Below are 112,417 nucleotides of genomic sequence, written 5' to 3' on the forward strand. Positions count from 1 at the left end.
CCACCGCCCCCTCCCGACGACCGGCCGCCGCGCGGCCGCCGCGGCGGCGGCAGCGGCGGTGGCCAGAACAAGATGCGCATCCTGGCCTGGGTCAGCATCGGTGTCACCACGGTCATGGTGGCCGGCGCGCTGACCGGCTACACGGTCTACCGCGACGCCTTCGGCAACATCAAGAAGAAGAGCGTCAACAGCGACATCATCAACCCCCGGCCCGTGGACACCGGCGCGCTCAACGTCCTGCTCGTCGGCTCCGACACCCGCGCGGGCAAGGGCAACGCGCAGTACGGCCAGAAGCTCGCCAGGACGGCCGACGCGGGCGGCAAGCGCACCGACACGATCATCCTCATGCACATCTCGCCCAACCGGGACAAGGCGCGGCTGATCAGCTTCCCGCGTGACTCGATGGTGCAGATCCCCAAGTGCAAGAACGAGACCACCAAGCAGGAGATGCCACCGCGCCGGGACATGATCAACTCGGCGTACAACTCCGGCGGCATCGCCTGCACGATCTCCACGATCGAGACCCTCACCGGCATCCGCGTCAACCACTTCGCCGAGGTCGACTTCAGCGGCTTCAAGAACATCGTGGACGCGCTCGGCGGCATCGAGATCTGCCTGAAGTCCGGCGTCAACGACAAGAACTCCAAGCTGGTCCTGCCGCCCGGCAAGAGCCTGCTCAACGGCGAGAAGGCCCTGGGCTACGTGCGCCTGCGCCACTACGGCGACGGCAGCGACATCCAGCGCATCAGGCGGCAGCAGATCTTCCTGAGCAAGGTCATCGCCAAGGCCACCAGCAGCGAGCTGCTCACCGACGTCGGCAAGCTCCGGGACTTCATCGCGGCCGCGGCCGGATCGGTCACCATGGACCCCGAGCTGGCCAACGACACCGAGCAGCTCATCGACATCGCGCTGAGCGCCAAGCAGCTGACGGCCGGCGGCGTCAAGCTGACGACGATCCCGTGGATCCCCGACCCCGAGGACAAGAACCGCGTGGTCTGGAAGCAGCCCGACGCCAACGAGCTGTTCACCTCGATCAAGACCGACACCGAGGTCGCCACGCCGGCCCCGTCCGCCAGCACCAGCACCAGCACCACCACCAAGCCCAAGGTCACGCTCAAGCCCGAGCAGGTGAAGGTCCAGGTCCTCAACGGCACCAAGACCTTCGGCAAGGCCCGCGAGGTCGCCGACCAGCTCGCCAAGGAGGGCTTCAACGTCGTCGGCGTCGGCAACTTCGAGGCCGCCGACGGCAAGAGCCTGCCGAAGACCGAGGTCCACTACGCCAAGACCATCGAGTCGGCGCCCGACCACGCCGGCACGCTGGCCGGGGCCGTCGTGCCCAAGCCCACCCCGGCGGCGGGCAAGGTCGCGGTCACCAACCCGGCGACGTACACGCCCGCGACAGCCCCCACGACCACCCCGCCGAAGGGCACTCCGGTGATCCAGCTGGTGGTGGGCGAGGACTTCGACTCGGTCAAGGTGACCAAGCTCCCCGACAGCGTCAACAACAGCACGATCACCGCCTCCGAGCAGAAGAACGCCTGCACCTGACGAGCCTCCAAGTTCCCTGTGGAATCGGGCATTCTCGCCTCGCTCGAGGGACAGGAGGCGCGTGGGCGGGATAGTCTGTTGCGGGTCGGCGACGCAGCGCGACCCGGAGCCGAGAGGCCATCCGTTGGTCGTGCTGCCGTCGTGTTCCCCGGCCCCGAGCGAAGCTGAGCGACTCCCCTGTGTCTGACACCAGATTCTCCCCACCGGTCACGACTCCGCGGAGCCCCGAGGAGGAGACCGGCGGCCCCGCCCAGACGGGAGCCCGCTGGCCGCTGCCGGAGGAGGCGTTCTGGAGCGAGGAGGCCGATCCGCACTGGATGGCCCCGGGAGAGCTGACCGAGCCGCAACCCGCCGTCAAGGACGACAAGCCGCCGGCGAAGGGTCCGGCCACGGCGGACGAGCCCGCGCAGGCGGCTGAGGAGCGGCGTCCCCGGCAACGTCCCAAGGCGACGGCGAAGGCCACGGCGAAGGCCACGGCGAAGGCCACGACGGACGACACGGCCCAGCAGCAACCGGAGCCGAAGCAGGAGCCCCAGCCGCCCAAGCGCAAGCGCGACCCGTACCTCGACAACGTCAAGTTCGTGCTGATCGCGCTGGTGGTCGTCGGCCACTCGCTGGTGCCGACGCTGTCGGCCGACTCCTCCAGGGCCCTGTACATCTTCATCTACACGTTCCACATGCCGCTGTTCGTGCTGATCAGTGGCTATTTGTCCAGAAATTTCTGGAACTCGAACGCCAAAACCAACAAACTGGTCGACACGTTCCTGGTCCCGTACGTGATCGTCGAGGTCGGCTACGCCCTGCTCCGCGTCTCGGTGGGCCAGAAGTGGAGCCTGACGATCATCGATCCGGCGTGGCTCAACTGGTACCTGCTGGCGCTGCTGTTCTGGCGGCTGTCCACACCGGTGTGGAAGCGGATGAAGTACCCCATCCCCGTGGCCATCGCCGTCTACCTGCTCGCCGGGTTCTCCCAGATCGAGGGCGACTTCAGCATGGACCGCTTCTTCGGTCTCATGCCGTTCTTCGTGATCGGCCTGGTGATGCAGCCGGAGCACTTCGAGATGCTCAACCGGCGGTGGATCAAGATCGTGTCGCTGCTCACGGTCCTCGGCGCGGCGGCGGTCGCGATCTACGTCGCCCCGAGGGCGCCGCTCGACCCGTTCTACTTCAAGGCCAGCTTCCAGGACCTCCACCTGTCGTGGTACATGGGCCTCGCCCTGCGGGCCGGGCTGCTGGTGTGCGCGCTGGCCATGTGCTTCGCCATCCTGGCGCTGGTGCCCCGGGGCGAGACGTGGTTCTCCGACCTCGGCACCCGCACGCTCTACTGCTACCTGCTCCACGGCATCCCCGTGCTGGTCGCCAAGGAGATGGGCTGGCTGGAGTTCCCGTGGCTGTTCGGGCCGCTCGGCGTGCTGGCGATCGCCTCCAGCGCCTTCGCGCTGGCGATCGTGCTGTGCCTGCCTGAGACCCGCACGGTCTTCAAGTGGGTGCTCGAACCCCGCCTGACCTGGCTCTATCGTCGCCCCTCACGAAGTTAAGCGACCGTTCTACTCACATTTACGCCTTTGACCTGGTAGGCGCGGAGCATCGACACATGCGCGCATGTGTCGCCCCGACCGTCCATCATCCCGAGGACGCCCGGATCATGCACCGGCAGATCAGGGCCCTGCTCGACGCCGGCCACGAGGTCACCTACGTCGCACCGTTCACGTACTTCAACGTGACCCCCGCCATGGGGATCACCGCGATCGACGTGGCGCGGCACGCCTCGTACGGCAGCGCCCGCGCGGCGCTGAGACGCGGCGTGAAGGGCGCGGACCTGCTGATCGTGCACGAATACCGACTGCTGCGCGCGCTGCCCTACAGGCGCCCTCCGGTCGTCTGGGACATACGCGAAGAGGTCTCCTCCAGGCGGCTGACCCGTGCGGGGAGACGCCACCGCCTGATCACCCCGGCGGTGGTTCCCGAGGCGACCCTGGTGTCGCCCGGTCCCCCTCCGCCCGGCGACACCAGGGTCGTGCACATCGGCCGCCTCTCGGCCGAGCGCGGCGTGTCGGAGCTGATCGGGCTGGCCGAACGGCTGGTCCCGCACGGCGTAAGACTCGACCTCATCGGCGCGGCGGCCCGCGACGTCCGCCCGCTGCTGCGCGACGCGCAGCGGGTCGGGCTGCTCGACTGGTTCGGGTACGTGCCCAACCGGCACGCGCTGCGCATGGCCGAGGGCGCGCTGGCCGGTCTTTCGCTGGCGGACGACACGGTGCGGACGGCGCCGACGAAGATCATGGACTACATGGGGCGCGGGCTGCCCGTCATCACGACTCCCCAGGGCTCGGCGCTGGTCGAGCGGACCGGGTGCGGGCTCGTGGTGCCGCTGGACGTGGACGCCGTGCTGAACGCCGTACTGGACCTGAAGGAGGACCCGGTGCGGCGGGCCCGGCTGGGCGCGCTGGGGCACGCGCAGGCGCGCCTGCACCACCACTGGCCGGACCACGCGGCGGCCTTCGTCGACCGCGCCGAGTCCTGGGCCGGCCTCCCCACCCACGCCCTGGCCGTCTGACCCGCGGACAGCCCTCCGAGAGCGCGGGCGACACGCCGGGGGCCGGGGTGCAGGGTGCCGCGGGGAGGCGGCGGGTGGGGCACCACGGAAGGACATCGGGGGTGGGAATGGCGACACGACCGACGGGTTGATGTACTGGGGCCATGGCAACGCATCTGATCCAGGGCCGGAGGGTGGCCATGCCGGTGCGGGTGCGGGACGCGGAGGTGTGCAGCGCCTTCTACGCGGTGCGCGCCGACGCCGCCAGGGCGGTGATCGCGTACTCCGGACTCGACGTGGCCGAGATCATGCCCGGCAAGGCCGTCTGCGTGCTGCTGTTCGTGGACTACCGCGACGGCGATCTGGACCCGTACCACGAGTTCGGCATGGCGTTCCTGGTGCGTCCCCCGGGCGTGTCCGGGTCCGGCGGGCTGTGGGACCTGCGCCAGGCCGGGGTGTTCGTGCACTGGCTGCCCGTGGACCAGCCGTTCACGCTGGAGGCCGGGCGCACGCTGTGGGGGTTCCCGAAGGAGCTGGCGGACATCGAGCTGCGGCTCGGCACGGCGTACAAACGGTGTGTCCTGCGCAGGGACGGCAGGCTGGTGCTGGACATCCTGATCAAGCCGGGCGTGCCCGCGCCGGGCGCCACGGTGATGGCGCCGCTCGACGCCTACACGCACCGGGACGGGATCACGCGGCGCGTGCCCTGGTCCGTACGGGCCCGCGGCGCCCGGATCCGCCCCAGCGGCGCGCTGATCCGCCTGGGCAACCATCCCATCGCCAAGGAGCTGAGCGAGCTGGGGCTGCCCAAACGGGCGATGTTCACCAGCACGATCTCGCGGGCCGCGATGACCTTCGGCGAGGCCGTCGAGGTCTGACGCCCCGATGGCCCGCCGCGGTCAGACGATCGGCGGGCGGCCCAGCTTGACCATGCGCCACGCCGTACGCCAGGCCATGGGCCGCCGCTCCCCCGCCGGGGTGCGCAGGCCCTCGAAGAACCCGCTGAACCACGCCTTGAGCGCCGGCCCGGCCCCGCGCTCGCGCACGAGGGTGAGGACGACCCAGTTGGTGAGGTAGAAGAACGCCAGCGGCCACGGCAGGTTGCGCCGCGCCAGCCAGACCCGGTTGCGCGCGTTGAGCCGATAGAACTCGACGTGCCGGGTCGGCGGGACCTGCGGGTGGTACATCACCGTCTCGGCGTCGTACTCGATCCGGTAGCCCTCGCCCAGGAGCCGCCAGGCCAGGTCGGTCTCCTCGTGGGCGTAGAAGAACCGCTCGGGCAGCCCGCCCACCTGGAGGAAGGCCGAGCGCCTGATGGCCGAGGCGCCGCCGAGGAACGTCGTGACCGGCGAGGAGCGCTGCGGGTCGCCCGCGCGCAGCCGGGGCACGTGGCGCCGCTGGCCGATGCCGCCGTCGGGGTCCATCACGCGGAAGGAGATCACCGCGAGGTCCGGCTCGGTGGCGAAGCGGTCGCGTACGTGCGCGACGACCTTCTGGTTGGCATACCAGCCGTCGTCGTCGAGGAACAGCACGACGTCTCCCGAGCACTCCTCCACGCCGCGGTTACGGCCTGCGGGAATGCCCGTGTTCTGGTCGAGCCGGATCGATTTCACGACCGCGGCCGACCCTTCGGGTGGCGTCGCCGACAATTCGGGCACATCTGCGCCGTTGCCGACGATCACCACCTCGACGTCGCCGTCGACCTGGTTGAGCGCGGACTCGACTGCCCGATTCAGCTCCGCGACCCGGTTACCCATGGTGAGGATGACGCACGAGATCTTCAACGAATCACTGTCCTGACGCGTTGAGAACACGGGCGGAGCATTCTTTCATGATCACCGAGTCTGCTGGTCTGCATGTATTGGAAAGGCTGGGGCTAAGCGTATCGGAACCAAGGATGAACCCCCACCGAACGGCGGACGTCCGATCTATACGACGGACGGGGAGCTCCTCCGGTTCCGACATCAGATCACGCCAGCCGCTTCGAGGCGATGATGCTTACCAAATGCAGGACAACCTGTAGGCATGCCGCTACGAAGCAGGCCACGATCAGGACCCGCGAGGCCGTCAGGTCACCGAGGATCAGATCGACGACGGCGGCCGCCAGCGCCAGCAGCGACAGCTCGATCGGCTGCACGATGCGGTGGAACTTCGTCGCCGACAGCACCCGCCGGCCCAAGCCCAGGAGCCCGGAGCGGAACTGCACCGCGGAGGCCTCCGTGGCGGCCGCCAGGCCGCCCTTGGCCCGCGCCACCTCCACCAGGTCCGTCTCGGCCTTGATGAGGATCGCGCCGAGCGCGGCGGCGAAGCCCAGCACGGTGTACCAGTCGGGCAGGACGGCCGACGCCCGCCAGCCCAGCCCGGCCAGCACCGCGGCCTCACAGAAGTAGGCCCCGACCCGGTCGAGGTAGACCCCCACCAGCGAGGTCTTCCCCGTCCAGCGGGCCAACTCGCCGTCGGAGCAGTCGAGCAGCAGGTAGACCTGCACCAGCAGGGCGGCGGCCACGGCGGCCCACAGGCCCGGCAGGGCGAGCACCACCCCGGCCAGGGCCCCGGCCACCGTCATCACCCAGGTGAGCTGGTTGGGCGTGACGGACGTCCTGGCGAAGAACCAGGTGACGTAGATGGACAACTGGCGCATGTAGAGCACGCCGGCCCAGTGCTCGCCGTTCCTGCGCTCGAGGTGGCCGGCGGGCTGGGCGACCCGCCGGATCTCAGCTACCGAAGGCCCGGACATAGTCCCCCACCCGATCGTGGATCTCGGAGTCCTGCATGCGCAGGTGCTCCAGGATCGTGTAGCGGCCGGGGCGGGTGGCCGGTGCCAGGGCGACGGCCTCGGCGAACTGCTGGCCGGTCAGCCCGATGTCGGCGGGCACGACGGGCAGCTTGTGCCGGCGCAGGCAGTCGACCACCTGCGTGACCCGGGCCTCGTCCTCCCTCAGGAAGAAGCAGAAGGCGGCACCGATCCCGGCGAGCTCGCCGTGGTTGGAGGTGCCGGGGAAAAGCTGGTCCACGGCATGAAGGATCTCATGATCTCCACCGCTCGCGGGCCGGGACGAGCCCGCGATCACCATGGACATGCCGGACAGGATGAGGGACTCGGCCAGCACGGTCAGGAACGCATCGGACTCGATGGAGTCGCCGCGGCCGATGAGCGCCTCGGCGGCCGTGCGGGACATCGAGCAGGCCAGCCCGTCGATGGGCTCGCCGCGCTCGGTGTTGCCGAGCTGCCAGTCCTCGATGGCCGACAGGTTGCTCACCACGTCGCCCACGCCCGCCCTGACCAGCGACTCCGGCGCGTTGTGCACGAAGTCGAGGTCGACCAGGATGGCCAGCGGCATCGGCACCCCGAACGAGCCCTTGCCACCCTCGTAGACCAGGGAGGCCGTGGGCGAGCAGATGCCGTCGTGGGAGAGGTTGGTGGCCACCGCGACCATGGGGATGCCGGCGAGCGAGGCGGCGTACTTGGTGGCGTCAATTGTCTTGCCGCCGCCGACGCCCACCACCACCTCGAAGGCGGCCTTGCGCAGGTCGGCGCCGAGTGAGACGGCCGCGTCGACCGAGCCGTCGGCCACCCGGAACACCTCGGCCTCGCCCAGCTGGGGTGTGATCAGGCTCTCGATGTGGTCGCCCTGCCCGCGGCCGACGGCCACCGCGACCCTGCCGGAGGTGGCCACCCGGCTGTCGGCCAGCAGGGCGCCGAGCTCGGCCACCGCGCCCCGCCTGACCTGCATGGTCAGCGGCGCCGGCAGCATCCTCGCTAGAAGCGGCATGCGCGCCCTCTCAGTAGCGGACGGCTATGGTACGAGCCTTCGCCAGGTCGTCGTGGTTGTCCACCTCGACCCAGTCGACCTCGCCGATGGGCGCGGCGTGGATGGCCTCGCCGCGCTCGACCATCTCCTGGTAGCCGTCCTCGTAGTAGAGCTGGGGGTCACGCTCGAAGGTCGTCTTGAGCGCGTCGGCCAGCCGGTCGGCCGCGCCGGGCCGGATGAGGGTGGCGCCGATGTACTCGCCGTAGGCCTCGGCCGGGTCCATCAGCTTGGTGATGCGCCGCAGCGAGCCCTCCGGCGAGAGCGTGACCTTCATCTCCTCGTCGGCGAGCTTCTTGACGTTGTCGACGGCCAGCAGGATGTCGCTCGTCTCGGGAGCGGACAGCAGCGTCTTCTCGACCGAGACCGGGTGCACGGTGTCGCCGTTGACCAGCAGCACGCCCTGGGAGAAGTAGTCGCGGGCGCACCACAGGGAGTAGGCGTTGTTCCACTCCTCGGCCTTGTCGTTGTGGACGAGGGTCAGCTTGACGCCGTGCCGCTGCTCCAGGGCCTCCTTGCGGTCGTGTACGGCCTGTGCCGCGTAACCGACGACGACCACGACCTCCCGCAGATCCACCTCGGCGAGGTTGCGCAGGGAGATGTCCATGATCGTGGTTTCGCCGTCGACCGGCACGAGCGCCTTCGGCAGCGTGTCGGTGTACGGCCGCAGACGTCGTCCGGCTCCAGCGGCCAGAACCATTCCCAGCAACGTGCACTCCTCAGTCGAGCATGTCTTCGTGAGCCCAAAGAGTATTCGTCTTTGGGCCCTGAGCGGGTAATCCGGCGTTAGTCTTGCGTTCCCATATCGGGTGTTTCCACCCCGGAACGGGGCGCGGCGAGCCAGCAGGTGAGGCTCTCCCAGCCGAAGAACGCCCACAGATAGAGGGCGAGCAGCAGATAGCCGCCGGTCAGCCAGCCCGTGAGGGCGACCAGCGAGACCACCATCATCCGGCCGTCCCAGCCGAGGCCGAAGGTGGACAGCCACGCCGGTGCGTACACGCGCTGCCGCAGCCGGTAAACAAGATCATAGTGGTGGAACGCCAGTGCGCCGAGCAGCAGGAAGATCACCACGGGGTGCACGTCGTGGGCGAACCCGCACGCCGCGACGAAGGTGTACTCGATGAGCCGCAGGATCGGCGGGACCAGCCAGTCGAACCTGCCGTCGTGCGCGTGCGTGCTGCCCGGACCGGCCAGCAGCAGCGTCACGGCGGGCGCGAACACCGCGAGCCCGTCCGTGCCCGCCACGCCGAGCAGCAGCAGCACGCCCGTGACGAACGTGCCCGCGATCACCGGCGGCAGGGGCGGGAGCTGCCCGGCCACGAGCAGGCCCATGGCGCGCGAGAGCGGGCCGTCGTCGCGGTAGGCCACGACCGTGCTGCTGGGGACGGGAGCCATGTGGATTGATGTCACCGTGCCGACCTCGCGATCCGTCCGGCGAGCTGATAGAGGGCCGCCACGCCGCCCCAGCAGAGCAGGGACAGGAACGTCACCCTGGCGTTCCAGCCCGCGGCGGTGACGGCGATCAGCGCGGTGCGCTCGCCGATGGGCAGCACGACGCTCTTCTTGAGCCAGCGGGCGATCGCGTCACGCTCCAGGCGCTGGGCGATCCCGAGCACGCCCCGTGCCCGGCTGCCGTCGGCCGACTCCAGGAGCGAGCGCGCGGGGCGCCCCCACTGCGCGCCGACCCGGGCGGCGTCGGTGAGGGCCCCCGCGTACGTCTGGTCGATGGCGTGCCGTGCCACCTGCAGGATCATGGTGGCCACGGCGAGCTGCCAGATGCCGGCGCCGGCGAAGCCCAGGGCCAGGCCCACATAGACGGCGTACTCCTTCAGCCGGTCGGCCATGCCGTCGGCCCACGCCCCCAGCGGCGAGAACGTGCGCGTGTAGCGGGCCAGCTGCCCGTCGAGGCAGTCGAGCGCGAACGACAGGTAGAACAGCAGCGCCCCGGCCAGCCGCCCGCCCTGGGTGCCCGCCGAGAACCAGACGGCCGCCAGCGCGGCCAGCCCGATCGAGATCCCGGTGACGGTGTTGGGGGCCAGCTTGAGCAGGACCGCCGGCTTGATCAGATGGCGTGTCCAGGTGGAGACGAAGAAGGTGGCGAAGAAGCCGTCGTCCGCCTTGATGGACAGGTCGAGCCTGACCTTGGCCTCGTCCACCTCGGCCAGCCTGGTGACGGCGGCGTCGGCGGCGTGCTGGCCGGTCACCCGGTCGGCGTGCAGCGGCCCGATCCCGGCCGCCCGCACCGACACGCCCGACCTGACCAGCCCGACCAGCAGCAGGTCGACGGCCTCGACGGGGGTGACCGGGCCCAGCTTGCCGGTGTCGGCCAGCTCCGCCAGCTCCTCCGCGATGTCCGCCAGCGCGCCCAGGTCGGCCTCGCCGGCCTTCAGCACGCCCCTGAACGTGGCGTTGGCCTCGGGGACCACGTGGAACGAACTGCCCGCGGCGACGATCTTGCCGCCTTCGACGCGGACGGGCGGTCGCATGGGCGCCGCGGCGGCGTCATGGGAGACCAGGGCCCCGCTGCCGCGCGCGGGGTGGTCGAGCAGCAGCGCCAGCGCCTCGGTATGCGCCACCAGGTCGGCGGGGAGCACGGCGACCGCGCCCGTCGAGATCCGGGCGATCTTGGCGACGCCTCTGAGGTCGGCTCCGAGGCCGCCACCCGGCGTCACCACCTGGATCTCCCGGACGGGCAGCGTGGCGAGCTGGTCGGTGACGCGGTCGAGCAAAGTGCCGTCGGAGCTGGAGAGCTTGCATGCCGGGGTCGTGGCGAGCAGGACGACCGAGGTGGCCGTGGTCTCGCGGGTCAATGAGTCGGGCAAAGCGCAGGTCTCCTCCCGGTCGCGCGGGAGCCGCGTGGCTTGGGGGTGCGTAGGCACAGCGTAGCGACAGGTCAAGGCGTAATCACGGAACAGGACCGTTACGCTGCCGATATGGATTCACGGTTGCGGTCGGTCGGGGTGCTTCTCGCGGGCGGCGTGGGGCAGCGGATCGGGCTGGACACGCCCAAACAGCTCATCGAGGTCGCGGGAAAGACGATCCTCGAGCATTCGCTGACGGTGTTCCAGAACGCGCCGGAGATCGACGAGATCGTGGTGCTGATGACGCCCGGCTACACCGACCGGGTCCGCGAGATCGTGGACAAGGGCGGCTACGACAAGGTCGGCAAGGTCGTGGAGGGGGGCGCCAGCCGTACCGAGAGCACCTGGCTGGCCCTGGGCGCGCTGGGCACCGAGGAGTGCAACGTGCTGCTGCACGACGCCGTACGCCCGCTCGTGGAGCCCCGGATCATCACCGAGTGCGTCAAGGCGCTGGAGACCCATTCGGCCGTCAACGTGGCGATCCCGAGCTCCGACACGGTCTTCGTGGCCGTGCCGGGCCCCGGCGGCGAGGTGATCGGCGACGTGCTGGACAGGTCGGTGCTGCGGCGCAGCCAGACGCCGCAGTGCTTCCGGCTCTCGGTGATCCGCGAGGCGTACGAGCGGGCGCTGGCCGACCCCGGGTTCGCCGGCCGCCCGGCCACCGACGACTGCGGCGTGGTGCTGCGCTACCTGCCCGACGTGCCGATCCACCTCGTGCCGGGCAGCGAGCACAACATCAAGGTCACCCACCCCCTCGACCTGCGGATCGCCGAGCTGCTGTTCCAGCTCGCCGCGACCCCGTCGATCTCCGACTTGCCCAGATAGGTCACAGACGTTCGCGTGGATGCCCCTTGACCTGAGAGTTGTTACTGTGCGATCACATGAGGAGACTCATCGTGATCGCGGCTCTGCTCGGCTGCTACCCCGCGCTGTTGTTGTCTGCCCTCTGGCCCGCGCCGGCGGTGTTCGGTACGGTCGCCGCGCTCTCCTATGCGGTGGAGTACGCGGCCTCACGCGCCGCCAGACCGCTGCCCGAGCTGCTCGGCAGGGTGCACCTCGGGGTCACGCTGCGTTTCGCCGCCAGGGAGACCATGGCGCTGCTGCTGGTGGCACGGATAGCGGGGGTGGACTCGCCGTGGTTCGTGGCGCTGGCGTCGGGCATCTTCGCGATCCACGTGGTGCGGGCCGGGCATACCGCGCTGGCGCTGCGGCTCAAGGGGATGCTCAGCCGGATGCCGGTGACCACCCGCAACCTCGACGTCTCGGCGCTGCGCATCCCGAAGATGCCGCCCCCGTTCCTGCGTGACAGCCGCAGCGTGCGCTTCCTCTACCTGGACGCGCTGCCGGTGATCGGCGCCGCCGTCGGCGCCGTGCCCGCCGCGATCGGCGCCGGTCTGGCGGTCCTGCTGGGCATCGCGGGGGCACTCGCGCTCATCCCGTACGTGCGCCGCGCCACGCCGCTCACCGACAAGGCCAGGGTGCTGGCCGTCGTGGGCGAGCAGGTCGAGAAGTACCGGCCCGAGGTCATCCTCTACTTCTCCGGCGCCACCGCGGCCGCCTACCAGGCCCGGATGTGGCTGCCCACGCTGGAGCGCATCAGCCGGCGGGCCATCGTCGTGCTGCGCGAGCGCGGTATGGCCAACCACCTCGACGCGACCACGCTGCCGATGCTGTGCATCCCGTCGGCGGCCGACCTGATGAGCTTCCGTGCCCTGTCCGGCGCCAAGCTCTGCCTGTACGTCTCCAACGTCGGCAGGAACGTCCACATGCTGCGCATCCCGACCCTGCGCAGCGCCTTCCTCAACCACGGCGACAGCGACAAGGAGGCGTCGTTCAACCCGTTCTCCCGGGTGTACGACGAGGTGTGGGTGGCCGGTCCCGCGGGCCGCGACCGCTACCGCCGGGCCAGGGTGGGCGTCAGGGACGAGAACATCCACGAGGTCGGCCGGCCGCAGCTCGAAGGCATCTCGACGGAGGGGCCGCAGCTGCCGTACCGCACCGTCCTGTACGCCCCCACCTGGGAGGGCTGGAACGACGACCTGTTCCACACGTCGCTGATCACCATGGGGCCGCGCATCGTGCGGGCGCTGCTCGACCACCGGCCGCGGGTGCGCGTGATCTACAAGCCGCACCCGCTGACCGGCCACCGCGACCGCAGCGCCACCCGCGCGCACCGGAAGATCGTGGCCATGATCGAGGCGGCCGAGCTGGCCAAGTCGAAGGCCAGGCACCCGTCGCGGGCGACCGGGGAGACGCCGCGGATCGAGCATCTGATCGTCACCGGCCCCGAGCCGCACCTGTACGACTGCTTCAACCAGTGCGACCTGCTGATCAGCGACATCTCCAGCGTCGTGGCCGACTTCCTGGCCGCCGAGAAGCCGTACGCGGTGACGAACGTCGCCGGCCTGGACGAGCGCGCCTTCCACGAGCGCTACCCGAGCACCGAGGCGGGCGTGCTGATCGGGGAGGACCTGGCCGGGCTCGCGGAGTTCCTCGACGGGGAGGACACGCTGGCCCGGGCCAGGATCAAGCTCAGGAGCCACCTGTTCGGGGCGGAGTATCCGGACGCGCTGACCCGCTTCGACGCCGCCGTCGAGCGGGTCTTCGCCGAGTCATGACCGGGGCGGCCTGGCCAGCTTCTTCGGGCTGGTGAGGAAGCCCCAGCCCCAGGAGCAGTGCATGGCGGCGTACACGATCGGCAGCCGCAGCCGCGCCCCCGGGGGCAGCCCGCTGCCCGTCACCGCGGAACCCGCCGCGATGGCGACCGCGTAGCCGCCGGGGACGATGAGCGCCCAGGGGAAGAACGGCGAGACGACCAGCCCCAGCAGCATGGCCAGCACCGCGGTGGGCGGCGCCAGATAGCGCAGGTTGATCGTGCCCTCGTGGGTGCGCGCGACCACCCGCCGCCACCTGCCGTAGTGGAAGTACTGCTTGGCCAGGGCCTTGACGTTGGGGCGGGGGCGGTAGGAGACCCGCATGCGCGGCTGGAACCAGACCAGGCCGCCGCTCTCGCGGATGCGGTGGTTCATCTCCCAGTCCTGCGCCCGCTGGAAGTGCTCGTCGTAGCCGCCCACCCGGTCGAGCGCCGAGCGGCGGAAGACGCCCAGGTAGACGGTGTCGGCGGGGCCCGCGGTGCCGCCCACGTGGAAGGCGGCGGCGCCCACGCCGATCTTGGACGTCATGGCGCAGGCGACGGCCTGCTCGAAGGGCGTGACGCCCTCGGCCGCCATGACGCCGCCCACGTTGTCGGCGCCGGTCTCGGCCAGCGTCTCGACGGCGACGCGCAGGTAGTCGGGGGGAAGCATGGCGTGCCCGTCGACCCGGGCGATGATGCCGTTGCGCGAGGCGGCGATGGCGGCGTTGAGCGCGTTGGGGGTGCGGCCCGTCGGGTTGGGCACGACCGTCACCCGCGGGTCGGCCGCCGCTATGGCGTCGGCGACCTCCTGGGTGCGGTCCTGGGACGGACCCACGGCGAGCACGACTTCGATCTCACCTGGGTAGCTCTGGGCGAGGACCTGGTCGACGGCCTCGCGAAGGTGCCGCTCCTCGTTGAGGACCGGCATGACGACGGAGATAGGGGGCCAGGCGCGCGTCTCCGCGGGGGCCTGCGGCGAGTCGGGGAACTGCTTCATGGCGGGGCTCACGCTACTGTACGACCAGGGGAGTCGGGCAATCGAAAGCCTGATCCTCCGGGTGACAAAAGGGGGACGGGATGCGCGACCCGGGCGAGGAGGACGGCGGTGTGCTCGTGGGCGGCGACGCCTACGGCGGCGTCAAGCTCGCGCCCACGCGTCCCCGCAGGCCGCTCAGGAGCGCCAAGGCCCGCCGTCGCAACGTCGTCATCGCCGGGTTCCTGTCCACCGGGGTCCTGGTCGCCACCGGCGTGGTGTGGGCGACCCCGCGCCAGATCGGTACCGTCGACGCCGGGGTGACCGTGCCGGCGGCCCGCGGCGCCGAGAACATCCTGCTGGTCGGCGTCGACAAGCGCGACGACCTCACCCGGCAGCAGCAGAACCGGCTCAAGCTGGGCCGCGAGTCCGGCCAGCGCACCGACACCATGATGGTCATCCACCTGTCGGAGGACCACAGGCGGGTCACCGTGGTGAGCCTGCCGCGCGACACCTGGACGACGATCCCCGGCAAGGGCGACCACAAGATCAATTCGGCGTACCAGTTCGGCGGGCCCAAGCTCGCCAAGGAGGCCGTCGAGGCGGCCACCGGGCTGCAGATCAACCGCTACATCGAGGTCAACATCCTCGGCTTCATCGACGTCGTCGACTCCCTCGGCGGCGTCACCGTCTGCACACCCGTGCCGATCAACGACCCCAAGACCGGGCTCAACCTGCCCGCCGGCACCCACCAGCTCGAGGGCGTGCAGGCGCTCGGCTACGCCCGCACCCGCGCCACCGCGCGCTCCGACCTCGACCGCATCGACCGGCAGCAGCAGGTCATCTCGGCCCTGCTCAACCGGGCGCTCAGCGCCGACACCCTGGCCAACCCGGCCAAGCTGGCCTCGTTCGTCAACTCCACGCTGAGCACGGTCAAGGTCGATCCCGACGACGGGCTCCTCGGCCTGGCCACCCAGCTGCGGGACGTCTCGCTCGACGACGTGCGCTTCGCCGAGGTGCCGCTGTCCAACGTCGACTTCAAGGCGCCCACGGGCGAGTCCGCGGTCCTGTGGGACAAGCCGGCCGCCCGCGACATGTTCGCGAAGATCAACGCGGACCAGGACCTGACCAAGCCCGCCGTCTCCCCCTCGCCCACCCCTTCGGTCAAGCCGTCGGCCATCCCGCCCGGCAGCATCACGGTCAAGGTCAAGAACGGCACGCTCATCACGGGCCTCGGCGCCCGCACCAAGGAGGGCCTGGTCGCGTACGGCTTCAAGGTCCCCGGCCAGCCCGGCAACACGACCAAGAAGGACTACAAGAAGACGCTCATCCATTACGGCGCGGGCCACGAGGCCGAGGCCAAGGTCGTGGCCGCCGCCATCCCGGGAGCCGAGCTCGACAAGACCGACGTCAAGGGCATCGAAGTGATCGTCGGCAGCGATCAGCCGAAGATCGCGAAATCCAAGTCGGCTTCCACGCCCTCGGCGAAACCGAGTGTTACTCCGACCACCAAAACGGCAATGCAGAACATATGTAAGAAACAGTAATAACAGTCGGCGGTTCGGCAGGTGAAGACCTCATGGTGGTCAGGTCGTGGCGGGAGGACCCCTGTACGGTGCTGCACGTCGCGGGCGACCTCGACGTGGCAGGCGCTCCCCGGCTGCGGGACGAGCTCGAACAGGCCATCGCCGCCGCCGACCCGCTCAACCTCGTCGTCGACCTGACCGAGGTGCCCTTCTGCGACTCGGTGGGCCTCGGCGTGCTGGTGGCCACGCTCAACCACGTCCGGCGCGTGAACGGCCGCCTGATCCTGGTGCTCGCCCCCGGCATGATCCGCCACCTGCTGACGATCACCAACCTCGACCGGCACTTCGAGACACGCGAGTCCCTCGGCGAGGCGCGCTCGGCCTTCGGCAGCGCCGCCTGACCTCGATCGGGACTCACCCGGGACGGTCCGACTGATCGCTTCCGTGCGAGAACATGGTCATATCATCACGGGCGCCCCTCGCCACGGCCGCGGCCGGGGAGAGCCCCTCAGGTGTGGAGGCCTTCACGTTGTTCGACCAGTTCCCCGAGCCGGGGCGCTCCCAGCTCGCGGCCGCCTTCGACGAGGGCAGGACCCGGCCTGAGTGGTGCTTCGTGGAGGGGCAGGTCCGCCTGGCGTTCTGGGCGTCCTTCCCCGGCTCGGCGCCGGTGACCATCTGGCAGTTCGACCCGGGCCCCGATCCGGTCGCCGCCGCGAAGGCGCTGCGCGACAGCCTGCGCACGATGGGACTGCGCAAGATAATCCACGACATTTCGCTCAAACCGGGGCTCGACCCCGTGGTCGACCGCGCCGTCGAGCACGAGGCCCTGACCCTGGCGGGGTTCGTCATGGAGGTCGAGCGGCTGGTGCTCGAATGGGTGGCGGGCAACGACGTCCCGCCCGACCCCGGCCGCCTGACGTACCGCCCCGCGCGCCGCATGGCCGAGGCCGAGGTGATCGACATCCTCGTACGCATCTCGGAGGGCTCGCTCGACCACGACACGCGGATCGAGGTGGCCACGTCGGGGGCCGAGCGGGAGGCCCGATGGATGTACGACGACCTGGTCAACCGCAAGGGCAAGCCCGACTGGTTCGTGATCGGCCACCTGGGCGACTCCCCCGTCGGCCTGGTGGCACCCGACGACCACTCGATCGCGTACATCGGCGTGGTGCCCGAGCACCGCGGTCACGGCTACGTCGACGACCTGCTGGCCAAGGGCACCCGCACGCTGGCCGAGGCGGGCGTGCAACGTATCGTCGCCGTCACGGACGTGGCGAACGTCCCGACCGCCGACGCCTTCCTGCGTGCTGAATACTCGGAGGTCGGCCGGTTGTTCCGCTATTACTGGAGGGCATCGTGAGACTCGGAGTCATGTTCGACCGGGAGCTTCCTCCCGAGCAGTTGATCCCGTTCGCCAAGGCGCTCGACGAGACGTCCGTGGACGACCTGTGGGTGGTGGAGGACCTGGGCTGGACCGGGGGCGTCTCGTCGGCCGCCACCGCGCTCGCCGTCACGTCCCGGCTGCGCGTCGGCATCGGCATCACGCCCGCTCCCCTGCGCAACCCGATGCTGCTGGCGATGGAGCTGGCCAACCTGGCCAGGGTGCATCCCGGGCGGCTGGCCGCCGGCATCGGGCACGGCGTGGGCGACTGGATGCGCCAGGTGGGCGCCGCCCCGTCGTCGCCGCTGGCGCTCCTGGAGGAGACGATCACGTCCGTGAGCGCGCTGCTGCGCGGCGAGACGGTCACCCTGCACGGCAGGTCCGTCCACCTGGACGGGGTGTCCCTGGTGCACCCGCCCGCCTCGCCCCCACCCGTGCTGGCCGGGGTGAAGGGGCCGCGCTCGCTGGCCCTGTCGGGCCGGGTCGCCCAGGGGACGATCATCCCCGAGGGCGTCGGGCCGGCGCAGCTGCCCGGGATCCTGGACCAGATCGGGGGCTCCGCGGATCACGAGCTCGTGGTCTTCTCCTTCCTCGACACCGACGGCGAGGTCCTGGAGAGCGCCCGTGCCATGGTGGAAGGGCAGGCCGGGTTCCTCGGGGTCGCGCCCGAGGAGGTGGCGATGGCGTCGGGGTCTCCTGAGGCCGCGGCCGAGCACGTCAAGGCGCTGTGGGCGGCCGGGGCCGCCACGGTGGCGGTGCGGCCGCTGGGCTCGGACCCGCTGCGGCACGTCACGGCCCTGCTGTCGGCCCTCTGACCCTCGTCCTCAGCCCTGACGCCCGTCCTCCGGCCTGACGCCCGCTCTCCGGCCTGACGCCCGTTCTGCGGGCCTGATGCTCGTTCTCTGGGCCTGATGCTCGTTCTCTGGGCCTGATGCTCGTTCTCTGGCCGAAAGGCCGATGGCGGGTCGCCCGCGTTCGGCCGGATGGTCGATGGCGGGCGGCGGGCGCTCGGCCACGATCGTCGTCATGAGCATCTCCATGAGGCGAGTCGTGGCGACAGGGGCGACGTTGGCGGCGGCGCTGGCGTTGACCGGCTGCAAGGTGGACCTGGACGCCAAGGAGGTCCGCACCGCGCAGGCGTTCCCGTTCACGGGCACCACGCTGAAGATCAGGGCCTCGCTGGGCGGCGTGCGCGTCCTGCCGGGCACCGGGGGCCGCGTCGAGGTCGAGCGGTGGGCACGCGGCAAGGCCGCCGACGACGGCAACGCCACCTGGTCCCTGCGGGAGGGCACCCTTCGCCTGAGCGCGGACTGCAGCGTGGTCTTCGGCGACTGCGGCGCCCGCTACCACGTCAAGGTCCCGCCCGGCGTGCCGCTGTCGATCGAGGCCGACGACGGCGTCATCCTGAACGGCCTCACCCAGGACGTCGACGTGGTCAGCCGGGACCGCATCCAGGTGTCCGGCGCCGCCGGAAAGCTGCGGCTGCGCAGCGAGGGCCCGATCACGGGTGAGGGGCTGAAGTCGCCGAGCGTCAGGTGCCGGACGTCGGACGGCGCGATCGACGTGTCGTTCGCCAGCCCGCCCAGCGCCCTCGACCTGAGCTCCAGCGACGGCCGGGTGACCGCCACCGTGCCCAGGGCGGCCTACGCGATCACCGCCCGCAGCACGGACGGCACCGAACGTTCGGAGCTCAAGCACGACGCCAAGAGCCCCAACACCATCAAGGCCCTGAGCGGCACCGGAGACGTCCGCATCCTCCAGGCCCGCTGACCACCGTTCACTGCCAGATGGCGGCGTAGAGCCCGTTCTCGGCGTTCACCTGGACCGGGGCCAGCCCCTTGGTCCTGAGGTCGTCGAACCGCTTCTGGTAGCCGGAGGAGGTCATGTCGATGTAGTGGGCCCAGGACTTGACGCCGTCCTTGCGCCACACCGCCGTGTACGTCCCGTCGGGCGCCACGGCCACCTTGACCGGCCGGAACCCCTGCTTCTTCTTGGCGTAGAACGCGGCCTCGTGCTGCTTCCTGGACTTGCCGTACGTGTAGTACCAGGCCCCGCCCGCGTTGACCGTCCACACGCCCACGTACCGCAGGTCGTCCGGGGTGCCGTACACGTCGACCGAGGTCAGCGCGAGCCCCTGGGCGGTGGCCCGCTTGTTGGCGGCGGCGAACTGGGCGGGGGTGAGGCCGGACCTGGCGAAGAACTTCCCGCGCCGCTTCTCGAAGACGGCCGTGAACACCGGCGCGTCGCCCGGCCCGGTGGCGGAGACGGAGACCGGCTGCGCCCCCTCCTTCAGCCCCTGGTCGAACCGCTGCTGGTACTCCTCGGCCGACATGCCCTGCCAGAGGCCCCAGTTGGCCGGCGAGCCGCCCTTGACCCACACGGCCGCGTACCGCTCCCCATCGGAGACGTTCACCGTGATCGGCCGGAAGCCCTGAGCCCTGAGCTGCTTGACCCGGGCCACGCTCTGCTCAGCGGTGAGGCCGTGGTAGGCGACCCAGGCCGGACGCGCCTGCGCGCCGGCCGCGGGCGCCACCACGGCCACCGGGACCGTCATTCCGATCAGCAAGGCCGCGATCTTGCTCGTGCTCCGCATGACCCTCCCATGCAGGATTCTTTACGAGTTCGTGGGATTGCGGACCGACCATAACAGCCTTTACTGACCAACCGCTGGCAGCTCCGCTCAGCCGACCTTCTCGAACGGGGTCGGCGTCTGGCCCGTCCAGAGGAAGAGCTGGGCGTGACTGGTGTGCTTGGTGACCCCGCCCTCGGTGACGGTCCCGGACTTGGAGACGTAGTAGCGGCCGCCGCCGAGCGAGATCAGGCCGTACTCGCCGCCGAACTCCCAGCCCCTGACCCCGGAGGCCTCATGCTGGAGCCCGCCCGGCGCCAGCGCGAGCAGCCGGCCCCGCTCGGGCTGCGGCTGCCCGACGATGTCGACCTCCGTGGGCCGCTCGCGGCCGTTCACCATGAAGAACGAGTAGTTGGGGAACTGCGGCTTCTTGCCCTTGTAGACGGCCATCATCCAGTTGCCCGTGAAGTCGTCGTACTCCAGGTTCTGCACGCCGTAGGTGGTGTTGCCGGTGTACGCGAAGTACTTGCCGTCTACCTGCTCCGGGCCGCTCCTGTGCGGGTCGCTCTCGGTGAGCGGCTTCTCGTACTTCTTCCACCGCTCGATGTCGTACTGGAGGAGAACCTGGTAGTCATTGTCGTTGCGCGTGGTGTTGGAGTAGATCCCGTACGCCACGGTCAGCAGCTGCTTGCCGTGCTTCTTGCCGAACTCGGGGCCGAAGGACACGCCGTCGATGCCGCTGCAGCCGTACCGGTGGTCGGGGGTGTTGCCCACGTTGCCGTCGAACTTGCCGTCGCCGTTCATGTCGGCGGCGTAGTCGGCGACGACCTCCTTGAGGTAGACCGTCTTGACGACGTCACTGGTCTGGGCGTCCATGCCCATGCTGGTGATGCGGTCGACGTCGAAGATCGCGATGTAGAACGACTCCTGCTCCTTGTACTCCAGGGAGCCGTACACCCGGCCGTCCTTGGCGTTGAAGTCCAGATCGCCGAGGTGCCCGGTGAAGCCCGTCACCGAGCCCACGGGGTTGCCCTTGAGGTCGGTCTTGACGAGGACGTTGGTGAAGGAGAAGTACATGTACCCCTTGCGCTCGTCTATGGCGATCCCCTGGACGTGCCCCTCGGTCCAGGCGCCGCCGTAGATCTCGTTCGGCAACTCGCGGTGGCGGTCGTCGGCGGTGGCGGGGGCGGCGAGCAGGCCGAGCGATGCGGTGGCGGCCACAGCGAGCGTCAGGACTTTGCGCATGTTTGCGGTACCCGTCTTCGGTTAGGGATCAGACCGAAACCTGACGGTATACCGACCGAATGTCGTTGTCTGACATATGCATGAACTGGCAGTGAAGTCAGCCCGAACTACCCATTCAGGGGCAATGCGCCTCGAAGCCTGACCGCGTCCCCTCAGGGGGTCGGGGGTTGCCCGGGGGTGTCGAGCGCGACCAGTTCGATCTCGAAGCCGTCCCTGTCCTCCAGGTATGCGGCGTAGTGATGCTCCCCGCCCGCGTACGGGTGGCGATCGGGGAACATCAACGTCCAGCCGTTCGCGGGCGCCTGCTCGGCCAACGCATCCACCTCGGCGCGGCTCCCCACGTGGAAGGCCAGATGGTTCAGCCCGGGGCGGCAGCGGTCGTGCCGGTCGGCGCTGAGCGCGGGCGACCGCTCGAGCACCAGGTACGTGGCCCCCAGCCGCCAGCTGCGGCCGTGCTCCCAGTCCTGGTGGAGGGTGTAGCCGAGCGCCTCCAGCAGCCACTGCCAGCTCGCGACGGCCCGCGGCAGGTCGGGCACCCAGATCTCGACGTGATGCAGCGTCCCGGTCGCCGGTTCTCCGCTCATTCCGTACATACCCCCTCGATCTCGACGGACCCCTGCGCCGCGGGCGGGTCACCGGCTCGATTCGACCGGGCGCACGGCCCGCCGCCCGCGTCGCCTCAGAGCTTGGAGATGTAGTACATGTTGCCGCCCGGCTGCAGGATCTTGGCCAGGACGGAGGCCTTGATGGTGTGGGTGCCGCCGGTCGGCTTCCACGGGTCGTACACGGTGACGGTGCCCACCGTCTTGTCGTAACCGTAGGCGATGATGGCGTGGCCGACGTTGGTGCCCTTGATCTTGCCCTTGTTCCAGGGCAGCTGCTCCATCCACACCGCCAGCACCGGCGCCCGGCGCAGATCCCCGATGTTCCCGGAGACCCGGTTCATCAGCACGACCGCGTTGCCGTCCGCGTCGGTGGGGCTCATGACCTTGTAGCCGCGCGGCTTGAGGTAGGCGTTGACCACCGGCAGCGCGTTCACGCCCTTGGTGCCGGCGGAGGCCGTGGTCTTCATCTTCTTGGCGAGGGTCGACTGGCTGACGTTGACGCCGAAGGTCGACAGGCTCATCGACGACGAGGCGGGGACGCAGAAGTAGTTGGTCTCCTGGCGCTGGCCCTTGAGGTTGAGCTGGTACTTCAGGGGCGTGAAGAGGCCCTTGGGCGTCGCGTTGGCGGGCGAGGTCGGGGCGGCGGCGGACGAGGGGGACGGGGTGGGAGCCGGGGTGCCGGGGGACGCGTAGGCCGGCGACGCGGCGGTGAAGCCCAGGACGCCCACGGTCACGGCTGCGGCAAGGGCGACGCCGGTGCCCGCTCTACGGTTCTTCACTTGATCACTCCACACATGTCACACAGAGATCTGACAGTAGTCAGGGACCGTAGTTGATCTGCCAAGAGTGTGCAAATGGTGGCTCATGGTGACATTGGGATAGACGGGGACATTCGCGAGATGGCCGGATGCGGACGCCGGTGACCGCCAACCCGGCGATCGCAGCAACCGTCCCACTGATGTCACGTTCCATCTCCAGCCATACGGAGCCCGCAGTGCTCAAGCGTCTTCTCGCGGCAATCGGCGTCGCGGCCGTGGTCCTGCCGTCAGCCGGTACGCCCGCTCAGGCCGCGACCCCGGCCGTCCAGATCGTCAAGGTGTATTACGACTCGCCGGGGTCCGACCGGGGCGGCAACGTCTCGCTCAACGGCGAATACGCGGTGCTGCGCAACATGAGCAGGCAAGGCATCCAGCTCGAGAACTGGATCCTGCGGGACGAGACCGGCTATAAATATCGATTTCCCAGGTTCACCCTCAAGCCCGGCAAATCAGTGACCGTACGCTCGGGCCAGGGGAGCAACACCTCGACCACCCTGTACTGGGATCGCAAATGGTACGTCTGGAACAACGACGGGGACACGGCCGGCCTCTACCGGAGCAGCGACCTCAAGAAGATCGACGGCTGCACCTGGGGACGCGGCGGCATCTCCACCGCCTGCCAGTAGGTCCTGACCGCGTCGGCGGGCACTGGCCAGAGGGCGGGCACATGGTGCGAGCTAGCCTGGCAAGGTGAGCATTACCGCTGGTAGCTACACGTTCGGACCCGATTCCGGCCGGCTCCTCATCCATACGACCCGCACCGGCCTGGGCGCGAAGGCGGGCCACGATCTCACCATCGAGGTCACCCGCTGGAGCGGCGACGCCACCATCGACCCCGCCACCCCGGCCGACTCCACGCTGACCGTCGAGGTCGACGCGGGGTCGCTCGAGGTCCGGACGGGGACGGGCGGCGTCAAGCCGCTCACGAACTCCGACCGCGAGGAGATCGAGCGAAACATCCGGGAGAAGATCCTGCACGCCGGCCGATATCCGGCCATCACCTACCGGGCGACCCGGGTCGACGGCACCGCGGAGTCGTTCCACATCGAGGGCGACCTCACCCTCGTCGGGGTCACCCGGGTGGTGACGGTCCAGGGCCTGTTCGCCAATGACCGCGTACGGGGCTCGGCGACCATCGTGCAGTCCCGGTGGGGGATCCGGCCTTATTCGGCGCTGTTCGGCGCGCTCAAGCTGAACGACGAGGTCGAGATACGGTTCGACCTCGGCCTGGCGCCCAAGGGCTGAGCTCCCGCCTGCCCGGCCTTGGCCGGACCCCTTGGGTAATAGGGCCGCGCCCTCCCAATGTCACAGCTCGGGCCCCTTGGCGCGAAGCGCTCCCATGCGAGGACCGCGCCTTTGGGGCCGGGATCGTCTCCCTGAGCAGATCGCGCTCTTCGGCGGGAGCGTGGAGGGAGAAGCTCATGTGTCAGATATCAGGAGGTCCGACCTTCTTGTTACTAGGCGGTACGGTTTGCGAAGAGGTGCAGGTGGCACGTACGAGGTAGCGAGGCCCGGTAGCATGCCTGCGCGATCGAAAGGAGCTCACTCGTGCCATATCGCCTCACGGTGATCGGGACCGGATACCTGGGCATCACCCATGCGGCGTGCATGGCTGATCTCGGATTCGACGTCCTGGGCCTTGATATCGACGCCGACAAGATCCGCAGACTCAATCAAGGGGAGCTCCCGATCCACGAGCCCGGGCTCGAACCCGTGCTCCGCCGTGGGCTCGAATCCGGCCGCCTTCGCTTCACCACCTCGTACGAGGAGGTCGCCGCCTTCGGCGACGTGCACTTCGTCTGTGTGGGCACTCCCCAGAAACGCGGCGAATATGCCGCGGACGTCACGTACATGGACAACGCGATCGAGTCCCTCGCCCCCTTCCTCGACCGCCAGTGCCTGGTCGTGGGCAAGTCCACCGTGCCCGTCGGCACCGCCGAGCGGCTCGCGGACAAGCTCACCCGCCTCGCGCCCGCCGGAGGGCAGGCCGAGCTGGCCTGGAACCCCGAGTTCCTGCGGGAGGGGTTCGCGGTCGAGGACACCTTGCACCCGGATCGCATCGTGCTCGGCGTTCGCACCGAGCGGGCGGAGAAGGTGCTGCGCGAGGTCTACGAGCCGCTGGGCGAGGTTCCGTTCGTGGTGACCGATTTCGCCACGTCCGAGCTGGTCAAGACGGCCGCGAACGCGTTCCTGGCCACCAAGATCTCGTTCATCAACGCGATGGCCGAGGTCTGCGAGGCCGCGCACGCCGACGTCAAGCAGCTGTCCGAGGCGCTGTCGTACGACGACAGGATCGGCGGGCGGTTCCTGAACGCGGGCCTCGGGTTCGGCGGCGGCTGCCTGCCCAAGGACATCAGGGCCTTCATGGCCCGGGCCGGGGAGCTGGGAGCGGACCAGGCGCTGACGTTCCTGCGCGAGGTGGACGCCATCAACATGCGGCGGCGCGCCCGCATGGTCGATCTGGCCAGGGAGCTGGCCGGAGGCTCGTTCCACGGATGCACCGTGGGCGTGCTGGGCGCCGCGTTCAAGCCCAACTCGGACGACATCCGCGACTCCCCCGCGCTGGACGTCGCCGTGACCATCGGCCACCAGGGCGGACAGGTCACCGTGTACGACCCCATCGCGCTCGGCAACGCCCGTAAGGCTCACCCCGAGCTGAACTATGGCGAATCAGCCGTGGACGCGGTGCGAGGAGCGCACGTGGTGCTGCTGCTCACCGAGTGGCAGGAGTTCGTGGAGCTCGACCCCGAGGAGCTGGGAGCCGTGGTGGCGACCCGGCGCATCGTGGACGGGCGTAATGCCCTCAATGCCGAGACGTGGCGGTCCGCCGGATGGCACTACCGCGCCCTCGGCCGCCCCTGACGAATCGTTCCCCCGCCTACGACAGCCCCCGGCCGCCGTAGGCGCACCCCCATCACGACCCGAGGTTCGCGGCCTCCGCGCGCAGCTTCTCGCCCTTGGCGTACGCCTGCTCCTTCAGCCGCTCCTGGAACTCCTCCATCCGCTCCCGCAACCCGGGGTCGGACACGGCGAGGATGCGTACGGCCAGCAGGCCTGCGTTGCGGGCCCCGCCGACCGCCACCGTCGCCACCGGCACCCCGGCGGGCATCTGGACGATCGACAGCAGCGAGTCCATCCCGTCGAGGTACTTCAGCGGCACCGGCACCCCGATCACCGGCAGCGGCGTGACGGAGGCCAGCATGCCGGGCAGGTGCGCGGCGCCCCCGGCCCCGGCGATGATCACCTGGAGGCCCCGGGAGGCGGCCTGGCGGCCGTAGTCGATCATCTCGGCCGGCATGCGGTGCGCCGAGACCACGTCGGCCTCGAAGGGCACGCCGAACTCGGCGACCGCCTCCGCGGCGGCCTTCATGACCGGCCAGTCGGAGTCGCTCCCCATCACGATTCCTACGGTCACGATGCCGCCTTCGCCGGCATCGGGAGTGCAGGGACGGTGCTTCGCTCTCTCACGTGTACTCCCCGGTGGTGAGGTAGACGGCGGCGTGGCGGGCGCGGGCGCGCACCTCGTCGAGGTTGGAGCCGAGGGCCGTCACGTGGCCGATCTTGCGGCCAGGGCGCACCTCTTTGCCGTAGAAGTGCAGCTTGATGCCCGGATCGTGGGCCAGCACGTGCTCGTAGCGCTTGAACAGGTCGGGCTCTTCGCCGCCGAGCAGGTTGGCCATGACGACGACCTGGGCGGTCATCTTGGGCGAGCCGAGCGGCAGGTCCAGCACCGCCCTCAGATGCTGCTCGAACTGCGACGTCGTCGAGCCCTCGATGGTCCAGTGGCCGCTGTTGTGCGGGCGCATGGCCAGCTCGTTGACCACGAGCCCGTTCGGCGTGTCGAAGAGCTCGACCGCGAGCAGCCCGGTCACGCCGAGCTCGTGGGCGATCTTCAGGCCGATGCGCTGCGCCTGCGCGGAGTACTCGGGGTCCAGCCCCGGCGCGGGCGCGATGACCTCGACGCAGATGCCGTCCTGCTGCACGGTCTCCACGACCGGGTAGCTGACGCCCTGCCCGTGCGGCGAGCGGGCGACCAGCACCGCCAGCTCCCGCTCGAACGGCACGAACGCCTCCGCGAGCAGCTCGACCCCGGTCGCGAACGCCTCCGCGACCTCCTCTGCCGACCGGCACACCCACACGCCGCGGCCGTCGTAGCCGCCGCGCACCGACTTCAGGACCATCGGCCAGCCGTGCTGCTCCGCGAAACGCGTGGCCTCTTCGGGCGACGACACGCGCGCCCACGCCGGGCACGGCACGCCGATCGCGGTCAGCCGCTCGCGCATGACGGCCTTGTCCTGGGCGTGCACGAGGGCGTCGGCCCCGGGATGCACGGCGTGGCCGGCCTCGGTCAGGGCCCGGATGTGCTCGGTGGGCACGTGCTCGTGGTCGAAGGTGATCGCGTCGCAGCCCTTGGCGAACTCGCGCAGATCATCCAGATCGCGGTAATCTCCGAGGCGCGTGTCGACGATCACGCGGGCGGCGCTCTCCTCCGGCGTGTTGGCCAGCACCCGCAGCTCGACGCCGAGCGCGATGGCCGGCGGCTGCGACATCCTGGCCAGCTGGCCTGCGCCGACGATGCCGACGACCGGCCCGATGGGGCTGTAGGAACTCACGCCAGGTGAGCTTACCGGGACGGAACGACTTTCCCGGACTCCCCCGGGCTGGGCGGCCGTTCCGGGTTGCCTTCGCAGGCACGACCGCCCAGCGCTCCGCTCCGCCCGCTATGCCGGTTCACGGGCGATGTGCAACGCAGCGTAATGCCCAACTGTCGTAAATGCCGGGCATAGGGCGATATTTCTAAGTGGTAAGTTCACCAGCCTGACGTCGGCCCTACATGGCGGCCGGTACGCTGAGTTGAGTCAGGCTCGCCGAGGGAAGGGACCGAGCAGAGACGTGGACTTCGTAAAGCGCCTCTACGAGCGGTTCTCCTCACTTGTGCACGAACTTGCCAAGTTCGGCAGCATCGGGGCCGTCGCCTTCCTGATCGACTTCGGCCTCCTCAACCTCTGCAACGTGGTGCTGGGATTCGGGCCGCTGACGTCCAAGGTGGTGGCGACGACGATCTCCACGACCTTCGCCTACATCGGCAACCGCTTCTGGACGTTCCGGGACCGCGACCAGAGCGGCCTGGGACGCGAATACTTCCTGTTCTTCCTGCTCAACGGCATCGCGCTGCTGTTCGGCATGCTGACGATCGGCTTCACCACCTACACGCTCGACCGGCACGACGCGCTCAGCATCAACATCGCCAACATCGTGGGCGTCGGGCTCGGCACGCTGTTCCGCTACTGGTCGTACAAGAAGTGGGTGTTCCTGGAGGCCACCGAGCCGATCCCGATGGAGCTGCCCGAGACCGGGGTCAAGCAGGACCGCTGACCACCCGCGTCCTGGCGCCGTCGTCCTCGGCGGGGCGCAGGAAGATGGCGAACGTCGCCGGGCGGCGCCGTACCAGTTCCAGCCTGCCGCCGTCGGCCGCGGCCAGCGCGCGGGCGAGCGTCAGCCCGAGACCGGTGCCTCCGCCGCCGCTGACGTTCCGCTCGAAGATCTTGGGGGCGATCTCGTCGGCGATGCCCGGACCCTCGTCCGCGACCTCGATCACCACGTAGTTGTCGCCGCTGGTCGAGGTGACGGTGACGTCGCCGCCGCCGTGGCGCAGGGAGTTCTCCAGCAGCGACGCGATCACCTGGCCGAAGCCGCCGGTGGTGGCCATCGCCTTCAGGCTGCGGGCGCCTTCGAGCCGAAGGGTACGCTCCGCCTCCCGGAACACCGGCTCCCACTCCCTGATCTGCTGGATGATCACGTCGTCGATGGAGACCGGCTCGGCCTGGGCGTGGCGCTGGCGCCGCGCCGCCGCCAGCAGCTCGTCGATCACGGCGGTGAGCCGCTCCGCCTGCACGATCGCCGCCTCCCCTTCCTCCCGGACGACCTCCGGCTCGTCCGCGGCGGACACGATCTCCTCCAGGCGCATGGTGAGACCGGTCAAGGGAGTGCGGAGCTGGTGGGAGGCGTCGGTGGCGAACTCCCGCTCGCGGGTGAGCAGGTCGGAGATGCGGGTGGCGCTGCGGTCGAGCACTTGGGCCACCCGGTCGAGCTCGGGGATGCCGTAACGGTGTTTGCTCGGCCGGGCGTCTCCGGAGCCCAGCCGCTCGGCGATCTTCGCCAGGTCCTGCAGAGGCAGCGTCAGCCGCCGGGACTGTACGACGGCCAGACTCACGGCCACGGCCAGGGCGGCGACCGCCAGGGCCACGATGAGCATAAGTCGAGCCCGTACGTCCTGTTCCACCTGGTCGCGATCGCGACTTATACGGACATAGACGCCGGTGTTGGTCTGCGCGTCCTCGGTCATCAGGTGACCGGACGGCGGTGCACTGCCGACCACGGTCACCCGCAAAGGAGTTCCGCGTTCCCAGATCTGGATGTACCTGCCGGGATACTTCTGCTCCAGTTGCTGGGGGTCGAGCGGCGTCTCCTGGACGCGAGCGTACTCGACCTCTCCCACGAGGCGCTTGGCCTCCGCCCCGAGCTCCTGAGCCGCCTCGTCGACGATCAGCCGGCTGACGACGACACCCAGGGGGACCCCCAGCAGCAGAACCGCGATGACCGCGACGACCAGGGTTGAGGAGAGCAGTCGGCGGCGCATCTCCTACTCGCGTTCGAACCGGAAGCCGACTCCCCGGACGGTCGTGATGTAACGCGGCTTCGCGGCGTCGTCGCCGAGTTTGCGGCGTAGCCAGGAGATGTGCATGTCGAGGGTCTTGGTCGAACCCCACCAGTTCGTGTCCCAGACCTCACGCATGATCTGCTCCCGCGTGACCACCTTCCCGGCGTCGCGAACGAGCACACGCAGCAGGTCGAATTCCTTCGTTGTCAGATGCAGCTCCTTTTCCCCCATCCACGCGCGGCGGGAGTCGGCGTCTATACGGACGCCCTGGACGACCGGAGTCTCGGAGGTGCCGCGCCGGAGCAGCGCCCGTACCCGGGCGAGCAGTTCGGCGAGCCTGAACGGCTTCGTCACGTAGTCGTCCGCCCCGGCGTCGAGGCCGACGACGGTGTCCACCTCGTCGACGCGAGCGGTGAGAATCAGGACCGGAGTGCCGTGGCCTTCGGCCCGGATGCGACGAGCCACCTCCAGACCATCCATTTCGGGCAGTCCAAGGTCAAGAACGATGAGATCGATGCCGCCCGACAGCGCCCTTTCCAGGGCTTGCGGGCCGTCGGGGCTCACCTCGACCTGATAGCCCTCACGGCGCAATGCACGCGCGAGCGGCTCGGAGATCGAGGTGTCATCCTCGGCGAGAAGTACGCAGGTCATGAAGCGATCGTAGGACCTTAAGCGATCGTTTCCCGGGCACAGCGCGCGGTTTGACTCGCAGTTGACCTATCCATTGACCTGGGCAAACGCGGCTAAATATCGGTTAGTCGGGATTAAATTACCGCGATTACCGGGGAACAAAAGCAATGGAGTCCCCGATCCTCCGCCGCCCGGAAAAAACATTGTTGTTAACGTTGTCCCCCGTGACTGATCTGACCCTCTGGTACGACCGGCCGGCCACCGACTGGGAGACGCAGGCGTTACCCATCGGGAACGGCGCGCTCGGGGCGATGGTGTTCGGCGGGACGGACACCGAGCGGCTGCAGTTCAACGAGAAGAGCCTGTGGACGGGCGGCCCGGGGTCGCGGGAGGGATACGACTTCGGCGACTGGGCCGCTCCCCGGCCGGACGCGATCGCCGAGGTCCAGGAGGCGCTGGATCGCGACGGGCGGATGGCGCCGGAGGATGTGGCGGCCGCGCTGGGGCAGCCGAAGTCGGGCTTCGGCGCGTACCAGCCCTTCGGCGACCTCTGGCTGGACCTGGCCGGGCGGCCCGGCTCCCCCGCCGGCTACCGCCGGGAGCTGAGCCTTGGCGAGGCCGTGGCCAGGGTGACGTACACGGCGGAGGGGGTGCGGCACTCGCGCGAGTACTTCGCCAGTCACCCCGGGAACGTCGTCGCCGAGCGGATCACGCTGCACGTGGGGCGCTCGGGCCCGATCACGGTACGGACGGCCCTCGCCGGACGCTGCCGGATCTCCGGCGACGTGCGCCCGCGCCGCTCCGGGGACACGCTGAGCTGGGACGCCGAGGCGGGGACGGCCTACACCATCCTCGGCCGCTAGAGCTCGGATCGTATCCTGGGCGGCATGTCATCGGAGATCAGCATCGGCCGGCTCGCCGAACTCACCGGGCTGAGCGTGCACACGCTGCGCTTCTACGAGCGTGAGGGCCTCCTGCTCAATCCCGTGCGCCGGGGGCCGGGCGGACGGCGGATCTACAGCGAAGCGGACGCGCACTGGCTGACCACGTGCATCATCCTGCGTGCCTCGGGGATGCCGTTGCCCGCGATCCGGGAGTACACCGACCTCGTCAGGAACGGGACCGGGAACGAGGCGGAGCGCCTCACCATCATGCTGGAGCACCGGGAGCGGGTGCTGCGCCAGATGAGCGATCTCAACCGCTGCCTGGACCTCATCTCCTACAAGGTCGGCGTGTACGAGGACATCATCTCCGAAACCACTGCATCCACCTGCTCGCCCCAGGGCTGAAGCCTCCCCGATCTCAACAAAACGGGTATCAGGCGCGTCTCAGTGATCAATACCTCAACGGAAAGGGTCATTGACGTGGTCGCCACCCCCACCAGAACGTTCGCCGTCGCCGCCACCGCCGCCCTGGCACTGTCCCTGGCAGCCGCCCCCGCCTCGGCAGGGGCCAGCGGGCGGCTGATGAACGGCGCCACCGACCTCTGCCTGGCCGTGGGCAAGAGCGAGGTGAAGGCCGGCAAGAAAGTCATCCAGTGGACCTGCTCCGACAACAAGGACCAGCAGTGGATCTACAAGGGGCGCAAGCTGGTCAACGCCAAGACCGGCATGTGCCTGGCGATCGCGCACGGCTCCACGGTCAAGGGCAAGTACGCGATCCAGTGGCCGTGCACCGACGGCGGGATCGAGCAGGAGTGGATCTACGACGACATGCAGCGCCTGCGCAACCGGGCCACCGGCCTGTGCCTGGCGGTCGGCAAGGGCGAGCGCAAGAAGGGTAAGTGGATCATCCAGTGGACGTGCAGGGGCACGGGGGAGCAGGCGTGGCTCTGGCGGTGACGCCAAGGCGCCCCGTCCGGGGACGGGGCGCCTTCGGTGCCTCAGTGCCGCTCAGTCGTCGGACGACGGCGGTTCGGCGTAGCGGGCCAGGTAGAGCTGCTCGCCCAGGCTGCGGATGAGGCTGAGCTCCGTCTCCAGATAGTCGATGTGCTCCTCCTCGTCCTCCAGGATCTCCTCGAAGATCCGGGCCGAGGTGATGTCGCCCTTCTCGCGCATGAGCGCGATCGCCGGGCGCAGGCGCTGCACGACTGAGAGCTCGACCTCGAGGTCCGCCCTGAGCTGCTCCTCCACGGTCTGCCCGATGTGCAGAGTGCCCAGGCGTTGATAGTTGGGCAGGCCCTCCAGGAAGAGGATGCGATCGGTCAGACGCTCCGCGTGGCGCATCTCGTCGATCGACTCCGCACGGGTGTGCTCGGCGAGTTTCGTGTAGCCCCAGTTCTCCTGCATCTTGGCGTGCAGGAAGTACTGGTTGATCGCGGTTAGCTCGGCGGTCAGCTGCTCGTTGAGCAGCTCGATGATCTGCTTGTCGCCCTGCATGGAACGGGCCCCTCGCTATGCGGTCGTCAGTTCTTCAGACCGTTTCAGGATTGCACAGATCTTCCGTACACATCGGGCACAGTCACCACCGGCACCAGTGGTGTCGCGGATCTGCTTGGCACTCTTGGCCCCGGAGGCGATGCAGTCGTGCACCTCGTTTTCCGTCACGGCACGACAAATGCACACGTACATCCGGGGACAGGCCTCTCGCAAGCGAAGTCGGGGGCGCCATAAGGTTAGGCACACCTAAGCTACCCCACTTCGGTAAGGCTTGCCTATGTTAGGTCGGCCACATCAGCCTATCCACGTGCTCATGGCCTCCACTCCTCCAGGTGGGGCGCCTCGGCGCCGATCGTGGTGGAGTCACCGTGTCCCGTATGTACGACGGTCTCCGGAGGCAGGGTCAGCAGCCGCTCCCTGATCGAGTCGATGATCGTGTCGAACGAGCTGTAGGACCGGCCGGTCGCCCCCGGGCCGCCCTTGAAGAGGGTGTCGCCGCTGAACAGGGCACCCAGGTCGGGGGCGTACAGGCACACCGCGCCGGGCGCGTGGCCGGGGGTGTGGACGACCTCCAGCGCGATGCCGCCGACCTCGATCTTCTCGCCGTCGGCCAGCGGCTCGTACGCCACCGCGTCCCCGTACTGCTGCTCCCACAGCACCTGGTCGGCGGGGTGCAGCCGGATGGGCGCCCCGGTGCGGTCTGCGAGGGGCTTGGCGGCGTTGATGTGGTCGTTGTGCGCGTGCGTGCAGACGATGGCCTTGACCGTGCGCCCGCCCACCCGCTCGGCGATCGGCGCGGCGTCGTGGGCGGCGTCGATGACGACGACCTCGCGGGCGTCGCCGATCAGCCAGACGTTGTTGTCGACGTCCCAGGTGCCGCCGTCCAGCGAGAACGTGCCCGAGGTGATGACCCTGTCGATCATCAGAACGTCACCACCGAACGCAGCACCTCGCCGCGGTGCATCTTCGCGAACGCCTCCTCGACCTGCCCGATCCCGATCGTCTCGGAGACGAACTTGTCGAGCGGCAGCCGGTTCTGCAGGAACAGGTCGATGAGCATCGGGAAGTCGCGGGAGGGCAGGCAGTCGCCGTACCAGGAGGACTTCAGCGCGCCACCGCGCCCGAAGACGTCGAGGAAGGGCAGCTCCAGCGTCATGTCAGGGGTGGGGACGCCGACCAGGACGACCGTGCCGGCCAGGTCGCGGGCGTAGAAGGCCTGCTTGTACGTCTCGGGGCGGCCCACCGCCTCGATGACCACGTCGGCGCCGAAGCCGCCGGTCAGGTCGCGGATCGCCTCGACCGGGTCGCTCTCGCGGGAGTTGACGGTGTGGGTGGCGCCGAAGTCGCGCGCCCAGCCCAGCTTGCGGTCGTCGACGTCGACGGCGATGACCTTCGCGGCCCCGGCCAGCGAGGCGCCGAGGATCGCGGCGTCGCCGACGCCGCCGCAGCCGATGACGGCGACCGAGTCGCCGCGCGTCACGCCGCCGGTGTTGATCGCGGCGCCGAGGCCCGCCATGACACCGCAGCCCAGCAGACCCGCCACCTGCGCGGGCGCCTCGGCGGAGACCTTAGTGCACTGGCCCGCGGCGACCAGCGTCTTCTCCAGGAACGCGCCGATGCCCAGCGCGGGCGACAGCACCGTGCCGTCCTTGAGCGTCATCTTCTGCGTGGCGTTGTGGGTGGCGAAGCAGTACCACGGGCGCCCGCGCAGGCACGCGCGGCACTGGCCGCACACCGCGCGCCAGTTGAGGATCACGAAGTCGCCGGGCTCGACCTCGGTGACGCCGGGGCCCACCGCCTCGACGACGCCCGCCGCCTCGTGGCCGAGCAGGAACGGGAAGTCGTCGTTGATCCCGCCCTCGCGATAGTGCAGGTCAGTGTGGCAGACCCCGCAGGCCTGCACGTTGACGACCGCCTCGCCGGGACCTGGGTCCGGCACCACGACCGTCTCGAGCGAAACTTCCTGGCCCTTGGCCCGGGCGACGACGCCCTGCACTTCGTACGGCATGCCAGCCATCTTGTGTCAGGAGGATGATCTCCGCAAGAGATAGGGCTGGACCACGCCGAGCCCTCTCGCGGGCCGGCGTCTGATCTTGTGCAGATCGAACCCTTCGAGCCCTTCGGCCAGCGCGGAATCGACCAGGATCGTGCCCGGCCGGGCGATGGCGGTGAGCCGGGCGGCCAGGTTGACGGTGGTGCCGAAGACGTCGCCCATGGTGGGCAGGACCGGCCCGTACGCCAGGCCGACGCGCAGCTCGACGCCCGACTCGGCCAGGTCGAGCGCGATCCCCGCCGCCTGGGCCGGGCTCGGGGCGGTGAACAGCACCTCGTCGCCCAGCGTCTTGACCAGCCGGGCGCCGTGGGAGGCGACCACGTCGGAGGCCCGCGCCTCGAACCCCTCGACCAGCTCGGCCAGCTCCTTCTCGTCGAGCTCGCGGCTGCGCCTGGTGAACGAGACCAGGTCCGCGAACCCCACCGCCATCGTCACCCGAGTCGGCACCAGCTCGTCGCTGCCGTCGGCGATGGCCAGCAGCCGGGTGCCGGCGGCGGCGAGCTGGGCCCGCCAGACGTGGACCAGCACCTGCTCGAAGTCGGGCATCAGCACCTGCGCCGCTCCCAGCACCTTGGCCAGGTCGTCCTCCGAGGGCTCCGGCGGCAGCATCGCGCCGATCATGATCTCGGCCTGCCACTGCGCCAGCCGGGCCGTGGTCTGGCCGAGCGCGCGGGCCATGCGGATGACGGTCTGCTCGTCGAGCAGGCCGCCGTCGAGCATCCGGCGCACCCTGCGCAGCGCCGCCACGTCGGCCTCGGTGAACGCCACGGCGTCGTCGGCCCGCTGGGCGAACCCGAGCGCGCGCCAGATGCGCTCGGCCAGCTCCTGCGACACCCCGGCCCTGGCCGTGACCTGCTCATTGGTGAAGCGGGCCGGCGAGCCGACGAGCAGGCGTTCGATCTCTTCGGCGGTCGGCCGGGCGGGCGGGCGGCTCACGCGTCAGCGGCCGTCGAGCTCGCCGTCGGAGGCGTCCTCGACAAGCCTGAACAGGTCGGTGCGGACGTCCTGGATCTTGGGGATGTCACGCAGCACGATCTCGCCCCGGTCCCCCGCCGACTCGACGGTCAGCGTGCCGCAGCCGAGCAGGCGCTCCGGGAACGTCTGGTCGGAGCTGACCGTGTTGACCTTGGTGATCGGGATCTCGTCGGTCGACTTGTTGAGCACGCCGGTGCTGATCGTGAAGCGGTGGGTGGTGAGCACGTAGCCGGTGTTGACCCACCGCAGGTAGGGGACGAGCGACCAGATCGTCAGCAGGATGAGGCCGATGACGACGACGGCGATCCTGGCGTAGAACGCGTATTCCCAGCCGCCGGGGATTAAGAACATCGCCGCGCCCGCGGCCACGACGACGAGGACCAGCGCGAGGAAGGGGAGCACGAGCCGCTTCCAATGGGGATGGAAGGACCGGATGCGCCGCTCACCCTGCGTCAGATGATGGTCGGGAAGGGTCATGGCCAAATCGTGCCACCATCGCCGCGCGGCGGCTATGCTCCCGGCGGATCAGGTCAGTCCGCCGGGCGGACGTGCACCACGTCGCCCGCGCTCAGCGTGTAGCGCTCCCCCTCCGACTCCACCTGCAGGTGACCGAACCGGTCGATCCCCGTGGCCGTTCCGGTGACCGCCTGCCGGCCCGGCAGCTCGACCCTGACCTGCCGCCCGACCGTGGCGCTGGCCGCCAGGTACGCCGGGCGCAGCCCGCACGCCTCGGCGTCGCCCTTCGCGTCGGTCCACTCCCTGTAGTGGCTCTCGACCTCCCTGAGCACGCTCCTGAGCAGCGGGTCGCGGTCGAGGCAGGCCGCCTGCTCGATGCCCAGCGACGTGGCCGTCTCGACGGGCAGCTCCTCCGGCCTGAGCGAGACGTTCAGGCCCATGCCGACGACGACGCCGTCCTCCGCCCGCTCGGCCAGGATCCCGGCCAGCTTGCGCTCGCCGATCAGCAGGTCGTTGGGCCATTTGACGCGTACGTCCACCTCGGCCAGGCGGCGCAGGGCGGAGGCGGCGGCGACGCCGTACAGGAGTGTCAGCCAGCCCTGTGCGGTGGCCGGCACGTCCGGTTTGAGGAGGATGGAGAAGGTCAGGCCCGAGCGCGGCGGCGCCGTCCAGGTGCGGCCCAGCCGGCCGCGGCCCGCCAGCTGCGACTCCGCCACCAGCACCGTCCCCTCCGGGGCTCCGGCGTGGGCGGCCTCGGCCAGGTCGGCGTTGGTGGAGCCGGTGCTCTCCACGACGGTGATGCCGGTCCACAGCGAGCCGGGGCGGACCAGCGCGCGGTTGAGCGCCACCTCGGAGAGCGGCGGCCGGTCGAGGTCGGAGTAACGCGAGTCGGGCATCCCTCTATCTTTGCAGCCAGGAGGAAAATGGAGAGTTGGCATCTTGCCCTCCCTGAGGGGGAGGGGGTTCCAACCGTCACCAGTCGGCCTTCCTGCTTCACCGCCGGTCGCCCGCCCGAGAGGACTCTCGCTGAGGTCTTACACCAGCTCCACAGGCGTTTCAGCTCTCCGCCAGCCCGGCGGCGAGCACGTTTTTCGCGGCATTGACGTCCCGGTCATGCACCACGCCGCAGGCACACACCCACTCCCGGATGTTCAGCGGCATCGTGTCCTGCAGTGCCCCGCACACCGAGCACAGCTTGCTGGACGGGAACCAGCGATCCACCACCACCAGCGTGCGCCCATACCAGGCGGCCTTGTACTCCAGCATGAAACGCAGCTCCCGCCACGAGGCGTCGGAGACGGCCCGCGCCAGCGAACGGTTCTTGACCATGTTGCGGACGGTCAGGTCCTCTACGGCGATCACTTGGTTCTCGCGAACAAGCCGTGTGGTGACCTTGTGCAGGTGATCCCGCCTGCGATCGGCGATGCGAGCATAGACCCGGGCGACGCGAATCCGAGCTTTGGCCCGGTTTGCGCTGCCCTTGACCTTGCGGGCAAGCGCCCGCTGGGCCGTGGCCAGCTTACGCCGGTCGGCCCGCTCATGCCTCGGGTTGACGATCTTCTCGCCGGTGGAGAGCGTGGCCAGAGCCGTGATGCCCGCATCCACCCCGACCGACCGAGCGGCAGGAACCAGCGGGGCGATCTCCTCCTCCACCAGCAGGGACACGAACCAGCGCCCAGCCGCGTCCCTGGACACGGTCACCGTGGACGGCTTCGCACCTTGCGGCAGTGGGCGCGACCACACGATGTTCAACGGAGCGTCCATCTTGGCCAGAGTCAACCAGCCATCGCGCCAGCGGAAGGCCGAGCGGGTGTACTCCGCCGACAACCGCGACTTCTTCTTACTCTTGAAAGCGGGGTATTTGGCCCGCCTGGCGAAGAAGTTCGCGAACGCCGCCTGAAGGTGGCGCAGCGCCTACTGCAACGGGACGCAAGAGACCTGCGACAGGAAGTCGTAGTCGCCGCTGCGCTTCCACTCAGTCAGCCGCGCCGACGACTCCACATAGGAGACACGACGCCCTTCCAGGGTGTAGGCGCGAGTGCGCTCCTGCAACGCCTTGTTGTAGACAAGGCGGACGCAGCCGAACGTCCGGGCAAGCTCGTCGGCCTGGTCCGGAGTCGGGTAGAAGCGGTACCTGTAGGCCCGCTTCACGACCTGCGCCATGCCTCACATCATAACGCGAGATCGGCTAATTATCGTGTGTGTGTTCGAATCAGCGGTCCACCTGATGGCGAATCGCCTATCCCTGTCCTGCCCCGCAGGGGTCCGATTTCTCCCCGCCTAAGGGTGAGGATCTCCTTGGAGGTTTTCGATGAGCAAGCTCCTGGATCCGCGTAACTGGGCCTCTTGGCGACCGTTCGGCATCGGGCTGCGCAAGCCGAACAACTACCTGGAGCTGTGGAAGGCGTTCAGGTCGGTCAAGGGCAACCGGGGTTACGCGTGGCGGATACTCAACCAGGGCACCTGTGACGGGTGCGCGCTGGGCACCCACGGCATGCGCGACTGGACGATGGACGAGATCCATCTCTGCAACATCAGGCTGCGGCTGCTGCCGCTGAACACCATGCCCGCCCTGGACCCCACTCTTTTGCGGGATATTTCTGGACTTGTCGGTAAGAAGAGCGCCGAGCTTCGCGAGCTGGGGCGCCTGCCGTACCCCATGCTGCGCCGCGCGGGCGAGCCGGGCTTCACCCGGATCTCCTGGGACGAGGCGCTGGGCGTGGCCGCGGAGGGCCTGCGTGACGCCCGCTTCGGCGCCTACCTGACCAGCCGCGGCGTGCCCAACGAAAACTACTACGCGGCCCAGAAGGCCGTGCGCGCGCTCGGCACCAACAGCGTCGACAACGCCGCCAGGATCTGCCACTCGCCCTCCACGGTCGCGCTCAAGCAGACCGTCGGCGCGGCGGCCACGACCTGCTCGTACGCCGACTGGATCGGCTCCGATCTGATCGTCTTCATCGGCTCCAACCCGTCCAACAACCAGCCGGTCGCGATGAAGTACCTCTACCACGCCAAGAAGGCCGGCACCCGGATCGCGATGGTCAACGCCTATCGCGAGCCCGGCATGGACAAGTACTGGGTGCCGTCGAACGCCGAGTCCGCCCTGTTCGGCACGAAGATCACCGACGAGTTCTTCGGCGTGAACGTGGGCGGCGACATCGGCTTCCTCAACGGCGTGCTCAAGCACCTGATCGAGAACGACTGGGTGGACAAGGAGTTCGTCGGCCAGCGGACCACGGGCTTCGAGGAGCTGTGCGGGGAGCTCGCAGGGCAGTCGTGGGAGGAGCTGGAGGCGCTGTCCGGGGCCACCCGCGACGACATGCTCCGCCTGGCCACGCTGCTGGGCGAGGCCAGGTCGGCGGTGCTCGTGTGGTCGATGGGCGTCACGCAGCACACTTACGGCGAGGACAACGTCCGCTCGATCGTGAACCTGGCGCTGGCCAGGGGCTTCGTCGGTCGCGACAAGTGCGGGCTGATGCCGATCCGGGGGCACAGCGGCGTGCAGGGCGGGGCCGAGATGGGCGCGTACGCGACCGGCCTGCCCGGCGGGCTGCCGATCACGCCAGAGAACGCCGCAAAATTTACGGAGATGTGGGGGTTCGAGGTCCCGGCCACGCCCGGACTGACCGCGACCGACATGATCGACGCGGCCCACCGCGGCGACCTCGACGCCCTGGTGTCCAGCGGCGGCAACTTCCTGGAGGTCCTGCCCGACCCGGCCTACTGCCGCGAGGCCCTGTCGCGGCTGCGGCTGCGGGTGCACATCGACATCGTGCTGTCCTCGCAGATGCTGGTGCCGAGCGAGGGCGACGTGCTGCTGCTGCCCGCGCAGACCCGCTACGAGATGGTCGGCGGCGTTACCGAGACCTCCACCGAGCGCCGGATCATCTTCTCCCCCGAGGTCGAGGGGCCGCGCATCGGCGAGGCGTGGCCGGAGTGGAAGATCTTCACGGAGCTGGCCGCCCGCACAAACCCCGAAATTTCGGCAAAAGTCACCTTTACCGGCACGCCGCAGATCCGGGCCGAGATCGAGCGCGCCGTCCCCTTCTACCGCGGCATCGCGGACCTGCGGAAGTTCGGCGACAACGTCCAGTACGGCGGCCGCCACCTGTTCGCCGACGGCCGCTTCCAGACCCCCGACGGGCTGGGCCGCTTCAGCGCCGTCCGGCCTCCCGTGCTGAAGCGCCCCGACGGCTCCTTCATGGTGGCCACCAGGCGCGGCAAACAGTTCAACAGCATGGTCCACGAGCGCCGCGACGGCTTCAACGGCGCGATGCGCGAGGCCGTGCTGATGAGCGCGTACGACGCCGACCGCCTGGGCCTGCCCGACGGCGCCCCGGTCGAGCTGCGCTCCGGCGAGCGCGCCTACCGCGGCAAGATCCTGCGGGCTCCCCTCATGCCGGGCAACCTGCAGATCCACTGGCCGGAGGGCAACGTCCTGCTGGACGAGTCCCGCCGCTCCCCGGACGCGCGGATCCCCGACTACAACGCCCTCGTCACCGTGCGGCCGCTTTGACATCCTCCCTCGCCCAAAGCAAAGGCGGGGGATTCCAACCCGTCTCACGTGGAGAGGAGGACAGGTTGAGGTTCGCGGTGCACCGGCCCGGCAACCCGTGGCCCTTCCCGCGCAGACACGGCATGCCCTGCCGCCAACTGGATGTTCCTGGCCGCGTTCACATCTGCGTTGCCAGCGTATCCGCAGGATCGGCAGCGGAAGACGGCTTGGCTCTCGCGCGCCTTCGCGTCTACGATCCCGCACGCCGAGCACCGCTGACTCGTGAACGCGGGATTGACCCTCCCTACCCGGCCGGGAGCCTTCTGCTCCAGCCGCTCAACCAATCGCCCCCACCCCGCAGCCAGAATCGACCGGTTCAGCCCTGCCTTCTGGCGGACGCCACGACCCGGCGCGGCCAACGTGCCTTTGGCCGACCGGACCATGTTGCCGATCTTCAGTTCCTCGACGAGGATCATGTCGAACCGGCGGGCAAGACTGGTCGAGGTCTTCTCCACCCAGTCCGCGCGGCGGTCGCCCTCTCGCGCCTTCAGCTTGGCGATCGCGTGTTTGACTCTGCCGTGCCGGTGCGACCCGCGCCTGGCCCGAGCCAGCTTGCGCAGCAGCCGCCGAAGGCGCACGCTTTCCGCCTTTCGCAATCCGGGCGCCATGAGCATCTCACCCGTGGACAGCGCCGCCGAGACGGTCACACCCCGATCCAACCCCACCACCTCGCCGGTGCCAGGCGCGGGGAGCGGCTCGGGAACGGCAGCGAAGGCGACATGCCAGCGGCCTGCCGCGTCGCGGTTGATCCGATAGGACTTCACGCCTTCCGGCACGCACCGGGACCAGCGGAAGCGGACCCACCCCACCTTGGGAACCTTCGCCTCGCCCACCCGGCGGGAGATGCGCCGCACATCGCCCGCCTTGACGGCGACAACACGGAACCCCTCGCTCCGTCCACGCTTGCGCCAGGTTGGGCGACGGTGTGTGCCACCAAAGAAGTTGGCCATGGCCTGAGCGAAGTCCTTCAGCGCCTGCTGCTGTACCGTGACCGACCCACCGCGCAACCAGTCACACTCCGCCCGCGCGTGGGTGAGCTGGCGGCACTGCTCGGCGAACCCTGGCGCGCTCTTCCTGCCCGGCCGCCAATGAGCATGCTGCTCCACGGCCAAATTCCACACAAACCGGGCATGGGCGCAATGCTCCAACAGCGCCGCTTCCTGGGCGGGCGTGGGATGGAGCCGGTAACGGGACACGCCGATCAACTTACCGACCGTCACCGACAAAACCGGGAGACCGCAATGCCGGACCATGCCGCGTTTCCTCCCTGCCCGGATGGACAGGACATGCACTCTGTAGGCGCCTTGTGAACACCCGTCCTGGGCCCACCACGCGCATCAGGATCGTGGAGCTGTCCGGCGCCTCCTCCAGGGAGCGGCGCGACTACCTGGCCACCGAGGAGCCGCTGGAGATCCGGCTCACCGCGCCCGACGGCACGCGCAAGACCGTGGCCATCACCATGCGCACCCCCGGGCACGACTTCGAGCTGGCCGCCGGGTTCCTGCACGGCGAGGGGCTGGCCGGTCCCGGCGACATCGCCGCCATCGCGTACTGCACCGATGAGGACCTCCCGCCCGAGGCCCGCTACAACACGGTGACCGTGCGCCTGCGCGGCCCCATTCCCGACCTGCCCGCGCTGGATCGCCACTTCCTCACCTCCAGCGCGTGCGGCGTCTGCGGCTCGGCCAGCCTGGAGGCCCTGCACGACCGCTGCAAGCCTGTCCCCAGGGGCCTGCTCGCCCTCACCCCCGAACTCCTGTACGGGCTGCCGGAGGCGCTGCGCGCCGCCCAGGGCGGGTTCGGCAAGACCGGCGGCCTGCACGCGGCCGGGCTGTTCTCGGCCACGGGAACACTGGTGGCGGTGCGGGAGGACGTGGGACGCCACAACGCGGTCGACAAGCTGGTCGGCTGGGCAGGGCTGAGCGAGCGGCTGCCGCTGGCCGAGCACGTGCTCATGGTCAGCGGGCGGGCCAGCTACGAAATCATGCAGAAGGCACTGGCCGCCGGGATCCCGGCGGTGTGCGCGGTCTCGGCGCCGTCGTCGCTCGCGGTGGAGCTGGCCAGGGAGTTCGGCATCACGCTCGTGGGGTTCCTGCGCGGAGAGCGCTGCAACATCTATGCGGGACCGGAGCGGATAGCTATGGAATGAAGCATTCCGTTCTGCTATTCTGGAACAGAACAAACCGTTCCGCATGTTCCGGGAGTCCGTCATGAGCATCAGCCCCTTCCGCGTCGAGATCCCCCAGTCCGACCTCGACGACCTCCAGGCCCGTCTCGCCCTGACCCGCTTCACCCACGAGATCCCCGGCTCCGACCAGGGCGTCAGCGTCGAGCGGGTCAAGCGCCTGGTCGGCTACTGGCGTGACGGCTTCGACTGGCGCGCGCAGGAGGCCAGGCTCAACGCCCACCCGCAGTTCACCACCGAGATCGACGGGCAGAACATCCACTTCATCCACGTGCGCAACGACAACCCCGACGCCCTGGCGCTGATCCTCACCCACGGCTGGCCCGGCTCGATCGCCGAGTACCTCAACGCCATCGAGCCCCTGTCCCGCCACTTCCACCTGGTCATCCCGTCGGTCCCCGGCTACGGCTTCTCCGGCCCCGCCAACGAGCTGGGCTGGAACAACCAGCGCATCGCCAGGGCGTGGGCCGAGCTGATGGCCCGTCTCGGCTACACCCGCTACGGCGCGGTCGGCAACGACGGCGGCTCGATGATCTCGCCCGAGGTCGGCAGGATCGACCCGGACCACGTCGTGGGCGTGCACGTCACGCAGCTGTTCTCCTTCCCCTCCGGCGACCCGGCCGAGTTCGCCGGGCTGAGCGAGGAGGAGCAGGCGGGGCTGGCCGTGCTCGACTGGTTCTGGAAGGAGAAGGGCGCGTTCAACGTGCTGCACTCGCAGCAGCCGCAGACCCTCGCCCACGCCCTGGCCGACTCCCCCGCCGGGCTCCTGGGCTGGCTCGCCCAGCTCTTCGACGAGGACCTGGACGACGACTTCGTGCTCACCAGCGCCGCGATCTACTGGTTCACCGGGACCGCCGGCTCGGCGATCCGGCAGTACTGGGAGAACGCCCGCATGGAGCAGCCCAAGGAGCCCACCACCGTGCCGACCGCGCTGGCGATGGGCGAGGGCGACTTCAAGTCGATCCGCCGCTTCGCCGAGCGCGACCACGCCAACATCGTCTCCTGGAAGACGCTGCCGGCTCCGGCGCACGGCCACTACACCGCGCACACGGCGACGGAGGCCCTCACGTCCGACGTCATCGCCTTCTTCGAGGGCCTCCGCTAGACCGCCGGCTCAGCCGGTGTTCTGCAGGCCGGCGGCGACGCCGTTGACCGACAGGAGCAGGAGCGTGGACAGGCGTTCGCGCTCCTGCTCCGACGGGTTGCCGGTGCGCAGCGCGCGCAGGGCCCGCAGCTGGAGGTGGGAGAGCGCGTCCACGTACGGGTCGCGGAGCTGGACGGCGCGCGAGAGCACCTTCCGGTTCTCCAGCAGCCGCGTGTGGCCGGTGACCCGCAGCACCAGGTCGCGGGTCCGGTCGTACTCCTCCATTACCTGCCGGGCGAAGTCCTCCCGGCCGCCCAGCGCCAGGTAGCGCTTGGCGATCGAGCGGTCGGTCTTGGCCAGCGACATCTCGGCGTTGTCCAGCATCGCGTTGAACAGCGGCCACTCCGCGTACGCCGCCCGCAGCTCCTCCAGGGAGCCGACCGAGGCCAGGCCGGTGCCCAGGCCGTACCAGCCGGGCAGGTTGACCCGCGTCTGCGCCCACGCGAACACCCACGGGATCGCCCGCAGGTCGTCGAGCGAGCGCGGAGCGCCGAGCCCGCGGCGCGCCGGGCGCGAGCCCAGGCGCAGCGTGCCGATCTCCTCCAGCGGGCTGACCAGGCCGAACCACTCGGGGAAGCCCGGCGCCTCGGTCAACGCGCGGTAGGCCTGCTCCGACGCCGTGGCCACCTGCTCGGCCAGGCCCCGGAAACGCTCGGCGGCGGCCGCCGTGCGGGCGCCGACCATGGGCGAGGAGGCCATCAGCACGGCGTTGGCCACCTGCTCCAGGTGCCGGCGGGCGATGGCGATGTGGCCGTAGCGGGCGAAGATGACCTCACCCTGCTCGGTGACCTTGAACCGGCCGGCGACCGAGCCCGGCGCCTGGGCCAGCACCGCGCGGTTGGCCGGACCGCCACCGCGGCCCAGCGCGCCGCCGCGGCCGTGGAACATCCGCAGCTTCACGTCGTGCTTGGCGGCCCAGGCCGTCAGCTCCTCCTGCGCCTCGTAGAGCCGGAGCGTGGCGGCCGCGGGGCCGAGCTCCTTGGCCGAGTCGGAGTAGCCCAGCATGATCTCCATGCGCCGCCCGGTGGCCTCCAGGCGCTCCCGCATCGCCGGGATCTCGAGCATCCCGGTCAGCACCTCCGGCGAATTGGCCAGGTCCTGGCCCGACTCGAACAGCGGCACCACGTCGAGCACCGGCGCCCGCTCGCCGAGCGCGTGCCTGGCCAGCTCGTAGACGGCCGCGATGTCGTCGGCCGAGCGGGTGAAGGAGACCACGTAGCGGGAGCAGGCCGTGACCCCGAACCGCTCCTGGATCCAGGCGATCACCCGGATCGTGGCCAGCACCTCCTCGGTGCGCTCCGACAGCTCGCCGCCGGCCCTGATCTCCTCCAGGGCGGCCGCGTGCACCTGGGAGTGCTGGCGCACCTCCAGCTCGGCCAGGTGGAAGCCGAACGTCTCGACCTGCCAGATGAGGTGCTGCAGCTCCCCGTACGCCTGCCGCGGCGCCGAGGCGGCCAGCGACTCCTGCGCCAGGCGGAGGTCGTCCAGCAGCTCGGCCGGCGCGCGGTAGGCCAGGTCGAGGTCGCGGCGGCGGGTCGCGGCGATGCGCGCGGCCACGAACAGCAGCCACTGCCGGTGCGGCTCGCGCGGCGAGCGGGTGGCCAGCTCGGAGACCACGTCGGGGTAGGCGTCCACGGCCTCGGACAGCGCCGACTTGAGCGCGGACGAGGGCGCGGCGAGCTGGACCGAGGCGGTCAGCGTGCGGGCGATGCGCGTGCAGGCGGTCTCCAGGGCCGTCAGCACGTGCTCGGACTGGATCTGGATGGTCTCGCGGGTGACCCTGGCCGTGACGTTGGGGTTGCCGTCGCGGTCGCCGCCGATCCAGCTGCCGTACCGGATGAACGGCCTGGCCTGCGGCGGGCGCGTGCCGGTGCGCTCGTCGAGCGCGGCGTCCAGCGAGCGGTAGACCTGCGGCACCATGCGGAACAGCGTCTCGTCGAAGGCGGCCATCGCGGTGCGCACCTCGTCGAGCGGGTCGAGCTTGGTCGAGCGGAGCTGGGCCGTGCGCCACAGGAGGTCGATCTCCTCCAGCATGCGGCGCTTGTTCTCGGCGCGCTCGCTGGCGCCGCGGCCGGGTGAGTTGTACTCGGTGAGCTGGCCGCTGATGCGCTGGATGGCGGTGACGACCGCGCGCCTGCGTGCCTCGGTGGGGTGCGCGGTGAGCACCGGGTGCAGCTCCAGGCCCCCCAGCAGCTCGGTCACCCGCTCGTGACCCAGCTCCTGTACGGCCTGGGCCAGCGACTCCCGCTGGACCCTGCCCTCGGCGTCCCGCTCGCGTAGTGTGCGGATCCGGTAGTGTTCCTCGGCCAGGTTGGCCAGGTGGAAATAGCAGGTGAACGCGCGGGCGACCGCCACGGCCCGCTCGATCTCCCATTCGGCGACCATGGCGGTGATCTCGTCGGCCGAGACCTCGCCCTTACGTGCTGCGATGACGGCCTTGCGCAGCCGTTCGACGTCGGCCAGCAGGTCTTCGCCACCCTGTTCGGCGAGCACCTGGCCGAGCAGTTTGCCGAGCAGGCGCACATCGTGGCGTAGCTCGTCCGGCATCTCGGTAACGGCGGCGCTGCGACGCTCGAGCCCCTGGTCAATCATGTTTCGAAGGGTATCGAGTCGCTCCGGGAAGCCGTAGACCGGTCTCGCCCATTGGACTAGACCACTCAACTACCTTTGGAAACAGCCTCCAGCAGCTCCGGCATCCGGGCGAATCCGATCCTGGCGGCCAGGCGCCTGCCGAGCGCCTCCGCCAGCAGCCCGTAGAAGGGCGCGATCGCGCACACCCAGAACCAGCCGAACGCCAGCGGCACCACGAACGGCAGCGACAGCAGCGCGATGCCGAGCGTGGCCCCCATCGCGGAGGAGAACGCCTGGCCGCCCTGCCCCGGCGCGGCGCCGCTGAAGGCGTTCATCCGCTCGGGCACGGTGTACGGGATCGCCACGCTCGTCACCGACCCGACGCCGAGCCCGATGCCGAGCGCGCCCCACCCGGCCAGCGCCGCCGGGAGGATCATGCCGGGATGGCCGGTGAACAGGCCGGTGGCCACGGCGATCACGGTGAGCAGCGGCACGGCGATCAGCGCGTTGGCCAGGTGGCGCCCGGCCAGGTCGGTGGCCACCCCGCGCTCGGAGCCGAACACCACGGCGTTCATCCACAACGAGCGGCCGTCGATGCCGAACGCGTTGCCCGACTGCAGCGCGATCATCAGGGCGCCGACGCAGGTGAGGACGATCGGCACGCCCTCCGCGCCGCCCGTGCTCCTGCTCAGCGAGAACGCCAGCACCGCGGTGACCACGATCGCGCTGAACCAGCCCACGCGGGACCTGGGCTCGCGCCTGATGTACTTCAGCTCCTTCGTCACCACGGCCGCCAGCGGACCGTCCGGCAGGAACCTGTCGACCAGACCGCTCTCCTTGCGCACGGACGCGGCCTGGGTGGAGACGTCGGGCGTCACCAGGGCCCGGCCCAGCGCCTTGATCCACAGCAGGCCGAGCACCACCACGATCACGGCCACCAGCGCGAGCTCGGCCAGCCCGGCCAGGCCACCGTCGGCCATCGCGTGCGCGGCCATGCCCGGCGGGGTCCACCTGAGCACGCCCGCCAGCTGGCGCAGCATGGCCCCGGGATCGTCGAGGCCGCGGTTCATCACGAGGTTGGGCAGCTGCGCGAGCACCACCACCAGCAACGCGGCCACGGCCAGCACGTCACGGCCCCGCCGGGTGCGCAGCGCGCTGGACAGCGAGGTGGTGATCAGCCGCGACGTCACCACGCACAGCGCGACCTGCAGCAGCACGGCCGGCACCCCGAGCAGCACGCCGCCGGCGCCCGTCGCCAGACCCACCAGCGCGCCGGTCGTGACGATCAGCATGGCGGCCGGCCAGACCCCGGTCACGGACGCGGTGAACATGCCGACCGCGAGCTGCCCGGTGCGCAGCGGCAGGAGGGACAGCTTCGCCGGGTCGAGCGTGTCGTCCAGGCCGAAGGCCATCAGCGGCACGATCATCCAGCCGATGAGGAAGGACGTGAACGCGACGATCACCAGGTCGGCGGCGACGTCGTGGGGCGCCAGCCGCAGCAGGCTCATCAGGAAGAAGCCGAGCACGGCCAGGCCGGTGGCGATGAGCAGGGTGAAGACGAAGCCGAGCTTGCGCTGGAGGTCTCCGCGCAGGTTTCCGGCCAGCAGCCGGAGCTTGAGCTGCGCGAACAGGGCCACGGTGGTCAACGGGACTCCTCGGGTGCTCCGGGGCTCACGGGTGTCACCTGGGGTTGGCGCCGAGCCACGTGAGGCCCTCGCCGTTGTCGCGCGAGCCGCCGACCAGCTCCAGGAACGCCTGGTTGAGGCTGCGCCCGCCGCGTACGTCCGCCAGCGGCCCCTGCGCCACGATGTGGCCCGCGCTCATCACCGACACCCAGTCGCACAGCCGCTCGACCAGGTCCATCACGTGACTGGAGAAGATCACCGTCGAGCCGGACGAAGTGAAGCGCCGCAGCACGTCGGTGAGCGTGTTGGCGCTGACCGGGTCGACGCCCTCGAACGGCTCGTCGAGGAACAGCACGGACGGGTTGTGCAGCAGCGCGGCGGCCAGGCCGATCTTCTTGCGCATGCCGGTGGAGTAGTCGACGACGAGTTTGTCGGCGGCGGCGGTCAGGTCCATCACGGCCAGCAGTTCGCCCGCGCGCCGCTCGACGTCGGCCTTGGGGATGCCGCGCAGCCGGCCGTTGTAGAGGAGCAGCTCGCGGCCCGACAGCCGCTCGAACAGGCGCAGCCCCTCCGGCAGCACCCCGATGCGCGTCTTGACCTCCACGGGGTCGCGCCACACGTGGAACCCGTCGACCTCGGCCGTGCCGCCGTCGGGACGGAGCAGCCCGGTGATCATGCTGAGCGTGGTCGTCTTGCCCGCGCCGTTGGGCCCGACCAGGCCCGCGAAGCTCCCCGACGGCACCACGAGGTCGACGCCCGCCACCGCGACCTGCGGCCCGTAGCGCTTGAACAGCCCCTGCGTGCGAACCGCGTCCGTCATGGATCCACTCTAGGAGGAAGGACTAGCCTTGCGCGCATGAGCACAGCTGCCGAGGAGATGCCGGACAAGCCAGACATCCATACCACCGCCGGGAAGATCGCCGACCTGGAGCGGCGGCTCGACGAGGCCGCGCACGCGGGCTCCGCGGCGGCCGTGGACAAGCAGCACGCCAAGGGCAAGATGACCGCCAGGGAGCGGGTGCTCGCGCTGCTGGACGAGGGCTCGTTCGTGGAGTTCGACGAGTTCGCCAGGCACCGGTCGACGATGTTCGGGCTGGAGAGGCGGCGGCCGTACGGCGACGGCGTCATCACCGGGCACGGCACGATCGACGGCCGGCAGGTGTGCGTGTTCTCGCAGGACGTGACGGTGTTCGGCGGCTCGCTCGGCGAGGTGTACGGCGAGAAGATCGTCAAGGTGCTCGACCTGGCGATCAAGACCGGGTGCCCGATCATCGGCATCAACGAGGGCGGCGGCGCGCGCATCCAGGAAGGCGTGGTCGCGCTCGGCCTCTACGCGGAGATCTTCAAGCGCAACGTGCACGCCTCCGGCGTGATCCCGCAGATCTCGCTCATCATGGGCGCCGCGGCCGGCGGGCACGTCTACTCTCCCGCGCTGACCGACTTCGTGGTGATGGTGGACCAGACGTCCCAGATGTTCATCACCGGGCCCGACGTGATCAAGACGGTGACGGGCGAGGAGGTCACGTTCGAGGAGCTCGGCGGGGCGCACACGCACAACACGAAGTCGGGCGTGGCCCACTACCAGGCCGCCGACGAGGACGACGCGCTGGAGTACGTCAAGGCGCTGCTGTCGTACCTGCCGTCCAACAACCTGGACGAGGCCCCCGTCTTCGAGCCCGCCATCGATCTGGAGCCCGATCCGGAGCTCGACGAGCTGATCCCCGACTCGGCCAACCAGCCGTACGACATGCACCGGGTCATCGAGCACGTGCTGGACGACGGGGAGTTCCTGGAGGTCCACGCGCTGTTCGCGCCGAACATCGTGGTCGGGTACGGCCGGGTGGACGGCCAGCCGGTCGGGGTCGTGGCCAACCAGCCCATGCATTTCGCCGGATGTCTGGATATCAACGCATCGGAGAAGGCCGCCCGATTTATTCGAACATGTGATGCCTTTAATATTCCGATACTGACATTTGTGGATGTCCCGGGATTCCTTCCAGGGACCGATCAGGAATGGAACGGAATCATCCGCCGGGGCGCCAAGCTCCTCTACGCCTACGCCGAGGCCACGGTGCCGCTGATCACGGTGATCACCCGCAAGGCGTACGGCGGCGCGTACGACGTCATGGGCTCCAAGCACCTCGGCGCGGACATCAACCTGGCCTGGCCGACCGCCCAGATCGCGGTCATGGGAGCCCAGGGCGCGGTCAACATCCTCTACCGGCGCGAACTCGCCGCCTCCGACGACCCCGAGGCCGAGCGCGCCCGGCTCGTCACCGAGTACGAGGACACGCTGGCCAATCCGTACATCGCGGCCGAGCGCGGCTACGTGGACGCGGTGATCCGGCCGTCCGAGACCCGGGTCCAGGTCGTCAGGGCGCTGCGGGCCCTCAGGAACAAGCGGGCGACGCTCCCGCCGAAGAAGCATGGGAACATCCCGCTGTGACGTCAGATCTGAGAATTGTCCGGGGGGACGCCACGCCCGAGGAGATCGCGGCGTTGGTGGCCGTACTCGCCGCGCGACAGACCTCGCACGCAGAACCCGCGGCGCCACCGGAGCCGCGTCGCCAAACATGGCGAAACCCCGCCAGAGGTATGCGTAAGCCTGTCGTCCCAGGGAAGTCGGCTTGGCGGATGAGCGCTCTACCCTAGATAGATCCTGGGAATCGGGTGTCAAGTTCCCCGGGAGTTGGGACTATCTAGAGAAAGTAGGCGTATATAGTCAGCCGATCAACTAACACCGCGGCCTGGAGGACGACATGGCCATCCCAGACCTCATGCCGCATCCTGTGGCAGCCAAGTACGCCGTCCTAGTGGATGTCGGTTATCTGTACGCGGCGGCGGGTGAAGTGCTGCTCGGTGCGAAGGAACGCAAGGAATATCGGGTGGCCGCCGATGAGCTCATCCAGAGTCTACAGAAACATGCAGAGGAACGTACTTCCGGCGAACTTCTGCGGATCTATTGGTATGACGCCGCCCGTGACCGTGTGCCCACCGTCGACCAGCGGGTCATCGCCCAGCTCCCGTGGGTCAAGGTGCGGCTTGGCAACCTGAACGCCCGTGGCCAGCAGAAGGGCGTGGACGCGCAGATCAGGAGCGATCTGGAGGCGCTGGCCCGACATCATGCGGTCACCGACACGATCCTGCTGGCAGGCGATGAGGACATGGTTCCGGCGGTCGAGGCGGCGCAGGCGTACGGGGTGCGCATCCACCTTTGGGGCGTCGAGCCGCCGTACGGCACCAACCAGGCCGAACGCCTGGTGTGGGAGTCCGACACCGTGGAAGTGATCTCCGCTGATTTCCTGAGGCCCTTTTTCAGCCGTGCTCCCCAGCCCGTCCCGGTCACCCCGCCGGCCGCGGCTCCGTCGCCCGCCCAGGTCTTCGCCGGGCGCACGCCGGTCAAGCCGCACGCCAAGCCCGGCCAGGTGGCCAAGCTCGGCCCGAGCCGTCCGCGCGTGGAGGACGTGGGCGAGCACGTGGCACAGAAGTGGATCCTGACCCGTGGCCGCGACAACATCCGCGACCTGCTGCCCGGCCCCATCCTGCCGACCGTGATCGACACCGAGCTGCTGATCGAGGCGGAGAAGGAGCTCGGTCACTCGCTGCGCCCCTACCCGGAGGCGCGGGTGTGGCTGCGTGACGGCTTCTGGGCCCGGGTCTACCGGGAGTTCGACCTGGGGGTGGGCGTCTCGTCCAAGTAGCCGCGGCCCGGGTGTCCGATTTCCGCCGGTCACCCGGCTCGGCCTGCTGACCTGCCGTCCGACGCTCACGTCCGATTTCCGCCAGTCAGCGCCTTCCGGGAGCGCCTAGTGTCGGAGGCATGTCACCACTCCAGCTCGACTTCGACTCCTGCTACCGGGCCGTCAGCGCCCGGGACGCCCGGTTCGACGGGCGTTTCTACACGGCGGTGACGACGACGCGCATCTACTGCCGTCCGATCTGTCCGGCGCGTACGCCGTCGTCGAGGAACGTGCGCTTCTACCGGCACGCGACCTCGGCCGAGGCCGCGGGGTTCCGGCCGTGCAAGCGGTGCCGTCCGGAGCTCTCGCCCGGCGACCCGGGCTGGGACGTGCGCGGCGACCTGGTCGGCCGGGCGCTGCGGCTGATCGACGACGGCGCGGCGGACGAGCAGGGCGTGGCGGGGCTGGCCGAGCGGCTGCACATCACCGAGCGGCACCTGCACCGGCTGTTCGTCGCCGAGCTGGGCGTCGGGCCGCTGGCGGTCGCCCGGACCAAGCGGCTGCTGCTGGCCAAGCAGCTGCTGACGGAGACGGGGCTGCCGGTCACGGAGGTGGCGTTCGCCGCGGGGTTCGGGAGCGTGCGGCAGTTCAACGCGACGATGCGGGAGACGTACGGCTTCACGCCCAGCGAGCTGCGGGCCACGGCGGGGCCACGGGTCTCGGACGCGACGCTGCGGCTGCGGCTGCACCGGCGCGAGCCGTACGACGTGGAGGGGGTCTTCGCGTTCCTGGCGGCCCGCGCCATCCCGGGGCTGGAGGTGGCGGACCGGACGTCGTACGAGCGAGCCGTACCAGGTGGGACGATCACGCTCACACCACGACGGGACCACATAGCCCTGGACGTGGTGATGGACGACACGCGGCAGCTCGCCCGCGTCGTGGCGCGCTGCCGCCGCCTCCTCGACCTCGACGCCGACCCCTCCGCCATTTCGGAGATCCTTGAGCAGACCTCGCTCGGGCCCCTGGTGACGGCCCGTCCCGGACTGCGGGTGCCGGGCGCGTTCGACGGCTTCGAGCTGGCCGTACGCGCGGTGGTCGGCCAGCAGATCTCGGTGGCCGGCGCCCGCACCCTCCTCGGCCGCATCGTCGCCAAGGCCCCCGGCCCCCTCTTCCCCACTCCGGCCGAACTCCTGGAGACGGACCTGACCGGCCTGGGCCTGACCAACCGCCGGATCGACACGCTCAAGCACCTGGCCGGCCACCTGGTGGAGGGCCGCCTGGACCTCGACGGCGGCCAGGACCCCGCCGAGGCGGTGTCGGACCTGCTCGAGGTCCCGGGCATCGGCCCGTGGACGGCCAGCTACATCGCGCTCCGGGCGCTGCGCGACCCGGACGCGTGGCCCACGGGCGACCTCGTGCTCAAGAAGCGCATGGCCGCCCTGGGCATCCCCGACGACCACATCGAGCGGTGGCGGCCCTGGCGGGCCTACGCCGCCCTGCACCTCTGGAGCTCATCATGATCGCTGCCCAGCTCATCCCGACCCCGGTGGGGCCGCTGTCGCTGCTGTCCCGCGAGGGAGTGGTGGTGGCGGCCGGCTTCACCGCCGACCCGACGGAGATGTTCGTACGCCTCACGCCCGAGCTGCAGTCGGAGGGGCTGGAGGTCGTGGACGACCTCGGGGCCGCCTCCGCGGCGGTCCGGGCGTACCTGGCCGGGGATCTGGACGCCCTGGACGCCGTCCCGGTCGCCCAGCCGGGTTCGGCCACCCGCAAGCGGCTCCATGCCGCGTTGCGCGAGGTCAAGGCGGGGACCACGGTCTCGTACGCGGAGCTGGCCGAGCGGGCGGGCATGCCCAGGACGGCCGCCCGGGCGGCCGGCTCGGCCTGCGCCCAGAACCTCATCGCGCCCTTCGTGCCCTGCCACCGGGTGCTGCCCAGCGGCGGAGGCTACGGCGGCTACTACTACGGCGTGCCGGTCAAGGAGTGGCTGATCGCCCACGAGTCCCGCACTCTCTAGGTGGCGGGCACCAGGCGGCGGGCCTGGAGGCCCGCCGCCCCCGCCACGGCCAGCCCGGCCAGGCCCAGCAGGGCCGCGGTCCAGGCGGGCGCCGTGTAGCCGAAGCCGGCGTCGATGGTGAGGCCGGCCACGAAGGAGCCGATCGCGTTGCCCAGGTTGAAGGCCCCGATGTTGGCCGCGGAGGCGAGCGTGGGAGCGCCGGCGGCGGCGTCCAGGACGCGGGTCTGCAGGGGCGGGACCGTGGCGAAGGCGGCCACGCCGAACAGCGTGATGGCGACCACGAAGGCCGGCCGGCTGCCCGCCACCAGGGCCACCGCCACGGCCAGCAGGGTGAGCAGGGCGACCGAGCCGTAGATGCTGGGCATGACCGCGCGGTCCGCCAGCCTGCCGCCGATCAGGTTGCCCACCACGAGGCCGACCCCGAACAGGGCCATGACCACGGGCACGGCACCGGGCGAGAAGCCGCCCACGCCGGTCATGATGGGCGCGATGAACGTGATGACGGCGAAGACCGGGGCGAAGCCGAAGACGGTCATCCCGAGGGCCAGCCAGACGCCGGCCTTGCGGAACGTCGCCAGCTCCCGCACGACGCTCCCGGTCGGGCGCGGCTGCCGGGGGACGAGGGCGACGACGCCGGCGAGACCGGCCACGCCGATCGCCACCACGACCCAGAACGTGGCCCGCCAGCCGAACGCCTGGCCGATCCAGGTGCCCAGGGGCACGCCCAGGACGTTGGCGAGCGTGAGGCCGGTGAACATCATGGCGATGGCGCTGGCCCGCTTCTGCGGCGCCACCAGGTCGGCGGCCACCACGGAGCCGACCCCGAAGTACGCGCCGTGCGCGAAGGCCGACAGGAACCGGCCGGCCATCAGCACCCCGTACGAGGGCGCCAGCGCCGACAGCAGGTTCCCGACGATGAACAGCACCATCAGCGACAACAGCATGGTCTTGCGCGACAGGCGCCCGCCGAGCATGGTCAGCGGCGGCCCGCCCACCGCCACACCCAGCGCGTAGCCGGACACGAGCAGGCCGGCGGCCGGGATGGTCACGTGGAAGTCGGCCGCCACCTCGGGCAGCAGCCCGTTGATGATGAACTCCGTGGTTCCGATGCCGAAGGCGCTGATCGCGAGGGCGAACAGGGCGAGAGGCATAGACTACTCCTCAGACGACGTTAGTAAGCGCGGACATTATTTGCACACGCCGACTAAGTGACCATACAAGGATATTGCGGAGGCTGTCACATGCCCCTCGCCGATGACGCCGTGGAGGCGCGCGCCCAGGGCTGGCGCACCCTCGCGGCGCTGCACGCGAAAATCGAGGACAGGCTGGAGAAATCACTCCAGAAGGAGCACTCGCTCAGTGTGAGCGAATACACAGTGCTGGACGTGCTGGCCCGGCAGGACGGCTGGCACATGCGGATGCAGCAGCTCGCCAGGGCCGTCGTGCTCAGCCAGAGCGCCACGACCAGGCTGGTTACGCGCCTGGAGAACCGCGGCCTGCTCAGGCGCTACCTGTGCGAGGACGACAGGCGCGGGATCTACTCGGAGGTCACGCAGGCCGGGTTCGAGCTGCTCGAACGGGCCCGCCCCACGCACGACGGCGTACTGAAGGAAGTGCTCGACGAGGCGGCCGAACTGCCCGAGCTGGCCCCGCTGGTGGCGGTGGTCCGGGCCTGAGCGGTCTCACGGCTTGACGTTGCTCTGGATCTCGCCGACCGGCACGTCGCGGCTGGCCCCGACCTGTACGGGCGCGAACTGGAACGGCACCACGTTGTCGGCCACCTGGACCGGCCAGACGGTGGTGACGGTCAGCGTGTACTTCTCGCGCGGCTGGTCGATCGCCGAGCGCAGGTAACGCACGCCGCAGGTGAACTGGGCGCCCTTCTCGTACGGCTTCCCGGACGGCCCGCAGCCCTCCTCGTGCACCTCGGCCCGGTCCTTCGTCGTACCCGGATCGATCTTGATGTCCTGGAGCGTCGCCACCAGGGTCACGCTCATGACGCCGGGGATCGACGCCGTGACCGTGCGGCGCGGCCGGCCGACGTTCTCCAGCCAGACGAAGGTCGGGAGGTTGACGAAGCTCTTGGCGTCGGGGTTCAGCTTGACCGTGGGCTCAGGGACGGTCAGCGCGGCCCTGGCGATCTGCGCCAGCTGCTCGATCGTGATCCCGGACGGCGGCGTGGTGTTCGGGGGCATGAAGATGAACAGCTCGAGGCCGCCCCAGCAGGCGGCGCCGTTCGGATCGGCCTTGTTGTAGGCGGGCACCCACCACCGGCCCGGCTTGCCGAGCTTGTCCTTGAACTGCTGGATGAAGGCTCGGAAGCTCTCCTCGTCGATGCGCGCCCGGTTGGCCGGGTCGCGGCCTTCGGTGTGCAGCCGGAACATCTCCTCGGCGTTCAGGCTGGGCTCGTACCAGCAGGGACGCGGGATGCGATAGCCGTCGCCCGTGCCGCCCTTGCCGTCACCGGTGATCTTGATGGTGCTGGCCTCCAGGCTCAGGGTCGTCGTCCGCCCGCGCTGGTTGCCGTTGACATCGACGTCGCGGGGCCCCGGGGTTGGAGCGGCCAGCAGCGGCACCGCGAGCAGTACCGCGAGCAAAGGTTTCATCGGGTGCATCTCTCTGTGGAGGTGATGTAGGACCTGATGCGCCACACCCCGTCGTCCCCGCGATGGGCGACCACGCTCTGGCCGTAGGGGGTGCGCAGCCAATCGGGTTGGGGGGCGACGGCCTTCCCGGTACGGGAGGAGATCATCCGCACATCCGACTCGTCCACGCATGCGTTGATCTGAGCGCCCTTGCCCATGCGGGCGCTGACCCGCAGGTCGTAGAGCCGGCCCGTCCCGCGCATCGAGCGCTCCTCGTCGACGAACTGGTTCACCCACTCCGTCGCCTGCTCCTCGGCCTTGATCTCGAGATTGCGCCGGTAGCCGCGGGTCCCTTCGACGACCGCCTGGCGGGTGCCCACGTACTGGTCGACGATGACCTTCAGCAGCGGGTCGGGATTCGCCGGCCACTCCACCCGCACGCGCAGGCCGTCGCTGATGGCGATGCTCTGGGGTCCGGTCGGCAGCGGCTCCTCCGGGTGGGTGGCTTTGACGGAGGGCTTCGCCGGGGTGGGCTCCGCCGCGGGCGTGTACGGGCGCTCGGCCTGCCCGCAGCCCGCCAGGACGATCATCAGCAGCACCACGACTCGTCTCATGCCGACGACTCCCTCACCACATGGATGCGCCACGTGGGCAGCAGTTCCTCGATCAGTGCCTCGGTCTCCGGGGCCATCCCGCCGCCGTACGGGTGCGAGGCCGCCCGGCGGGTCAGCCCCTCGACGACGGCGCGCAGCCGTACGACGTCCTCGGTGGCGTGCGTGGCCCGCAGCAGGTCGCGCCAGAGGCCCTCGTCGTCGACCGCCAGCAGCAGGGCCGCGCGTACGGCGGCCACCGCGGCGTCCGGCTGCCCGTGCGCGAGCCGCAGCTCGCAGAGCTGGTGGGCCGCGTCGGCCACCTCGGCGGCCACGTCGTACTCCAGGTCCTCGGCCGCGAGCCAGGCGTACCTGCCCGGCTGGCGGCCGCTCAGCAGCGGGCCCCTGACCAGGCCGAGCGCCTTCTCCAGCAGGACGGCCCGGGCCGTCGGATCGTCGTGCGAGCGGCGTACGAGCTCGCGGAACAGCGCCCAGTCCGTACGCACCTCGGGCCCCAGGCTGATCCGGCCGGCCTCGTCGGTGTGCAGGTGTTCGCGGCCGAGCCATTCGGCGACCCTGGCGATCGTGGCGTCCCTGACCATGTCCTGCACGCCGCGCGGCCAGAGCACCCCGCCCAGCACCGAGGGATGCACGCCCCCGGGATGCGTGGCCAGGTAGACCAGCAGCTCCGCGGCCAGCGCCAGCCGGCCCTCCTCCAGAGGTCGCAGGCCGGTGACCTCGATGGGGCCGAGCATCCTGATCTCGACGGCGGGCGGGTGCAGCCCCGCCAGCGGCTCGGCCTCGGGGAGGGCCTCGCCGTCGACCCGGGAGGCCGTGCGGAACAGGTCGATCAGAGCCTGGTAGTGGCGGCGGGGCAGGAGCTGGGCCTGCACGTCGAAGCCCAGCTCGGCGATCCTGGCCCGGCCGTCGTCGCCGATCTCCAGCGTCCAGGTGGCGTGCGGGACCTCGCCCGCCAGCACGTAACCAGCGGTGTCCCGGCGGGCCAGCAGCGCCAGGCGCCGGGCCTCCTCGTGCGTGGGCGCGACCGCGGACAGCAGGTAGTGGGCGTCGCGCGGGCTGCCGGTGATGCGCCCGGTCAGCACCTCCCTGCGCGGCGCGGCGATCGCCTCCAGCTCGGGCAGCACCTCGGCCAGTCCGCCGACGGCCCTGATGCGGTCGGGCGCGATGGCGGTCAGCTCCTCGCCGAAGCCGACGAGCGTGATGCGCATGCGGTCGGACCAGCGATTGGTGGCCAGCTCGACGGCGAGGGCGGCCAGCGCGGCCGTGGTCTGCGGGCCGCGCACGTTGATCAGGCCTTGCGCGGCCTCCAGGTCGATGAGCACGCGGCCGCCGGCGTCGGTGCCGATGGAGACCAGCCCGGGGTACGGCGCCCCGCCCGCCTGCTCTTCCAAGAGGCGGCCCTCGTGGGCGGGCAGCCGCCACACCTGGCCGCCGTCCTGGGCCGTCCACGGCGCCGGCGCGTCGCCGTCCGGCGGGTGGATCCACAGGTCGAGCGTGCGGGCCGACAGGTGCGCCCCGTACACGGGGGGCGGCGTGCGGTTCTGGGCGGCCAGCTCGGCGCCGAACAGCCGCAGGCCGATGTCGAGGATGCGGGCGCCCGGCGCGTCGCCGCCCAGCCGCAACGCGACCTCGGCCTGGGCGGCGTCGTCGCGCGGGCGTGCGATCCGGCGGCCGAACACCCTGCGCCAGAGCTGCTCGCGGCGCCGCCTGGCCAGCACGACCAGCAGGCCCGCGGCGGCCAGCGAGGCCGTGGCGAGGTAGTCGGTCAGGTCGGCCGTCTGGCTCTGCCGGATGGTGGCCTGCGGCCGGTCGGGCTGCTGTTGCTGCTCCGGCTGGCGATGCTTGGCCTCGACCTTCTTCTCGGCGTGGCCGGTCTTGGAGTCGGCGTGCCGGTCCGCGTGCTGACCCACCGAGGCCCTGCCGGGGTGCTCGCGCAGGGTCTGCTCGCGGGGCTGGTCGACGGGGACGATGTGGGCGTGCCTGGCGTCGTCCGGCATGTCGAGCACCCAGCCGGGCCTGATCAGGTCGGCCATGCGCAGGCGGGAGCCGTCCGGCTGCTCCTTCGCCTGATTAAGCCGGTAAATTTCGGGATATCGGCGGCCGTCGCCGAGGCACTTCTCGGCGATCTCCCACAGGCTCTCGTGGTGCCGGCCGTGCGGGGGCTGCACCACGTACACCTTCTTGGTCTTGTGCGTGTCGAGAGTCGTCTTCTCGACGATCGGCGCGGAGTACGCGACCGCCGTCACCGGCGTGGCGGCCGGCGTGGGCGCCAGCTTGGCCAGCGGCACGACCATCGCACCCGCCGTGAACAGCAGCAGCACCGCCCCGACGAGCTTGTTGGCCAGCGCCTGCGTGCCTCCGGAGAGCGGCACGCGGGCCGGCATGCCGACCCTGCGCACGCCCGCGTACACCTCGACCAGCACGCACACGAACAGCTGGAACCAGGCCAGCCACACCAGCAGCACCAGCACGGCCACGACGGTGCTCGGGCCGACGCGGCTGGTGAGCAGGTCGAGGTCGAGCAGCTCGGGCGCGATCGGCGGCCCCACGAACGTGAGCAGCGCGTACGGCACCCCGCCCACGAGCGCGACCAGCACGATCAGCGATCCGATGCCGGCGAGCACGTCTCCGGCGCTGCGCCTGGCCTTGGCGCGCACGGGCGTGTGACGTCCGTGTGGGCGCGCGGGCTCTCGCGTCGGCATCGTCTCTCCCTTCCGCCGTCCAGGGTCGTGCTCGTACGCTCGCCGATCCATCGACCGGTGAGTTTCGGTCTATCTCGCTTCGGGCGCGGCGACGGCACGGCCGGTCATCTCGGTGCCGGGGAAGCCGATCGCGCTCAGGAAGAACGCCTTCCAGGGCACCGACACGGTGACCGTCACCTGCGCCTGTCCCTGGCCGACGGCGCACTCGCCGCGGGTCACGCCCTCGCCGCCCTGCGCGGCGACGATCTCGTCGGCCCTGGCGCACACCTGGTCCTCGCCGAGCAGCCGGGTCTGGCCGGTGGAGCGCAGGTGGTCGACGTCGATCTCGTCGGCGCCGGCCCGCGCGGCCTGCTCGGCCACGTCGGCCGCGCGCAGCCGCGCGTTGATCGCCGCGCCGCCGTCCACGAGGAGCCCGGCCAGCAGGAACACGACGACGGAGAACAGCACGGTGAACACCGACATCGACCCCCGCTCGCTCATTCGACCCTCCTGAACTGCTCGATCGGTACCACCGCAGTGCCGGTCATCCGCTTGACGCCGCCGAACCCCAGGAAGCCGAGGTCCAGCTCGCAGCTCACCTCGGCCTGCACCTGGCCGCCCTGCTCCCACGCGGAGCCGTCCAGCGAGACGGACGGGGACCCGCAGGGGCCGGTCAGCGTGCTGTCGGCGATGGCCTTGGCCGCGGCCTCGGCGTCGTCGAGCGTGCGCTGCACCGACGCGGCCCGGGCCGCGTCCCTGGCCGCCCCGTTGACGCGCCCCTGCGACTCCACCAGCACCCCCGCTCCCGCAAGGAACATGAGGAACAGCAGGAAGAGCGGGGCCAGCATCACGGTCTCCACGGCCATGGAGCCGCGCTCCGCCCGCCTCATGAGCAGTCCCCGCCGCCGTTGTCCGGGCGGAAGCACTCGACCGGCCCGCCCGCGGTGGCGGTGATCGTGAACGTCAGCTCGGGCAGCAGCGGGATGACCTGTACGGCGCTGCCGGTCACGGTGACGAAGCGCTCGTCCGGTTCCTTCTCGGACGTCGTGGCCGTGGCGCCCTGCAGCAGCTTCGGACCGACGGCCCGGATGATGTCGGTGGCCTTCGCGGTGGCCTGGCCCGGCCAGTCACCGGAGTCGAACGGCGCCGCCCTGGCCACCCGCGCACCCTCCTGGGCGGCGGCCTCCGCGACCTGACGGGCGTGGAACCAGAGCGCGACCTGCACGATGAGCAGCGCGACCGCCAGGATGACCGGCATGAGGAGGGCCAGCTCGATCACCGTCGCGCCCCGCTCGTCCCCTTTACGGGTTGCCACCGGTGTCGCCGCCACCGCCGAAGGTGCCCGTGAGGTCGCTCTGCTTCTGCTCGACCAGCGTCTTGATCAAGGTCGCCAAACCGAGCGCGACACCGGCGATGATGGCCGTGATGATCACCCATTCGACGGCCGAGGCCCCGCGCGTGGGGGCGGTGCGGGCGCGATGGACGCGGACGCTCAGGTACGCGGTGAGGTAAACGATCCAGGGATGGTTCATCAGGACCCCAACATCTTCATAGCGGCGGGAAAACTGAGAAAGATCACGAAACCGGCGCAGAGCAGCAGCTGGGCCACGAGCATCGACTGCGACCGCTCGCCGGCCCTGCCCTCGATCTCCGCCAGCTCCCGGCGGCGCAGCGTCGCGGCCCTCGCCGTCAGCGACGCGCGTACTTTGGCGCCGTCGTCGGCCACCAGGCCGAGCGCGGCGGACAGGTCGCGCAGCTCGTCGATGTTGAGCTCCTCGCCGAGCTGGCCGAGCGCCTGCCACGGGGTGATGCCGACGATCCTGGCGCCGCTGAGCGCGTCCCTGATGCGGCCCATCGCCCAGTTGGGCTGCTCGCCGCTGACCGAGACGGCCATCATGAGGGCCTCGGGGACGCCGCGGCCGCCGGCCAGGTTCATGGAGACGAGGTCGAGGAACGCGCCGACCACATGGCGGAAGTCGCGCCGCCTGGCCGCCGCGTCCTTGCGGACCTGGAGGTCGGGCAGGAAGAAGAACAGCAGCGCGACGAGCACGGCGGCCCAGAACGGGATGGCGAGCGAGGTGCCCCACTCCATGAGCACCAGCCAGCCGAGCAGCAGCGGGAAGGCCAGCAGGCCGCTGGCCGCCAGCAGCACCTTGCCGGCCAGGAACGCCTCGAACGAGCGGCCGAGCAGCGCCAGGTCCGCCTTGATCGACCTGACCTCCCAGCCGCGGGCCGCGTACAGGCGGGCCAGGCGCGCGCCCAGGCCGCGACGGAACGCGCTGACCTCCTCCTCGGGCAGCAGGAGCTGGATGCTCGGGCCGCCCGCGTCCTCGCGCACGGCGTCGAGCGCGAGCAGCCGCGCCACCAGCCCAGGGCGGGCCGGGAAGAGCGCCCGCAGCAGCACGAACAGGCCGAGCCCTAATACGGCCCCGCCCAGCGCGCCCTCAACCATTGCCGCCGCCTCCTCCCATGAGCAGCCGGGTCGGCTTGTCGAACCTGGCCAGCCGCCTCATCCAGGCGAACCCGGCCCCGAACAGCCCCGCGACGACCACGAGCACGGCCTGGCCGAGCAGGCCCTCGTACTCGGCCACGTAGGAGGGGTTGAACAGGATGAGGAGCCCGGCGAAGACGAGCGCGGTGATCACCACGATCTGGACGCTGCGCCTGGTCGAGCGGCGTTCGGCCTCGACGCGGCGGCGCATGTCGAGCTCCTCGCGGGCCGAGACGGCCAGCGCGCCCAGCACGTCGCGCAGGCCGGGGCCGCGCAGCCGGGAGTTGAGGATGAGCGCGGCCACCACGAGGTCGGCCGACGGGTCGTCGAGCTCGTCGGCGAACAACGCCAGGGCCTCCGGCAGCGCCATCCTCGTGTGCAGCCGGTCGATCATGGCGCGCAGGTGGGGCCTGAGCGTCGGCGCGGCGGCCCTGATGGACGACGGGATGGCCTGTTCGAGCCCGGCCGCGCCGGCGATCGTGTCGCGCAGGGACTCGGTCCAGGCGGCGAGCCCTTCGAGCCGGCGCATGGCGGCGCGCTCCTCGGCGGCCCCGCCCGACAGGCCGCGCCAGGCGAACACGAGCAGCACCGTGCCCACCGCCATGACCGGCCAGCCGGTGATGATCAGGACGAGTCCGGCCGCCACCGCGGCTATCGCGGTGCGCGTGGTCAGCATCTTGACCAGGTGGCGCTTGGGCTGGGGCGGGCGGGGGCGCATGCCGTACAAGGAGATGAAGAACAGGAACAGGCCGCCGCCTATGACCGCTCCGGCCAGCAGCGCGAACGGGTTGAAGAGCACCTCGTCACCACCCCCCCGGCAGGTAGCCGTGGGCGGCGAGCTCGTCCAGGCAGGAGACCGGCGCGTGCGGGACGGCGGTGCCGTCGGGGCCCGGCACGAACACCTCGCTCGACAGGACGCGGCCGTCGCAGCCGTTGACCTCGCGGATGCTGGAGACGTAGCGGCGCAGGGTGCCGCCGACGTTGTAGTCGTTGCGCTTCGTGATGAAGACGACGAAGTCGATGGCGCCCGCGATGAGCATGTGGGTCGCGTCGATCGGCAGGCGCTCGCCGGCCTGCAGGGCGTAGGTGGAGATGCGGTTGAAGACCTCCATGCTGGAGTTGGCGTGGATGGTCGACAGGGAGCCGTCGTTGCCCTGGGTCATCGCGTTGAGCATGGTGACGATCTCGTCGCCGAGGACCTCGCCGACGATGACGCGGCTGGGGTTCATGCGGAGGGAGCGTCTGACCAGCTCGGCCATGGAGATCTCGCCCTGGCCCTCGGAGTTGGGCAGGCGCTGCTCGAAGGCCACGACGTTGGGGTGGAGCTCAGGGAACTGGTCGAGGCCCAGCTCCAGGGCGCGTTCGACGGTGATGAGGCGCTCGCTGGGCTGGATCTCGTTGGCCAGGGCGCGGAGCAGGGTGGTCTTGCCGGCGTTGGTGGATCCGGCGATCATGATGTTCTTGCGGGCGGCGACGGCGGCCGTCAGGAACCTGGATACGTCCCGACTTATCGTGCCGTTGCCCGCCAAGTCGGGCAGGAAGACCTTGCCGAGGCGGGCGCGGCGGATCGACACCGCCGGCCTGACGGTGACGTCCATGACGGCGCTCAGCCTGGAGCCGTCGGGCAGGCGCAGGTCGAGCTGCGGGTTGGCGGTGTCGAACGGCCTGCTCGACAGGCCCGAGTACGCCGCCAGGATCTGGATGAGCTCGATCAGCTCGTCGTCGGACTCGGCGACCGGGTCGTGCATGAGCTCCTGGCCGTCGGCGTAGCTGACGAACACCCTGTCGCAGCCGTTGATGTCGATGTTCTCGACCTGGGGGTCGTCGAGCAGCGGCTGCAGCCTGCCCACGCCGAACAGCGCGGCGTGGATGCCGGCCGCGAGCGCCTCCTCCTCCTCGACCGTGGGGGGCGTGCGGCCGAGGCCGATCTCGTTGCGGGCGTGCTCCTCCAGGACCTGGGAGATCAGCGCCCGGGCGAACTGGCGCTCGTCCTCCCCCGTCATCGGGGGCAGGCCGTTGGCCTGGTCGAGCCGGCGCTGGTGGGCCAGGCGGTCGCCGACCTCCTGGCGGAAGCGCTTGACGAGCGAGTGGTCGATCATCGGTGACTCACCAGCCTCCCCGCCAGGTCTCTCGCGGTGCGGATGAGAAGGGAGCGGTCGAGCCGTCCGCCCCACTGGCCGCGCAGCAGCTCGGCGCCCTTGGGGTCGTGGGCGAGGCCGTACACGTACTGGACGGCCGGGCCGACGATCCTGCGTACGTCGTCGATGGAGGCGCGGTAGTTACGCGGGTCGGCGATCACGGCGACGCCGTGCGCCTTGGTGATCTGGAGGCGTTCGCGCAGGTGGGCGACGTGGTCGAGGGTGGCTCTGGTGAGCAGCACGACCTGCTCGGCCTCGGCGAGCAGGTCGCCGAGCTGCGCGTGCGCGCCGAGGCGGCCGCAGTCGGCGATCACGTCGGCGTTCGGGATGCCGGCGAGCGCCCTGCCCAGCGGGCCCCACAGCCACGTGAGCCCGGCGGCCTGCTCGCCGTGCGTGAGGCCGACCAGCACGTCGAGCCCCCCGACGATCTTCTGCGTGTGCTGGTGGATCTGGGCGGGCTCCAGCCCGCGCCGCGCCGTGGCGCCGAGGGTGAGCAGGCCCTTGCCGGGGTTCAGCACGCCGCCGTCGGCGGCCGGGAGCCGGTAGGCGAGGTCGCCGCCCGCGGGGTCGCATTCGGCCAGCAGCACGGGGCGCGGCCACACCGCCGCCAGGGCGGTCGCCGCCGTCGTCACACCCGGCGCGCCTTTGTCGGCCGCCAGTACGATCAGCGCCACGTCAGCGTGCCCCCGGTAGCTCGGCCACCGCGATCTCACCGCTGGAGGCGAACGCCACTATTTCCGGCGACGCCGATGACTCCACTATTACCGTGATCTGGCCGGAATTCGCCGTCCTGGACCTGTCGCCCACCGAGAACACGAGAGCGCTTTCCGCCAGTACCCGCGTTTGTCCCTGACCCGAACGGCTCGGCACATATATCACCTGGACCCGGTCACCCGCCTCCACTCCGGCGGGCATTTGCCCCGGCTTGAGAGCCAACCCGACGGTCGCCTTTCCCGGGCCGAGCTCGCTGCTCTGCTTGACTCCCATCCGGCTCGTGAACAGCGTGCCGGGCAGGACCGTGACGGTCGCGAAGCTGTTCTCCACCTTGCCCCGCTCCGACCAGCTCACGTAGTCGATGCCGCTGTCGGCCGCGATCTGGACCTCTTCCAGCACCTGCTCGGTGAACTTCTGACCTGCGCCGACCTGCTGGGTCACCCGGATCGCGGAGACGCGGTCGCCGCTGCGCAGCACGAGCAGGGTCGTGGCCAGCGCGCCGCCCAGAATCAGCAGAACGGCAAGGGCCGCGAGGGCCGGTTTGCGTTCCCGAGGTGGCACGGGGAGCTTGCGCGAGGCCGGGCCGGACAACCCCGCCGCCGCGTTGACGGCAGGCTTTTCACTGGTCCTCATGGGTGGGGGGCTCCCAATTGAATCGTGGAATTGCCGCCATTATGTGGGGCGGGGAGGGGGCGCGGGGGCGGAATGCGAGGACCCATGCTTGTTTCGCAGGTGACGGGGCGCCAATACCGAAGAATCGATGCCGGTTCTTTCTACCGAGTTGACGACCAACCATTTCTCCGGCTAGCCACCACCCCAATAACACCGGCCCCAATATTCACCCCTTTTACACCTGCCACCACAAACCCCCACCCATCCGACCTCAGCCCACCGTCACCGCCACGCCCTCCCACCGACACCCCAGCCTGCGACCTTTACCCCCTCCACGCATGCGCCTTCACCGGCACTCCCTCCGGCACTCAGCCGCTCATCCCAAGCCCCTCAACCCAGAGCGTCACTGAGCACCCAGCCGCAACCACCACCCGCACGCCACCCCACCAGCGCCGCGTCGGCGAGACGACGCACGGCGCAGCCCGGCGCAACGCGCACGACGCCCAGCCAGCCGCCCTAGCCCACAGCCGCCAACCCCGCACCGCCAACCGCCTATCTGCCCCACCGCCGCACCGCCCAGCACAGCGCCAGCCACCGCAGCGCCGTCCCCCAGCACCTCCGCCATCAAGCTCCTAGCCGCCGCCACCCAACCAGCGCCGCGTCGGCGAGACGACGCTCGGTCCAGTCCGGCGCAATGCGCACGGAGCCCAGCCCAGCCAAATCCCCTTACGCCACCTCCGCCATCAATCCCCAGCCCCCAACCCCACCCGGCGTGCCCCACCCCCAACAACCGCCAATCGACCAGTCGTGCCCATCGCGTGGACGCAACGCCCCGTCACCTAACCAAACGGACACCAATGCCATACACCCCGCCCCCACACCCCCCACCCCGCCGATTAGCCGCCCACCCCCGCCAAAGAGCGCAGACCGGTTATCCACAGCCATCGGGAGCCCCAACGGCCGCTCATCCCCAGCCCCAGCCAGCCATGCCATTGCCGTCAACCAACCCGCCTAGCCTCGCTTCGGGCGCTACCTTTGGGCGCCCGAGATCCGAGCGAGGAGACGGCATCATGCGGATCATGCTCACCGTGCTCGGCGGGCAGGGCGACCGTGACGTCGTGATCGACGGCGACGACGGCGCCACAGTGGCGAGGGTGAGCGAGGCGCTCAACGATCACGGGCCGCTGGCGAAGGTCGTCCGCCTGCCCAGAGCACGAGCCCCCTACGGAATGTCGGCCCCCCAGGACACCGGCGCCCACGTGCCGCACCCCCGCCGACCGGAGCGCATCGCGACACAGGCGGTCACAGCGCAGCCGAGCGCCCCAGGTGCAGGGGCGGCGCCGGTCCTGTGGCGTGACGGCCGCCCGCTCGACCCCCGCGCCAGGGCCACCGCCGTGCTGCGCGACGGCGACAAGATCACTCTGGACCCGGCGCTCGCCCGCGAAACCCTCATCGAGGAGCCGGGCGGCGTGGCCGAGGTGCGCGTGGTGGGCGGCCCCGCGGCCGGCGCCGTACACCGGCTCGGCCTGGGCGTGCACGTCATCGGCTCCGACCCGATGTGCGCCATCACCACCGCCGACCCCGCCCTCGCCCCGGAAGCGGTGACCGTACGCGTGACGCCGGACGCGATCACCATCGAGCGCGCCTGGCGGCAGCCCGGCGAGGCCCCCAGGCTCAAGCTCAAGGGCAGGTGGGCCGAGGAGGTCGCCGAGCTCACGGCCCGGGTCGCGGAGCGGGAGGCGGCCGAGCTGGCCGCCGACTACGGCGAGGTGCCCGAGCTCGACGGCCGTCCGCTCACGGAGCAGACCGAATGGCCCGACCAGGCCGTGCTCACGTGTGGTTCGTCGGTGTTCGTGCTGACGTCGATCGAGCCCAAGGACGCGCATCTGGCGCCCAGGAGCGAGGGCGGCGTGTCCTACAACCGCCCGCCCAGGCTGCGGCGCCCGGAGCCCGAGCGCAAGTTCGTCAAACCCAAGGAGCCCTCCAGGAACGAAGGCCTGCGCCTCCAATTGCTCGCCGCCCTCCTTCCCGCCGTGCTCGGCGTGACGCTCGCGTTCGCCCTGAAGCAGCCGTACTACCTGCTCGTCGCCCTCATGACCCCGGTCATCATGATCGGCCAGTGGTGGAGCGACCGCCGCCACGGCAAGAAGCAGCACAAGAAGGCGCTCAAGGAATACCAAGAGCAGCTCCAGGCGTACGACGAGGACGTCGAGCGGGCGAGGGTGGCGGACGAGGCGGCCCGCAGGTCGGACGCGCCCGACCCGGCGCAGGTGCTGCTCACCGCCACGGGGCCGCGCAGGCGGCTGTGGGAGCGCAGGATTCACGACAACGACTCGCTCCGGCTCAGGGTCGGGCTCGCCGACCTGCCCGCCAATCTGGAGCTCTCGGAGGAGCAGGGCGGTCCCATCGATCCGCCGATGTGCCGCTCCGTTCCGGTGGCGCTGCCCATGCGCAGGCTGGGCGTGGCGGGCGTCACGGGCCCGCGCGCCGCGGCGACCAGCCTCGCGAGCTGGCTGATCGCCCAGGCCGCGACCCTGCACAGCCCCCGTGACCTGGCCATCGTGATCGTCTCCGCGCACGCCGACGGCGAGCACCGCTGGGGCTGGATGCGCTGGCTCCCGCACTGTACGCCGCGCGCGGGCGAGGAGTGCGTGACGCTGGTCGGCACCGACCCCGAGTCGGCCGCCCGCCGCGTCTCCGAGCTCGCCGCCCTCATCGACGAACGCCAGAACACCGCGATCCCCGAGCTGGGCAAGATCCCCACCGGCTGGGACGACCTCGGGGGCCCGGAGAAGCCCACCTTCTCCTCCTACGACGTGCGCCCCTACGACGTCCTGGTGATCCTCGACGGCGCCCAGGTGCTGCGCGGCCTGCCGAACATGCCGCAGGTGCTGCGCCAGGGCCCGCGTTCAGGGGTGTTCACGCTCGCCATCGACGACGACCAGCGGCTGCTGCCCGAGGAGTGCCAGACCGTGGCCGCATGCGGCGCCGACGGTCTCGTACGCCTGCGCGGCGGTGGCCTCGACGTCATCGGCCCGATCCTGGGCGACCTCGTCTCCCCCACCTGGTCCGACCGGCTGGCCAGAGCCCTGTCCCCGATCCGCGACGTGAGCAGGGACGACCCGTCCGGCAACCTCCCCGACGCCGTCCGCCTGCTCGACCTGATGCACCTGCCCAACCCGTCCGGACGTGAGCTGGCCGGGCGATGGCGTGCCCAGGGCTCCACGAGCGCGCTGATCGGCATCGGCCCAGAGGGCCCGTTCTCGGTGGACCTCAGGCTCGACGGCCCCCATGGCCTGATCGCCGGCACCACGGGTGCGGGCAAGTCGGAGCTGCTGCAGACGCTGATCTGCTCGCTGGCGGTGGCCAACCGGCCCGACCAGCTGACGTTCGTGCTGATCGACTACAAGGGCGGCGCGGCCTTCAAGGAGTGTGTACGCCTGCCGCACACGGTCGGCATGGTCAGCGACCTCGACGGCCACCTGACCCAGCGGGCCCTCGACTCGCTGGCGGCCGAGATCCGCCGGAGAGAGCGCCTGCTGGCAGCGGCCGGGGCCAAGGACATCGAGGACTACACGGGCACGGGCATGCCACGCCTGGTGTTGATCATCGACGAGTTCGCCGCGCTGGTGGCCGAGTTGCCCGACTTCGTCACGGGTCTGGTCGACATCGCCCGCCGTGGCCGTTCCCTGGGCATCCACCTCATCCTGGCCACGCAACGTCCTGCCGGCGTCGTCACGGCCGACATCCAGGCGAACACGTCGTTGCGCATCGCCCTGCGCGTGACCGAGCCCGCCGAATCGTCCGACGTCATCGACCTCCCGGACGCCGCCCACATCTCCAAGTCGACGCCCGGCCGCTGCTACGTCCGTTCCGGCGTGGGCGCCGCGACCGCCGTACAGACGGCCAGAGTCGGAGGCCGCAGCCCCGCGCCAGGTCCGGCCGGCCCGCTCGCCGGGATGGGCACCGCCATGAGGGTGCTCGACGTGAGCTGGCGCTCGTTGGGCAAACCCCTGCCGCCCCCTCCGGAGCCGGAGGAGGACTTGACGGTCACCGACCTCACCCTGGTCGCCGACGCCCTCATCGAGGCCACCCACCTGGCCGCGGTCCCCGTCCAGCCGAGCCCCTGGCTCGATCCCCTCCCCACCCTCTTCGTCCTGGACCTGCCGGCCCTCTCCCCGTCACCGCCGGCACCCGCGCCAATCACCTCCTCGCCTTCCGGCAACCCGGCATCCCCTGCAACCACATCCCCGCCTTCCAGGCACCCAGCGTCCCCTGCAACCGCATCCTCGCCTTCCGGGGACCCAGCGTCCCCTGCAACCGCATCCTCACTTTCCGCCGACTCCGGCTCTCGGACACGGCAGCCGACCCCTCCCACCACCCCGCCAAAGGACACTTCCAGGCAGATTCCAGGCATCGCCGCCCGCCCCCATGACCCCCTCCAGGTCTCAGTCAAGGGCTCGCTCCAACCTTCCCTCGGCCTCCCCGGACACCCACCCATGGGTCAGTCCGCACCCCTTCACCCGGCAGCCCCCGCCCATCTCCATCCGCCATCGAGTCACCGCTCCTCCGAAGGCGCGAACGGCCCTCTGCCGGGCAGCGCAATACCTGACCACCTCCACGGCATGGCATCCCCCTCGGGTGCGTTCGCCGAGGTGCCACCGCTGCCTTACGGCCTGACCGACCGTCCTTGGGCGCAGGACCGGTGCCCTCTGGCGCTGGACCTGCCCCACGGAGGCCACCTGCTCATCGCGGGGGCCGCCCGCTCCGGCAGATCGACGGCACTGCGCACGATCGCGGGCTCCATCGCCGCCCAGGCCTCCCCCGAAGACGTCCACGTCCACGCGGTCGACTGCGGCTCCGGGGCGCTCCTGCCCCTGGTCACGATGCCCCACTGCGGCGCCGTCGTGACCCGCGACCAGATCGACCGCGTCGAACGCCTGCTCACCCGCCTGCGTGCCGAGGTCGGCCGCCGCCAGCAGCTCCTGGCCGAGGCCGGGCACGCCTCCCTGGCCGAATACCGCCAAGCGGGCCACCGCCTCCCCTGGCTGGTGTTCATGCTCGATCGCTGGGAGGGCTTCGTCGCCGCCTTCGAGAGCTACGACTACGGCCGCCTGATCGAGTCGCTGCTCCAGCTCATGCGCGAAGGCCCGGCGGTGGGGTTCAGGGCCGTGGTCACCAGCGACCGGTCGGGCCTGCTCGGCCAGGTCTCGACGGTCTTCGACGACCGCCTGCTCCTGCGCCTCTCGGACTCCTCCGACTACGGCCTGGCGGGCTTCCCCCTCAAGGGCCTGCCCGCGACGATGCCACCCGGCCGAGCCCTCTCGATAGGCGAGCACGGCATCGTGGAGCACCACATCGCGCTGCTCTCCGCCGACCCGTCGGGCCCGGCCCAGGTCGCCGCGTTCCAATCCCTGGCCCGCACGTCGATGGCACGTTCGGAGAGCTCCCTACGGGGTTCCGGTCCCGCTCACGGGCGGCCCGCGAGCGCCGGCCAGGGCGGCTGGCTGTGGAAGGGCGAGCCGCCCTTGCGGGTGGACGCCCTCCCCATGCGCATCACGGCGTCCCAGGCGCTCGCCCTGGACGCGACGTTCACGCCCCCGTCCCCGTTGTGGGCACTGATCGGTGCCGGCGGCGACGCCCTGGCGCCGCTCGGGCTCGATTTGCTCGCCCACGGGCCCGGCGGCGTGATCGCCGGCCCGTCCCGCTCCGGTCGCTCGTCCGTCCTGCTGACCGCCGCCCATTCGCTCATCGCCCGGGGCACGCCCGTCATCGCGGTCGCGCCCCGACGCAGCCCGTTAAGGGAGCTGGACGGGGCACTGGCGGTGCTGGACGGCAACGCGACCAACCTGCCGGAGCTGGTCGCGGAGCTGCAGCAGTACGTGGTGCTGGTGGACGACGCCGAGTTGATCAACGCGGACGGTCCGCTGGGGGTGGCGCTGGAGGAGGTGCTCCGGTCGGGCCGGGACGGCGATCACGGCCTGCTGATCGCCGGCGCGACCGGGGACCTGGCCGTCGCCTACCGCGGGTTCGTCGCCGAGACGCGCAAGGCCCGAACCGGGGTGCTCCTGGCCGTCCAGAGCCAGGCCGACGGCGACATCTTCTCGATCCGCCTACCCCGCGGAACGGTCGGCGGCCCCCCTGGCCGAGGCTTCCTGGTGAGAACGGGCAACATCACCCCCATCCAAGCGGCCCTTCCCGACCACGGCTGACGTACGACGGCCGGGCAACCAGCCCTACCACCCTCGGGACCACCGGCTACGAGACTGAACCCCCGTGCCCGTGGGACCTGCCGTTACAGACATCCGCCTTGAAAACCCATGGTCGTAGTGCCCGGCGTGATGGTGGTGCTCCGCGAGCGGAGTCCTTGCGATGCCGGGGATGCGCCCGCCCCCTCGGCGGGTGGGGCGTGGGGGTGTACCCGAACGCTTGGCGGGGTGAACTGTGGGGGCCGGGGGTGGGTCAGGGCATGGCGACTGGCGGCGCTGGGCGGACACGGGAGGTCGGTCGGGGAGCGCCTGTCGGTGGAGACGTGCCGGCGTGGGGGTGGGGCAGGGCACGTCGACTGGCGTGGCTGCGCGGGCACGGGAGGTCGGTCAAGGCTCATCGGCCGGCGGAGCTGGGCGGACATGGGAGGTCGGTCAGGGACCGTCGGACAGTGGAGTCGTGCCGGCGTGAGGGTGGGTCAAGCACGTTGGCTGGCAGGGGCTGCGCGGGCACGGGAGGTCGGTCAGGGAGCGTCGGCCGGCGGAGCTAGGTGGACACGGGAGATCGGTCAGGAGGCATCGGTCGGTGGAGTCGTGCCGGCGCGGGGGTGGGTCAGGGCTCGTCGGCGGGGAGGGTGAAGAGGCGGACGTAGATGGGGCGGGCATCCGGAGGGGCGTCCTCTGGACGGTGGCTGTATTTGAGGAGCAACGCGATGTACGCGTTGTAGAACTCGTTCAGCTCCTCCTTCGTCATGCGGGCCAGACCCCTTGAGCCCTTCGCCCAGTCGGGGTCGGCGCGGTAGGCGGCTGGGAAGCGTTCCATGAGGGCGCGGTCCTCCTCGAACCCGATCCTCAGGAACTCGCCCAGTACCGCGCGGTCCTCCGGTGCCAGTTGGTCGGGAGTGGGGAAGCGCATGTCCCTGGGGATCTCGGCGCGGCGCCACCAGCGTTCGCGACCGGACGAGCGTTCGGGGATCTCCTCGATGAAGCCGTACTTCTCCAGCTGGCGCAGGTGGTAGCTCGTGGTGCCGGTCTTGGCACCGAGCAGCTCGCCCAACGTGGTGGAGGTGGCGGCGCCGTGGATGTTGAGGTGGGTCAGCATGCGGCGGCGCATGGGGTGGGCCAGGGCCTTGAGCCTGTCCGGGTCGTCGAGGATGAACGGCTCGTCGTCACGCTTCGTCTCGTCCTCCTTCATGAGGAGGAGGGTAGTCCTCGCGAACGATATCTGCAGACTTCCCTTTGCCGAGAGTTCTCTGCAGAGTACCTTCGGCAATATGCGAAAGATTCTGGCGGCCGTCGCCGCCACCCTTCTGGCGGCTGGACCCTCTGGTGGTTCTTCACTGCTCGGCGCTTCCGTGGGACTCGCTGCGTCCAGCTCTCCTTCGGTGCCCTTAGCGGACGGATTCTCGGCCGGACACGTCGGCGGACAGGACGTTCGGCAGCAGGGACTCGGGGCCGGGCAGCTCGAAGGTCATGTCCGGCAACTCGGGGGTGGTGCCGGGCAGCTCGGGGGTGGTGCCGGGCAGCTCGGAGGTGGTGCCGGGCAGCTCGGGGATGGTGCCGGGCAGCTCGGGGGTGGTGGCGGGGCGGGCTTCGGAGCTGGGTCCGGTGAGGGAATTGAGGTACCCGACGACTTGGCTGCCGCCGAGGTGAGCTTTCGAGGGAGCGGTGGGCTGGTGCTGCACGGCAGCGTGATCAGTCCGGTGCGGGCACGGAGCGGGCGGGCCGGGGTTGTGCTGGTGCACGGGGCAGGGGCCGGGACGAAACGGGACAAGCTGCTGGGCGAGGCTGTGGCGTTCGCCCGCCAAGGGCTGTCAGTGCTGATCTACGACAAGCGTTCCGAGGGGTATTCGCTGTTCGAAAGGTCGTACTCGCAACTGGCCGACGACGCCCTGGGGGCCGTGCAGACGCTGCGGCGGCAACCGGGGATCGATCCGGCGAAGGTCGGGATCTGGGGCCTCAGCGAGGGCGGATGGGTGGCGCCGCTGGCTGCGTCGCGATCCGCGGACATCTCGTTCGTGATCCTGGTGGGCGCCAACGCGCTGCAGCCGCTGCGGCAGCAGACCTGGGCGGTGGCGGCCGGGTTACGGAAGGCGGGGGTACGCGGGTCCTTCGTCGATCGGGCCGAGCCCACGATGTACCGGGTGATCGCGGATGGCGGGATGTTTCCCGAGCCCTACTACGATCCGGAACCGGTCATCGCGAGCGTACGGCAGCCCGTGCTCGGCATCTGGGGCGTACGCGATCTGCTGACGCCGCCCCGGGAGACGCCGCCCATCTTCGCCAAAGCCCTGGAGAAGGGAGGAAACCGGCAGTACACGTTCCGGTTCTTCGCGGATGCCGATCATGCTGCCCATCGGACGCCCGATGGTGGCGTCACGCGGTTGCCCGAGCTCGCTCCTGGTTATGCGGAGCTGGTCGGCAGTTGGGTGAGAGAGGCGACTTCGGGGCGGGCGCCAGTGGCACAGGTGACAGGGCCTGCGCCGGTCCAGGCGGACGACACTGTGGCGGTGCCGCCTGCCGAGTGGTGGGAGTCGGCGGGCGTTCAGGGGGCTGCGCTGGTGTTGTTCCTGGTGGCGTTCGGGGGCTATCCGGTGGTGGCTTTGGTACGCCGGGTCCGGCGGCGCGGTGGGGTGCCGCCTGTCGACCGGGCGAAGCAGGGCAGGGCGGCGCGTGTCGACAGGACCGGGCAGGGCGAGGCGGCGCGTGTGGACCGGGCGGAGCAGGACGAGGCAGCGCCCGTCACAGGGGTGGGGAAGGGCAAGGCAGCGCCCGTCTCAGGGATGGGGGAAGGTGGAGCGGCGCCCGCCATAGGGGCGGGGAAGGGCGGAGCGGCGCCCGTCAAGGGGGCGTGGCTGGTCAGTGCCGGTGGGCTTGCGGTGGTCGTCGGTGGGTTCTTCTACATGTTCTACTCGATCATGACCGGGGGGAAGCTGGCTTCGCCGGGGCCTCTGGTGGCGGAGCGACCGCTCATCTGGCTTGCGCTCCAGGCTCTTGCGATCGCGACCGTTGTGAGCACCGTCTTGACCTGCGTACGGTGGCGCCGGTCCGCTCCGGCCGGCGAGAAGGTGCGCGTCGGGCTGCTGATGGTGGGCGGCGTCGTGTTCGTCCCGTGGGCGCTGTACTGGGGGTTGCTCCTTCCATAGAGGCGGGGTGCTGGGGTTCGGCTTGGGCCTTGCGAAGCGGTGTTCGCGTGACCCGACGTGCGAGGGACGGAGGTAGGCGACCTGAGGTATGGGAGACGTGGTCGGCCGGGCGGCGCTGGTTCAAGAGTGGCGAGGCGAGGCGAAGCGAGGCGATGAGGCTGGAGGCAACGGGTCGAGCGTGGTTCGCGGGGGGGCGCACTGGGGTGAGGCTGGAGGCAGGCAGCGAGCAGGGGCTGATTGGCTGGAAGGGCTGCCAACGTTAGAAGCGCTGGGCCGCCCGGTGGTTGAGAGGCTGGGGTGGATGGAGGGTTCAGATCTGGGCTGGCCGGTGGTTGAGGGGGCTGGGATGGATGGGCACGCTAAGCCCCGGGCCCCGCGGTGGTCGGGAGGCTGGGGTGGACGGGCGGGCTAACCCCTGGGCCCCGCGGTGGTCGAAAGGTCTGGGATGGATGAGCGGGTAAAGCCCCGGCCGGGCGGTGGTTGAGAGGGCTGGGGTGGGTTGGTGGGTGGAAGCTGGGGGAGTTGGTGAAGGGATGAGATCGGTGGGGAATTGGGGGGATTGGGGCGGGTGGGGTTTGAGGCGTTTATGCTGATGCGCGGATTCTGACGCGGGGAGGCGCTGTGCAGACCAAGAAGGACCTCTATCAGGCACACCGCTTGATGCAGCAGAGGCTTGGCATGGCGCTCCTGCAGGCCGAGCCCGACGTCCCCGAGTCCCCCATGCGCCGGCAGAACGTCGCCACGTTCGGCGGGATCCTGATCGGGGTCCTGGTGATGGCGGTGTTCGGGATCTGGGGGCTGGTGCGGCCCGGGAATGCGACCAAGCTGACCGACCCGGGGCAGTTGCTGGTCGAGGAGGAGAGCGGGGCCAAGTTCATCTACAGCCAGCAGCAGCGCCGGCTGCTGCCGGTGGCGAACTACGCGTCGGCCAGGCTCGTGCTGGACGCCGGGGAGATCACGACCCGGAGCGTGAGCGCCGCCTCGCTGGCCGGGTACGCCCGAGGGCCGCTCATCGGGATCTCCGGGGCGCCCGACTCGCTGCCCGACCGGAAGAAGCTGGTCAAGGCGCCGTGGTCGGTGTGCGTGGTGGAAGGGCCCGACAACACGGGCGGGCGCAAGCCGTACACGACCCTAATCGGGGGGACGGACATCGGCGGGAGGCCCGTGGGCGGGGACGCGATGGTGGTCTCCGACGGGGAGCAGAACTGGGTGATCTGGGGTAATCGCCGCATGCGCGTCAACCAGCACGGCGTGCGGGCGCTCAACGCGCAGCCCAGGAAGGTGCCGGCGGCGTGGCTGACCGCGCTGCCCGTCGGGCACGACTTCAAGGGCCCGAACGTGGCGAACCTCGGCAGGAAGGTTCGGGCCAACGGGAAGGTCACGGCGGTGGTGGGGCAGGTGTTCGTGGTCCCGGCCATGCCGGGCACGGCCCCACGGTGGTACGTGCTGCTCAACGACGGTCTGGCGCCCATCACCGCCGTCCAGGCCAGGCTGCTGCTGGAGGACCCGAACATCAAGAAGGCGTACGGCAACCGGGTCGCACGGGAGATCCAGATCGACGCGGCCTCGGCCAACGCGTCGCCCTCGCGCCAGAACGTCATGGACCCCACCCTGCCGACGACCATGCCCAAGGTGATCAACGTGTCCGGCTCGACGCCGCTCTGCTCGGTGTATCCGAACACGGCGGCCGGCTCGGTGGTGGCCAAGGTGACGGTCGGGAGCAGGGTCGCGATTCCGACGCCGTCGAGCTCAGGCGTACGGGACCGCTTCGACCAGGTGCTGCTCCCGCCGGGCAGCGCCGTGGTGGCCGGGGTGCTGCCCGGTGAGGGCCAGCTCGGCGCGGTGGCGAGTTCGCTTGCGCTGATCAGCGACCAAGGGGTGCGGTATCAGATCCCGTCGGTTGAGGTGCTGGCGAAGCTGGGCTACGACGCCGCGGACATCGCGCCCGTGCCGACGAGCATCATGCACGCGATCCCGCAGGGGCCGGCGCTGGACCCTGCCGCGGCCATGGTGCCTTTGGCGGTCGGCAGCCGATAGTCAGCGATGGGCAGATGGGGAGATGGTCAACGATAGGCAGCGATAGACAGCGATAGGCAGTCCGCCGAACACGACGGCTGCCGACGTGTTCGGGCGATCAGTCGTCTGGCCGATATTCCGGGTGGCGGGCGATAGTCCGGGTGGCGGACGGCTGTGCGGGTGGCGGGCGATAGTCCGGGTGGCGGACGGCTGTGCGCGTGGCGGGCGATAGTCCCGGTGGCGGGTGGCGGGTGGCGGGTGGCGGGCGGCTGTGCGGTGTACGGGCCCCAGGGCCGGCGTATGGGCCTTTGGGCCGGCGTACAGGGCCTCTGGGGCGGCGTACGGGCCGCCCGTGCCGGGTCGGCGGGCGCGGGGCGGCGCCCGGCATCGGTCTTAGAAGCCGAACTCCGGGATCATCCCGTCGTCCACGTTGGGCATCTGCGGTGTCGGGTTCTTGACCATGTCCGCCTTGGAGGGGTCCCAGATGACGCTGGCGTCGACCAGGTTCGGCGTGCCGGTGGACGGCATGGCCTTCAGGAACGGCAGGTCCTTGGTGAACTGGCTGTACGCCGTCGCCGCCAGCCCCATGTAGACGGTGACCTTCGCGACGAGCTTCCAATGACTCTTGAAGCTGGCCAGCATGGACTTGTAGACGCTCTGCACCGTCTTGATGGCCGTCACCTGCGCCTGGACGTTGGCCGGCGTCGCATACGTTATCGCCACGAACGCCGCCAGAGTTCCCATGAGAGTGCTGACGATCATGCAGAGCTGCGCCAGGAAGTGGTACGCGGCGGCGGAGCACTTGAGGGTGTCCCCGCAGGCGACGCGGGTGTTGTCGAGCTTTTCCAACTGCCCGTCGAGCTCCAGGACCTTCTGCGTGAACGACGAGTAACCCTGGCCGGCCCATTCGCCGGCGTCGCCGATCTCCTTGACCAGCCGCTTCAGCTCGCCGCGCAGATAGCTGAGATCACTGGCCTGGGACGAGGACGCCGTCATGGGCACATTCCACGTCTGCTGCGCGGGCTTCGCGCCCGCGGCCATCGGGGGGTGCCACCCCTTCTGGTCGTTCTGCGAGATGTTGACCGGCGTCTTGTCGTTCCACTGATCCCCTGCCCGGTCCTGCTCCCCCGGGTCGGCGAGCACCAGGCTCATGAGCCCGAGAATGGGCAGCGCGTACGGAATGATGGCCGTCGCGGCCGCCGTGACCGACCAGGCACGCTTGAAGAGCTCGTAATCCTCCTCGTAAGCCACCTTCTCGCCTATTCCTCCCTGCCGAGCACCGCCGGCGTGATGTCCTCGTCCGTCTCCCAGACCGCCTCGTCCTCGCCGAGGTGGGGACCGCGCTCGCGGTCCTTGTCCTCCTGGCCGGCTCCGCCGCCCATCCCGGGGGTCATGGGGTAGAGCGGCATCCCGCTGTTCAACGCGCGGGCGATGCTGCCCGGCGTGCCCGGGCCGCCCGTACCTGGCGTGCCGCCGCCACCGAGGGATCCCATCCCGCTCTCCGGTACGCCGACCGACGTGCGCGGTATGGAGGCGCGCGGGTCGTACCCCGGCGTGCCGGGGATCTGCGGCGTGGTCGAGGTGGGCAGGCTGGGGTTGAGACCTTCCAGGTTGGTCTTGGGCGTCTGGTTGAGGTCGCTCAGGTCGGGGGTCTTGATGTCCGGCTGCTTGAGGTCGGGCTGGTTGAGGTTGGGCTGGTTGAGGTTGGGCTGATCGGTCTTCGGCTGGTCGATGTTGGGCTGGTCGATGTCCGGCTGATTGATGTCGGACCCCGGGATGTCCGGCTTCGGGATGTCCGGCTTCGGGATGTCCGGCGGCTTCAGGTCATCCGCCGAAGGCTTGTCGATCTTCAGATCGTCGGGGTTGACGCCCTTGGGCAGGCCCCCGCCCAGGTCCGGGCCCTTGGGCAGGCTGCCGCCGCCCATCGGTCCCAGCCCACTGGGCCCGCCGGGGCCGTTCTTGCCGGCCTTGCTGGCCTCCTCGGCCTCCTTGGTGTTGGCGACCGCGTCGGAGAGTGCCTGCTTCCACGAGTCCAGCACGTCCTTGGCCTGCTTCAACGCCTCGACGGCGTTGTCGCGGACCGAACGATGGGCCACGTTGAGCCCGCCGCCGATCAGGCCGAAGGTGAACTGGTGCATGTCGATGGCGCCGGTCTTCTGACTCATCGAGGTCAGGTCGTCGCCGTAGCTGCTCACGTTCTTCCCCAGCGTCGTGACGCTGGAGTACTTCATCGAGAAGTCCGGGTCCTTGGAGCGCGGGTCGACGGTCGCGCCGAGCCCGTTGAGCCCGCTCAGGGCGCTCGAGTAGGGATTGCTCTCGTCGGCCACGTGCCCCCCTTGTCACGATCGGCCCATACGTTACGCCAGTCACACAGGTGCCGTACAGGCAGATACGGCCTGTCAGTACTCAGCAGGAGCAAAGCCCCAAATGCGTACATTCTGTCAATACACCCACCATCCGCCCCGATGATATGGAAAATTAACGTGATCACATGCGACGCTAGTGGTTGATGTTCACTAATGTGACCAAACGGGCCGACTTCAGTAGTCGGCTGGAGTCAGCCGACCCAGCAAGGGAGGGACTGTGGGGGCACAACCGCAGACTCAAGTAAGTGAAGCCGATCTCAAGGCTGCGATCACCCTCATCGAGGACGCCGCCGAGCGCCTGCGCGGCATCCAGCTGAACCTGGACCAGGCCGGCGTCAGCCTCAAGCACCACTGGGTGGGCCAGTCGGAGGCCGCGTTCGACGCCGTCCACAAGAAGTGGCACGAGCGGATGGACGTCATCCTGGGCAGCCTGCGCCGCCTGGCGGAGAACATCGGGACGAGCAACACGAACTACGCCTCGTTCAACCAGGAGCGCACCGAGGCGATCAACCAGATCGCCAACCTGATCAACGCCGCGCCGCTGTCGCGCTGATCAGCGCCGCACCGGTTACGAGGACCAGCTAGCAGAGGAGGCCGCGATGCCCGCGGACGACATCTTCGATATCACAAAGGTCAACTACGCCGGCCTCGGCGAGGGCGAGGACGCCTTCGCCAGGGCGTTCAACGACATGGTCACCACCCTGGACACCCTGGAGCGGGACCTGCTGGCCAAGAGCGCGATCTGGCAGGGCCAGACCAAGACCGTCTTCGACGAGGTCCGGCAGCTCTGGGAGCGCGAGGCCAACGACATGTCGCAGTTCATCGACCTGATGAAGAAGAACATCAACATCACGAACATGAACATGCAGCAGGTCGAGAAGATCAACTCCCAGATCTTCGACGGCAGGTAAGGCGTAGCGCGGGGGCCGACACCAGAGGGGGAACATGGGCAGCGACAACGGCGGAGTAGAGCTCAGCCGGAGGGCGATCAAGGCGGCCAAGACGGACCTGGAAGAGGCCCTCGCCATGCTGGACCCTGGCCATCAGGCCGGCAAGTCGGGCGGCGGCGCCGTGCAGGCCATCTTCACCGGCTCCAGTCCCGTCGAGACGCTGAGCGGCGACTATGACGCCCTGGGCGGCTTCTGGCCGGCGGCCATGGGTTTCCGGCAGAGCACCACCAACGCCATCACCACCGTCACCAGCACCTACTCGAACATCACCGGCCAGGTGGCGAACGTCATCGGCCTGCTCGATCAGGCGTTGCAGAACTACGACGGCGTCGAAGTGGACGGCGAGGGCAGGTCGAAGGTGATGCGGGTCTGATGGCCGAGTACCAGGCGCCCATCAGGGGCGAAATCGGCAGCATCGAGTTCGAGGGCGCGACGCTCGATCTGCTCCGCGACACGCTGGCCAAGAACAAGCCCCAGCTCGTCGGCCAGGCCGCGGCCGAGTTCCTCGAAGCCAAGGTACGGCTCGACAATCTCGTCGATGTGATCGACAAGCACCTGCGGGAGCTGGACAAGTACTGGACCGCGGGCGAGGACGCCAAGACCGTCAAAGCGCAGCTGCGCAAGCTGCGGAAGGCGGCGGCCGACATCTCGACCACGATCAGCGACCAGCCCGTCGATCCGAAGAACCCCCCGAAGAACCCGCACGGTGTCGCCCCCGCGCTCATCGTCCACGCCCGGACGTTGCAGGTGGCCAAGGGAGACGTGCCCGACAACCCCGGCAGCGACATCGACTTCGGGGAGGCCGCCGTCACCGGCGGCGTGGCCGGGGCCGCCATCGGCTCCTTCTTCGGCGGGGTGGGAGCCGTGCCGGGTGTGGTGATCGGCGCCGGCGTGGGCCTCCTCGTCGGCGGCATCACCCGCTTCATCAGCGACATCCCGTTCGTGAACCTCTGGGGAGACTCCAAGGAGGAGAAGGACAGGAAGAAGGCCGCCGAGGCCATCAAGCTGCTGAGCCAGGACACCAAGCTCAACAACGACGTGTTCCCCACCGAGCTCAGGACCGACATCCCGCAGTTCATGGCGCTCTCGCCGAACGTTCCCACCGGCCCGTTCGGCGGGAAGACCGGGATCGGCGGCAGCATCCCGGCCGGCCTCAACCAGCCGTACGACCCGACCGCCGGCCTGGACGGCCTGAACCAGGACGGCCTGCAGGACCCGAGCCGGCACCAGATCCCCGGCATCGACGCCACGACCGGCCCGACGAGCACGTTCCCCAACGGCACGGGGATCGGGAACGTGGGCTCGGGAATCGGGAACGGCCAGAACGGGATCGGAGCCAACGGCCAGAACGGCGCCGGCAACAACCCCGGCCTGACCGACCCGTCCAGCGCCCTGAACGCGAATGCGAACGCGAACCCGAACCTGAACGGCTCCCAGGGCCCGAACGCCGGGGCCCCGACGACGTCCCTTGCCGGGATGCCCGATCCGTCCCTGTCCGGCCCGTCCACCAGCCTGCCCACCACAGGCATCGGCAGCCCGTACGGCGGCCCCGGCACGGGCGGAAGCGGCTTCGGCGCGGGCGCGGGCGCGGGTAACGGCGTGAGCGCGGCCGGCCTGCGTGGCCTGGGCAGCGGCTCCGCCATGGTCCCCGCGGTCCCGCTGACCGGCGGCCAGGGCAGCGGCCAGGAGCGGCAGGAGAGGGAGCGGACCACGTTCCTCCTGGAGGACGAGGACCTCTTCAGAAGCGACGTGACAACGACCAACCACCTCATCAACGGTGACTCGAAAGGCAAGGCGTGAGCGTTCCGAAGGACAACGACTCGCCGCCCCCGGGACTGGAGCTCGCCAAGGACTTCCCCGGGCTCAGCGGGAACGACAACCGCGGACCGTACGCGGATCACGAGGCGATCAGGGACGTCGTCTCGCGGCTGCTCAAGAACCTGGGCGGCGTGAACGGCAACCCGCAGCCGTCGATGAGCGCCACCTGGAGCGGCCCCGGCACGGTCGGCGAGGTGCAGGGGCTGGGCAACGTCGGACCGGAGGCCACCGGCAAGTGGGAGGTGGCCAGCAACTTCGGCGCCAACTTCGAGTCGGCGTACAAGGTGTTCGGCGAGAGCTACAGCCAGCTCATCGACTACATCGAGAAGTGGGCCGAGGCGGTCGAACGGGCCGTCTCCAACTACGAAAAAGGGCACCGGGACAGCAGTGCGTGAGATACCGGCAGGGATGGCGTAGATGGGTGACGAGTGGAAGCCGATCAGGCTCTATGACTACCTCGGCAACAGCAAGCCGGGCATCTTCGTCACCAGGGCCCAGGTCGTCTCCTATTTGAAGGCCACCGACCCGGACCGCATCGAGAGCGCCGGGAACAGCTACATCAAGGCGGCCGAGCTGGTCCACGGCAAGAGCGGGCTTGAGGGCACGCTCATGAAGGCCGCCGAGGAGCTCGCGGAGGTCTGGCGCGGCGACGGCGCCACGACGGCGCTGGAGGCGCTGCGGCTGCTGCACGCGAGCGCCGCCGCGCTCGGCGACGCCATGGAGAAGACCGGCAAGCCGATGGTCGAGTACGCCCAGCAGCTCAGGACGTCCAAGACGACCATGCCCGGGCCCACCGCCCTCAGCACCACGACCAATGTCGACAACGAGCCCTCGACGAACCTCAACCCGCAGTTGGGGACCGCCGGGTATCTGGTGGACGTGGCGGCCCGGAACCATCTGGAGCAGCTGAACAACAAGATCAACGATCTGAACGCGCGGATGGCCGACGGCCTGGCGTTCAAGCTGCCCGAGATCCAGCCCATGGTGGTGGAGACCCAGAAGCAGGACCACCTCGACCCCGGCAGCGGCACCAACACGCCGTCGGGCGAGACGAGGTACTGGACCGGCGACGGCACGGGCGACGGCTCGAAGGGCTCGACCGGCACCGACGGCACCACCGGCACCGGTCGTGACGGCGCCGACGGCTCCAACGGCTCCGACGGCAAGGGCGACCAGAACCCCGGCAAGGACCAGGACCCGGGGCGGGACGATCCGGGCCAGGACCCGGGCAAGGGACAGGACGACCCGTCCACGGGAGACCCGTCCGACCCCCAGCAGCCCGGCACCGGCACGGGCACCGGCGGCTCGCCGCAGAAGCCCGGGGACCAGGACCAGAGCGTGCCTCCGGTGATCGGCGCCGACCCGCCGAAGACCCAGCTCGCCGACGCCGGCAACCCGACTTACCCGACCACCACCACGCCGACCACGGGTTACCCGCAGCAGTCCACACCCAACCTGCTCACCAACCCGCCCACCACGCAGATGCCGACGAGCACCCCGTTCTCCCCTGTTCCGGGGCAGAGCACCGGCGGGCCCGGCACCTGGTACGGCATGGGCGGCTCGGGAGCGGGGGCCGCGCCGGCGGTGCTCCGCGGCGGGGCGGGGGCCTCGGGTCCGGGGCTCATGGCGTACCCGCCGGGAGGCATGGGCGCGGGCGGCGACCAGCGCAGCGAGCGCGACCGCGAGATCTACGACCCCGAAGGGGACATCTGGTCCTCCACACACCAGATCAGCCCCGACCGCATCGGCTGACAGAACAACGAAAAGCCCGGCTCACACCCACGTGAGCCGGGCTTTTTCAGCCCTCCATGCGCTGCCGGATCCTGTCCAGCTCTCCCATGAGGTCCTCGTACGTGCGGTTGTAGGCCGCCTCGGCCTGCCGTACCAGCTCCAGGCCGCCCTCGGAGTCCTGGGCGAAGCGCATGGGGTTGTTCTCCTCGCCGAAGACGTTCCCCATCTCCTCCGAGATCCGCCGCTGCAGGTCGGCGTTGGCCTCCGCGATGACGGCCTTGATGCGCTCGGCCAGCTCGGCCGAGTTGAGCCGCATGGCCTTGGGGTGCAGGACGAGCTCCTTGAGCCCCGTGCTGCCGAACTCGGCCATGACGAACCCGTCCTCGTCCTGGGCCTGGCCCGTCAGATCCTGCAGGACCCGCTGCAACTCGCCGGCCCGCGCCATCTGCTGGTCGGCGTTGCTGAGGATCCGGTTGATGTCCAGCGCACCGAAATCCCGCTCGATCATCCCTCATACCCCACAAGACACAGAAGCCGCTTTTCTCCCACCCTATCCATCAGGGCGTGGAGATCTCCCGTTTCGGCTCGATCCAGTCGAAGTCCTGGTAGCGCGGGGGCAGCCCGTTGTTCTTGGCGGGCTCCGCGAAGGAGGGGTACTTCTTGGCGTCGATCTCGATCGACTTGAAGTCGACCGCGGCCTCGCCGCCCGGCGTGATGTAGTTCCACTGGTGGTTCCTCTTCACCATGGTCGACAGCACCTCGCCGCCCTCCTTCAGGGTGCTGGCCAGCGAGGTGGCCAGGAAGAGCGTGGCGATGTTGACCTCGGCGGTGATGTACTTCTCCATCAGCACCCCCCACACCGAGCTCTGCGGCACCCGCTGCAGCGCCTTGGCGGCGAGAAGCAGGCCGATGGCGGCGGCCGACGTGCGCAGGACCCAGGTCCAGAAGCTCCGGTAGGACGCCGCGACCTCGTCGAGCGAGCTGCCGCCCGTGTTCAGGACGTTGCGCAGCACCTCCGACTCGCGCTGGAAGGTCCACAGCACCCGGTCGAACTCGTCGCGGTCCATCGCGATCCAGCCGTCCTTGGCCGTGTCGCGCAGCTGCGGGAGCAGGTTCTTCATCCCGCCGTCGAGCCGCTGGGCCATGCCGCTCTGCCAGACGCTGACCGCCTGGGCCATGCCCGGCTCGTTGGCGAGCATCCCGCCGCAGATGGCGATGGCGGGAGACAGCCCCAGGGCGAGCCTGCCCGCCCTTTTCAGCATGTTGAGCGCCTTCTCCCCCAGTGACGGCAAGGCCGGGCGGGCCGCGTTCATCTCGGGAGCCGGGCCGAACTTCCCTGCGCCCAAGTTCGCGCGCGAGGCGCCATTGGCAGCGTAGTTCTGGGGGGTGTGGGTTACGGGCTGATTCGGTGGAGGGTAGGCGTAGGGGTTGCCGGGAACGGGCCTGGGCTGCGTATACGGCTGGTACGGGCGCGGGCTGGTGGGCGTCGTGGAGTAGGGATTCGGGGTGGCGTACGGGTTGGAGTAGGGATTGGCCGGCACCGGCTGGGCGGGCGCCGGGGGCCGGGTGTGCGCCCAGGGGTCCGGGGCAGCCGGCTGCGGCGGCGGGGTGCCCATCAGCCGCGGTACCTCACGATGCTGGCCTCCTCGGCCGCGCGCCAGTTGCGCCTGGCCCGCTCCAGAGCCCCCGACCAGCTCTCCACGGCGTCCTCCATTTCGGTGAACGTGGTGTCCGCCCAGCGGCGGAACTCCTCGTACGCGCCGCCGATCATCACGCCGCCGATCGCCCCGAAGCCGAGCCCGCCCACGGCCGTGTACGAGATGAGCCCGTGGATGAACTCCACATTCGGGTGCAGCTCCTCGTCGACGCGCTTTCGCGTGTGCGCGATGGTGGAGGAGGTGACGTAGATCTCTTGCCCGGATTTACCCTGTTGTTGCCCCACAAATCGGCATTCTTGTCCACATATCGCTACTAAGCGGCTCACTTGCTCCGATCTTCATGATCGATTCAGCGGCTCGCCAGCCTGCGATCGCCTCCAGTTAACCCTGCGCCGATGGCGTGGCGTGTCATGGACTACACCGAGGACGACGTGGACAGACTCCTGCGGGACAACGAGCGGGAGCTCACGCGCCTGGCCGCGGCCGCCGCCGAGCTGCGGCTGATCACCGGCAAGGGGGAGAGCCGCAGCGGCATGACCAGCGCGGTCGTGGACGCCGACGGCCGGCTCCAGAGCGTGGTCTTCTCGCCGCGCGTGCTGCGCCTGGACGTGAGAACCCTGGCGGAAGAGGTCGTCCAGGCGGTGCGCCAGGCGCAGGAGGACCAGGGACGCCAGGCCCACGAGCTGCTGGCCGTGCCGCAGTCGCAGATCGTCGGGCTGGAGGAGATCCAGCGGCAGTTCGCCGAGTTCCAGGACAGGTTCGGCGCGGAGACGGCCGAACGGAACGACCGGCTCCGGCGGCTCGGCGAGCGGGACCCCCGCGACTTCTGACCCGCCGGGCCGGGCCGCTTCGGCGGCGGTGCAATTCGGCCGGCCCGACAGGACACGGACCGCTTCGGCGGCGGTCCAAGGCGGTCAGCCCGACAGGCCGCGGATCCAGGTGTAGACGTCGAGGACGCCGAGCGCCAGCGGGAAGAGCGCGATCAGCAGGATGACGTCCACCACCTCGCCCGCGCGCCCCCAGAACGGCGAGAGCCGCCCGGTCGGCAGCCACAGGCCGAGCCCGACGACCAGCATCGCCAGCCAGAGCACGCCCATCACGACGGCCGCGGCGGCCACCGTGCCCGCGCCCGCGCTCAGCTCGATCCCCACCGCGATCAGCCCGGCCAGGCCCGTGCCCAGCAGCCAGAGCCGCTGGCCGAGGCCGTGGAAGACGCGGGCGCGCAGCAGCAGCACCAGGGAGAGCACGACGGCCATCGAGACCGCCATCCAGGTCGGCGTGGTGACCAGGAAGGCCATCGCGCCGATGGCGGTGAGCACGATGCCGACGACCATGCCGGTGGCGTACCGGCGGGCCTGCGCGGTGCGGGCCAGGACGCCCTCGCTGTCCAGCCGCTGGTTGTCGGCCCGCAGTTCCTCGGCGTTGGTGGGCAGGGCCGGCAGCGGCACCCTGGCGATCCTGAACGACAGCGTGGGGATCAGCGGGCTGAGCGCGATCAGGATCGTGACCGTCATCGACGCCACGCCCGCCGGGGGCAGGTCGAACACCATGACGGTGGCGGACGCGAGCGCCCCCGCCACGGTCGCGATGGACGTGCCGAGGAAGCCCGCCACGCCGTCGGCCACCACCGTGCCCCCGATGGTGGCCACCAGCGCGGTGCAGGTCAGCGCGGCCAGCAGGTGCGGGGCGCCGAGCCCGCCCACGGAGGAGCCGCTGACCAGGCCGTACAGGCCGGCCAGGAACGCGTACGGCAGCGCCGCGTAGCCGATCAGCGCGCCCGCGGAGGAGTCGCCGACGGCCCTGGACAGGGCCGCGCTGACGCCGATCAGCAGCAGCGCGAGCATGCCCGCGACCACGGTCACGCCCAGCGGCGCGCTCCCGGACAGCACCAGCGCGGGCGCGCCGAGCGCGAGCATGATGGCCGCGGCGCCCGCACCCATGGCCCGGGTGTGGCGGGCCTCCCATTTGCCCGAGCTCTCCTTGACGCCCGTGGCGACCACGTCGGCCACGTCGTCGAACAGCGCGGGCGGCAGCGTGAGCTCGCTCGGCCGCAGGTAGAGCAATTCGCCGTCCAGGACGCCCAGGGACGCGAGCGTCTGCCCGAGGTCGAACGGCGCGCCGCCGAGCCGCTGGAGCACCCAGCCGGGCGGTCCGGCCGCGTCGCCGCCGGCCTCGCCGACCGCGCGCAGCAGTCCGGGCAGCACGTGCGGGAGCGGGATGTCGGCAGGCAACGCCAGATCGACCCGGCGGCGCGGGGCCACGATCGTGACGTGGCACAACGGCGCCACCGGCGCGCGCATCTGCGGCTGAGCGCCTGGATGCGTCGGCGGCAGCCCGGGCGGCCCCGGCGGCATCGGCCGCATGGGCTGCATCGGCTGGTGGGCGAGCGAGGTCACGGCCACTCCAGGTCTGACTGACTAAATCCGACATGCCGAACATATAGGGATGGCACGTCTGGTAAGAAAGTGTTCCAGGTGACAGGAGGGTTGTCCCGTCAGTGAGCATTGTTGTTGTTCGGCGCCCGGAACGCCGTCCCAGCCCCCAGCCACCGCGTGGGGAAATCCTGCTGGAGTCTCCGCCGGAGATCCCCGAGCTGCAGCCCGCCGGGATGACCGGCGTCCTCATGTACGTCCCCATGCTGGCAGGCGCGGCGGCCATGGGGCTGATGTTCACCGCGGGCGGTAACGCCAATCCCATCATGTACGTGGCCAGCGGCCTGTTCGCGGTCTCGATGCTGGGCATGACGGTCGGCCAGTTCGGCCGCAACGCGGGCGAGCGCAAGAACCGGCTCAACGGCCTGCGCCGCGACTACTTCCGCTACCTCTCGCAGATCCGCAAGCGCGTCCGCAAGGCCGCCGTCCAGCAGCGCGAGGCCCTGGAGTGGAGCGGCCCCGCCCCCGAGTCGCTCTGGTGGGTGGCCATGGGGCCACGCCTGTGGGAGCGCAGGCCGCGTGACGACGATTTCGGCACGGTACGGCTCGGCACGGGCGTGCAGAAGCTGGCCGTGCAGCTCATCCCGCCCGACTCCAAGCCGGTCGAGGACCTCGACGCGCTGACGGCCGGCGCGCTGCGCAGGTTCGTGCGCTCGCACGCCACGGTCTCTGGGCTGCCCGTGGCGGTGGCGCTCAACTCCTTCGCCCGGATCCACCTCAGCGGGGAACCGCGGGCCGTACGCGGCCTGGTACGGGCGATGATCGCCCAGCTCGTCACCTTCCACTCCCCCGACGACATGCGGGTCCTGGTGTGCGCCAGCAAGGAGTGGATGCCCCACTGGGACTGGGTCAAGTGGCTGCCGCACGCGCTGCACCCCGAGGAGATGGACGCGGCCGGTCAGGTGCGGCTGATGGGTGAGAACCTGTCCCAGCTCGACCAGCTCGTGGGCGACGAGCTGAAGGAGCGGGCCAGGTTCCGTCCGGGCACGGCGTCGGACGCGCTGCCGTACCACGTGGTGATCGTGGACGGCGGGCACGTGCCGCACGACTCCCAGCTCGGCACCGACGCCATCCAGGGCGTCACGGTGATCGACCTGTCGGAGGCGACGGGGCCGGTCGAGGAGGCCAGCACGCTGCGGCTGGAGATCCAGCCCGACGGGTTCCACATGGTGAAGATCGACCATGCGGGCAAGCGGTCCACGACCCGGCTGGGCGACCCCGACAAGCTGGACTACGCGCGCGCGGAGGGCCTGGCCAGGCAGCTCGCGCCGCTGCGGGCCTCGGCGGGCTCCGGCGGCGAGTCGCAGGACCTGCTCGGCACCAACACCACGCTGACCGAACTGCTCGGCGTGGGCGACCCGAGCCGGCTCTCGCCCGCCGTCACCTGGCAGCCCAGGGCGGGCCGCAACCGGCTGCGCGTGCCCATCGGCATGGGCGCCGACGGCCGGGTGGTCGAGCTGGACATCAAGGAGTCCGCGCAGGGCGGGATGGGCCCGCACGGCCTGGTCATCGGCGCGACCGGCTCCGGCAAGTCGGAGCTGCTGCGCACGCTCGTGCTGGGCCTGGCGATCACCCACTCCTCCGAGATCCTCAACTTCGTCCTGGTCGACTTCAAGGGTGGCGCGACGTTCCTCGGCCTGGAGGGGCTCTCGCACGTCTCCGCCGTCATCACCAACCTGGAGGACGAGCTCCCCCTGGTCGACCGCATGCACGACGCCCTGCACGGCGAGATGGTGCGCCGGCAGGAGCTGCTGCGCGCGGCGGGCAACTACGCCTCGCTGCGCGACTACGAGCGGGCCCGCGAGCAGGGCGCCGACCTGCGGCCGATGCCGACGCTGTTCATCGTGCTGGACGAGTTCAGCGAGCTGCTGTCGGCCAAGCCCGAGTTCATCGACCTGTTCGTGATGATCGGCCGGCTGGGCCGCTCGCTCGGCGTGCACCTGCTGCTGGCCTCCCAGCGGCTGGAGGAGGGGCGGCTGCGCGGCCTGGACACCCACCTGTCCTACCGGGTCGGCCTGCGGACGTTCTCCGCGATGGAGAGCCGGGTCGTGCTGGGCGTGGCGGACGCGTACGAGCTGCCGTCGGCGCCGGGCAACGGCTACCTGAAGTTCGACACGACCGGTATGACCAGGTTCAAGGCCGCGTACGTCTCCGGTGCCCACCACGACGACCCCGCGCAGGCGGTCGCCCCCGACGGCACGGCGGCGATCCGCGAGGTGGTCGAGTACGGCCCCACCTTCATGCCGCTGCCCGAGATCACCAAGCCCGTCCAGGTGGCGCCGAAGCCGGAGGAGGAAGAGCCCGCCGGCGGCAACCAGCGCAGCCTGCTCGACGTCGTGGTCGGCCGGCTGGCCGGGCACGGCCCGGGGGCGCACCGCATCTGGCTGCCGCCGCTGGCCGAGCCGCCTACCCTGGCGCACCTGCTGCCCCCGCTCTCCGTCACCACCGAGCACGGCCTGACGACCGCGGGCTGGCAGGGCCGGGGCAAGCTGCACGCCGTCATCGGCATCATCGACAAGCCGTTCGAGCAGCGCCGCGACCCGTTCTGGCTGGACGTTTCCGGCGCCGCCGGACACGTCGGGGTGGCGGGCGGCACCCAGAGCGGCAAGAGCACCGTCGTACGAACGCTCGTGGCCAGCATGGCGCTGATGCACACCCCGCGCGAGGTCCAGTTCTACTGCCTCGACTTCGGCGGTGGCGCGCTCGCCTCGCTCGAAGGGCTGCCGCACGTCGGCGGCGTGGCCACCCGTCTCGACGGCGACCGGGTGCGCCGTACGGTGGCCGAGATCGGCGCCATCCTGGAGCAGCGCGAGCGTGACTTCGGCGAGCATGGCATCGAGTCGATGGCCTCCTACCGGCAGCTGCGCGAGGAGGGCGCGATCGAGGGCGACGGCTGGGGCGACGTGTTCCTGGTGGTGGACGGCTGGCTGACGCTCAGGCAGGAGTTCGACTCGCTGGAGCCGACCATCACCGACATCGCGGCGCGCGGGCTCGGCTACGGCATCCACCTCATCGCCGCGACCAACAAGTGGTCGGAGTTCCGGCCGAGCATCCGCGACCTGCTCGGCACCAAGATCGAGCTCAAGCTCGGCGACGCCTACGAGTCGGAGGTCAGCAGGAAGAAGGCGCTGGCCGTGCCGGAGGCGGCGCCGGGCCGGGGGCTGACGAAGGACGGGTTCCACTTCCTGTCCGCGCTGCCCAGGATCGACGGGGTGCAGAACTCGGCGGACCTGGCGGCCGGGGCGCGCTCGCTGGTGCAGGCCGTACGGGACTCCTGGCAGGGGACGCCCGCGCCGCGCGTCAGGCTGCTCCCCGCCGTCCTGCCCGTGTCCGCGCTGCCGGATGACCGGGAGCGGATCCCGATCGGCATCGACGAGGCGGCGCTGGCGCCCGTCATCCTCGACTTCGACGCCGACCCGCACTTCGTGGTCTTCGGCGAGAACGAGAGCGGCAAGTCGAACCTGCTGCGGCTCATCTCCGAGGGGCTGGTGGCGCGCAAGCAGCCGAGCGAAGCCATGATGATCGTGATCGACTACCGCAGGGCGCTGCTCGACTCGGCGGCGACCCCGCACCGCATCGGCTACGCCGCCTCCAGCGCGGCCGCCGCCGACCTGATCAACGACGCCAAGGGCGCCCTGCTGAGCCGCCTGCCCCCGGCCAACCTGACGTCCGAGCAGCTGCGCGACCGCAGCTGGTGGCAGGGCTCCGACCTGTACATCATCGTCGACGACTACGACCTGGTCGCGACCTCGTCCAACCCGCTGCACCCGCTGGTGGACCTGCTGCCGCAGGCCCGCGACATCGGCCTGCACGTCGTGCTGGCCCGCCAGATGGGCGGCGCGGGCCGTGCCATGTTCGACCCGGTCATCCAGCGTTTGAAGGACATGGCCACACCGGCGCTGCTCATGTCCGGCAGCAAGGACGAGGGCTACCTGTTCGGCAACGTACGGCCTCAGACGCTGCCGCCGGGCCGCGGCTTCCTGGTCGACCGGCGATACGGCGCGCGCCTGACGCAGACGGCATACCTGGACGCGGACAAGACACGGGGAGAATGATGGCGGATCTGGAGATTCACCTCTCGGCGCTGGACAGGTGCCGCACAGCCATCCACAAGGCCGCCGGCCAGTACGAGGAGACGCTGAACGAACGCAACCCCGGCAAGCTCACCTACGGCGACGACGGTGAGCCGCGCAACAACCGCACCGCCGTCGCCGCCGACACCTTCGGCCACCTGGAGGACTCCGGCACGCTGGCCACCGCCGCGAACGACGTCTGGACCGCGGTGATCGGCGAGATGGACCAGGCCCGCCGGAAGCTCGGCGGGGTCGAGCGGGGCCTGAGCACCGTGGAGGAGAACATCCGCAAGACCCACAGGGCGACCTCATGAGCGTCGCCCACCTGCCCGGAGGCGACGCGCTCGACGCGATGCTGAAGAAGGTGACCGGCGACCCAGGCGCCATCGACAAGATCGCCGCCGCCTGGCGCAGCGTGTCGGGCGACATCAACGAGTTCGACGGGGCGCTGGGGGCCGCGGTCCAGACGGTGGACGACGCCTGGAAGGGCCACTCCTCCAACCAGTTCGCCACCTATATGCGTAAGTACGGCACCGCGGCCGAGGACCTGAAGCTGGCGCTGTCCAACTCCGCGTCCTCGCTCGAGACCGCCGCCTCCGCGCTGCGTACCTCGCACACCGAGATCGGCTCCATCTGCCGCGACCTGACCACCAACGCCGCCAGCTACAAGACCACCTACTACCGCGAGCACCCCGACGCCAAGGAGGCGGACGTGGAGCCCGGGTTGCGGAAGCTGGTCGATCAGGCGAAGACCGAGGCCCAGCCGTGGGTGGACTCGGCGGACAAGGCGGTCAGCAAGGCCAAGAAGGACATCAAGGGGTTCCTGGACGATCGCACGCTCACTTTCCACGCGATCCCGGATGTCACCACGCAGGAGTTCACTCCGGCGCCGGGGCGGAAGATCGTCTGGGAGCCGGATCCCGAGTACCAGCCGCGTACCACCCTGCAGGGGGCCGGCGGCGGGAACGGGCCCGGCGGCGGTGGCGGAGGCACGTCCGGGTTCGGGGGCTACGGCCCCAGCGGCCCCCCGCCCGCCGGAGGCGGTCCCGCGCCGACGGGCCAGGTCAAGGAGTGGATCGAGCAGGCCATCGCGATCCTGGAGAAGAACGGCGTGCCGGCCTCGAAGATGAACGCCAGCGACATCTGGATGATCATCCAGCACGAGTCCGGCGGCAATCCCAACGCGATCAACAACTGGGACTCCAACGCGGCCAAGGGCACGCCGTCCAAGGGCCTCATGCAGACCATCGACCCGACGTTCAACTCGTACTCGCTGGCCGGGCACAAGAACATCTACAACCCGGTGGACAACATCATCGCGGGCGTCCAGTACGCGATCTCGCGCTACGGCTCGGTGTCGAACGTGCCGGGCGTGGTCAACACCAAGCGCGGCCTGGGCTACGTCGGCTACTGAACGGCAGATGGGCCCGGATCCAAGCGATCCGGGCCCATCTGTCGTTCAAGGAGCGCTCAGGCTCCGCAGCTGCCCCAGCCCGCGCTGGTGCTCGTGCCACCGGCGCTGCCGGAGAAACGCACGCACTTGCCCCTGGCGGGCAGCTTGACCGGGCCGGCGTAGTAATCGAAGCTGCCGGATTCCGTCTTGCTGCCGCCGCCCTGGACCTCCAGGGTGGCGCTGACCGTCGTCTTCTTGCCGATGTCAGTGGTCTTGAGGGTGACCACGCAGTTCTCGCCGGTGCTGTTGTTCCAGAGCTGGTACGTCACCCCGCCGCCGAAGGGGCTGGACCGCTGGACCGAGAAGCCGGGGCCGCACACCTGGGTGGGCGAGTACGGGTTCGTCGTCTTGGTGGGCGTCGGCGTCGGCTTGGCCGTCGTCTTCGTGGGGGTGGGCGTGGGCTTGGCCGTCGTCTTGGTGGGCGTCGGCGTCGGCTTGGCCGTCGTCTTCGTCGGAGTCGGGGTCGGCGTCGGCTCCGGCTCCTTCGTCGGGGTCGGCTCCTGCGTCGGCGTCGGCGTCGGCGTGGGCGTGGGCGTGGGCGTCGGGGTGGGCGTCCTGTCCACCGTCTTCGTGACGGTCGCCGTCGGCTTCGCGTGCCGCGTCTTGGTGGGCGTCGGCGTCGACTCGGCCGTGTTGGTCGGAGCCGGCTGCGTGGCGGTGGCGACCGGCTGCTGCGGAACCGGCTGGGTCGGGATCGCGGCCGGCGTGGTGGGCACGGTGGTCAGCTCGGGCACCGGGGGCACGGTCGAGGACCACTCGGTGGGCAGCGTCAGCGGCCCGACACCCGAGTCGTCCGGGGCCGCCGTGGCGCCCCAGGGCACCGTGGCCTCGGGCGCCGTCTGCTGCGGATCGGCGCCGCCGCCGAGCGGGTCCGTGCCCTGCGTGCCGGGGGTCACCGGGGCGCTGGCGGGCACCGGGATCTCGTCCGCGTTGGCCTGCGCCATGGAGGCCGGGTTGACCTGCTGCAGCTTCACGTACCTGTTCGCGCCCCAGAGGCCGAGAGCCGAGATGAGCGCGACCACGGCGACCCCGGCGACCAGCCCCAGCGGGAAGCCCCGGCGCGGCCGGGGAGCGGCCCCGGAGGGCACGGCCTCGAGCCTGATGTGCTGCGGCTGCTGGTCCGGCTCCGGCGGGCCCCACATCGGCGCCTCGGACTGGTGCTGGTGCGGCACCGGCAGGCCCTGCATGGGCGGACCCTGCATGGGCGGACCCTGCATCGGGGGCCCCTGCACGGGCTGGCCCGGCACGAACGGCGGCCCCTGGACGGGCGGCGGGCCGGCGACCAGCGTGTCCTGCGGCGGCACGGGGCCGCCCTGGCCGGGCACGCCGGGGACCGGGACGCCCTGGATCGGCACGCCCTCGATGGCGGTCTGCGTGGCCGCGGGCGGCTTGGCGTTGCCGCCGAGCAGCTGCATGAGCGCGCTGTACGTGGTCGGCCGCTTGCCGACCTCCTTGGACAGCGCCGCCAGCACCACCCTGCGCACCGGCTCGGCCTCGATCTCGACCTCGGGCTCGCCGCTCAGCACCGCGTCACGGCCGGCGAACGGCGCCTTGCCCATGGCCGCGAACGCGATGGTCGCCGCCCAGGCGAACACGTCCGCGTAGGGGCCGTACTGCAGGCCGAGCAGCTGCTCGGGGGCCTGGTAGGCGATCTCGCCCACCGGCTCGCCGATCCCGGCGTCGGTGACCCGCGGACCCTCGGGGCCGAGGATCACGTTGTGGGGCGTGAGCGACTTGTGCGAACGGCCGGCGAGGTGGATGGCCGACAGCGCGGTCAGCACCCCGACCGCGACCCGTTCGAGCGCGTCCCCGGTCAGCGGCCCGTCCTCGGCCACCGCCTCGGCCAGGCTCTTGCCTTCGACGTGCTCTCTGACGACGTACGGGCGGTCCTCGTGCATTCCGGCGTCCAGCACCCTGGCCACGTACGAGCTGGAGACCTGTTTGGCCGCCAGGTGCTTGGCAGGCGCGTCGGCGCCGGCGTCCGGATCGGCCGGGAGCAGCTTCACCGCGACGATGGGGGCGTCCTCGGACTCGCGGCCAAGGAACACCTCGCCCCGCGGCCCCTCTCCCAGCCGGCCAACAATGCTGAGATCGCCGATCCGCTCTGGATCACCAGGGCGCAAAGCGTGCATGACTAAACCTTTCACGGCAAAGCATGATCTAGTCACATTGAACCAGATCTTTCACTTCCGCATCAGAAGTTTCGGGCCGTACCCGACAATTCACCGTTTTGTTTCCTTGCAGCCCCAGTCACTCGGGGCGGCCGGGCCGCCAGCCCCTGCGGCGGCCCATCGGGATCATGACGCGGGTGACCGCCACCAGCAGCGCCAGCCCGAGCGCCGATCCGGCGATGATCAGGGCCAGGTTGATCGCGTCGTGGTCCACGGGCGGGACCTTGGCCACGGCGTCCGCGGAGAGCGGGCTGGGCGGAGGGGGCGCGACCACGGGGGCGTCGGCGGGCTCGTACGGGAGGATCGCGCTGAGCGCGAGCATCGGGTTGACCATGCCGGCGCCCTTGCCGCCGCCCGTGGCGCCGTCGGCGGTGGCGATGATGCGCTGGCGCACCTGGGCCTGGTCCAGCTTCGGGAAGCGGGCCCGGACGAGCGCGGCCACCCCGGCGACGTAGGGGGCGGCGTAGCTGGTGCCGTTGAGGTCCTTGAAATAGGAGCGGCCGGGCCAGGTGGACGTGATGCCCTGGCCGGGGCCGAGCACGGCGACGGGGGTCTTGACGTTGGAGAAGTTGGACAGGATGCCGTTCGGGCCCGCCGCGCCCACCGCGAGCACCCCGTCGTAGGCGGCCGGGTAGGCGGGCACGGGGGTCCCGTCCTCCTTCGTGACGTTGCCGGCCGCGGCCACGATCACCGCGTCCTTGGCCAGCGCGTACTGCACGACCTCGCGCAGCGAGGGCAGGTCGCTCGTCGACACCGACACGTTGATGACCTCGGCGCCCTCGTCCGCGGCCGCCTTGATGGCCTTGACCAGCAGCTCGGGGTCACCGTCCCGCTCGGAGACGGTCTGCTTGTACGACAGCAGCCGAGCGCCGGGCGCCATGCCGTAGAAGAGCACGCCCTGCATGTACTGGGCGCCGATGATGCCCGCCACCGCGGTCCCGTGGCCCACGCAGTCTCGGTAGCCGGTGCCGGTGAGGTCGGCCCGGCCCGCCAGGCGGATCTGCGGGTGCTGCAGGTCGACGCCGCTGTCGATGATGGCCACTTTCACGCCCGCGCCGGTGGACAGCGACCAGACGCGTTTGGGGTCGAGCCGTTTCTGCGCCCAGGACTCGCCCACCTGCATGGTGCCCCTGGGCGGCTGGCACTGGTCCCGCACGGCCGCGGGCGCCAGCGGGACCTGCAGGGCGAGCACGCTCGCCACCAAGGCGCGACCAATCATGGGGAAAAAGCGTAGCTTGCCGGGTTCGGGCGGCGGTGGGGCCTGTCCGATTCAAGTCCGAGTCAAGCCCGATTCAGGCCGGGATTCAAGCCGGGATCCGGGCCGAGGTTCGGGCCGGGATCCGGCTTCGGCGGAAGGAAGCCCCGGCTCCCTCGCCAGGGCCCCGATCCGTCTCATTTCGTTGCGGACTCGATGTTCTGGCGGTAGGTGCCGATGACGCGCGAAGCCTCCTGCAGCTCCTCGGTCATGCGCTGGAAGGCCGTGCGGTAGTTCTGCCACGCCTGTTGGAAACGCTGGGCGCCCGGCCCCGTCCACGCCGTGCCGACCTTGGCGGCCTCACGGTCGAGCGCGGTCATGGTGGTGCGGACCGCCTCCGACTGCTGCGTGAACTGACTGGCCATCTGCTGCATTTCCGCGGGGTCGCCGCCGAGCATGCTCTGGCTCATGCATACCTCCTGGAACATGGGGAAAGCGCCCTCAACTTAAGGTGTGACCACCTACCGTCGCCTGAGATATACCGAGCGGCTATGGTCTACCCGAGGATTGTTCGGATTCGTCTCGGGGAGCACTCGGGTCATGCGCGAGGTTGTGGTGACCGGCGGAGGCACCGGCATCGGATACGCCGTCGCGGCCGCGTTCGTCTCGCTCGGCGACCGCGTCACCGTCACCGGCCGCCGCGAACACGTGCTGAAGGAGGCCGCGACCCGGCTCGGGGCGGCGCACGTGGCGTTCGACGCCTCCAGCCCCGTCGCCGTCAAAGAGGCGCTGGACAGCCTGCCGCCGCACGTGGACGTGCTGGTCAACAACGCCGGCGGCAACACCAACCTCGACCGCAGGCAGCCCGGCGAGCTGATGGACGTGGCCGAGGCCTGGTGGGCCAACCTCAACGCCAACCTCATGTCCGCCGTCCTCGTCACTACCGCGCTGACGCCGCGGCTGAGGGAGGGCGGCCGGATCGTCTCGATCGGCTCCATCGCCGCGCGTGGCACGGGCTCCGGCTCGTACGGCGCCGCCAAGGCCGCCCTGGAGTCCTGGACCGCGGACCTGGCCGCCGAGCTCGGCCCCCGGCGCATCACCGCGAACGTGGTCGCCCCCGGCCTCGTCCTGGACACCGAGTTCTTCCGCGGCCGGCTGACCGACGACGGCATCAGGGCACGGGTGGAGAACACGCGTAACGGGCGCCCTGGCACCCCCTCTGACGTCGCCGATACCGTTCTGTTCCTGGCCTCCGCGGGAGCCAGGCACGTGACCGGGCAGGTGCTCCATGTGAACGGCGGCGCGTACCTGGGCCGCTGAACCTCTCAGGAAGGACTTAGGTCGGTGCGGAAGGTTCTGATCGCCAATCGCGGCGAGATCGCGGTACGGGTGGCCCGCGCGTGCCAGGACGCCGGGATCGGAAGTGTGGCCGTCTACGCCGACCAGGACCTCGACGCGCTGCACGCCAAGGTCGCCGACGAGGCGTACGCGCTGGGCGGCCGGTCCCCCGCCGAGACCTACCTCGACATCGCCAAGCTGCTCGACGTCGCGCGGCGCTCCGGCGCCGACGCCGTACATCCCGGATACGGCTTCCTGGCCGAGAACGCCGCCTTCGCGCAGGCCGTCATCGACGCGGGCCTGATCTGGATCGGCCCGCCGCCGGACGCCATCGCGGCGCTCGGCGACAAGGTGCGGGCCAGGCACATCGCGCAGAAGGTCGGCGCGCCGCTGGTCGCGGGCACCAAGGACCCCGTCTCCGGGGCGGCCGAGGTCGTGGCGTTCGCAGAGGAGCACGGGCTGCCGATCGCGATCAAGGCGGCCTACGGCGGCGGCGGGCGCGGCATCAAGGTGGCGCGCGACCTGGCGGAGGTCGCCGAGCTGTACGAGTCGGCCGTGCGCGAGGCCGTCGCGTCGTTCGGGCGGGGCGAGTGCTTCGTGGAGCGCTACCTCGACCGGCCGCGCCACGTCGAGACGCAGTGCCTGGCCGACGCGCACGGCAACGTGGTCGTGGTCAGCACGCGCGACTGCTCGCTCCAGCGCCGCCACCAGAAGCTGGTGGAGGAGGCGCCGGCGCCGTTCCTGTCGCGGGAGCAGGTGGAGATCCTCTACTCCGCCTCCAAGGCCATCCTGAAGGAGGCGGGCTACGTCGGGGCCGGCACGTGCGAGTTCCTCGTGGGGCAGGACGGGACGATCTCGTTCCTCGAGGTGAACACCCGGCTGCAGGTCGAGCACCCGGTCACCGAGGAGGTGTCGGGGATCGACCTGGTGCGGGAGATGTTCAGGATCGCCGACGGGGAGGCGCTGGAGTACGGCGACCCGGAGCTGCGCGGGCACTCGATCGAGTTCCGGATCAACGCGGAGGACGCCGGGCGCAACTTCCTGCCCGCCCCCGGAACGCTGACCGTCATGCGCCCGCCCGCCGGGCCCGGGGTGCGCCTCGACGCCGGTTACGAGGCGGGGATGACGGTGCCGCCGACGTTCGACTCGCTGGTGGCGAAGCTGGTCGTCACGGGCCGGACGCGGCAGGAGGCGCTGGAGCGGGCGCGGCGGGCGCTGGCCGAGTTCGAGATCTCGGGGATGCCAACCGTGCTGCCCTTCCATCGGGCCGTCGTGTCCGATCCGGCGTTCGTCTCCTCGCCGTTCTCGGTGCACACGCGATGGATCGAGACGGAATGGGAGAACACGGTCGCGCCGTACGAGGAGGAGATCGCCTCGTGCCCGGACGCCACCGCCGCCGGCGCTCGCGAGACGGTGACGGTCGAGGTCGGGGGCAAGCGCCTCGAAGTGGTGCTGCCCGCCGGGCTCGGGGCCTCCGCCCCGGCGCCCGCGAAGGCGCCGCGACGCGGTGGCGGCAGCGCCAGGAAGGCGTCGGCGGCGGGCGGCGACGCGCTGGTCAGCCCGATGCAGGGGACGATCGTCAAGGTCGTGGCCACGGACGGGGACGTGGTCGACGAGGGCGACACGGTCGTGGTGCTGGAGGCCATGAAGATGGAGCAGCCGCTGACCGCCCACAAATCGGGCACGATCACGGGGCTCACGGCCACGGTCGGGCAGACGGTTACGTCCGGCGCCGCCATCTGTGAGATCAAGGACACCTGACGGAGATTCCGGCATCTTCGCCACGGTGTGCGCCTGCGCGCTCGCGGACAGGTAACGTGCGCAGTGAGGAACTTTGCCGACCGCTCGTTCGTCCTCATGGGCGAAGGAGGCTTGCTGCCAATGACCCACTCGCTGCGCCGAGCAGGGGCCGCGCTCGCGGCTCTGATCGCCGGTCTCATCGTCGTGCTTGCGCTGTCCCCTGCCGCCAACGCGGCGGCACCCCCTGATGCTCAGTCGGTGGTGTCCTACTGGAAGGACAAGAAGGACCCGCTTTTCGTGGAGTCCGGTTCACCGCTGTCGTCGGACCAGCAGAATGAGATCCGTGACGCGCTGAAGGGGGCCGACAGCAAGATCTACGCCGTGGCGCTCCCCGACGGCACGCTGGACAACTCCACGATTGCTTCCTACATGACCTCGCTCAACTCCGAGCTCACGAAGGCCGGCCGCAACCGCGCCACCTTCGCCGTGCTCGACGGCCAGACGCTGTTCGCCGCCTCGAGCGCCATCCGCAGGCAGGGTGTCGCGGGCGAGCTGGCCAACCTCGCGGTGAGCAACAACTCCGGCAACATCGTTGACGGCATGAAGGACTTCGTCAACCGCGTCGACCTCGCCGTCGACGGCAAGCGCTCCGCCCTCGACAGCGGCAGCCAGGCCAACCCCGGCGCCGGCGGCACCGCCGCGCTGATCGCCCTGGGCGGGCTGGTCGTGGTCGGCGGTGGCGGCTACTTCCTCTACTCCAGCAACCGCAAGAAGAAGAAGGCCCTCCAGGACGCCAAGGACCTGGCGGCCGTCAAGCAGACCGTGGACGAGGACGTCACCAAGCTGGGCGAGGAGATCACCTCCCTCGACACCGACGTGACGCTCGCCGGTGAGGGCGGCAAGCACATCGAGGAGTGGCAGCAGGCGCTCGACTCCTACGAGAAGGCCAAGACCCAGCTGGCCAACGTCCAGCGCGCCGAGCAGGTCCGCGAGGTCACCCAGACCCTCGAGGACGGCCGCTACGCGCTGGCCGTGGTGAAGGCCAAGGTTCACAACGAGCCGGTCCCCGAGCGGCGCGCCCCCTGCTTCTTCAACCCGCAGCACGGCCCGTCCGTCCGCGACGTCCGCTGGGCCCCGGCCGGTGGCGCCGTCCGCGACGTGCCCGCCTGCAAGATGGACGCCGAGGCCGTGGAGCGCGGCTTCGACCCGCAGATGCGCGAGGTCATGGTCGACGGCCAGCGCCGCCCCTACTACGACGCGGGACCCGCGTATCAGCCGTACGCGTACGGCTACTACGGCGGCTTCGGCGACATCATGACCGGCATGTTCATCGGCACCATGATGGGCAGCCTGCTCAGCGGCGGCTGGGGCTACGGCGGCTACGGCGCCGGCTACGCCGAAGGCGCCGCTGACGGCGGTGGCGGCGACTTCGGCGGTGGCGGCGACTTCGGCGGCGGCGACGGCGGCGGCTGGGGCGACTTCGGTGGCGGAGGCGACTTCGGCGGCGGCGACTGGTAACCCCGGAGGCCCAAGCCCAACGGCATGGGCCTCCGGGCCGTGTTTCCCAGGGGGCTTCCGCCCCCTTCGACCCCCACAAGCGAGGTGTCCTCGCACTGGACGCGCTTCGCGCTGGAGCGCTCGGGCTGCGCCTTGTGGGGGCAACCGCCCGGCTGGGGGTCTCCCGACCCCCAGACCCCGGCGTTGACCGAGTGCCGCGCCCCTGAATCGGGTTTCTACCAGCCACTCGAAGATCGTGATCTTGGTGGTTGGCGACTGTCCGCAAACCCACCGATCCTTGGCACAGTATGTGGCTGCGCGGCCAGGCGGAGAACGCGATCAACGTCCTGTACTGCAGGGACCTAACAGCACACCGGGCTTTCGAGGCTCATCAATAGCTGAACTTGAATTCCCAGGTGGGCGCCCCGGAACCGCCGGACGCAGAGGCGCCGTCCGGCATCACCTCAACGACCGCATCGACGGTGCCGTGCGAAAACTTCTTCGTCAGCCCCGGAATCGGGCCGAACGGATCGAGTTCTTCGAAGGGCTCATCAAATCGCCAGCCTTCGCGCTGCATCACCGCCAGCGCATCCCACACGTGCCGGACGCCCGCCACCGTTACGACCACGCTGGCGCTCGGTGAGGGAATCAAGTCAGGTTCCGGTTCGAACTGGCAGTTGTCCTCACGGTCGATGGCTGTGACCGAGTCCGCGGGGAACAACGGGGTCACGTCCCGCTCCAGCACAGAATGCTGCTGCGCCACGCGTATCTTGCACATTGTCAGAGTCACTGCTGCGTGCCCATAGGCCAGGGTGAAGAACAGCGCCGCGACCGCCAAGACCGCAACCGCTGTTTTGATCTTCCTCACCGGCCTCAGCATGTCACCCCCGCCCCGGCCTCGCCATCCGGTCAGGTCGAGTGGTGCAACTGCAGGCCCAACCATGTCCAGCGTCGATCCCTTACAGCTTCAGCGCACTCGACAGCGCCGCCAGGCGGACGCCGTGCAAGGCCACGGAGCGCAGGGAACGCGGGAACTCGGTCTAGGACGCCTGCTCGCCGGCGGTCAGGCCGAGCACCTCACGGCGGTCGTCGGCGGTGACGACCACCTGGGAGACGATCGGGCGCCCCACCGTGCTGCGATCGATACTCCAGTCCGGCTCATCGCCCGGGCACGCCGCAAGAGCGCCCGCTGTCAGGCTTGGCTCGCGCATGCCGTTCGCTCTCAGTGCTCACCCTGGCCTCGGCGGCCCCCACAACCGATGCCCACCACACCCGTGGAGGCCACGGTTTACGACAACCTGCACACACCGGAGTGGGGTGGGGCGCGACGCCTCGGCCTGTTCCTTGGCCCACTGCTGCCGGCACCACCGGGTGGGCGGGCCTCTGGCGGCGAACTCGTGGCCTGATCGGGGACGGCCTCTACCCGTTCGGAACTTCTACGGGGAACTCTAAAACGCCCTACGGATAAAGACGGTCGTGACAACCACCTCAGAATGGGAGCTCGTCTTGACGGATCCCCCGCCTCCCGACGACCACCGGCCATCGGTACGCGGCCAGGCGGGGTTGGCGGATTGCCAGGACGACTCCGCCATCATCGCGGCATCCCTGGACGTACCCGAGCGTTTCGCGGCGCTCTTCGACCGGCACGCCACCGTCCTGCACCGCTACGCCGCGCGGCGCCTCGGGCCCGACCACGCCGAGGACGTGGTGGCCGAGGCATTCACCAGGGCTTTCGAGACGCGCCACCGGTACGAGTTCGGCCGTGCGGAGGCGTTGCCCTGGCTGTACGGCATCACCACGAATGTCATCGGCCTGCACCGGCGTGCCGAAGTGCGCGGTTACCGGGCCATGGCCCGTACGGGCGAGGATCCGGTGGTCGCGGCGTTCGACGAGCGGGTGGCCGCCCGGGTCTCCGCGTCGGCCACCCGGCAGCGCCTGGCCGCCGCACTGGCGAAACTCGGCCGCGGTGAGCGGGACGTGCTGTTGCTGATCGCCTGGGGCGATCTGACGTACGAGGAGACGGCCCAAGCGTTGCAGGTGCCCATCGGCACGGTTCGCTCGCGCCTGTCGCGTGCCCGCCGCAAGGTCGCGCACGCCCTGGGCGGCGCCAATCCCGTCGAGACGAGAAGGGAAGACCATGGACGACCTTGAGCTGGTCAAGCAGCTCCGTTCGGAGATGACGGAAACCGGCCCGGACGCCTTGACCGGCGCGCGGGGGCACCTGCTGGCCGTGATGGCCCGTACGGCGCCTCCCCGGCGCTCCCGGCGGCCGCTGACCATGCGGGTCTCGGGCCTTGCCGCCGCGGCCGCGATCGCGGCGGCCGCCGCCGTCGTGATCGCCCCCGGTCCGGCGGCCGTGCCCGTCAAGCCACCGGCCTCCGCCGGTACTGTCCTGCCCCTGACCTCCGCCAAGAACGTCCTGCTCGTGGCCGCCGACAGCGCGGAGCGTACGCCACAGGGTTCTGGGACCTACTGGCACATCAAACGGGAGAGCGAGGACGGCCGGCACTTCTGGGGGGAGAGCTGGACCACGCGCGACGGGCAGCGGTGGAGCAGAGGAGGGCCGGGCAACGGGCCCGGCGTGGTGAAGGAGCCCTCGGGCACGTTCTGGCTCGGACCCGCCGACAGCGGCACCGAGGTCTCCATGGAGGATCTCGAGGCGTTGCCGACCGACCCCGAGGCGTTGCGGCAGAAGGTCACCGCGATGCAGAAGGGCGGTCCCGTCGGCGAGCACGACATCGCCCTCCTGCCGCTGGCCTCGCTGATCGCGGAGCTCCCCGCGCCCGCGGGCGTCCGATCGGCGGCGTTCCGCGCGCTCGCCGAGCTGCCGGGCGTGCAGCGGCTGGGTGCGGTCGAAGGCGGCGAGGAGCTGATGATCCAGGGCGGGAAGCGGGAGAGCAGGCTGGTCGTCGATCCGGAGACGTCCCAGGTGATCCGCACCAGTTGGCTCCCCACCGCCACGGGAGGGCTGGCGGGTACGAACCGCGGGTTGTTCATCAAGCTGACCACAGGTTGGACGGACGAGCTTCCCCGGTAAGAGCCTTCTCCTTCGTACGTGAGGTAGATCATGACTTTAGGCAAGTCGCTCCTCGCCGCTTTGCTGGCGGGGACGACCGGTGTCACACCCACGCAGGCCTCTTCCCCGCCGGTGAACGGGGTGACGCTGATCACCGGTGACCGGGTGGTGGTCACCGCCCAGGGGCATCGCGTGGAGCCGGGGCCCGGCAGGCAGGTCGACTTCTCCAGCCAGGTGCGCAGGGGCCACCTGTATGTGATCCCGTCGGATGCCGCGCCGTTGCTCGCGCAGGGTGTGCTGGACCGGCGGTTGTTCGACGTCACCCAGCTGCTGGCCTGGCGGTACGGCGATGCCGACACTCCCGACATTCCCGTCATCGAACAGGGCATCACCACACCACTGGGTTCCTCGCAGGTGCGGCGGCTGTCCAGTCTGGGCATGAGCGCGGCACGTGTGTCCAAGGCGAACGCCGCGCAGACCTGGCGGACTCTCACGGGAGCTCGCGCTCTGGTGACGGGCCGTACCAAGTTGTGGCTGGACGGCCGCAGGACCTTCTCGTTAGACGAGAGCGTCAAGCAGATCGGCGCGCCGCAGGCGTGGCAGCGGGGCTTCTCGGGCAAGGGCGTCACGGTCGCGGTCCTCGACTCCGGCTACGACCCTGACCATCCGGACCTGAAGGATGCGGTGACGCATGAGGGGAAATTCAGCAATGAGCCGGATATGCGCGACAACAACGGCCACGGCACCCACGTCGCCTCGATCGTGGCCGGCAGAGGCGAGAAGTACCGGGGCGTGGCCCCGGAGGCGAGCCTGGCCATCGGAAAGGTGGGCGAAGGCAACGGCCTGACCGAGTCCGAAGGTCTCGCCGGCATGGAGTGGGCCGCCGTCGAGGTGAAGGCCGAGATCGTCAACATGAGCTGGGGCGGTCCTGACGGCCCGGAGCTGGATCCGCTGGAGCAGGCGGTCAACACCCTGTCGGAACAGACCGGCGCACTGTTCGTCGCGGCGGCGGGGAACGACGGCGTCAAGGGCAGTGTGATCAGTCCCGCCAGCGCCGAGGCGGCACTCACTGTGGGCGCGGTGGACAAGCAGGGCCGGATGGCCGACTTCTCCAGCCAGGGGCCGCGCGTGGGCGACCACGCGATCAAACCGGACGTGGCCGCGCCCGGGGTCGACATCATGGCCGCCGCCGTCGGGGGCGGCTACCGATCGATGAGCGGCACCTCGATGGCCGCCCCGCACGTGGCGGGAGCGGCGGCGATCCTGGCTCAGCGCCACCCGGACTGGACGGGCGCGCAGATCAAGTCCGCGCTGATCGGCAGCGCCGCCCCGGCCCAGGACGCGACGCTCTATCAGCAGGGCACCGGGACGATCGACCTGGTACGCGCGCTGCGGCAGCAGGTCGCGCCCAAGCAGGCCAACGTGTGGGCGGCCTTCCCCTGGAACGGCACCGGCGGCCGGACCGCGACCAAAACGATCACCTACGCCAACGCGGGCGACACCCCGGTCACCCTCAGCCTGTCGGCTGACAGCGAGGTGCTGAAACTGCCGTCCGACCAGGTCACGGTCCCGGCCAAGGGCGAGGCGTCGGTCGCGCTCACCATCGACGCGAGCGGGAAGGCCCCGGACGAGTACCCGGGAACAGTCACCGCCAGGTCGAGCGAGACGGTGATCCGCACGCTGGCCGGCGCGTACGTCGAACCGGAGTCCTACGACGTCACCATCACCGCCGTCGGCAGGCAGGGCCTGCCGGTCAACCCCCAGGCAGGCGAGATCTACGACGCCGAGACCGGGACCGTGCACGCGCTGTCCTTCCAGAACGGGACGGCCACAGTACGACTGCCCAAAGGCGACTGGAACCTCTACACCAGCATCAGAGAGAAGATCGACGGGCAGCCTGTGCTGACGATCGCCGACTCCCCGCTGAAGGTTGACGGCGGCGACCAGCGGCTCACCGTGGACACACGTCAGGGCAAGCCGACGAAAACCACCATCGACGACCCGAGCGCCCAACTCCAGCGTGTCTCCTCCCTCGGGCTGGACCACGGCGCGTGGAACCTCTGGAGCCGCATGTTCGGCCTTGACGCCAACTCCCAGGTCTTCGTCATCCCCGCCGCGTCACCAGGTCTGACCTACACCCTGGCGACCACGTGGCTCAGCAAGGACCTCTCACCCAGCCCGTACGTCTACACCCTGGTCGACCGGCGCAGCGGCGGCCTTCCGGACGACCCCACCTACCACGCCAGACAGAAGGAACTGGCCAAGGTCACCGCGACCTACCGAGCCTCCGGAACGGCTGGCACGGGCTCACCCGAGGTCAGCCTGTACGTCGGCGATTCAATGGTCGAGTTCCCGGTCTCGTCGGCAGGCGACATCGCGCTGCCCGGCACGCTCGTGCACTATCGGACTCCGGGGCTGGTCTACGACAGCGGCCTCCAGGTCGGCACCGCGCTGACCTCCGACGGCGGCAAGCTCATGAAACGCGGTCACACCAGCGAAGTGTGGAACGCCGCCGTCACCGGGCCGTCGTTCCTGCTGCCGGCCGGCCACCGCACCGGCGACAGCCTGACCTTCGCCGCGACGGCGATGTTCGCCGACGGGCGGCCGGGCAGGACCGGCTCCGACACCGCCGCCACCGGCACCGCCACCCTCGCCGAGGACGGCGAGGCGCTGGCCACCACCGACCTCGCCGGCTGCGACGCCCAGCAACCGCAGAGCTGCGAACTGCGCGCCGACCTGCCCGCCGGATCCGGCGCCTACACGCTGACCACGTTGATGCGCCGGCAGGCCACGCTCTCCACGGAGGTGAAATCGGTCTGGACGTTCCCGTCCACGACCACCGCCAAGCGACAGCCGCTGCCCCTGATGGCCGTCCGCTACAGCCCCGAGGGCCTGGACGACTCCAACCGCGCCAAGCCGGGCAGCACAACCCGCCTGCCCATGTGGGTCGAGCGCAACCCCGGCTCCACGAAGGCGCAGACGAAATCGATCCGGCTGGAGGCGTCTGCCGACGACGGCGCCACCTGGCGTCCCGTCCCGCTCACCCGCACCGGTCCCGGCTGGACCGCCACGCTGACGAACCCTCCCGCGGCCGGATTCGTCTCCCTCCGCGCGGCAGTCACCGACACCGCCGGCAACGGGGTGACCCAGTTGATCATCCGCGCCTACGCCGTCGGCTGATCCGCAACGGGACGTGCCCATTTAGAGACGGAAATAGGGCCGTCCAGCAGCGCGAACCGAAGTAGCCCAGATCCTGTGGCTCTTCCCGTGCGGGCCGGGCCGAGCTCGGGACCTACACGGTGGACGGCCCCCGCGCCCAGGTCCCGAGTGCAAGATCGCGATCCGAGGGAGCAACGCCGCCGGAAAGACCTTGTTTGCAGAGGAATATCATCGAGGGCGGTGGGCCCGGATATCCACAGGGCGTCCATCGGGATCGCGAGCCGTCATCGTCCATTGCGTGGGTAGTGTCTCGATCTGTCCGACCGGCCGCCCGGCATCCAGAATCCGCTCGCGAAGCTCAGACAGTTGTGCGTAGGTGCCCACGCGCAGTCCCCAACCCGCCCGGTTCAAGGGATCAAGATCGAGGGCGGGGACGGTAGCGGTTTCGACGATCATCAGATGGTCGGCCCCGCCGACATCGAGGACTGCGATCCGAGGATCAGCAGAGGTAGCGGCGCGCTCGAACGCGAGCGTCGCTCCGAGCAACTCCGTGTAGTACGCCACGAGCCGGTCGAGTTCGGTCGTGGACAGTGTCAGATGGTTGATTCCGAGCAGCTTGGTCATGATCGACCGACCGTAGCTCAGCCACATCACGATCTTGCACCCGGGACGAAGACACCCTCTCAAGCCTTCGGGCCAGGGCGGTGTTGGCGGCGCGGCCCTCGGTACCGGAGGGGAGCGTCGCCTGGGTGCGCAGCATCGCGTTGCGCGCGTCGAGGTGTTGCCGAGTGCGTGGGGCGACCACGCACTCGGCAACACCTCGACCCCTGGCCGGACATGAACGACGTGGCAGGGGCGGCGTCGCCGACGAGCGCGACCCGGCCGGTGGACCGGACGGGCATGTGACCACGCGATCAAAGCGGCCGGATTCCGGTGGCACCCCTCATAGGTGAGCCAGCAGCCGGTCCAGCGGTCGTGGCACGCGATCGAGATCGAGGGCCTCGACGAGCAGGGCGGAGTAGCGGATCTTGCGGCCGCTGCCCGATCCCATGAACCGGCGCAGCTGGTCGTGAGTGGCCCTCCCGCGCCATGCGGGTTGCTTCTGGAGCGAGCGGAACGAGCTCAGCTCGCCCTCGGCATCGACGACGCGCTCGACCGCAGCGGTGCCCAGGGCGCGGATCAGCTCGTCTTCCAGGTCGGCGACGCACACGAAGAATCCGAGCGCCTCCAGATCGCTTCGGCTGAGGTCGGATCCCAGACCGGCGCGCTCGAGACTCCGCCGGAAGTCGCCTTCCTCCCCGACGTCGCACAGGCCGGCCAGCCGGAGATCGCGACCGGGAGGGCCGAACTTGCCGATGTACGCCCCGATGTTCGTGGCACCGCCCATCGCCACCAGGGAGATGCCTTCGGCCGCCAGATTCCGGCCATGGCGCTCGGCCAGCGCCTCGACGGCCGACTTGTCGCTGACTCCCTCGACCAGGACCACGGTTTGCGTGTCGCTCACGAGCTCAGCCTCGCACCGAACCCTGGATAGGTTCATCCCCTTTTACGCACTGGAAGATCACGAACCGCTGAGCAGCGGTTCAGTTGAGCACCGCCGTGGCTTCGATCTCGACCAGATGGTCGGGGACGTCCAGTGCCGCGACACCCAGCAGCGTGGCCGGTGGAGTCGGAGTGACCCCCAGCTTCACGGCTGCCCGGGAGATCCCCTCCAGGAGCGCGGGCATCTTGTCGGGGGTCCAGTCGACGACGTGGACGGTCAGCTTGGCCACGTCGTCGAAGGAGCCGCCCACCTCCGCCAGGGCGGTGCCGATGTTGAGGTAGCACTGCTCGACCTGCGCGGCGAGGTCGCCTTCGCCGACCGTGGTCCCGTCGGCGTCCCAGGCGACCTGTCCGGCGATGAAGACGAGCTTCGTCCCCGATGCGATCGACACCTGCCGGTAGACATCGATCTTGGGCAATCCGCTGGGGTTCACCAGGGTGATGGCCATGCTGCCTGCCTCCTTGTCCCGGGCGTCCGCCAAACCAGGACGCCTGTGGTCTCTTGTAGTTACTCAGAAACCATAGGAGAGTGGTCGCTGACATGGAAGAACGCACTTTTTGGTGACTGGGGAACCTGATGGTGACCAAGCAGTCGAGCCGGGCCGACCGACTGCGATGCTCAGCCGTACAGCGGAGCAGCGGGGTCAGTGTTCCTCAGGCCAGTTCCCCTGGAGGCGCAGGCAGATCAGTGCGGCGTGGGAGAGCGGGGTGGCGGGGTCGTCGACGTCGCCGTTGGTGGTGTAGTCGAGGAGGACGACCTCGCGATCGGTGGCGAGCAGGCGCAGGCGCTCCACGAGGTCGCCCGTCTTGTGCTCCAGGACCCAGCGGTAGGCCGGGAGGCAGATGCGGCGCCGCGCGGTCCGGTAGGTCAGCAGCCGGTCGCCGTGGAGGCCGTCGCGGTGGCCGCGCACCGGTCCGTGTTTGCGGACGGTGCGTTTGAGGCCGGTCATGGTGGTGATCGCGAGCCTGGCCGGGTCGACGTCGGCGGTCTCGAAGACTTTGAGCGCCTGCCAGATCCCCTCGACGCGCTGGCTGGTGACGCCCGGGGTCTGCGGGACGGGGATGTCGCCGTGCGGACATTTTCCGCGTTCACCGGGATGGCTTCCTAGCATGGAGTGCGTGCTCATCGTCATCGGCGGCCTGCCCGCGACAGGCAAGACGACGCTCGCCCGGCTCCTCGCCGCCCGCATCGGCGCGGTGCACGTGCGGATCGACACCATCGAGCAGGCGATCGTCCGCTCCGGTCTGGCCCGCCACCCCATCGGCCCCGCCGGATACGTCGTCGGTTACGCGCTGGCCGAGGAGCATCTGCGGCAGGGGCTGACGGTGATCGCGGAGTCGGTGAACCCGCTGACCGTCACCCGCGACGCCTGGCGGGAGGTCGGCGTCAAGGCGGGCGTTCCGGTGGCCGAGGTGGAGGTGGTCTGCTCCGATCCCGCCGAGCATCGGCACCGCGTGACCTCACGCTCGATCGACATCCCCGACCTGCGGCCGCCTGACTGGCGGGAGGTCGTCGAGCGTGAGTACGAGCCATGGGAGCGCGAACGCGTCCTTGTCGACACCGCCGGGCAGGCCCCTCAGCGGTCGCTCGACGCCCTGCTCCGGGATCTTGAGCGCATCGGGGACTCCGGCTCGTAGGGTCGGGCGCATGGGTGTCCGCGTGTTGTGCCTGCGCCATGCCGAGTCGGAGAACGTCGTCGCCCGGGTGGCCGGGGCGCTGCCGCTGGCGGAGCTGACCCCGAAGGGGCGGGCGCAGGCGGCGGAGGCGGCTGAGTGCCTGCTCGGGGAGGGAGTCACCCGGATCTACGCCAGCACGGCGGTGCGCGCCCGGCAGACAGCCGAGATCATCGCGCAGGCGCTGGGTCTGCGGGAGGAGGTGGTGGAGCTGCCAGGGCTCGTGGAGTTCGGAGTCGGGCGGTTGGAGGGCACCGCCGACCCGGCGGTCCGGGCGCGTACCGCCGGGGTGCTGCGTTCCTGGGTGGTGGAGGGGCGGTTGGGCGAGGCGGTGGCGGACGGTGAGGACGGGCACGCGGTCGTGGCTCGCGTGATCGCCGCCTTCGCCTCCATCGCAACCGCCCACCCGAGCACGACGCCCGCCCACCCCAGCGAGCCGGCCACCCATCCGAGCACGACGCCCGCCCACCCCAGCGCAACAGCCATTCACGCGGGCGAGCCGACCTCCGACCTGACCACGACGTCCGCCCATCCGGCCCAGGTGGTCGCCTGCGCCGGCGGGACGGTCGTGCTGGTCGGGCATGTGGGGAGCCTCACCGCCGGGCTCAGCGTGCTGTGCGGGCTGGGTGAGCAGGTGTGGGGGCGGCCGCTCCCGCACGCGGTGCCGTTCCCGGTCGAGTGGGACGGCCGGGCCTGGCGGTGCGCGTCGTGGCCGGGCTTGCGGCAAGATCGATAAGTGACCTACCTCGCCCAGGACACCCGCGTCGGCATCCGCCGCATCGGCCACCGCGACCGTCAGGAATTCCTGGCCCTGAACCGGGAGAGCGCCGACCTGCTCGCCCGCTGGATGCCCGGCACCCCCATCACCACCGACGAGGCCTTCGACGGGTACATGGCGCGCTTCGACGACCCGGCGAACCAGGGGTTCGTCATCTGCCGGCTCGACACCGGCGCGATCGCCGGCCGCGCCAACCTGAACAACATCATCCGGGGCACTCGCCAGGACGGAACCCTGGGATACTGCGCCTACTCGTCCACGACCGGCCGGGGCTACATGACCGAGGGCCTGCGGTTACTCGTCCGGTACGCGTTCGGCGAGCTGGGACTGCACCGCATCGAAGCCAACATCCAGCCGTCGAACACCCCGTCCCTCAACCTGATCAAGCGGGTCGGCTTCCGGCGAGAGGGGTACTCGCCGGACTTCCAGTTCATCGACGGGGCCTGGCGGGACCACGAGCGATGGGCCGTCACGGCCGGTACGGGCCCGGGTGGCGCATAGCCCAGACGGTGCCGCGCGATGCTCTCCTTGAAGTCCGCGGAGACGCCCCGTCAGCCGTGAGCACCGGCTCGGGCGGCCAGGGCCCCCGCGAACGCCTCCACGCCACGGTCGTCCACCCACCCGATGCCCCGGGGGGGTCATCCCGACGACATGGAGTCGGCGTCGCAGCGCCGGTAGCGCCGCAGCCTCCGGTACGACAGCAGGCCGCCCTCCGCGTCGATCCGGGCCTCGTAGAGGGCGAGGATGTCGTCCGAGGAGGGGATGCGGCGGTCTTCGACGACCTCGACGCCGATCTTCCAGCCGCCCTCGACCGGTTCGACCGCCGTGACCCCCTCGGCCTCCTTCGCGGTCAGATCGGTGATGTGGCGGAGCCCGACCCGGCCGGCCGTCACGGCCGTCAGCCCCTCCGAGCCCGAGTCGGCGGCCCCCGAGGGCATGCGCGGCTCAGTCATGCGTCTCTCCCCTCGCCTCGGCCAGCCTGCCCCCAGAGGGGGACGCGGAACTCCACGAGGCGAAAAAGCGGACAGGCTTGACGCCGCTTTGGGTCAGGTGCTGGCGCGGACGGCCAGGAGCGGGGTGAGGAGGGTGGAGTCGGGGACCGTGCGGCCTTCGAGCTTGTCCATGACCAGGCGGACCGCCTCCTTGCCCACCTCTTCGGCCGGGATCAGCACGGAGGTGAGCGGCGGGCC

106 protein-coding genes and 1 pseudogene (1 of these 107 cut by a window edge) are annotated in these 112,417 nt (G+C 70.3%); 49 read left to right on the forward strand and 58 right to left on the reverse strand.

The features are described 5' to 3' along the window. From ACFKCF_RS11470 to ACFKCF_RS11485, 4 genes are all read left to right on the forward strand, one after another. Nucleotides 1-1,548 (forward strand): LCP family protein (locus ACFKCF_RS11470; RefSeq protein ID WP_394492979.1); only part of this gene is annotated, 1,548 nt, incomplete at its 5' end. Between the two features lie 179 nt (nucleotides 1,549-1,727). Further along, nucleotides 1,728-3,086: an acyltransferase family protein gene (locus ACFKCF_RS11475; protein WP_394492980.1), complete on the forward strand. Its 1,359-nt coding sequence runs from the start codon at nucleotides 1,728-1,730 to the stop codon at nucleotides 3,084-3,086. A gap of 56 nt (nucleotides 3,087-3,142) precedes the next feature. Beyond that, nucleotides 3,143-4,105, forward strand: a complete 963-nt coding sequence (locus ACFKCF_RS11480) for a glycosyltransferase (RefSeq protein WP_394492981.1) — start codon at nucleotides 3,143-3,145, stop codon at nucleotides 4,103-4,105. A gap of 143 nt (nucleotides 4,106-4,248) precedes the next feature. After that, entirely contained in the window at nucleotides 4,249-4,962 is a 714-nt protein-coding gene (locus ACFKCF_RS11485) for an acetoacetate decarboxylase family protein (protein ID WP_394492982.1), read from the forward strand. Between the two features lie 21 nt (nucleotides 4,963-4,983). On the opposite strand, the gene ACFKCF_RS11490 is transcribed toward ACFKCF_RS11485, so the two are convergent. From ACFKCF_RS11490 to ACFKCF_RS11515, 6 genes are all read right to left on the reverse strand, one after another. Continuing rightward, the gene (locus tag ACFKCF_RS11490) at nucleotides 4,984-5,868 is read right to left on the reverse strand and encodes a glycosyltransferase family 2 protein (protein ID WP_394492983.1); all 885 of its coding nucleotides are present in this window, start codon (nucleotides 5,866-5,868) and stop codon (nucleotides 4,984-4,986) included. A 185-nt stretch (nucleotides 5,869-6,053) separates the two neighbouring features. Beyond that, a complete protein-coding gene (locus tag ACFKCF_RS11495; RefSeq protein ID WP_394492984.1) occupies nucleotides 6,054-6,821 on the reverse strand; it encodes a CDP-alcohol phosphatidyltransferase family protein in 768 nt (255 codons plus the stop codon). After that, complete coding sequence (locus ACFKCF_RS11500; RefSeq protein ID WP_394493386.1) at nucleotides 6,799-7,839, reverse strand: iron-containing alcohol dehydrogenase family protein; 1,041 nt, start codon at nucleotides 7,837-7,839, stop codon at nucleotides 6,799-6,801. The genes ACFKCF_RS11495 and ACFKCF_RS11500 overlap by 23 nt, the downstream gene beginning before the upstream one ends. A gap of 28 nt (nucleotides 7,840-7,867) precedes the next feature. Continuing rightward, a complete protein-coding gene (locus ACFKCF_RS11505; RefSeq protein WP_394492985.1) occupies nucleotides 7,868-8,602 on the reverse strand; it encodes a sugar phosphate nucleotidyltransferase in 735 nt (244 codons plus the stop codon). 77 nt (nucleotides 8,603-8,679) lie between these two features. Next, complete coding sequence (locus tag ACFKCF_RS11510) at nucleotides 8,680-9,288, reverse strand: DUF5941 domain-containing protein (protein ID WP_394492986.1); 609 nt, start codon at nucleotides 9,286-9,288, stop codon at nucleotides 8,680-8,682. 11 nt (nucleotides 9,289-9,299) lie between these two features. Then, nucleotides 9,300-10,715: a CDP-alcohol phosphatidyltransferase family protein gene (locus ACFKCF_RS11515; RefSeq protein WP_394492987.1), complete on the reverse strand. Its 1,416-nt coding sequence runs from the start codon at nucleotides 10,713-10,715 to the stop codon at nucleotides 9,300-9,302. 111 nt (nucleotides 10,716-10,826) lie between these two features. On the opposite strand from ACFKCF_RS11515, the gene ACFKCF_RS11520 reads away from it, so the two are divergent. After that, on the forward strand, nucleotides 10,827-11,579 hold the full coding sequence (locus tag ACFKCF_RS11520; protein ID WP_394492988.1) for a 2-C-methyl-D-erythritol 4-phosphate cytidylyltransferase: 753 nt from the start codon (nucleotides 10,827-10,829) through the stop codon (nucleotides 11,577-11,579). Between the two features lie 56 nt (nucleotides 11,580-11,635). Beyond that, nucleotides 11,636-13,372, forward strand: coding sequence for a CDP-glycerol glycerophosphotransferase family protein (locus ACFKCF_RS11525; RefSeq protein WP_394492989.1), 1,737 nt, complete (start codon nucleotides 11,636-11,638; stop codon nucleotides 13,370-13,372). Here ACFKCF_RS11525 and ACFKCF_RS11530 read toward each other — a convergent pair. Then, nucleotides 13,367-14,386 (reverse strand): glycosyltransferase family 2 protein, encoded by a 1,020-nt coding sequence (locus ACFKCF_RS11530; protein ID WP_394492990.1) that lies wholly within the window; start codon nucleotides 14,384-14,386, stop codon nucleotides 13,367-13,369. The genes ACFKCF_RS11525 and ACFKCF_RS11530 overlap by 6 nt on opposite strands. An 80-nt stretch (nucleotides 14,387-14,466) precedes the next feature. Between ACFKCF_RS11530 and ACFKCF_RS11535 the strand changes: the two genes are divergently transcribed. The 5 genes from ACFKCF_RS11535 to ACFKCF_RS11555 all read left to right on the forward strand — a co-directional run bounded on the left by ACFKCF_RS11535 (nucleotide 14,467) and on the right by ACFKCF_RS11555 (nucleotide 19,039). Beyond that, nucleotides 14,467-15,909: an LCP family protein gene (locus tag ACFKCF_RS11535; protein ID WP_394492991.1), complete on the forward strand. Its 1,443-nt coding sequence runs from the start codon at nucleotides 14,467-14,469 to the stop codon at nucleotides 15,907-15,909. A 32-nt stretch (nucleotides 15,910-15,941) separates the two neighbouring features. Further along, complete coding sequence (locus ACFKCF_RS11540; RefSeq protein ID WP_394492992.1) at nucleotides 15,942-16,289, forward strand: STAS domain-containing protein; 348 nt, start codon at nucleotides 15,942-15,944, stop codon at nucleotides 16,287-16,289. 53 nt (nucleotides 16,290-16,342) lie between these two features. Next, entirely contained in the window at nucleotides 16,343-17,248 is a 906-nt protein-coding gene (locus tag ACFKCF_RS11545) for a GNAT family N-acetyltransferase (RefSeq protein WP_394492993.1), read from the forward strand. Beyond that, entirely contained in the window at nucleotides 17,245-18,084 is an 840-nt protein-coding gene (locus tag ACFKCF_RS11550; protein ID WP_394492994.1) for an LLM class flavin-dependent oxidoreductase, read from the forward strand. Before ACFKCF_RS11545 ends, ACFKCF_RS11550 begins: the two co-directional genes overlap by 4 nt. Before the next feature lie 211 nt (nucleotides 18,085-18,295). Continuing rightward, nucleotides 18,296-19,039, forward strand: a complete 744-nt coding sequence (locus tag ACFKCF_RS11555) for a hypothetical protein (protein ID WP_394492995.1) — start codon at nucleotides 18,296-18,298, stop codon at nucleotides 19,037-19,039. Nucleotides 19,040-19,046: 7 nt separating this feature from the next. On the opposite strand, the gene ACFKCF_RS11560 is transcribed toward ACFKCF_RS11555, so the two are convergent. From ACFKCF_RS11560 to ACFKCF_RS11575, 4 genes are all read right to left on the reverse strand, one after another. Continuing rightward, nucleotides 19,047-19,862 (reverse strand): hypothetical protein, encoded by an 816-nt coding sequence (locus tag ACFKCF_RS11560; protein ID WP_394492996.1) that lies wholly within the window; start codon nucleotides 19,860-19,862, stop codon nucleotides 19,047-19,049. Nucleotides 19,863-19,949: 87 nt separating this feature from the next. Next, a complete protein-coding gene (locus ACFKCF_RS11565) occupies nucleotides 19,950-21,083 on the reverse strand; it encodes a hypothetical protein (RefSeq protein WP_394492997.1) in 1,134 nt (377 codons plus the stop codon). 152 nt (nucleotides 21,084-21,235) lie between these two features. Further along, nucleotides 21,236-21,667 (reverse strand): VOC family protein, encoded by a 432-nt coding sequence (locus tag ACFKCF_RS11570; protein ID WP_394492998.1) that lies wholly within the window; start codon nucleotides 21,665-21,667, stop codon nucleotides 21,236-21,238. A 95-nt stretch (nucleotides 21,668-21,762) separates the two neighbouring features. Continuing rightward, nucleotides 21,763-22,467: a C39 family peptidase gene (locus tag ACFKCF_RS11575; RefSeq protein ID WP_394492999.1), complete on the reverse strand. Its 705-nt coding sequence runs from the start codon at nucleotides 22,465-22,467 to the stop codon at nucleotides 21,763-21,765. Nucleotides 22,468-22,682: 215 nt separating this feature from the next. Here ACFKCF_RS11575 and ACFKCF_RS11580 point away from each other — a divergent pair, with 215 nt between their 5' ends. The 3 genes from ACFKCF_RS11580 to ACFKCF_RS11590 all read left to right on the forward strand — a co-directional run bounded on the left by ACFKCF_RS11580 (nucleotide 22,683) and on the right by ACFKCF_RS11590 (nucleotide 25,368). Further along, nucleotides 22,683-23,132: a lamin tail domain-containing protein gene (locus ACFKCF_RS11580; RefSeq protein ID WP_394493000.1), complete on the forward strand. Its 450-nt coding sequence runs from the start codon at nucleotides 22,683-22,685 to the stop codon at nucleotides 23,130-23,132. Nucleotides 23,133-23,196: 64 nt separating this feature from the next. Further along, on the forward strand, nucleotides 23,197-23,751 hold the full coding sequence (locus ACFKCF_RS11585) for a YceI family protein (RefSeq protein WP_394493001.1): 555 nt from the start codon (nucleotides 23,197-23,199) through the stop codon (nucleotides 23,749-23,751). Nucleotides 23,752-24,054: 303 nt separating this feature from the next. Further along, nucleotides 24,055-25,368: a UDP-glucose dehydrogenase family protein gene (locus ACFKCF_RS11590; protein WP_394493002.1), complete on the forward strand. Its 1,314-nt coding sequence runs from the start codon at nucleotides 24,055-24,057 to the stop codon at nucleotides 25,366-25,368. 52 nt (nucleotides 25,369-25,420) lie between these two features. Here the strand turns inward: ACFKCF_RS11590 and purE are convergent, their stop codons facing one another. After that, nucleotides 25,421-25,903, reverse strand: coding sequence for a 5-(carboxyamino)imidazole ribonucleotide mutase (purE, locus tag ACFKCF_RS11595; RefSeq protein ID WP_394493387.1), 483 nt, complete (start codon nucleotides 25,901-25,903; stop codon nucleotides 25,421-25,423). 67 nt (nucleotides 25,904-25,970) lie between these two features. After that, on the reverse strand, nucleotides 25,971-27,119 hold the full coding sequence (locus ACFKCF_RS11600) for a 5-(carboxyamino)imidazole ribonucleotide synthase (RefSeq protein ID WP_394493003.1): 1,149 nt from the start codon (nucleotides 27,117-27,119) through the stop codon (nucleotides 25,971-25,973). A gap of 280 nt (nucleotides 27,120-27,399) precedes the next feature. On the opposite strand from ACFKCF_RS11600, the gene ACFKCF_RS11605 reads away from it, so the two are divergent. After that, a complete protein-coding gene (locus ACFKCF_RS11605) occupies nucleotides 27,400-27,882 on the forward strand; it encodes a GtrA family protein (RefSeq protein ID WP_355370847.1) in 483 nt (160 codons plus the stop codon). Here the strand turns inward: ACFKCF_RS11605 and ACFKCF_RS11610 are convergent. Continuing rightward, nucleotides 27,866-29,146 carry an ATP-binding protein gene (locus ACFKCF_RS11610; protein WP_394493004.1) on the reverse strand — a complete coding sequence of 427 codons (1,281 nt, stop codon included), beginning with the start codon at nucleotides 29,144-29,146 and terminating at the stop codon, nucleotides 27,866-27,868. The genes ACFKCF_RS11605 and ACFKCF_RS11610 overlap by 17 nt on opposite strands. A 3-nt stretch (nucleotides 29,147-29,149) precedes the next feature. After that, nucleotides 29,150-29,818, reverse strand: coding sequence for a response regulator transcription factor (locus ACFKCF_RS11615; protein WP_043620820.1), 669 nt, complete (start codon nucleotides 29,816-29,818; stop codon nucleotides 29,150-29,152). A gap of 203 nt (nucleotides 29,819-30,021) precedes the next feature. Between ACFKCF_RS11615 and ACFKCF_RS11620 the strand changes: the two genes are divergently transcribed. The 3 genes from ACFKCF_RS11620 (at nucleotide 30,022) to ACFKCF_RS11630 (ending at nucleotide 31,638) form a co-directional block, all read left to right on the forward strand. Beyond that, nucleotides 30,022-30,660 carry a glycoside hydrolase N-terminal domain-containing protein gene (locus tag ACFKCF_RS11620; RefSeq protein WP_394493005.1) on the forward strand — a complete coding sequence of 213 codons (639 nt, stop codon included), beginning with the start codon at nucleotides 30,022-30,024 and terminating at the stop codon, nucleotides 30,658-30,660. A 24-nt stretch (nucleotides 30,661-30,684) separates the two neighbouring features. Further along, a complete protein-coding gene (locus ACFKCF_RS11625) occupies nucleotides 30,685-31,086 on the forward strand; it encodes a MerR family transcriptional regulator (RefSeq protein ID WP_394493006.1) in 402 nt (133 codons plus the stop codon). Between the two features lie 75 nt (nucleotides 31,087-31,161). After that, entirely contained in the window at nucleotides 31,162-31,638 is a 477-nt protein-coding gene (locus ACFKCF_RS11630) for an RICIN domain-containing protein (RefSeq protein ID WP_394493007.1), read from the forward strand. A gap of 51 nt (nucleotides 31,639-31,689) precedes the next feature. Here the strand turns inward: ACFKCF_RS11630 and bfr are convergent, their stop codons facing one another. From bfr to ACFKCF_RS11670, 8 genes and pseudogenes are all read right to left on the reverse strand, one after another. Then, a complete protein-coding gene (gene bfr, locus ACFKCF_RS11635) occupies nucleotides 31,690-32,175 on the reverse strand; it encodes a bacterioferritin (protein WP_192790157.1) in 486 nt (161 codons plus the stop codon). A 15-nt stretch (nucleotides 32,176-32,190) separates the two neighbouring features. Then, nucleotides 32,191-32,367, reverse strand: coding sequence for a bacterioferritin-associated ferredoxin (locus tag ACFKCF_RS11640; protein WP_138669932.1), 177 nt, complete (start codon nucleotides 32,365-32,367; stop codon nucleotides 32,191-32,193). A 119-nt stretch (nucleotides 32,368-32,486) separates the two neighbouring features. Further along, nucleotides 32,487-33,098, reverse strand: coding sequence for an MBL fold metallo-hydrolase (locus ACFKCF_RS11645; protein WP_394493008.1), 612 nt, complete (start codon nucleotides 33,096-33,098; stop codon nucleotides 32,487-32,489). After that, a complete protein-coding gene (locus ACFKCF_RS11650) occupies nucleotides 33,098-34,183 on the reverse strand; it encodes an S-(hydroxymethyl)mycothiol dehydrogenase (RefSeq protein WP_394493009.1) in 1,086 nt (361 codons plus the stop codon). The genes ACFKCF_RS11645 and ACFKCF_RS11650 overlap by 1 nt, the downstream gene beginning before the upstream one ends. A 15-nt stretch (nucleotides 34,184-34,198) precedes the next feature. After that, nucleotides 34,199-35,164, reverse strand: coding sequence for an adenylate cyclase regulatory domain-containing protein (locus ACFKCF_RS11655; protein ID WP_394493010.1), 966 nt, complete (start codon nucleotides 35,162-35,164; stop codon nucleotides 34,199-34,201). Between the two features lie 3 nt (nucleotides 35,165-35,167). Next, on the reverse strand, nucleotides 35,168-35,680 hold the full coding sequence (locus ACFKCF_RS11660) for a PH domain-containing protein (RefSeq protein WP_394493011.1): 513 nt from the start codon (nucleotides 35,678-35,680) through the stop codon (nucleotides 35,168-35,170). A gap of 53 nt (nucleotides 35,681-35,733) precedes the next feature. Then, entirely contained in the window at nucleotides 35,734-36,555 is an 822-nt protein-coding gene (locus ACFKCF_RS11665) for a biotin--[acetyl-CoA-carboxylase] ligase (RefSeq protein ID WP_394493012.1), read from the reverse strand. A gap of 74 nt (nucleotides 36,556-36,629) precedes the next feature. Next, nucleotides 36,630-37,822, reverse strand: a pseudogene (locus tag ACFKCF_RS11670) (RNA-guided endonuclease InsQ/TnpB family protein); the annotation flags it as partial. A gap of 148 nt (nucleotides 37,823-37,970) precedes the next feature. Between ACFKCF_RS11670 and ACFKCF_RS11675 the strand changes: the two are divergent. Beyond that, a complete protein-coding gene (locus tag ACFKCF_RS11675; RefSeq protein WP_394493013.1) occupies nucleotides 37,971-40,175 on the forward strand; it encodes an FdhF/YdeP family oxidoreductase in 2,205 nt (734 codons plus the stop codon). Between the two features lie 44 nt (nucleotides 40,176-40,219). Here ACFKCF_RS11675 and ACFKCF_RS11680 read toward each other — a convergent pair whose 3' ends face one another. Continuing rightward, nucleotides 40,220-41,434 carry an RNA-guided endonuclease InsQ/TnpB family protein gene (locus ACFKCF_RS11680; protein ID WP_394493014.1) on the reverse strand — a complete coding sequence of 405 codons (1,215 nt, stop codon included), beginning with the start codon at nucleotides 41,432-41,434 and terminating at the stop codon, nucleotides 40,220-40,222. A gap of 86 nt (nucleotides 41,435-41,520) precedes the next feature. Here ACFKCF_RS11680 and fdhD point away from each other — a divergent pair, with 86 nt between their 5' ends. Both fdhD and ACFKCF_RS11690 read left to right on the forward strand, forming a co-directional pair. After that, nucleotides 41,521-42,363: a formate dehydrogenase accessory sulfurtransferase FdhD gene (gene fdhD / locus ACFKCF_RS11685; RefSeq protein ID WP_394493015.1), complete on the forward strand. Its 843-nt coding sequence runs from the start codon at nucleotides 41,521-41,523 to the stop codon at nucleotides 42,361-42,363. Nucleotides 42,364-42,424: 61 nt separating this feature from the next. After that, the gene (locus tag ACFKCF_RS11690) at nucleotides 42,425-43,504 is read left to right on the forward strand and encodes an epoxide hydrolase family protein (RefSeq protein ID WP_394493016.1); all 1,080 of its coding nucleotides are present in this window, start codon (nucleotides 42,425-42,427) and stop codon (nucleotides 43,502-43,504) included. A gap of 9 nt (nucleotides 43,505-43,513) precedes the next feature. Here the strand turns inward: ACFKCF_RS11690 and ACFKCF_RS11695 are convergent, their stop codons facing one another. The 3 genes from ACFKCF_RS11695 to ACFKCF_RS11705 all read right to left on the reverse strand — a co-directional run bounded on the left by ACFKCF_RS11695 (nucleotide 43,514) and on the right by ACFKCF_RS11705 (nucleotide 48,559). After that, on the reverse strand, nucleotides 43,514-46,135 hold the full coding sequence (locus tag ACFKCF_RS11695) for a phosphoenolpyruvate carboxylase (protein ID WP_394493017.1): 2,622 nt from the start codon (nucleotides 46,133-46,135) through the stop codon (nucleotides 43,514-43,516). Nucleotides 46,136-46,200: 65 nt separating this feature from the next. Then, complete coding sequence (locus ACFKCF_RS11700; RefSeq protein WP_394493389.1) at nucleotides 46,201-47,751, reverse strand: hypothetical protein; 1,551 nt, start codon at nucleotides 47,749-47,751, stop codon at nucleotides 46,201-46,203. Nucleotides 47,752-47,794: 43 nt separating this feature from the next. Next, the gene (locus tag ACFKCF_RS11705; RefSeq protein WP_394493018.1) at nucleotides 47,795-48,559 is read right to left on the reverse strand and encodes an ABC transporter ATP-binding protein; all 765 of its coding nucleotides are present in this window, start codon (nucleotides 48,557-48,559) and stop codon (nucleotides 47,795-47,797) included. Between the two features lie 36 nt (nucleotides 48,560-48,595). Here ACFKCF_RS11705 and ACFKCF_RS11710 point away from each other — a divergent pair, with 36 nt between their 5' ends. The 5 genes from ACFKCF_RS11710 to ACFKCF_RS11730 all read left to right on the forward strand — a co-directional run bounded on the left by ACFKCF_RS11710 (nucleotide 48,596) and on the right by ACFKCF_RS11730 (nucleotide 53,436). Continuing rightward, a complete protein-coding gene (locus ACFKCF_RS11710; RefSeq protein WP_394493019.1) occupies nucleotides 48,596-50,185 on the forward strand; it encodes an acyl-CoA carboxylase subunit beta in 1,590 nt (529 codons plus the stop codon). After that, nucleotides 50,182-50,391, forward strand: a complete 210-nt coding sequence (locus ACFKCF_RS11715) for an acyl-CoA carboxylase subunit epsilon (protein ID WP_394493020.1) — start codon at nucleotides 50,182-50,184, stop codon at nucleotides 50,389-50,391. Before ACFKCF_RS11710 ends, ACFKCF_RS11715 begins: the two co-directional genes overlap by 4 nt. 107 nt (nucleotides 50,392-50,498) lie before the next feature. Then, a complete protein-coding gene (locus ACFKCF_RS11720) occupies nucleotides 50,499-51,440 on the forward strand; it encodes an NYN domain-containing protein (RefSeq protein ID WP_192790143.1) in 942 nt (313 codons plus the stop codon). Nucleotides 51,441-51,559: 119 nt separating this feature from the next. Continuing rightward, nucleotides 51,560-52,939 carry an AlkA N-terminal domain-containing protein gene (locus ACFKCF_RS11725; RefSeq protein ID WP_394493021.1) on the forward strand — a complete coding sequence of 460 codons (1,380 nt, stop codon included), beginning with the start codon at nucleotides 51,560-51,562 and terminating at the stop codon, nucleotides 52,937-52,939. After that, complete coding sequence (locus ACFKCF_RS11730) at nucleotides 52,936-53,436, forward strand: methylated-DNA--[protein]-cysteine S-methyltransferase (protein WP_394493022.1); 501 nt, start codon at nucleotides 52,936-52,938, stop codon at nucleotides 53,434-53,436. Before ACFKCF_RS11725 ends, ACFKCF_RS11730 begins: the two co-directional genes overlap by 4 nt. Here the strand turns inward: ACFKCF_RS11730 and ACFKCF_RS11735 are convergent. After that, nucleotides 53,433-54,587: an MFS transporter gene (locus ACFKCF_RS11735; protein WP_394493023.1), complete on the reverse strand. Its 1,155-nt coding sequence runs from the start codon at nucleotides 54,585-54,587 to the stop codon at nucleotides 53,433-53,435. The genes ACFKCF_RS11730 and ACFKCF_RS11735 overlap by 4 nt on opposite strands. A gap of 90 nt (nucleotides 54,588-54,677) precedes the next feature. On the opposite strand from ACFKCF_RS11735, the gene ACFKCF_RS11740 reads away from it, so the two are divergent. After that, nucleotides 54,678-55,112 (forward strand): MarR family winged helix-turn-helix transcriptional regulator, encoded by a 435-nt coding sequence (locus ACFKCF_RS11740; RefSeq protein WP_394493024.1) that lies wholly within the window; start codon nucleotides 54,678-54,680, stop codon nucleotides 55,110-55,112. Between the two features lie 6 nt (nucleotides 55,113-55,118). Here ACFKCF_RS11740 and ACFKCF_RS11745 read toward each other — a convergent pair whose 3' ends face one another. The 12 genes from ACFKCF_RS11745 to ACFKCF_RS11800 all read right to left on the reverse strand — a co-directional run bounded on the left by ACFKCF_RS11745 (nucleotide 55,119) and on the right by ACFKCF_RS11800 (nucleotide 65,289). Beyond that, nucleotides 55,119-56,042 (reverse strand): hypothetical protein, encoded by a 924-nt coding sequence (locus tag ACFKCF_RS11745; RefSeq protein WP_394493025.1) that lies wholly within the window; start codon nucleotides 56,040-56,042, stop codon nucleotides 55,119-55,121. After that, nucleotides 56,039-56,635, reverse strand: coding sequence for a hypothetical protein (locus tag ACFKCF_RS11750; RefSeq protein WP_394493026.1), 597 nt, complete (start codon nucleotides 56,633-56,635; stop codon nucleotides 56,039-56,041). Before ACFKCF_RS11750 ends, ACFKCF_RS11745 begins: the two co-directional genes overlap by 4 nt. Then, complete coding sequence (locus tag ACFKCF_RS11755) at nucleotides 56,632-59,334, reverse strand: BTAD domain-containing putative transcriptional regulator (protein ID WP_394493027.1); 2,703 nt, start codon at nucleotides 59,332-59,334, stop codon at nucleotides 56,632-56,634. The genes ACFKCF_RS11750 and ACFKCF_RS11755 overlap by 4 nt, the downstream gene beginning before the upstream one ends. 69 nt (nucleotides 59,335-59,403) lie before the next feature. Then, a complete protein-coding gene (locus ACFKCF_RS11760; protein WP_364834753.1) occupies nucleotides 59,404-59,814 on the reverse strand; it encodes a flp pilus-assembly TadE/G-like family protein in 411 nt (136 codons plus the stop codon). Then, nucleotides 59,811-60,203, reverse strand: a complete 393-nt coding sequence (locus ACFKCF_RS11765; RefSeq protein ID WP_357726163.1) for a TadE/TadG family type IV pilus assembly protein — start codon at nucleotides 60,201-60,203, stop codon at nucleotides 59,811-59,813. The genes ACFKCF_RS11760 and ACFKCF_RS11765 overlap by 4 nt, the downstream gene beginning before the upstream one ends. Then, nucleotides 60,200-60,628 carry a TadE family protein gene (locus ACFKCF_RS11770; RefSeq protein ID WP_394493028.1) on the reverse strand — a complete coding sequence of 143 codons (429 nt, stop codon included), beginning with the start codon at nucleotides 60,626-60,628 and terminating at the stop codon, nucleotides 60,200-60,202. Before ACFKCF_RS11770 ends, ACFKCF_RS11765 begins: the two co-directional genes overlap by 4 nt. After that, nucleotides 60,615-60,845, reverse strand: coding sequence for a hypothetical protein (locus tag ACFKCF_RS11775; protein ID WP_394493029.1), 231 nt, complete (start codon nucleotides 60,843-60,845; stop codon nucleotides 60,615-60,617). The genes ACFKCF_RS11770 and ACFKCF_RS11775 overlap by 14 nt, the downstream gene beginning before the upstream one ends. Beyond that, nucleotides 60,845-61,765: a type II secretion system F family protein gene (locus ACFKCF_RS11780; RefSeq protein WP_394493030.1), complete on the reverse strand. Its 921-nt coding sequence runs from the start codon at nucleotides 61,763-61,765 to the stop codon at nucleotides 60,845-60,847. The genes ACFKCF_RS11775 and ACFKCF_RS11780 overlap by 1 nt, the downstream gene beginning before the upstream one ends. Then, complete coding sequence (locus tag ACFKCF_RS11785) at nucleotides 61,758-62,603, reverse strand: type II secretion system F family protein (protein WP_394493031.1); 846 nt, start codon at nucleotides 62,601-62,603, stop codon at nucleotides 61,758-61,760. Before ACFKCF_RS11785 ends, ACFKCF_RS11780 begins: the two co-directional genes overlap by 8 nt. 4 nt (nucleotides 62,604-62,607) lie before the next feature. Next, nucleotides 62,608-63,903 carry a CpaF family protein gene (locus tag ACFKCF_RS11790; protein ID WP_394493032.1) on the reverse strand — a complete coding sequence of 432 codons (1,296 nt, stop codon included), beginning with the start codon at nucleotides 63,901-63,903 and terminating at the stop codon, nucleotides 62,608-62,610. Next, entirely contained in the window at nucleotides 63,900-64,655 is a 756-nt protein-coding gene (locus tag ACFKCF_RS11795) for a hypothetical protein (protein ID WP_394493033.1), read from the reverse strand. Before ACFKCF_RS11795 ends, ACFKCF_RS11790 begins: the two co-directional genes overlap by 4 nt. Beyond that, entirely contained in the window at nucleotides 64,618-65,289 is a 672-nt protein-coding gene (locus tag ACFKCF_RS11800) for a hypothetical protein (protein WP_394493034.1), read from the reverse strand. The genes ACFKCF_RS11795 and ACFKCF_RS11800 overlap by 38 nt, the downstream gene beginning before the upstream one ends. A 1,049-nt stretch (nucleotides 65,290-66,338) precedes the next feature. Here ACFKCF_RS11800 and ACFKCF_RS11805 point away from each other — a divergent pair. Further along, a complete protein-coding gene (locus tag ACFKCF_RS11805) occupies nucleotides 66,339-71,480 on the forward strand; it encodes an FtsK/SpoIIIE domain-containing protein (protein ID WP_394493035.1) in 5,142 nt (1,713 codons plus the stop codon). Nucleotides 71,481-72,087: 607 nt separating this feature from the next. On the opposite strand, the gene ACFKCF_RS11810 is transcribed toward ACFKCF_RS11805, so the two are convergent. Both ACFKCF_RS11810 and ACFKCF_RS11815 read right to left on the reverse strand, forming a co-directional pair. Next, the gene (locus ACFKCF_RS11810) at nucleotides 72,088-72,669 is read right to left on the reverse strand and encodes an ArsR/SmtB family transcription factor (RefSeq protein ID WP_394493036.1); all 582 of its coding nucleotides are present in this window, start codon (nucleotides 72,667-72,669) and stop codon (nucleotides 72,088-72,090) included. Between the two features lie 196 nt (nucleotides 72,670-72,865). Beyond that, nucleotides 72,866-73,159, reverse strand: coding sequence for a hypothetical protein (locus ACFKCF_RS11815; RefSeq protein ID WP_394493037.1), 294 nt, complete (start codon nucleotides 73,157-73,159; stop codon nucleotides 72,866-72,868). Nucleotides 73,160-73,207: 48 nt separating this feature from the next. On the opposite strand from ACFKCF_RS11815, the gene ACFKCF_RS11820 reads away from it, so the two are divergent. Both ACFKCF_RS11820 and eccB read left to right on the forward strand, forming a co-directional pair. Then, nucleotides 73,208-74,620 (forward strand): alpha/beta hydrolase family protein, encoded by a 1,413-nt coding sequence (locus ACFKCF_RS11820; RefSeq protein ID WP_394493390.1) that lies wholly within the window; start codon nucleotides 73,208-73,210, stop codon nucleotides 74,618-74,620. 621 nt (nucleotides 74,621-75,241) lie between these two features. Next, nucleotides 75,242-76,657: a type VII secretion protein EccB gene (gene eccB / locus ACFKCF_RS11825; protein ID WP_394493038.1), complete on the forward strand. Its 1,416-nt coding sequence runs from the start codon at nucleotides 75,242-75,244 to the stop codon at nucleotides 76,655-76,657. A gap of 372 nt (nucleotides 76,658-77,029) precedes the next feature. Here eccB and ACFKCF_RS11830 read toward each other — a convergent pair whose 3' ends face one another. Further along, on the reverse strand, nucleotides 77,030-77,887 hold the full coding sequence (locus tag ACFKCF_RS11830) for a hypothetical protein (RefSeq protein ID WP_394493039.1): 858 nt from the start codon (nucleotides 77,885-77,887) through the stop codon (nucleotides 77,030-77,032). An 8-nt stretch (nucleotides 77,888-77,895) separates the two neighbouring features. After that, a complete protein-coding gene (locus tag ACFKCF_RS11835; RefSeq protein ID WP_394493040.1) occupies nucleotides 77,896-78,963 on the reverse strand; it encodes a hypothetical protein in 1,068 nt (355 codons plus the stop codon). 256 nt (nucleotides 78,964-79,219) lie between these two features. On the opposite strand from ACFKCF_RS11835, the gene ACFKCF_RS11840 reads away from it, so the two are divergent. Genes ACFKCF_RS11840 through ACFKCF_RS11865 form a run of 6 tightly spaced genes read left to right on the forward strand, consistent with a single transcriptional unit; the run spans nucleotide 79,220 to nucleotide 83,522 of the window. Then, nucleotides 79,220-79,555: a WXG100 family type VII secretion target gene (locus tag ACFKCF_RS11840; protein WP_394493041.1), complete on the forward strand. Its 336-nt coding sequence runs from the start codon at nucleotides 79,220-79,222 to the stop codon at nucleotides 79,553-79,555. 46 nt (nucleotides 79,556-79,601) lie between these two features. Beyond that, nucleotides 79,602-79,913, forward strand: coding sequence for a WXG100 family type VII secretion target (locus ACFKCF_RS11845; RefSeq protein WP_394493042.1), 312 nt, complete (start codon nucleotides 79,602-79,604; stop codon nucleotides 79,911-79,913). 34 nt (nucleotides 79,914-79,947) lie between these two features. Further along, nucleotides 79,948-80,325: a hypothetical protein gene (locus tag ACFKCF_RS11850; RefSeq protein ID WP_394493043.1), complete on the forward strand. Its 378-nt coding sequence runs from the start codon at nucleotides 79,948-79,950 to the stop codon at nucleotides 80,323-80,325. Continuing rightward, nucleotides 80,325-81,752: a hypothetical protein gene (locus tag ACFKCF_RS11855; protein ID WP_394493044.1), complete on the forward strand. Its 1,428-nt coding sequence runs from the start codon at nucleotides 80,325-80,327 to the stop codon at nucleotides 81,750-81,752. The genes ACFKCF_RS11850 and ACFKCF_RS11855 overlap by 1 nt, the downstream gene beginning before the upstream one ends. Then, on the forward strand, nucleotides 81,749-82,165 hold the full coding sequence (locus tag ACFKCF_RS11860) for a hypothetical protein (protein WP_394493045.1): 417 nt from the start codon (nucleotides 81,749-81,751) through the stop codon (nucleotides 82,163-82,165). The genes ACFKCF_RS11855 and ACFKCF_RS11860 overlap by 4 nt, the downstream gene beginning before the upstream one ends. 22 nt (nucleotides 82,166-82,187) lie before the next feature. Further along, nucleotides 82,188-83,522, forward strand: a complete 1,335-nt coding sequence (locus ACFKCF_RS11865; protein WP_394493046.1) for a WXG100 family type VII secretion target — start codon at nucleotides 82,188-82,190, stop codon at nucleotides 83,520-83,522. Between the two features lie 46 nt (nucleotides 83,523-83,568). Here ACFKCF_RS11865 and ACFKCF_RS11870 read toward each other — a convergent pair whose 3' ends face one another. Genes ACFKCF_RS11870 through ACFKCF_RS11880 form a run of 3 tightly spaced genes read right to left on the reverse strand, consistent with a single transcriptional unit; the run spans nucleotide 83,569 to nucleotide 85,443 of the window. Further along, nucleotides 83,569-84,009: a YbaB/EbfC family DNA-binding protein gene (locus tag ACFKCF_RS11870; protein ID WP_394493047.1), complete on the reverse strand. Its 441-nt coding sequence runs from the start codon at nucleotides 84,007-84,009 to the stop codon at nucleotides 83,569-83,571. A 49-nt stretch (nucleotides 84,010-84,058) separates the two neighbouring features. Then, a complete protein-coding gene (locus ACFKCF_RS11875) occupies nucleotides 84,059-85,117 on the reverse strand; it encodes a hypothetical protein (RefSeq protein ID WP_394493048.1) in 1,059 nt (352 codons plus the stop codon). After that, a complete protein-coding gene (locus ACFKCF_RS11880; protein ID WP_394493049.1) occupies nucleotides 85,117-85,443 on the reverse strand; it encodes a hypothetical protein in 327 nt (108 codons plus the stop codon). The genes ACFKCF_RS11875 and ACFKCF_RS11880 overlap by 1 nt, the downstream gene beginning before the upstream one ends. A gap of 111 nt (nucleotides 85,444-85,554) precedes the next feature. Here ACFKCF_RS11880 and ACFKCF_RS11885 point away from each other — a divergent pair, with 111 nt between their 5' ends. Further along, nucleotides 85,555-85,989, forward strand: coding sequence for a YbaB/EbfC family nucleoid-associated protein (locus ACFKCF_RS11885; RefSeq protein ID WP_394493050.1), 435 nt, complete (start codon nucleotides 85,555-85,557; stop codon nucleotides 85,987-85,989). Between the two features lie 84 nt (nucleotides 85,990-86,073). Here ACFKCF_RS11885 and eccD read toward each other — a convergent pair whose 3' ends face one another. Continuing rightward, entirely contained in the window at nucleotides 86,074-87,555 is a 1,482-nt protein-coding gene (eccD, locus tag ACFKCF_RS11890) for a type VII secretion integral membrane protein EccD (RefSeq protein WP_394493051.1), read from the reverse strand. Between the two features lie 101 nt (nucleotides 87,556-87,656). Between eccD and eccCa the strand changes: the two genes are divergently transcribed. The 3 genes from eccCa to ACFKCF_RS11905 are packed head-to-tail and all read left to right on the forward strand — an operon-like array spanning nucleotide 87,657 to nucleotide 93,078. Next, on the forward strand, nucleotides 87,657-91,646 hold the full coding sequence (eccCa, locus tag ACFKCF_RS11895) for a type VII secretion protein EccCa (protein ID WP_394493052.1): 3,990 nt from the start codon (nucleotides 87,657-87,659) through the stop codon (nucleotides 91,644-91,646). Next, nucleotides 91,646-91,978, forward strand: a complete 333-nt coding sequence (locus ACFKCF_RS11900) for a hypothetical protein (protein ID WP_394493053.1) — start codon at nucleotides 91,646-91,648, stop codon at nucleotides 91,976-91,978. Before eccCa ends, ACFKCF_RS11900 begins: the two co-directional genes overlap by 1 nt. Further along, a complete protein-coding gene (locus ACFKCF_RS11905) occupies nucleotides 91,975-93,078 on the forward strand; it encodes a transglycosylase SLT domain-containing protein (RefSeq protein WP_394493054.1) in 1,104 nt (367 codons plus the stop codon). Before ACFKCF_RS11900 ends, ACFKCF_RS11905 begins: the two co-directional genes overlap by 4 nt. Before the next feature lie 56 nt (nucleotides 93,079-93,134). On the opposite strand, the gene ACFKCF_RS11910 is transcribed toward ACFKCF_RS11905, so the two are convergent. From ACFKCF_RS11910 to ACFKCF_RS11920, 3 genes are all read right to left on the reverse strand, one after another. Then, the gene (locus ACFKCF_RS11910) at nucleotides 93,135-95,249 is read right to left on the reverse strand and encodes a protein kinase (RefSeq protein ID WP_394493055.1); all 2,115 of its coding nucleotides are present in this window, start codon (nucleotides 95,247-95,249) and stop codon (nucleotides 93,135-93,137) included. Between the two features lie 118 nt (nucleotides 95,250-95,367). After that, nucleotides 95,368-96,507: a S8 family serine peptidase gene (locus tag ACFKCF_RS11915; RefSeq protein ID WP_394493056.1), complete on the reverse strand. Its 1,140-nt coding sequence runs from the start codon at nucleotides 96,505-96,507 to the stop codon at nucleotides 95,368-95,370. Between the two features lie 173 nt (nucleotides 96,508-96,680). Next, nucleotides 96,681-96,953, reverse strand: a complete 273-nt coding sequence (locus ACFKCF_RS11920) for a WXG100 family type VII secretion target (RefSeq protein WP_026214895.1) — start codon at nucleotides 96,951-96,953, stop codon at nucleotides 96,681-96,683. 130 nt (nucleotides 96,954-97,083) lie between these two features. Here ACFKCF_RS11920 and ACFKCF_RS11925 point away from each other — a divergent pair, with 130 nt between their 5' ends. The 3 genes from ACFKCF_RS11925 to ACFKCF_RS11935 all read left to right on the forward strand — a co-directional run bounded on the left by ACFKCF_RS11925 (nucleotide 97,084) and on the right by ACFKCF_RS11935 (nucleotide 101,079). Continuing rightward, complete coding sequence (locus tag ACFKCF_RS11925) at nucleotides 97,084-97,803, forward strand: SDR family NAD(P)-dependent oxidoreductase (RefSeq protein ID WP_394493057.1); 720 nt, start codon at nucleotides 97,084-97,086, stop codon at nucleotides 97,801-97,803. 24 nt (nucleotides 97,804-97,827) lie between these two features. After that, nucleotides 97,828-99,582: an acetyl/propionyl/methylcrotonyl-CoA carboxylase subunit alpha gene (locus ACFKCF_RS11930; RefSeq protein WP_394493058.1), complete on the forward strand. Its 1,755-nt coding sequence runs from the start codon at nucleotides 97,828-97,830 to the stop codon at nucleotides 99,580-99,582. A 120-nt stretch (nucleotides 99,583-99,702) separates the two neighbouring features. Then, on the forward strand, nucleotides 99,703-101,079 hold the full coding sequence (locus tag ACFKCF_RS11935) for a hypothetical protein (RefSeq protein ID WP_394493059.1): 1,377 nt from the start codon (nucleotides 99,703-99,705) through the stop codon (nucleotides 101,077-101,079). 370 nt (nucleotides 101,080-101,449) lie between these two features. Here the strand turns inward: ACFKCF_RS11935 and ACFKCF_RS11940 are convergent, their stop codons facing one another. After that, nucleotides 101,450-101,926 carry a hypothetical protein gene (locus tag ACFKCF_RS11940; protein WP_394493060.1) on the reverse strand — a complete coding sequence of 159 codons (477 nt, stop codon included), beginning with the start codon at nucleotides 101,924-101,926 and terminating at the stop codon, nucleotides 101,450-101,452. Nucleotides 101,927-102,534: 608 nt separating this feature from the next. On the opposite strand from ACFKCF_RS11940, the gene ACFKCF_RS11945 reads away from it, so the two are divergent. From ACFKCF_RS11945 to ACFKCF_RS11955, 3 genes are read left to right on the forward strand one after another with little or no spacing between them, the layout of a single operon-like run. Then, complete coding sequence (locus tag ACFKCF_RS11945) at nucleotides 102,535-103,209, forward strand: RNA polymerase sigma factor (RefSeq protein ID WP_394493061.1); 675 nt, start codon at nucleotides 102,535-102,537, stop codon at nucleotides 103,207-103,209. Beyond that, the gene (locus ACFKCF_RS11950; RefSeq protein WP_394493062.1) at nucleotides 103,196-104,095 is read left to right on the forward strand and encodes a CU044_5270 family protein; all 900 of its coding nucleotides are present in this window, start codon (nucleotides 103,196-103,198) and stop codon (nucleotides 104,093-104,095) included. The genes ACFKCF_RS11945 and ACFKCF_RS11950 overlap by 14 nt, the downstream gene beginning before the upstream one ends. A 30-nt stretch (nucleotides 104,096-104,125) precedes the next feature. Continuing rightward, a complete protein-coding gene (locus ACFKCF_RS11955; RefSeq protein ID WP_394493063.1) occupies nucleotides 104,126-107,254 on the forward strand; it encodes a S8 family serine peptidase in 3,129 nt (1,042 codons plus the stop codon). Nucleotides 107,255-107,461: 207 nt separating this feature from the next. Here the strand turns inward: ACFKCF_RS11955 and ACFKCF_RS11960 are convergent, their stop codons facing one another. From ACFKCF_RS11960 to ACFKCF_RS11975, 4 genes are all read right to left on the reverse strand, one after another. Next, the gene (locus tag ACFKCF_RS11960; protein ID WP_394493064.1) at nucleotides 107,462-107,857 is read right to left on the reverse strand and encodes a VOC family protein; all 396 of its coding nucleotides are present in this window, start codon (nucleotides 107,855-107,857) and stop codon (nucleotides 107,462-107,464) included. 319 nt (nucleotides 107,858-108,176) lie between these two features. Next, nucleotides 108,177-108,737: a TOPRIM nucleotidyl transferase/hydrolase domain-containing protein gene (locus tag ACFKCF_RS11965; protein ID WP_394493065.1), complete on the reverse strand. Its 561-nt coding sequence runs from the start codon at nucleotides 108,735-108,737 to the stop codon at nucleotides 108,177-108,179. Nucleotides 108,738-108,816: 79 nt separating this feature from the next. Next, nucleotides 108,817-109,224, reverse strand: coding sequence for a RidA family protein (locus ACFKCF_RS11970; RefSeq protein WP_394493066.1), 408 nt, complete (start codon nucleotides 109,222-109,224; stop codon nucleotides 108,817-108,819). A gap of 195 nt (nucleotides 109,225-109,419) precedes the next feature. Further along, entirely contained in the window at nucleotides 109,420-109,887 is a 468-nt protein-coding gene (locus tag ACFKCF_RS11975) for a DUF6939 family protein (RefSeq protein ID WP_394493067.1), read from the reverse strand. A 7-nt stretch (nucleotides 109,888-109,894) separates the two neighbouring features. Here ACFKCF_RS11975 and ACFKCF_RS11980 point away from each other — a divergent pair, with 7 nt between their 5' ends. From ACFKCF_RS11980 to ACFKCF_RS11990, 3 genes are read left to right on the forward strand one after another with little or no spacing between them, the layout of a single operon-like run. After that, the gene (locus ACFKCF_RS11980; protein WP_394493068.1) at nucleotides 109,895-110,413 is read left to right on the forward strand and encodes an AAA family ATPase; all 519 of its coding nucleotides are present in this window, start codon (nucleotides 109,895-109,897) and stop codon (nucleotides 110,411-110,413) included. 10 nt (nucleotides 110,414-110,423) lie between these two features. After that, the gene (locus ACFKCF_RS11985; protein WP_394493069.1) at nucleotides 110,424-111,185 is read left to right on the forward strand and encodes a histidine phosphatase family protein; all 762 of its coding nucleotides are present in this window, start codon (nucleotides 110,424-110,426) and stop codon (nucleotides 111,183-111,185) included. Then, nucleotides 111,186-111,728, forward strand: a complete 543-nt coding sequence (locus ACFKCF_RS11990) for a GNAT family N-acetyltransferase (RefSeq protein WP_394493070.1) — start codon at nucleotides 111,186-111,188, stop codon at nucleotides 111,726-111,728. It abuts the gene before it with no gap. A 137-nt stretch (nucleotides 111,729-111,865) separates the two neighbouring features. On the opposite strand, the gene gvpO is transcribed toward ACFKCF_RS11990, so the two are convergent. Both gvpO and ACFKCF_RS12000 read right to left on the reverse strand, forming a co-directional pair. Next, the gene (gene gvpO / locus ACFKCF_RS11995; protein WP_394493071.1) at nucleotides 111,866-112,180 is read right to left on the reverse strand and encodes a gas vesicle protein GvpO; all 315 of its coding nucleotides are present in this window, start codon (nucleotides 112,178-112,180) and stop codon (nucleotides 111,866-111,868) included. Between the two features lie 93 nt (nucleotides 112,181-112,273). Continuing rightward, nucleotides 112,274-112,417, reverse strand: partial view of a LacI family DNA-binding transcriptional regulator gene (locus ACFKCF_RS12000; protein WP_394493072.1) — the final stretch only. Its footprint extends 861 nt past the window's final position; the window shows 144 of its 1,005 coding nt (coding positions 862-1,005); its start codon lies beyond the right edge, outside the window; it ends in the stop codon at nucleotides 112,274-112,276.

The sequence above is a fragment of the Nonomuraea sp. JJY05 genome, assembly GCF_043496855.1.
Lineage (GTDB): Bacteria > Actinomycetota > Actinomycetes > Streptosporangiales > Streptosporangiaceae > Nonomuraea.

Excerpts from the sequence above, each read along its gene's own strand:
- ACFKCF_RS11730 (WP_394493022.1), top strand. The coding sequence starts at position 52,936 with ATGATCGCTGCCCAGCTCATCCCGACCCCGGTGGGGCCGCTGTCGCTG.
- bfr (WP_192790157.1), bottom strand. The coding sequence starts at position 32,175 with ATGCAGGGCGACAAGCAGATCATCGAGCTGCTCAACGAGCAGCTGACC.
- ACFKCF_RS11985 (WP_394493069.1), top strand. The coding sequence starts at position 110,424 with ATGGGTGTCCGCGTGTTGTGCCTGCGCCATGCCGAGTCGGAGAACGTC.
- ACFKCF_RS11555 (WP_394492995.1), top strand. The coding sequence starts at position 18,296 with ATGAGCATCTCCATGAGGCGAGTCGTGGCGACAGGGGCGACGTTGGCG.
- ACFKCF_RS11920 (WP_026214895.1), bottom strand. The coding sequence starts at position 96,953 with ATGAGCCAGAGCATGCTCGGCGGCGACCCCGCGGAAATGCAGCAGATG.
- ACFKCF_RS11510 (WP_394492986.1), bottom strand. The coding sequence starts at position 9,288 with ATGGCTCCCGTCCCCAGCAGCACGGTCGTGGCCTACCGCGACGACGGC.
- ACFKCF_RS11910 (WP_394493055.1), bottom strand. The coding sequence starts at position 95,249 with ATGCACGCTTTGCGCCCTGGTGATCCAGAGCGGATCGGCGATCTCAGC.
- ACFKCF_RS11480 (WP_394492981.1), top strand. The coding sequence starts at position 3,143 with ATGCGCGCATGTGTCGCCCCGACCGTCCATCATCCCGAGGACGCCCGG.
- gvpO (WP_394493071.1), bottom strand. The coding sequence starts at position 112,180 with ATGACTGAGCCGCGCATGCCCTCGGGGGCCGCCGACTCGGGCTCGGAG.
- ACFKCF_RS11750 (WP_394493026.1), bottom strand. The coding sequence starts at position 56,635 with ATGAGACGAGTCGTGGTGCTGCTGATGATCGTCCTGGCGGGCTGCGGG.
- ACFKCF_RS11495 (WP_394492984.1), bottom strand. The coding sequence starts at position 6,821 with ATGTCCGGGCCTTCGGTAGCTGAGATCCGGCGGGTCGCCCAGCCCGCC.
- ACFKCF_RS11735 (WP_394493023.1), bottom strand. The coding sequence starts at position 54,587 with ATGCCTCTCGCCCTGTTCGCCCTCGCGATCAGCGCCTTCGGCATCGGA.
- ACFKCF_RS11755 (WP_394493027.1), bottom strand. The coding sequence starts at position 59,334 with ATGCCGACGCGAGAGCCCGCGCGCCCACACGGACGTCACACGCCCGTG.
- ACFKCF_RS11950 (WP_394493062.1), top strand. The coding sequence starts at position 103,196 with ATGGACGACCTTGAGCTGGTCAAGCAGCTCCGTTCGGAGATGACGGAA.
- ACFKCF_RS11810 (WP_394493036.1), bottom strand. The coding sequence starts at position 72,669 with ATGAAGGAGGACGAGACGAAGCGTGACGACGAGCCGTTCATCCTCGAC.
- ACFKCF_RS11665 (WP_394493012.1), bottom strand. The coding sequence starts at position 36,555 with ATGCCCGACTCGCGTTACTCCGACCTCGACCGGCCGCCGCTCTCCGAG.
- ACFKCF_RS11535 (WP_394492991.1), top strand. The coding sequence starts at position 14,467 with ATGCGCGACCCGGGCGAGGAGGACGGCGGTGTGCTCGTGGGCGGCGAC.
- ACFKCF_RS11530 (WP_394492990.1), bottom strand. The coding sequence starts at position 14,386 with ATGAAGCAGTTCCCCGACTCGCCGCAGGCCCCCGCGGAGACGCGCGCC.
- ACFKCF_RS11790 (WP_394493032.1), bottom strand. The coding sequence starts at position 63,903 with ATGATCGACCACTCGCTCGTCAAGCGCTTCCGCCAGGAGGTCGGCGAC.
- ACFKCF_RS11855 (WP_394493044.1), top strand. The coding sequence starts at position 80,325 with ATGGCCGAGTACCAGGCGCCCATCAGGGGCGAAATCGGCAGCATCGAG.
- ACFKCF_RS11645 (WP_394493008.1), bottom strand. The coding sequence starts at position 33,098 with ATGATCGACAGGGTCATCACCTCGGGCACGTTCTCGCTGGACGGCGGC.
- ACFKCF_RS11775 (WP_394493029.1), bottom strand. The coding sequence starts at position 60,845 with ATGAACCATCCCTGGATCGTTTACCTCACCGCGTACCTGAGCGTCCGC.
- ACFKCF_RS11905 (WP_394493054.1), top strand. The coding sequence starts at position 91,975 with ATGAGCGTCGCCCACCTGCCCGGAGGCGACGCGCTCGACGCGATGCTG.
- ACFKCF_RS11975 (WP_394493067.1), bottom strand. The coding sequence starts at position 109,887 with ATGCTAGGAAGCCATCCCGGTGAACGCGGAAAATGTCCGCACGGCGAC.
- ACFKCF_RS11800 (WP_394493034.1), bottom strand. The coding sequence starts at position 65,289 with ATGAGGACCAGTGAAAAGCCTGCCGTCAACGCGGCGGCGGGGTTGTCC.
- ACFKCF_RS11875 (WP_394493048.1), bottom strand. The coding sequence starts at position 85,117 with ATGGGCACCCCGCCGCCGCAGCCGGCTGCCCCGGACCCCTGGGCGCAC.
- ACFKCF_RS11780 (WP_394493030.1), bottom strand. The coding sequence starts at position 61,765 with ATGGTTGAGGGCGCGCTGGGCGGGGCCGTATTAGGGCTCGGCCTGTTC.
- ACFKCF_RS11650 (WP_394493009.1), bottom strand. The coding sequence starts at position 34,183 with ATGCCGTACGAAGTGCAGGGCGTCGTCGCCCGGGCCAAGGGCCAGGAA.
- ACFKCF_RS11610 (WP_394493004.1), bottom strand. The coding sequence starts at position 29,146 with ATGCGCCGCCGACTGCTCTCCTCAACCCTGGTCGTCGCGGTCATCGCG.
- ACFKCF_RS11745 (WP_394493025.1), bottom strand. The coding sequence starts at position 56,042 with ATGAAACCTTTGCTCGCGGTACTGCTCGCGGTGCCGCTGCTGGCCGCT.
- ACFKCF_RS11805 (WP_394493035.1), top strand. The coding sequence starts at position 66,339 with ATGCGGATCATGCTCACCGTGCTCGGCGGGCAGGGCGACCGTGACGTC.
- ACFKCF_RS11760 (WP_364834753.1), bottom strand. The coding sequence starts at position 59,814 with ATGAGCGAGCGGGGGTCGATGTCGGTGTTCACCGTGCTGTTCTCCGTC.
- ACFKCF_RS11915 (WP_394493056.1), bottom strand. The coding sequence starts at position 96,507 with ATGATTGGTCGCGCCTTGGTGGCGAGCGTGCTCGCCCTGCAGGTCCCG.
- ACFKCF_RS11615 (WP_043620820.1), bottom strand. The coding sequence starts at position 29,818 with ATGACCTGCGTACTTCTCGCCGAGGATGACACCTCGATCTCCGAGCCG.
- ACFKCF_RS11705 (WP_394493018.1), bottom strand. The coding sequence starts at position 48,559 with ATGACGGACGCGGTTCGCACGCAGGGGCTGTTCAAGCGCTACGGGCCG.
- ACFKCF_RS11695 (WP_394493017.1), bottom strand. The coding sequence starts at position 46,135 with ATGATTGACCAGGGGCTCGAGCGTCGCAGCGCCGCCGTTACCGAGATG.
- ACFKCF_RS11485 (WP_394492982.1), top strand. The coding sequence starts at position 4,249 with ATGGCAACGCATCTGATCCAGGGCCGGAGGGTGGCCATGCCGGTGCGG.
- ACFKCF_RS11570 (WP_394492998.1), bottom strand. The coding sequence starts at position 21,667 with ATGAGCGGAGAACCGGCGACCGGGACGCTGCATCACGTCGAGATCTGG.
- ACFKCF_RS11660 (WP_394493011.1), bottom strand. The coding sequence starts at position 35,680 with ATGACCCTTCCCGACCATCATCTGACGCAGGGTGAGCGGCGCATCCGG.
- ACFKCF_RS11925 (WP_394493057.1), top strand. The coding sequence starts at position 97,084 with ATGCGCGAGGTTGTGGTGACCGGCGGAGGCACCGGCATCGGATACGCC.
- ACFKCF_RS11900 (WP_394493053.1), top strand. The coding sequence starts at position 91,646 with ATGGCGGATCTGGAGATTCACCTCTCGGCGCTGGACAGGTGCCGCACA.
- ACFKCF_RS11675 (WP_394493013.1), top strand. The coding sequence starts at position 37,971 with ATGAGCAAGCTCCTGGATCCGCGTAACTGGGCCTCTTGGCGACCGTTC.
- ACFKCF_RS11560 (WP_394492996.1), bottom strand. The coding sequence starts at position 19,862 with ATGCGGAGCACGAGCAAGATCGCGGCCTTGCTGATCGGAATGACGGTC.
- ACFKCF_RS11850 (WP_394493043.1), top strand. The coding sequence starts at position 79,948 with ATGGGCAGCGACAACGGCGGAGTAGAGCTCAGCCGGAGGGCGATCAAG.
- ACFKCF_RS11525 (WP_394492989.1), top strand. The coding sequence starts at position 11,636 with ATGAGGAGACTCATCGTGATCGCGGCTCTGCTCGGCTGCTACCCCGCG.
- ACFKCF_RS11520 (WP_394492988.1), top strand. The coding sequence starts at position 10,827 with ATGGATTCACGGTTGCGGTCGGTCGGGGTGCTTCTCGCGGGCGGCGTG.
- ACFKCF_RS11720 (WP_192790143.1), top strand. The coding sequence starts at position 50,499 with ATGGCCATCCCAGACCTCATGCCGCATCCTGTGGCAGCCAAGTACGCC.
- ACFKCF_RS11740 (WP_394493024.1), top strand. The coding sequence starts at position 54,678 with ATGCCCCTCGCCGATGACGCCGTGGAGGCGCGCGCCCAGGGCTGGCGC.
- ACFKCF_RS11870 (WP_394493047.1), bottom strand. The coding sequence starts at position 84,009 with ATGATCGAGCGGGATTTCGGTGCGCTGGACATCAACCGGATCCTCAGC.
- ACFKCF_RS11765 (WP_357726163.1), bottom strand. The coding sequence starts at position 60,203 with ATGAGGCGGGCGGAGCGCGGCTCCATGGCCGTGGAGACCGTGATGCTG.
- ACFKCF_RS11885 (WP_394493050.1), top strand. The coding sequence starts at position 85,555 with ATGGCGTGGCGTGTCATGGACTACACCGAGGACGACGTGGACAGACTC.
- ACFKCF_RS11955 (WP_394493063.1), top strand. The coding sequence starts at position 104,126 with ATGACTTTAGGCAAGTCGCTCCTCGCCGCTTTGCTGGCGGGGACGACC.
- ACFKCF_RS11725 (WP_394493021.1), top strand. The coding sequence starts at position 51,560 with ATGTCACCACTCCAGCTCGACTTCGACTCCTGCTACCGGGCCGTCAGC.
- ACFKCF_RS11625 (WP_394493006.1), top strand. The coding sequence starts at position 30,685 with ATGTCATCGGAGATCAGCATCGGCCGGCTCGCCGAACTCACCGGGCTG.
- ACFKCF_RS11690 (WP_394493016.1), top strand. The coding sequence starts at position 42,425 with ATGAGCATCAGCCCCTTCCGCGTCGAGATCCCCCAGTCCGACCTCGAC.
- ACFKCF_RS11970 (WP_394493066.1), bottom strand. The coding sequence starts at position 109,224 with ATGGCCATCACCCTGGTGAACCCCAGCGGATTGCCCAAGATCGATGTC.
- purE (WP_394493387.1), bottom strand. The coding sequence starts at position 25,903 with ATGGGGAGCGACTCCGACTGGCCGGTCATGAAGGCCGCCGCGGAGGCG.
- ACFKCF_RS11960 (WP_394493064.1), bottom strand. The coding sequence starts at position 107,857 with ATGACCAAGCTGCTCGGAATCAACCATCTGACACTGTCCACGACCGAA.
- ACFKCF_RS11565 (WP_394492997.1), bottom strand. The coding sequence starts at position 21,083 with ATGCGCAAAGTCCTGACGCTCGCTGTGGCCGCCACCGCATCGCTCGGC.
- ACFKCF_RS11710 (WP_394493019.1), top strand. The coding sequence starts at position 48,596 with ATGAGCACAGCTGCCGAGGAGATGCCGGACAAGCCAGACATCCATACC.
- ACFKCF_RS11500 (WP_394493386.1), bottom strand. The coding sequence starts at position 7,839 with ATGCTGCCGGCGCCGCTGACCATGCAGGTCAGGCGGGGCGCGGTGGCC.
- ACFKCF_RS11865 (WP_394493046.1), top strand. The coding sequence starts at position 82,188 with ATGGGTGACGAGTGGAAGCCGATCAGGCTCTATGACTACCTCGGCAAC.
- ACFKCF_RS11935 (WP_394493059.1), top strand. The coding sequence starts at position 99,703 with ATGACCCACTCGCTGCGCCGAGCAGGGGCCGCGCTCGCGGCTCTGATC.
- ACFKCF_RS11540 (WP_394492992.1), top strand. The coding sequence starts at position 15,942 with ATGGTGGTCAGGTCGTGGCGGGAGGACCCCTGTACGGTGCTGCACGTC.
- ACFKCF_RS11545 (WP_394492993.1), top strand. The coding sequence starts at position 16,343 with ATGGTCATATCATCACGGGCGCCCCTCGCCACGGCCGCGGCCGGGGAG.
- ACFKCF_RS11845 (WP_394493042.1), top strand. The coding sequence starts at position 79,602 with ATGCCCGCGGACGACATCTTCGATATCACAAAGGTCAACTACGCCGGC.
- ACFKCF_RS11640 (WP_138669932.1), bottom strand. The coding sequence starts at position 32,367 with ATGTACGTGTGCATTTGTCGTGCCGTGACGGAAAACGAGGTGCACGAC.